This window comes from Nocardiopsis sp. KDC1DS13DA1 (assembly GCF_055632325.1).
Genome location: NZ_JBVMUY010000029.1, coordinates 56190 through 171532, shown reverse-complemented (window position 1 = coordinate 171532; position 115343 = coordinate 56190). Strand labels below are relative to the sequence as shown.

Annotated in this window: 97 protein-coding genes (2 of these 97 cut by a window edge); 52 read left to right on the top strand and 45 right to left on the bottom strand. The window is 72.5% G+C overall.

Going from position 1 to position 115343, the window contains the following annotated elements; genetic code table 11:
- The 3 genes from ACTVAJ_RS18830 to ACTVAJ_RS18820 form a co-directional block, all read left to right on the top strand.
- Positions 1 to 666: the 3' portion of a DsbA family protein gene (locus ACTVAJ_RS18830; protein ID WP_470389501.1), read on the top strand. Its footprint begins 108 nt before the window's first position; only the last 666 of its 774 coding nucleotides appear in the window; its start codon lies beyond the left edge, outside the window; its stop codon occupies positions 664 to 666.
- Positions 663 to 1526 (top strand): cytochrome c biogenesis CcdA family protein, encoded by an 864-nt coding sequence (locus ACTVAJ_RS18825; protein ID WP_470389500.1) that lies wholly within the window; start codon positions 663 to 665, stop codon positions 1524 to 1526. Before ACTVAJ_RS18830 ends, ACTVAJ_RS18825 begins: the two co-directional genes overlap by 4 nt.
- A 214-nt stretch (positions 1527 to 1740) precedes the next feature.
- Entirely contained in the window at positions 1741 to 3117 is a 1377-nt protein-coding gene (locus ACTVAJ_RS18820) for a GntP family permease (RefSeq protein ID WP_470389499.1), read from the top strand.
- A gap of 35 nt (positions 3118 to 3152) precedes the next feature.
- Here the strand turns inward: ACTVAJ_RS18820 and ACTVAJ_RS18815 are convergent, their stop codons facing one another.
- Complete coding sequence (locus ACTVAJ_RS18815; RefSeq protein WP_470389498.1) at positions 3153 to 3863, bottom strand: FadR/GntR family transcriptional regulator; 711 nt, start codon at positions 3861 to 3863, stop codon at positions 3153 to 3155.
- Between the two features lie 138 nt (positions 3864 to 4001).
- Between ACTVAJ_RS18815 and ACTVAJ_RS18810 the strand changes: the two genes are divergently transcribed.
- Positions 4002 to 4517 carry a gluconokinase gene (locus tag ACTVAJ_RS18810; RefSeq protein ID WP_470389497.1) on the top strand — a complete coding sequence of 172 codons (516 nt, stop codon included), beginning with the start codon at positions 4002 to 4004 and terminating at the stop codon, positions 4515 to 4517.
- Positions 4518 to 4669: 152 nt separating this feature from the next.
- Positions 4670 to 5188 carry a hypothetical protein gene (locus ACTVAJ_RS18805; protein WP_470389496.1) on the top strand — a complete coding sequence of 173 codons (519 nt, stop codon included), beginning with the start codon at positions 4670 to 4672 and terminating at the stop codon, positions 5186 to 5188.
- A gap of 22 nt (positions 5189 to 5210) precedes the next feature.
- Here ACTVAJ_RS18805 and ACTVAJ_RS18800 read toward each other — a convergent pair whose 3' ends face one another.
- The gene (locus tag ACTVAJ_RS18800) at positions 5211 to 6050 is read right to left on the bottom strand and encodes an alpha/beta fold hydrolase (RefSeq protein WP_470389495.1); all 840 of its coding nucleotides are present in this window, start codon (positions 6048 to 6050) and stop codon (positions 5211 to 5213) included.
- A complete protein-coding gene (locus tag ACTVAJ_RS18795; protein ID WP_470389494.1) occupies positions 6047 to 6475 on the bottom strand; it encodes a helix-turn-helix domain-containing protein in 429 nt (142 codons plus the stop codon). The genes ACTVAJ_RS18800 and ACTVAJ_RS18795 overlap by 4 nt, the downstream gene beginning before the upstream one ends.
- A 397-nt stretch (positions 6476 to 6872) precedes the next feature.
- On the opposite strand from ACTVAJ_RS18795, the gene ACTVAJ_RS18790 reads away from it, so the two are divergent.
- From ACTVAJ_RS18790 to ACTVAJ_RS18755, 8 genes are all read left to right on the top strand, one after another.
- The gene (locus ACTVAJ_RS18790) at positions 6873 to 8540 is read left to right on the top strand and encodes an ABC transporter substrate-binding protein (protein WP_470389493.1); all 1668 of its coding nucleotides are present in this window, start codon (positions 6873 to 6875) and stop codon (positions 8538 to 8540) included.
- Positions 8541 to 8723: 183 nt separating this feature from the next.
- Positions 8724 to 9728 (top strand): ABC transporter permease, encoded by a 1005-nt coding sequence (locus tag ACTVAJ_RS18785; protein ID WP_470389492.1) that lies wholly within the window; start codon positions 8724 to 8726, stop codon positions 9726 to 9728.
- A complete protein-coding gene (locus ACTVAJ_RS18780) occupies positions 9728 to 10711 on the top strand; it encodes an ABC transporter permease (RefSeq protein WP_470389491.1) in 984 nt (327 codons plus the stop codon). The genes ACTVAJ_RS18785 and ACTVAJ_RS18780 overlap by 1 nt, the downstream gene beginning before the upstream one ends.
- 2 nt (positions 10712 to 10713) lie before the next feature.
- Positions 10714 to 11841: an ABC transporter ATP-binding protein gene (locus ACTVAJ_RS18775; protein WP_470389490.1), complete on the top strand. Its 1128-nt coding sequence runs from the start codon at positions 10714 to 10716 to the stop codon at positions 11839 to 11841.
- Positions 11838 to 12932: an ABC transporter ATP-binding protein gene (locus ACTVAJ_RS18770; RefSeq protein WP_470389489.1), complete on the top strand. Its 1095-nt coding sequence runs from the start codon at positions 11838 to 11840 to the stop codon at positions 12930 to 12932. The genes ACTVAJ_RS18775 and ACTVAJ_RS18770 overlap by 4 nt, the downstream gene beginning before the upstream one ends.
- Before the next feature lie 93 nt (positions 12933 to 13025).
- The gene (locus ACTVAJ_RS18765; RefSeq protein WP_470389488.1) at positions 13026 to 14588 is read left to right on the top strand and encodes a serine hydrolase domain-containing protein; all 1563 of its coding nucleotides are present in this window, start codon (positions 13026 to 13028) and stop codon (positions 14586 to 14588) included.
- 128 nt (positions 14589 to 14716) lie between these two features.
- Positions 14717 to 16336 carry a serine hydrolase domain-containing protein gene (locus ACTVAJ_RS18760; RefSeq protein ID WP_470389487.1) on the top strand — a complete coding sequence of 540 codons (1620 nt, stop codon included), beginning with the start codon at positions 14717 to 14719 and terminating at the stop codon, positions 16334 to 16336.
- A gap of 167 nt (positions 16337 to 16503) precedes the next feature.
- Positions 16504 to 17292, top strand: a complete 789-nt coding sequence (locus ACTVAJ_RS18755; RefSeq protein ID WP_470389486.1) for a hypothetical protein — start codon at positions 16504 to 16506, stop codon at positions 17290 to 17292.
- A gap of 67 nt (positions 17293 to 17359) precedes the next feature.
- Here the strand turns inward: ACTVAJ_RS18755 and ACTVAJ_RS18750 are convergent, their stop codons facing one another.
- A complete protein-coding gene (locus ACTVAJ_RS18750) occupies positions 17360 to 18241 on the bottom strand; it encodes a 3-methyladenine DNA glycosylase (protein WP_470389614.1) in 882 nt (293 codons plus the stop codon).
- Between the two features lie 98 nt (positions 18242 to 18339).
- Positions 18340 to 20133 (bottom strand): coiled-coil domain-containing protein, encoded by a 1794-nt coding sequence (locus tag ACTVAJ_RS18745; protein ID WP_470389485.1) that lies wholly within the window; start codon positions 20131 to 20133, stop codon positions 18340 to 18342.
- A 374-nt stretch (positions 20134 to 20507) separates the two neighbouring features.
- On the opposite strand from ACTVAJ_RS18745, the gene ACTVAJ_RS18740 reads away from it, so the two are divergent.
- Together ACTVAJ_RS18740 and ACTVAJ_RS18735 are read left to right on the top strand one after the other, a co-directional pair.
- Positions 20508 to 20894, top strand: coding sequence for a DUF7691 family protein (locus ACTVAJ_RS18740; RefSeq protein ID WP_470389484.1), 387 nt, complete (start codon positions 20508 to 20510; stop codon positions 20892 to 20894).
- 101 nt (positions 20895 to 20995) lie between these two features.
- On the top strand, positions 20996 to 22420 hold the full coding sequence (locus tag ACTVAJ_RS18735) for an aldehyde dehydrogenase family protein (protein WP_470389483.1): 1425 nt from the start codon (positions 20996 to 20998) through the stop codon (positions 22418 to 22420).
- A gap of 66 nt (positions 22421 to 22486) precedes the next feature.
- Here the strand turns inward: ACTVAJ_RS18735 and ACTVAJ_RS18730 are convergent, their stop codons facing one another.
- The gene (locus tag ACTVAJ_RS18730) at positions 22487 to 23551 is read right to left on the bottom strand and encodes a trypsin-like serine peptidase (protein ID WP_470389482.1); all 1065 of its coding nucleotides are present in this window, start codon (positions 23549 to 23551) and stop codon (positions 22487 to 22489) included.
- 274 nt (positions 23552 to 23825) lie between these two features.
- Positions 23826 to 25490: a CocE/NonD family hydrolase gene (locus ACTVAJ_RS18725; protein ID WP_470389481.1), complete on the bottom strand. Its 1665-nt coding sequence runs from the start codon at positions 25488 to 25490 to the stop codon at positions 23826 to 23828.
- Positions 25491 to 25738: 248 nt separating this feature from the next.
- Here ACTVAJ_RS18725 and dxr point away from each other — a divergent pair, with 248 nt between their 5' ends.
- The 6 genes from dxr to ACTVAJ_RS18695 all read left to right on the top strand — a co-directional run bounded on the left by dxr (position 25739) and on the right by ACTVAJ_RS18695 (position 34769).
- Entirely contained in the window at positions 25739 to 26953 is a 1215-nt protein-coding gene (gene dxr, locus ACTVAJ_RS18720; RefSeq protein WP_470389613.1) for a 1-deoxy-D-xylulose-5-phosphate reductoisomerase, read from the top strand.
- 20 nt (positions 26954 to 26973) lie between these two features.
- Positions 26974 to 28329 (top strand): M50 family metallopeptidase, encoded by a 1356-nt coding sequence (locus tag ACTVAJ_RS18715; RefSeq protein WP_470389480.1) that lies wholly within the window; start codon positions 26974 to 26976, stop codon positions 28327 to 28329.
- Between the two features lie 511 nt (positions 28330 to 28840).
- Entirely contained in the window at positions 28841 to 29995 is a 1155-nt protein-coding gene (gene ispG, locus ACTVAJ_RS18710) for a flavodoxin-dependent (E)-4-hydroxy-3-methylbut-2-enyl-diphosphate synthase (RefSeq protein ID WP_470389479.1), read from the top strand.
- Positions 29996 to 30474: 479 nt separating this feature from the next.
- Complete coding sequence (locus tag ACTVAJ_RS18705) at positions 30475 to 31956, top strand: amino acid permease (protein ID WP_470389478.1); 1482 nt, start codon at positions 30475 to 30477, stop codon at positions 31954 to 31956.
- 227 nt (positions 31957 to 32183) lie between these two features.
- Positions 32184 to 32990, top strand: coding sequence for a carbon-nitrogen hydrolase family protein (locus tag ACTVAJ_RS18700; RefSeq protein ID WP_470389477.1), 807 nt, complete (start codon positions 32184 to 32186; stop codon positions 32988 to 32990).
- Positions 32991 to 33056: 66 nt separating this feature from the next.
- Positions 33057 to 34769 (top strand): flavin monoamine oxidase family protein, encoded by a 1713-nt coding sequence (locus tag ACTVAJ_RS18695; RefSeq protein ID WP_470389476.1) that lies wholly within the window; start codon positions 33057 to 33059, stop codon positions 34767 to 34769.
- Positions 34770 to 34919: 150 nt separating this feature from the next.
- Here ACTVAJ_RS18695 and ACTVAJ_RS18690 read toward each other — a convergent pair whose 3' ends face one another.
- Positions 34920 to 35384, bottom strand: a complete 465-nt coding sequence (locus ACTVAJ_RS18690) for an Lrp/AsnC family transcriptional regulator (RefSeq protein ID WP_470389475.1) — start codon at positions 35382 to 35384, stop codon at positions 34920 to 34922.
- A 142-nt stretch (positions 35385 to 35526) separates the two neighbouring features.
- Between ACTVAJ_RS18690 and ACTVAJ_RS18685 the strand changes: the two genes are divergently transcribed.
- Together ACTVAJ_RS18685 and ACTVAJ_RS18680 are read left to right on the top strand one after the other, a co-directional pair.
- Entirely contained in the window at positions 35527 to 37170 is a 1644-nt protein-coding gene (locus tag ACTVAJ_RS18685; RefSeq protein ID WP_470389474.1) for an alpha/beta fold hydrolase, read from the top strand.
- Positions 37171 to 37249: 79 nt separating this feature from the next.
- Positions 37250 to 38092, top strand: coding sequence for a GNAT family N-acetyltransferase (locus ACTVAJ_RS18680; RefSeq protein WP_470389473.1), 843 nt, complete (start codon positions 37250 to 37252; stop codon positions 38090 to 38092).
- A 72-nt stretch (positions 38093 to 38164) separates the two neighbouring features.
- Here ACTVAJ_RS18680 and ACTVAJ_RS18675 read toward each other — a convergent pair whose 3' ends face one another.
- From ACTVAJ_RS18675 to ACTVAJ_RS18655, 5 genes are all read right to left on the bottom strand, one after another.
- Positions 38165 to 39760 (bottom strand): ABC transporter ATP-binding protein, encoded by a 1596-nt coding sequence (locus tag ACTVAJ_RS18675; RefSeq protein ID WP_470389472.1) that lies wholly within the window; start codon positions 39758 to 39760, stop codon positions 38165 to 38167.
- Positions 39757 to 40650, bottom strand: coding sequence for an ABC transporter permease (locus ACTVAJ_RS18670; RefSeq protein WP_470389471.1), 894 nt, complete (start codon positions 40648 to 40650; stop codon positions 39757 to 39759). The genes ACTVAJ_RS18675 and ACTVAJ_RS18670 overlap by 4 nt, the downstream gene beginning before the upstream one ends.
- Positions 40650 to 41681 (bottom strand): ABC transporter permease, encoded by a 1032-nt coding sequence (locus ACTVAJ_RS18665; RefSeq protein WP_470389470.1) that lies wholly within the window; start codon positions 41679 to 41681, stop codon positions 40650 to 40652. Before ACTVAJ_RS18665 ends, ACTVAJ_RS18670 begins: the two co-directional genes overlap by 1 nt.
- Positions 41682 to 41727: 46 nt before the next feature.
- On the bottom strand, positions 41728 to 43329 hold the full coding sequence (locus tag ACTVAJ_RS18660) for an ABC transporter substrate-binding protein (protein WP_470389469.1): 1602 nt from the start codon (positions 43327 to 43329) through the stop codon (positions 41728 to 41730).
- A 396-nt stretch (positions 43330 to 43725) separates the two neighbouring features.
- Positions 43726 to 44685 (bottom strand): ATP-binding protein, encoded by a 960-nt coding sequence (locus ACTVAJ_RS18655; RefSeq protein ID WP_470389468.1) that lies wholly within the window; start codon positions 44683 to 44685, stop codon positions 43726 to 43728.
- A gap of 348 nt (positions 44686 to 45033) precedes the next feature.
- Here ACTVAJ_RS18655 and ACTVAJ_RS18650 point away from each other — a divergent pair, with 348 nt between their 5' ends.
- On the top strand, positions 45034 to 45561 hold the full coding sequence (locus tag ACTVAJ_RS18650) for an ATP-binding protein (protein ID WP_470389467.1): 528 nt from the start codon (positions 45034 to 45036) through the stop codon (positions 45559 to 45561).
- Between the two features lie 186 nt (positions 45562 to 45747).
- Here the strand turns inward: ACTVAJ_RS18650 and ACTVAJ_RS18645 are convergent, their stop codons facing one another.
- The 4 genes from ACTVAJ_RS18645 to hisS form a co-directional block, all read right to left on the bottom strand.
- Entirely contained in the window at positions 45748 to 46596 is an 849-nt protein-coding gene (locus ACTVAJ_RS18645; RefSeq protein WP_470389466.1) for an AMP-binding protein, read from the bottom strand.
- Between the two features lie 391 nt (positions 46597 to 46987).
- Positions 46988 to 49504 carry a LuxR C-terminal-related transcriptional regulator gene (locus ACTVAJ_RS18640; RefSeq protein WP_470389612.1) on the bottom strand — a complete coding sequence of 839 codons (2517 nt, stop codon included), beginning with the start codon at positions 49502 to 49504 and terminating at the stop codon, positions 46988 to 46990.
- A 166-nt stretch (positions 49505 to 49670) separates the two neighbouring features.
- Positions 49671 to 52124 (bottom strand): ATP-binding protein, encoded by a 2454-nt coding sequence (locus ACTVAJ_RS18635; RefSeq protein ID WP_470389465.1) that lies wholly within the window; start codon positions 52122 to 52124, stop codon positions 49671 to 49673.
- 177 nt (positions 52125 to 52301) lie between these two features.
- The gene (gene hisS / locus ACTVAJ_RS18630; protein ID WP_470389464.1) at positions 52302 to 53636 is read right to left on the bottom strand and encodes a histidine--tRNA ligase; all 1335 of its coding nucleotides are present in this window, start codon (positions 53634 to 53636) and stop codon (positions 52302 to 52304) included.
- 913 nt (positions 53637 to 54549) lie between these two features.
- On the opposite strand from hisS, the gene ACTVAJ_RS18625 reads away from it, so the two are divergent.
- From ACTVAJ_RS18625 to ACTVAJ_RS18610, 4 genes are all read left to right on the top strand, one after another.
- Positions 54550 to 55164: a GTP-binding protein gene (locus ACTVAJ_RS18625; protein ID WP_470389463.1), complete on the top strand. Its 615-nt coding sequence runs from the start codon at positions 54550 to 54552 to the stop codon at positions 55162 to 55164.
- 63 nt (positions 55165 to 55227) lie between these two features.
- Positions 55228 to 57534, top strand: a complete 2307-nt coding sequence (secA2, locus tag ACTVAJ_RS18620) for an accessory Sec system translocase SecA2 (protein ID WP_470389462.1) — start codon at positions 55228 to 55230, stop codon at positions 57532 to 57534.
- Positions 57535 to 57685: 151 nt separating this feature from the next.
- Positions 57686 to 57988 (top strand): DUF6406 domain-containing protein, encoded by a 303-nt coding sequence (locus ACTVAJ_RS18615; RefSeq protein WP_470389461.1) that lies wholly within the window; start codon positions 57686 to 57688, stop codon positions 57986 to 57988.
- Positions 57989 to 58465: 477 nt separating this feature from the next.
- Positions 58466 to 58771, top strand: coding sequence for a Dabb family protein (locus tag ACTVAJ_RS18610; RefSeq protein ID WP_470389460.1), 306 nt, complete (start codon positions 58466 to 58468; stop codon positions 58769 to 58771).
- Between the two features lie 259 nt (positions 58772 to 59030).
- Here ACTVAJ_RS18610 and ACTVAJ_RS18605 read toward each other — a convergent pair whose 3' ends face one another.
- From ACTVAJ_RS18605 to ACTVAJ_RS18580, 6 genes are all read right to left on the bottom strand, one after another.
- Positions 59031 to 59378 (bottom strand): hypothetical protein, encoded by a 348-nt coding sequence (locus ACTVAJ_RS18605; RefSeq protein ID WP_470389459.1) that lies wholly within the window; start codon positions 59376 to 59378, stop codon positions 59031 to 59033.
- Positions 59379 to 59889: 511 nt separating this feature from the next.
- Entirely contained in the window at positions 59890 to 60813 is a 924-nt protein-coding gene (locus tag ACTVAJ_RS18600; RefSeq protein WP_470389458.1) for a cytochrome d ubiquinol oxidase subunit II, read from the bottom strand.
- Between the two features lie 17 nt (positions 60814 to 60830).
- The gene (locus ACTVAJ_RS18595; protein ID WP_470389457.1) at positions 60831 to 62078 is read right to left on the bottom strand and encodes a cytochrome ubiquinol oxidase subunit I; all 1248 of its coding nucleotides are present in this window, start codon (positions 62076 to 62078) and stop codon (positions 60831 to 60833) included.
- A 225-nt stretch (positions 62079 to 62303) separates the two neighbouring features.
- The gene (locus ACTVAJ_RS18590) at positions 62304 to 62978 is read right to left on the bottom strand and encodes a response regulator (RefSeq protein ID WP_470389456.1); all 675 of its coding nucleotides are present in this window, start codon (positions 62976 to 62978) and stop codon (positions 62304 to 62306) included.
- Positions 62975 to 64186 carry a sensor histidine kinase gene (locus ACTVAJ_RS18585; RefSeq protein ID WP_470389455.1) on the bottom strand — a complete coding sequence of 404 codons (1212 nt, stop codon included), beginning with the start codon at positions 64184 to 64186 and terminating at the stop codon, positions 62975 to 62977. The genes ACTVAJ_RS18590 and ACTVAJ_RS18585 overlap by 4 nt, the downstream gene beginning before the upstream one ends.
- A 104-nt stretch (positions 64187 to 64290) precedes the next feature.
- Complete coding sequence (locus tag ACTVAJ_RS18580; protein WP_470389454.1) at positions 64291 to 65151, bottom strand: spermidine synthase; 861 nt, start codon at positions 65149 to 65151, stop codon at positions 64291 to 64293.
- A 162-nt stretch (positions 65152 to 65313) separates the two neighbouring features.
- Here ACTVAJ_RS18580 and map point away from each other — a divergent pair, with 162 nt between their 5' ends.
- A complete protein-coding gene (map, locus tag ACTVAJ_RS18575) occupies positions 65314 to 66096 on the top strand; it encodes a type I methionyl aminopeptidase (protein WP_470389453.1) in 783 nt (260 codons plus the stop codon).
- Between the two features lie 181 nt (positions 66097 to 66277).
- The gene (locus tag ACTVAJ_RS18570; RefSeq protein WP_470389452.1) at positions 66278 to 68026 is read left to right on the top strand and encodes a proline--tRNA ligase; all 1749 of its coding nucleotides are present in this window, start codon (positions 66278 to 66280) and stop codon (positions 68024 to 68026) included.
- A gap of 169 nt (positions 68027 to 68195) precedes the next feature.
- Here ACTVAJ_RS18570 and ACTVAJ_RS18565 read toward each other — a convergent pair whose 3' ends face one another.
- Both ACTVAJ_RS18565 and ACTVAJ_RS18560 read right to left on the bottom strand, forming a co-directional pair.
- Positions 68196 to 68621, bottom strand: a complete 426-nt coding sequence (locus ACTVAJ_RS18565; RefSeq protein ID WP_470389451.1) for a ferritin-like domain-containing protein — start codon at positions 68619 to 68621, stop codon at positions 68196 to 68198.
- Positions 68618 to 69094 carry a ferritin-like domain-containing protein gene (locus ACTVAJ_RS18560; RefSeq protein ID WP_470389450.1) on the bottom strand — a complete coding sequence of 159 codons (477 nt, stop codon included), beginning with the start codon at positions 69092 to 69094 and terminating at the stop codon, positions 68618 to 68620. The genes ACTVAJ_RS18565 and ACTVAJ_RS18560 overlap by 4 nt, the downstream gene beginning before the upstream one ends.
- A 219-nt stretch (positions 69095 to 69313) precedes the next feature.
- Here ACTVAJ_RS18560 and rimP point away from each other — a divergent pair, with 219 nt between their 5' ends.
- The 7 genes from rimP to truB all read left to right on the top strand — a co-directional run bounded on the left by rimP (position 69314) and on the right by truB (position 76246).
- Positions 69314 to 69796, top strand: coding sequence for a ribosome maturation factor RimP (gene rimP / locus ACTVAJ_RS18555; protein WP_470389449.1), 483 nt, complete (start codon positions 69314 to 69316; stop codon positions 69794 to 69796).
- A 24-nt stretch (positions 69797 to 69820) separates the two neighbouring features.
- Positions 69821 to 70819 carry a transcription termination factor NusA gene (gene nusA / locus ACTVAJ_RS18550; RefSeq protein WP_470389448.1) on the top strand — a complete coding sequence of 333 codons (999 nt, stop codon included), beginning with the start codon at positions 69821 to 69823 and terminating at the stop codon, positions 70817 to 70819.
- 13 nt (positions 70820 to 70832) lie between these two features.
- On the top strand, positions 70833 to 71162 hold the full coding sequence (locus ACTVAJ_RS18545; protein WP_470389447.1) for a YlxR family protein: 330 nt from the start codon (positions 70833 to 70835) through the stop codon (positions 71160 to 71162).
- A 212-nt stretch (positions 71163 to 71374) separates the two neighbouring features.
- Positions 71375 to 74467, top strand: coding sequence for a translation initiation factor IF-2 (gene infB, locus ACTVAJ_RS18540; RefSeq protein WP_470389446.1), 3093 nt, complete (start codon positions 71375 to 71377; stop codon positions 74465 to 74467).
- 82 nt (positions 74468 to 74549) lie between these two features.
- Positions 74550 to 74846, top strand: a complete 297-nt coding sequence (locus ACTVAJ_RS18535) for a DUF503 domain-containing protein (RefSeq protein ID WP_470389445.1) — start codon at positions 74550 to 74552, stop codon at positions 74844 to 74846.
- Between the two features lie 2 nt (positions 74847 to 74848).
- Positions 74849 to 75286, top strand: a complete 438-nt coding sequence (gene rbfA / locus ACTVAJ_RS18530) for a 30S ribosome-binding factor RbfA (protein WP_470389444.1) — start codon at positions 74849 to 74851, stop codon at positions 75284 to 75286.
- 72 nt (positions 75287 to 75358) lie between these two features.
- Positions 75359 to 76246, top strand: a complete 888-nt coding sequence (truB, locus tag ACTVAJ_RS18525) for a tRNA pseudouridine(55) synthase TruB (protein WP_470389443.1) — start codon at positions 75359 to 75361, stop codon at positions 76244 to 76246.
- A gap of 384 nt (positions 76247 to 76630) precedes the next feature.
- Here truB and ACTVAJ_RS18520 read toward each other — a convergent pair whose 3' ends face one another.
- Positions 76631 to 77491: an alpha/beta fold hydrolase gene (locus ACTVAJ_RS18520; protein WP_470389442.1), complete on the bottom strand. Its 861-nt coding sequence runs from the start codon at positions 77489 to 77491 to the stop codon at positions 76631 to 76633.
- Between the two features lie 182 nt (positions 77492 to 77673).
- On the opposite strand from ACTVAJ_RS18520, the gene ACTVAJ_RS18515 reads away from it, so the two are divergent.
- From ACTVAJ_RS18515 to ACTVAJ_RS18500, 4 genes are all read left to right on the top strand, one after another.
- Positions 77674 to 78618: a bifunctional riboflavin kinase/FAD synthetase gene (locus tag ACTVAJ_RS18515; RefSeq protein ID WP_470389441.1), complete on the top strand. Its 945-nt coding sequence runs from the start codon at positions 77674 to 77676 to the stop codon at positions 78616 to 78618.
- Between the two features lie 259 nt (positions 78619 to 78877).
- Complete coding sequence (gene rpsO / locus ACTVAJ_RS18510; RefSeq protein ID WP_268643806.1) at positions 78878 to 79147, top strand: 30S ribosomal protein S15; 270 nt, start codon at positions 78878 to 78880, stop codon at positions 79145 to 79147.
- A 305-nt stretch (positions 79148 to 79452) separates the two neighbouring features.
- Positions 79453 to 81756 carry a polyribonucleotide nucleotidyltransferase gene (locus ACTVAJ_RS18505; RefSeq protein ID WP_470389440.1) on the top strand — a complete coding sequence of 768 codons (2304 nt, stop codon included), beginning with the start codon at positions 79453 to 79455 and terminating at the stop codon, positions 81754 to 81756.
- A gap of 147 nt (positions 81757 to 81903) precedes the next feature.
- Complete coding sequence (locus ACTVAJ_RS18500; protein WP_470389439.1) at positions 81904 to 83238, top strand: M16 family metallopeptidase; 1335 nt, start codon at positions 81904 to 81906, stop codon at positions 83236 to 83238.
- A gap of 256 nt (positions 83239 to 83494) precedes the next feature.
- Here the strand turns inward: ACTVAJ_RS18500 and ACTVAJ_RS18495 are convergent, their stop codons facing one another.
- The 8 genes from ACTVAJ_RS18495 to ACTVAJ_RS18460 form a co-directional block, all read right to left on the bottom strand.
- The gene (locus ACTVAJ_RS18495) at positions 83495 to 84031 is read right to left on the bottom strand and encodes a sigma-70 family RNA polymerase sigma factor (RefSeq protein ID WP_470389438.1); all 537 of its coding nucleotides are present in this window, start codon (positions 84029 to 84031) and stop codon (positions 83495 to 83497) included.
- Between the two features lie 43 nt (positions 84032 to 84074).
- Positions 84075 to 84638, bottom strand: coding sequence for a hypothetical protein (locus tag ACTVAJ_RS18490; protein WP_470389437.1), 564 nt, complete (start codon positions 84636 to 84638; stop codon positions 84075 to 84077).
- 25 nt (positions 84639 to 84663) lie between these two features.
- Positions 84664 to 85911, bottom strand: a complete 1248-nt coding sequence (locus tag ACTVAJ_RS18485; RefSeq protein WP_470389436.1) for a Dyp-type peroxidase — start codon at positions 85909 to 85911, stop codon at positions 84664 to 84666.
- Positions 85911 to 86567: a copper chaperone PCu(A)C gene (locus ACTVAJ_RS18480; protein WP_470389435.1), complete on the bottom strand. Its 657-nt coding sequence runs from the start codon at positions 86565 to 86567 to the stop codon at positions 85911 to 85913. The genes ACTVAJ_RS18485 and ACTVAJ_RS18480 overlap by 1 nt, the downstream gene beginning before the upstream one ends.
- Positions 86568 to 86716: 149 nt before the next feature.
- Positions 86717 to 87184 (bottom strand): Hsp20/alpha crystallin family protein, encoded by a 468-nt coding sequence (locus ACTVAJ_RS18475; RefSeq protein WP_470389434.1) that lies wholly within the window; start codon positions 87182 to 87184, stop codon positions 86717 to 86719.
- Between the two features lie 44 nt (positions 87185 to 87228).
- On the bottom strand, positions 87229 to 88827 hold the full coding sequence (locus ACTVAJ_RS18470; RefSeq protein ID WP_470389611.1) for a BCCT family transporter: 1599 nt from the start codon (positions 88825 to 88827) through the stop codon (positions 87229 to 87231).
- Positions 88828 to 89050: 223 nt separating this feature from the next.
- A complete protein-coding gene (locus ACTVAJ_RS18465) occupies positions 89051 to 89842 on the bottom strand; it encodes an aminotransferase class IV family protein (protein WP_470389433.1) in 792 nt (263 codons plus the stop codon).
- A gap of 65 nt (positions 89843 to 89907) precedes the next feature.
- A complete protein-coding gene (locus ACTVAJ_RS18460) occupies positions 89908 to 90408 on the bottom strand; it encodes a MarR family winged helix-turn-helix transcriptional regulator (protein WP_470389432.1) in 501 nt (166 codons plus the stop codon).
- Between the two features lie 147 nt (positions 90409 to 90555).
- Between ACTVAJ_RS18460 and ACTVAJ_RS18455 the strand changes: the two genes are divergently transcribed.
- A complete protein-coding gene (locus ACTVAJ_RS18455) occupies positions 90556 to 91656 on the top strand; it encodes a polyprenyl synthetase family protein (RefSeq protein WP_470389610.1) in 1101 nt (366 codons plus the stop codon).
- 3 nt (positions 91657 to 91659) lie between these two features.
- Here the strand turns inward: ACTVAJ_RS18455 and ACTVAJ_RS18450 are convergent, their stop codons facing one another.
- On the bottom strand, positions 91660 to 92613 hold the full coding sequence (locus ACTVAJ_RS18450) for a MerR family transcriptional regulator (RefSeq protein WP_470389431.1): 954 nt from the start codon (positions 92611 to 92613) through the stop codon (positions 91660 to 91662).
- Positions 92614 to 92707: 94 nt separating this feature from the next.
- On the opposite strand from ACTVAJ_RS18450, the gene ACTVAJ_RS18445 reads away from it, so the two are divergent.
- From ACTVAJ_RS18445 to ACTVAJ_RS18435, 3 genes are all read left to right on the top strand, one after another.
- A complete protein-coding gene (locus ACTVAJ_RS18445) occupies positions 92708 to 93217 on the top strand; it encodes a DUF4383 domain-containing protein (RefSeq protein ID WP_470389430.1) in 510 nt (169 codons plus the stop codon).
- Between the two features lie 5 nt (positions 93218 to 93222).
- On the top strand, positions 93223 to 94674 hold the full coding sequence (locus ACTVAJ_RS18440) for an SDR family oxidoreductase (protein WP_470389429.1): 1452 nt from the start codon (positions 93223 to 93225) through the stop codon (positions 94672 to 94674).
- Between the two features lie 114 nt (positions 94675 to 94788).
- A complete protein-coding gene (locus ACTVAJ_RS18435) occupies positions 94789 to 97005 on the top strand; it encodes an MMPL family transporter (protein ID WP_470389428.1) in 2217 nt (738 codons plus the stop codon).
- Between the two features lie 54 nt (positions 97006 to 97059).
- Here the strand turns inward: ACTVAJ_RS18435 and ACTVAJ_RS18430 are convergent, their stop codons facing one another.
- Positions 97060 to 97776, bottom strand: a complete 717-nt coding sequence (locus ACTVAJ_RS18430) for a GntR family transcriptional regulator (protein WP_470389427.1) — start codon at positions 97774 to 97776, stop codon at positions 97060 to 97062.
- 162 nt (positions 97777 to 97938) lie between these two features.
- On the opposite strand from ACTVAJ_RS18430, the gene ACTVAJ_RS18425 reads away from it, so the two are divergent.
- The 6 genes from ACTVAJ_RS18425 to ACTVAJ_RS18400 all read left to right on the top strand — a co-directional run bounded on the left by ACTVAJ_RS18425 (position 97939) and on the right by ACTVAJ_RS18400 (position 103050).
- Positions 97939 to 99186 carry an NRAMP family divalent metal transporter gene (locus ACTVAJ_RS18425; RefSeq protein WP_470389426.1) on the top strand — a complete coding sequence of 416 codons (1248 nt, stop codon included), beginning with the start codon at positions 97939 to 97941 and terminating at the stop codon, positions 99184 to 99186.
- A gap of 43 nt (positions 99187 to 99229) precedes the next feature.
- Positions 99230 to 99988, top strand: coding sequence for a LamB/YcsF family protein (locus ACTVAJ_RS18420; RefSeq protein WP_470389425.1), 759 nt, complete (start codon positions 99230 to 99232; stop codon positions 99986 to 99988).
- 200 nt (positions 99989 to 100188) lie between these two features.
- Positions 100189 to 100800 (top strand): 5-oxoprolinase subunit B family protein, encoded by a 612-nt coding sequence (locus ACTVAJ_RS18415; protein WP_470389424.1) that lies wholly within the window; start codon positions 100189 to 100191, stop codon positions 100798 to 100800.
- Positions 100797 to 101651 carry a 5-oxoprolinase subunit C family protein gene (locus ACTVAJ_RS18410; protein ID WP_470389423.1) on the top strand — a complete coding sequence of 285 codons (855 nt, stop codon included), beginning with the start codon at positions 100797 to 100799 and terminating at the stop codon, positions 101649 to 101651. The genes ACTVAJ_RS18415 and ACTVAJ_RS18410 overlap by 4 nt, the downstream gene beginning before the upstream one ends.
- A gap of 16 nt (positions 101652 to 101667) precedes the next feature.
- Positions 101668 to 102468: a putative hydro-lyase gene (locus ACTVAJ_RS18405; RefSeq protein WP_470389422.1), complete on the top strand. Its 801-nt coding sequence runs from the start codon at positions 101668 to 101670 to the stop codon at positions 102466 to 102468.
- A gap of 108 nt (positions 102469 to 102576) precedes the next feature.
- Positions 102577 to 103050, top strand: a complete 474-nt coding sequence (locus ACTVAJ_RS18400) for a hypothetical protein (protein ID WP_470389421.1) — start codon at positions 102577 to 102579, stop codon at positions 103048 to 103050.
- Between the two features lie 80 nt (positions 103051 to 103130).
- Here ACTVAJ_RS18400 and ACTVAJ_RS18395 read toward each other — a convergent pair whose 3' ends face one another.
- From ACTVAJ_RS18395 to ACTVAJ_RS18355, 9 genes are all read right to left on the bottom strand, one after another.
- A complete protein-coding gene (locus ACTVAJ_RS18395) occupies positions 103131 to 103607 on the bottom strand; it encodes a hypothetical protein (RefSeq protein ID WP_470389420.1) in 477 nt (158 codons plus the stop codon).
- A gap of 96 nt (positions 103608 to 103703) precedes the next feature.
- On the bottom strand, positions 103704 to 104177 hold the full coding sequence (locus ACTVAJ_RS18390) for a hypothetical protein (RefSeq protein WP_470389419.1): 474 nt from the start codon (positions 104175 to 104177) through the stop codon (positions 103704 to 103706).
- A 101-nt stretch (positions 104178 to 104278) separates the two neighbouring features.
- Complete coding sequence (locus ACTVAJ_RS18385) at positions 104279 to 107353, bottom strand: AfsR/SARP family transcriptional regulator (protein WP_470389418.1); 3075 nt, start codon at positions 107351 to 107353, stop codon at positions 104279 to 104281.
- A 115-nt stretch (positions 107354 to 107468) separates the two neighbouring features.
- Complete coding sequence (locus ACTVAJ_RS18380; protein WP_470389417.1) at positions 107469 to 107948, bottom strand: hypothetical protein; 480 nt, start codon at positions 107946 to 107948, stop codon at positions 107469 to 107471.
- A 157-nt stretch (positions 107949 to 108105) separates the two neighbouring features.
- The gene (locus tag ACTVAJ_RS18375; protein WP_470389416.1) at positions 108106 to 109500 is read right to left on the bottom strand and encodes a BTAD domain-containing putative transcriptional regulator; all 1395 of its coding nucleotides are present in this window, start codon (positions 109498 to 109500) and stop codon (positions 108106 to 108108) included.
- Between the two features lie 68 nt (positions 109501 to 109568).
- The gene (locus ACTVAJ_RS18370; RefSeq protein ID WP_470389415.1) at positions 109569 to 111776 is read right to left on the bottom strand and encodes a C40 family peptidase; all 2208 of its coding nucleotides are present in this window, start codon (positions 111774 to 111776) and stop codon (positions 109569 to 109571) included.
- A 114-nt stretch (positions 111777 to 111890) separates the two neighbouring features.
- The gene (locus ACTVAJ_RS18365; RefSeq protein ID WP_470389414.1) at positions 111891 to 112403 is read right to left on the bottom strand and encodes a C40 family peptidase; all 513 of its coding nucleotides are present in this window, start codon (positions 112401 to 112403) and stop codon (positions 111891 to 111893) included.
- Between the two features lie 393 nt (positions 112404 to 112796).
- Complete coding sequence (locus ACTVAJ_RS18360) at positions 112797 to 113480, bottom strand: ABC transporter ATP-binding protein (protein WP_470389413.1); 684 nt, start codon at positions 113478 to 113480, stop codon at positions 112797 to 112799.
- Complete coding sequence (locus ACTVAJ_RS18355) at positions 113477 to 114568, bottom strand: ABC transporter permease (RefSeq protein WP_470389412.1); 1092 nt, start codon at positions 114566 to 114568, stop codon at positions 113477 to 113479. The genes ACTVAJ_RS18360 and ACTVAJ_RS18355 overlap by 4 nt, the downstream gene beginning before the upstream one ends.
- Before the next feature lie 169 nt (positions 114569 to 114737).
- Between ACTVAJ_RS18355 and ACTVAJ_RS18350 the strand changes: the two genes are divergently transcribed.
- On the top strand, positions 114738 to 115343 hold the 5' end (the start) of the coding sequence (locus ACTVAJ_RS18350) for a sensor histidine kinase (protein ID WP_470389411.1). The gene runs 639 nt beyond the window's last position; only the first 606 of its 1245 coding nucleotides appear in the window; its start codon is at positions 114738 to 114740; its stop codon lies beyond the right edge, outside the window.

The following is a 115343-nucleotide window of genomic DNA, read 5'->3' as shown; positions in this document are numbered from 1 at the left end:
GCCGTCCTGGACGGCCGGACCGAGGTGTCCGGCGCCGGGTCGCCGAGGTCCGCCGGGGCGGACGGGACCGACACCGACCCCGGCCGGGCCGAGTTGGCCGACCTGCTCGCCCGCAGGGACCCCGACGACCACGCCGCCATGGGGCCGGTCGACGCCCCTGTGGTCATGGTCGCCTACTCCGACTACCACTGCCCCTACTGCGGGCGCTGGTCCCGGGAGACCCACCCCGAGCTGATGCCCTACGTGGAGGCGGGTGACCTGAGGGTCGAGTGGCGCGACTTCCCCGTCATCACCGACTCCTCGGAGGCGGTCTCCCGCGCCGCCCGGGCGGCCGGGGAGCAGGGCGCGTTCTGGGAGTTCCACGAGGCCTACTTCGAGGCCGCCGAGGAGGCGGGCGGGGACGACCCGGAGCCGGCCATCGGCCGGATCGTCGAGGATCTGGGCCTGGACCGGGGGCGCTTCGACCGGGACCGGGAGAGCGACCGGGTCGCCGGGATGGTGAGCCGCGACTTCGCGGAGGGGCAGGCGCTCGGTGTCACCTCCACCCCCGCCTTCGTGGTCAACGGGCTCCCCCTCATGGGAGCCCAGCCCACGGAGGTGTTCGAGGACGCCGTCGAGGACGCACTCGCGGCTGCCGGGGACGGAGCCGGTGAGGGGGAGCGGTGACCGACATCGGGTTCGTCGCGGCCCTGGCGGGCGGTGTCCTCGCCCTGTTCAGCCCGTGCAGCGCGCTCCTGCTGCCCTCGTTCTTCGGGTACGCCTTCCGCGACCCGCGCCGTCTGCTGGCCCGCACCACGGTCTTCTACCTGGGTCTGTGCACCACGCTGGTCCCCCTGGGCGCGGGCTCGGCCTCGGTGAGCCGCCTGTTCAACGGCGAACGCGACCTGCTCATCACCGCGGCCGGATGGCTGATCATCGTCTTCGGCCTCGCCCAGGCCGTCGGCCTCGGGTTCGCCTCCGGGGCGGCCCAGCGCCTCCAGGGGCGGTTCGCCGGGCGCACCGACACCGTCTCGGTGTTCGCCCTGGGCGCCGTGTACGGGTTCGCCGGGTTCTGCTCCGGTCCGATCCTGGGCGCGGTCCTCACCGTGGCCGCGACCGGAGGACCCGTGCGCGGCGCCCTGCTCCTGGCCGTCTACGCGCTCGGGATGGCGGCGCCGCTGTTCCTCCTGGCGCTGTTGTGGGACCGCTACGACCTCGGCTCCAGGGGATGGCTCCGGGGGCGCAGCGTCGCCCTGGGCCCCCTCACCGTGCACACCACCAGCGCCCTGTCCGGTGTCCTGTTCGTCCTCGTCGGGGTCCTGTTCCTCCGTTACGACGGCACGGCGACGCTCTTCGGCGGTGTCGGGGCCTTCCACGAGCAGACCTACCGCCTCCAGGAGTGGCTCTTCCGGATCGGCGGACCGGGGACCGACGCGGCCGTCCTGGCCGCCGTCAGCGGGCTGTTGCTGCTGGCGGGGGTGTGGGGATGGCGCCGCGCCCGCGGGCGCGGCGCCCCCGATCGGCGCGACACCCGCAACGACGCGTGAGGCCGGGGCTGTGGTGCACGTCACCACGGCCCCGGACGCGCGCCGACACAGGCGTTCCCGGTGATCCAGGTCTCACGGGCGTAACAGAAGCGAACGACGTGGTTCACACGGTCTCACAAATGGTATTACCATTGCCGTCACCTGTTCCAAGCGCAGGTCAAGGCCGTGTCATCGGCGGCCCAGAGTCCTCAACCGCCCATCGGAAGGCTCCGTCGTGGAGAACTTCGAACCCGTCTACGGCACGGGACCCCTCCTCGGGATCGCGGCCGGCGCCATCGCCCTCCTGCTGCTCCTGATCATCCGCTTCAGACTGCACGCGTTCGTCGCGCTCGTCCTGGTCAGCGTCCTGACGGCGCTCGCCACCGGTATCCCCGCCGCCGGCGTGGTGCCCACCCTCCTCGACGGTTTCGGCGGCACGCTCGCCAACGTCGCCCTCCTGGTCGGCCTCGGCGTCATGATCGGCCGCCTGCTGGAGGTCACCGGCGGCGCCGCCGTCCTCGCCGGAGCCCTGATCAAGGTGTTCGGGGAGAAGCGCGCCCCGCTGGCCCTCGGGGTCGCCTCGCTGCTCTTCGGCTTCCCGATCTTCTTCGACGTCGGCCTCATCGTCATGCTGCCGATCGTCTTCAGCGTCGCCCGGCGCCTCGGCGGGTCGGTGCTCACCTACGCCCTGCCCACGGCCGGCGCGTTCGCGGTGATGCACGCCTTCGTCCCGCCGCACCCCGGTCCGGTCACCGCCGCCGTCGAGATCGGCGCCGACATGGGCCTGGCCCTCCTGGTCGGCCTCGTGCTGGCCATCCCGACCTGGTACCTGGCCAGCTACCTCTACGGCCTCTGGGCGGGCAGGCGCTTCGAGCTCCCCGTCCCCGACGACATCCTGGCCGACGGCACCGTCAAGCACGACGACCCGCCGCGCCTGGCCACCGTCCTGGGCATCCTGCTGCTCCCGATGGTGCTGATCTTCGGCAACACCGGTACCGCCACGCTCGTGGCGACCGGCGCCGTCGCCGAGGACGCCGTGTGGGTGCGGGTCCTCCAGCTGCTCGGCCAGACCCCGATCGCACTCCTGCTCACCGTGCTGGTCGCGATGGTGGTCCTCAGCCACGGCCGGTTCTCCCGCGCCAAGGTCGAGGAGATCGTCGGCGGCGCGCTCGGCCCGGTCTGCGGCATCATCCTCATCACCGGTGCCGGCGGCATGTTCGGCGGCGTCCTGCGCACCAGCGGCATCGGCGAGGCACTCGCCGGGACCCTGGAGTCCACCGGCCTGCCGGTCATCGTCGCGGCCTTCGTCATCGCGCTGGCCCTGCGCGTCGCCCAGGGCTCGGCGACCGTGGCCCTCACCACGGCGGCGGGTCTGATCGCCCCCGCGGTGCACGCCAGCAGCGGACTCTCCTCGATCGACCTGGCCCTGATCGTCATCGCGATCGCGTGCGGCGCCACCGCGTTCTCACACGTCAACGACTCCGGATTCTGGCTGGTCGGCCGTTTCCTCGGCATGGACGTCAAGACGACGCTCAAGACGTGGACGGTCATGGAGACGCTCATCGGCTTCGTCGGGTTCGGTCTCGCCTTCGGCCTGAGCCTGGTGGTGTGACCGGGGCCCGACGCGGTCCCGGGCGGCCCGTCCCCTCAGCCGCGGTCGCCGTCGTCCTCCTCCAGGGCGACGGCGACCTCGCTGACGATGGAGCGCATCGCCGCCTCGGCCACGTCGGGCAGCCCGTCGGCGACCGCCCGCGCCACCGCCGTGTGCAGGCGCAGCGCCTCCGGGCGCGGCCGCCGCGGCATGAGGTGGTAGGAGGTGCGTCCGACCAGCACCTCCGCCACCACCTGGGAGAGTCCGACGAACATCTCGTTCTCCGACAGCTCCAGGACGCGGCGGTGGAAGGCGATGTCCAGGTCGAGGAAGGCGTCCAGCTCCCCGGCGCGGCCGGTTTCGGTCATCCGCTCGGCGACCGCCACGAGCCGCCCGCGCTCCTCGGGCGCTCCGCGCACGGCGGCGAGGGCGGCGGCGGCCGGCTCCACGGCGGCGCGGAGTTCGTTGAGCGAGCGCAGCTGTTCCATCCGCCCCGGACCGGCCAGCCGCCACCGGATGAGCTGGGGGTCGAAGACACTCCAGTCGGCGCGGGGGAGTACCCGGATCCCGGTCCGGGGGCGGCTGACGACCAGGCGCATCGACTCCAGGACGCGGACGGCCTCCCGGGCGACGGTACGGGAGACCCCGAAGTCCGCCTCCAGTCCCTGGAGGGTGAACGCGTGGCCGGGCTCGTACTCGTCGGCCGCGATCGCGGGGCCCAGGACCGCCAGCACGCGGTTGTGCAGTGTGCGGTTGTCAGTGCCCATCGTGCTCCCAGCGCTCCGGATTCCAGGGCCCGGCCGTGATCGGCGCGGCCAGCCCGAAGCCTAGTCGGACTGATTGATATCACTATTCAAGGTGGTGGCCCCGCCCACACGCGGGTACACACCAGAGCGGGAGAGACCATGCACCTCGTTTTCATGGGCGTCTCGGGCAGCGGCAAGACCACGGTCGCCGCGCGCGTGGCGGGACGGCTCGACCTCCCCTTCGCGGAGGCCGACGCCTTCCACCCGGACGCCAACATCGCCAAGATGGCCGCGGGCGTGCCGCTGACCGACGAGGACCGGTGGCCCTGGCTGCGCGACCTGGCCGGGTGGATCGCCGAGCACGACGCGCGCGGCGGCTCCACGGTCATGGCCTGCTCCGCGTTGCGGCGCTCCTACCGCGACGTGCTGCGCGAGGGCGCCGCCGACGTGCGCTTCCTGCACATGAGCGGGACCTTCGAGGTCATCAGGGCGCGGATGGGCGCCAGGGAGGGCCACTTCATGCCCCCCGCGCTGCTCGAATCGCAGTTGGCGACCCTGGAGGCGCTCGGGCCGGACGAGCCCGGAGAGGTGTTCGACGTGCGTGCGGACGTGGACACCCTCACCGAGCTGGCCCTGGCCTATGTCGGCCGTCCGGCGCGGTCGGCGGGGGCCTGAACCACGGTCCGATTCGCCCGCGGGGCAGGGTCCGACCTGCTCGGACGGTCCGGGTGGCCCAACCCCGGCCCGGTTTGGGGTCCGGGGTCGGGGGAGGAAACGGACGGCCCCGCTGTTGCGCGGTGCCCCTGCCACACGTAACCCTGTTCGTCATGTATGAGACGGTTTCCTCCCCCTCCGTCCCCGAGCACCGGTCCGCGGCCGTCGCGCCGGCCCCTCACCCGGGACTCCGCCCAGGCCCCCTCTCCGGCCGCCGACGCGGGCAGCGGCCGCCGTCGGACGTCCAGCAGACCTGCGCCCTGATGTTCGTCGCCGGGCCGTTCTTCGGTTTCCTGGCCTACGCCGCGTGGGACCGGCTGGACGCCGGGGTGCCCGGTCAGGCCGTCACCGGCCTGTGGACCCTGGTCGTCCTCTCCGCCCTGGTGGGGGCGGTGGCGGTCGGGCTGGCGATCCCCGTGCTCCGGGCCGTGCCGCTCCTGTGGCGGGTGGCCCAGTTCGGCTCGCTCGCGGGGATGGGGGTGGCCCTGTCGGGCCTGCACCGGGCCGCCCAGCTCGCCAGCACCCTCGTCATGGTCGCCGCGGCGCTGGCGGCCCTCGTCGCGATCGTGGTGAACATCGCCCTGTGGACCACCGCCGTCCGCCGCTGGTGCGACGTCCGGGGGGCCGCCTGAGACCGATCCCTCCCGGGTCCGGTCAGCCGTCCAGGAAGTCCGCGAGCGCCTCGCCCTGCCCGAGGATCGCGTGACCGGTCCCCGGGAGTACGGTGACCTCCGCGTGCGGGACGCACGCGCGCACGCGCCGGGCGGTCCCGCGCGAGTCGAACATCGCGTCGCGGTCGCCCACGACCAGCCGTACGGGCACGGTCAGGCGGCGCAGCGCGTCGTCGGAGAACACGGGCAGCCGTTCGGTACGGGGCCGGAACCCGGAGAAGGTCAGGTGCACGGAGTCCAGGATCTCCCGGTGCTCCGGGTCCCGCAGACCCGTCATCGCCCGCACGGACCGGCGCCCTCCCCCCGGAACCAGCAGTCCCAGCAGCATGGTGCCCAGGATCCGCCCCGTCCGCTGCCGGCCCACGCCGCCCGGGCACAGGAGTCCCAGGCGCCGGACGCGTCCGGGGTGCCGGACGGTGTAGTCCAGGGCGACCCAGCCGCCCAGTGAGGTGCCCACGAGCGCGGTGGCGGTGATCCCCAGCCCGTCCAGGACCTCGTCCAGCCAGGACGCCAGGGCGTCGGAGTCCAGGGGCGGGCGCGCGGGGGCGCTCAGGCCCGGTTCGCCGATGAGGTCGACGCAGTGCACCCGGAAGCGGCGCGCGAGCACGGCCGCGTCGTCCCGCCAGGCCGTCGTGTTGGCGCCGGACCCGTGCAGGAGGACGACCGGGGGAGCGTCCCCGGGGCCGCAGGAGACGACGAAGGTCTCGCCCGCCCGGGTCGGCACCCGGCCGTGCCGGACGGGCACCGGCCACGCGGCCAGGTCCCGGTGGTACCGCTCCCGGCTCTCGCGCTCCGCCGCCGGTGACCGGTAGACCGTGCTCACTGGTCGAGCACCCCCTCCACGTACTCCAGCATCCGGGCCGTGTCCGCCAGACCGCCCAGGACGACGACCTTCATCCGCGACCGGTCGGGGTCGAAGGCCGTCTCGACCCGCAGCCGCTGGCCGCCGGGGCGCGGCCCGGCGGCCATGCCGGTCAGGAGCGTGCTCAGGCGGTCGGCCGTGGCCCGGTCCACACCCTCGAGGTCCACGATGCCCGACACCTCGCTGTGCCGCCGTCCGGGCGCCGCGCCCGTCGGTTCGTCCACCGGACGGCCGGTGAACGCCTCCAGGTCGGACCGGGAGATCCGGTACTGCTTGCCGATACGCACGGCGTTGAGCCGGCCGTCGCGCACGTAGTTGCGGATGGTGCGCACGTGCAGGCCCAAGCGCTCGGCGACCTGGTCCACGGAGTAGAGATGATCAGTCACGGAACTACCGTAAACTACCGCATCTTCCTGCGCAAGGGGGAAGTTTGAGGAACATTCGCGTAGTTCGCATGAAGACTACTGCCTGGTTCGACCTTGGCTTCTCATCTTCTTTTTGTCGGACAAAGAGGACGAACGTTGAACATCACATGATCCCTTTTGTTTCAGTCACATCGGGAACAAAGCCCACATAGTTCGCTGTCGGGTTTCTCCGGTGGGGTGTGAGGGTAGAAGCATCGGTTGGACACCGCGTCCAGAAAATCGGAGCTATGGATCACGGCACAGAACTGAAACGGTTGTATTAATACCCAGCCGTCCATCTTCCCCGGTGCACTTCGCGCGGTTTAGGGTCCACACCATCAGCCAGGGCCTCGACCCCCCGCCCACACCGAGGTGGACCATGTTCACGAAGTCTTCCCGAAAGCCGTCGGCCGTTCTGGCCGCGGCCGCCACACTCGCGCTGGTGGCGACAGCCTGCGCGGAGAGCGACCGAGAGGCGTCGGGTGGCGATGATTCCGAGCCGTTCGTCTTCGCGAGCGCGGGCGACATCAGCACCCTCGACCCCTTCTTCACCAGTGACGGAGAAACGTTCCGTTACAGCAGGCAGGTCTTCGAAACTCTGCTGAAACACGAATCCGGCGGCACGGAGATCGTCGGCGGTCTCGCCGAGGACTGGGAACAGTCCGAGGACGGGACCGAATGGACCTTCCACCTGCGCGACGGTGTCACTTTCCACGACGGCGAGGAATTCGACGCCGAGGCCGTGTGCGCCAACTTCGACCGCTGGTTCAACATGACCGGCCCCTACCAGGACGGGAACAACTCCTACTACTGGCAGTCCATCTTCGGCGGCTTCGCGGAGAACGAGAACGAGGACATCGGCGAGCCCCGCTTCGAGTCCTGCGAGGCTTCCGACGAGCTCACCGCGGTCATCACCATCTCCGAGTACTCCTCGGTCTTCCCCGGCGGGTTCTCCCTCGCCGCCTTCGGCATCATGAGCCCCGCCGTGATCGAGCAGGTCCAGGACGAGGAGATCACCGGCGAACCCGGGAACTTCACCCTCCCCGCCTACACCCAGGAGGCCGGGACGGTCGCCGGGACGGGTCCGTTCCGCGTCACCGAGTGGAACCAGGACCAGGCCGAGGTCACCCTGGAGCGCTACGACGACTACTGGGACGACCCCGCGGGCTTCGAGACGATGATCCTGCGCGCCATCCCCGACGAGAACGCGCGCCGCCAGGCCCTGGAGGCGGGCGACATCCACGGCTACGACCTGGTCGCCCCCGCCGACGTCGAACCCCTGGAGGCCGCCGGGTTCCAGGTGCCCACCCGCGGCGTGTTCAACGTCCTCTACATGGCCTACCAGCAGGAGACCAACGAGGCCCTCGCCGACGTCGAGGTCCGCCGGGCCCTCGCGCACGCGGTGGACCGGCAGCGGATCGTCGACACCATCCTCCCCGAGGGCGGTGAGGTGGCCACCCAGTTCCACCCCGACACCCTCGACGGCTGGTCGCCCGACGTCCGGACCTACGAGTACGACCCCGACCTGGCCCAGGAGATGCTGGCGGACGCGGGGCAGGAGGACCTGACGGTCGAGTTCTGCTACCCCACCGACGTCACCCGGCCGTACATGCCCGCGCCGCGCGACATCTTCGACGTCATCTCCGCCGACCTGGAGTCCGTCGGGGTCACCGTGGAGGCGACGACCTACGAGTGGACCGAGTACATCCCGCGGACCAACGCGGGCGACTGCGACATGTACCTGCTCGGCTGGACCGGTGACTACAACGACGCCTACAACTTCATCGGCACCTGGTTCAGCGGCCCCAGCGACGAGTTCGGGCTGCGTGACGAGGACCTGTTCGACGCCATGGCCGAGGCCAGCTCCAACCCGGACACCGAGGAGCGCGTCGCCGCCTACCAGGACCTGAACGAGCAGATCATGGAGGTCCTGCCGGGGCTGCCCATCTCCAGCTCCCCGCCCTCCATCGCCTTCGCGCCGAACGTCACCCCCCCGAACGTCAGCCCGCTGACGCAGGAGGAGTTCGCCGAGGCCTCCTGGCAGTGACGCGGGGCCCCTCCCCCACCGGGGAGGGGACGGGCCCGGTCGACGGCGGTCGACCGGGCCCGCCCGTCGCCCCACCCTTCGCGGAGCACCCGCGCCAACCCGGCGGGTGGTCCGTGCACACAGTTCCCAGGCACGGCCCGTGCCGACCCCCGGGCCGTGCCCCTCTGGCGAAAGGCGGCAAAGGTGCTGCGATTCATCGTCAGGCGTACCCTCCAGCTGATCCCCACCCTGGGTGGCCTGTCGATCCTGCTGTTCGCCTGGCTGCAACGACTGCCCGGCGGACCGGAGTACGCCCTCCTCCCCGACGACGCCACGGAGGCGCAGCGCGAGGCGCTGCGGCGCGCGCTCGGACTGGACGAACCCTTCACCGTCCAGTACCTGGCCTTCCTCCGCCGGATCGCCCAGGGCGACCTGGGCGCCTCCCTCCAGACCGGCAGACCCGTGCTGACCGAGTTCTGGACGCGTTTTCCCGCCACGTTCGAGCTGTCCGTGACGGCGATGCTCATCGCCGTGTCCGTGGGCATCCCGCTCGGATACCTGGCCGCCCGCCGACGCGGTTCGGCCCTGGACTTCGCCGCGGTCGGCGGCTCCCTCCTCGGCATCTGCACGCCGGTCTTCTTCCTGGCGTTCATCCTCAAGGTCGTCTTCGCCGAGACCCTGGGCTGGCTGCCGTCCGCGTTCCGGCTCTCGCCCGGCCTGACCCGCACCGACATCACCGGCTTCGTCCTCCTGGACGCCGTCATGACCCGGGAGTGGGACGTGGTCTGGGACGGGTTCGTCCACCTGATCCTGCCCGGCCTGGCACTGGCCTCCATCCCGCTGGCGGTCATCGTGCGCATGACCCGGGCCAGCGTCCTGGAGGTCCTCGGCGAGGACTACGTGCGCACCGCCAACGCCAAGGGGCTGCACCGCGGCACCGTGCGCACCCGCCACGTGATGCGCAACGCCATGCTCCCCGTGGTCACCGCCGTCGGCCTGCTCACCGGCAGCCTGTTCGCCGGTGCGGTCCTGACCGAGAGCGTCTTCGCCTTCCCGGGGATCGGCTCCTTCGTCTACGCCTCCACCCAGGAACGCGACTATCCCGCGCTGACCGGCTTCATCCTGCTCATCGCGACGATGTACGTCTTCATCAACCTCCTGGTGGACATCTCCTACAGCCTCCTCGACCCGAGAGTGCGGGCCCAGTGATGCCAACGACACCCAGCCCCCCTCTCCTTGGCCGCAAGGCCGCGAAGGTCGACCGGCTCGCCGAGCTCATGGGCGAGCGCGCCGACGACGGCCACGGCGCGAGCATCTGGCGCGAGGCCCTCTCCCGCATGCGGCGCAGCCCCATGGCGATCACCGGAGCCGCGGTCGTCGTCGTCTTCGTGCTGATCGCGCTGTTGGCCCCGCTGATCGCGCCCTACAGCCCCGTCGAACAGACCTGGGGCGACGAGGTCTTCCCCAACCGCAACGTGTTCGTGGGCCCGCGCGCGGAGAACTGGTTCGGGTTGGACAACCTCGGCCGCGACCAGTTCTCCCGCATGGTGATCGGTGCCCGGCAGACCCTGCTGGTGGGGGTGGTCGCCACGCTCGTCGGCTTCGGCGTCGGCGCCCTGCTCGGCGGAACGGCCGGTGCGGCCGCCGTCCTCGGCGGGCGGTGGGGTCGCCAGTTGGACAACGTCGTCATGCGCTTCATCGACATGATGCTCGCGCTGCCGACCCTGCTGCTCGCCGTCACCGTCGCCGCACTCATCGGCCCCAGCCTGCTCACGGTCATGCTCGCGGTCGGCGTGGCCCAGGTGCCGATCTTCGCCCGACTGCTGCGCGGCGCGATGATCTCCCAGGGCGGCCGCGACTACGTGCTCGCGGCACGGGCACTGGGCGTGAGCGAACGCAGGATCGCGCTCACGCACATCCTGCCCAACTCGATGGGCCCGGTGATCGTGCAGTCCACGCTCACCCTGGCGACCGCGATCATCGACGCCGCCGCCCTGTCCTACCTGGGGCTGGGCAACCCCGACCCGTCCTTCCCCGAGTGGGGGACGATGCTCGCCGACGCCCAGCGCTTCCTGTCCAGCGCGCCCTCCCTGGCGGTCTACCCCGCCCTGGGCATCATCGTCACCGCGCTCGGCTTCACCCTGCTCGGTGAGGCGATGCGGGAGGCCCTCGACCCCAAGCTGAGGAAATGACCATGAGTTCCAGCACGCCACTGCTGACCGTGGACGAGCTGTCCGTGGTGTTCCGCCGGCGCGGTGCCGAGGCGACGCGGGCCGTGGACGGGGTGTCCTTCACCCTGGAGGAGGGCCGGGTCACCGGTCTGGTCGGCGAGTCCGGCTGCGGCAAGAGCGTCACCTCCCTCGCCCTGATGGGGCTGCTGCCCGACCGGGGCGTCACGGTCGGCGGCTCCGCGGTGCTGCGGCTGCCCGGCGGCGACGTCGACCTGCTCTCCCTCTCCCAGCGGCGGATGCGCGACCTGCGCGGGTCGCGGTTGGCGATGATCTTCCAGGACCCGCTCAGCTCCCTCAACCCGGTCGTGCCGATCGGCCGCCAGGTCACCGAGATCCTCCGGCGCCACCGGGGCATGAAGGGGGACCGCGCCCGGAAGGAGGCCGCCGACCTGCTGTACCGGGTGGGCATCCCGGACCCGACCCGGCGGCTGCGCGAGTACCCGCACCAGCTGTCCGGCGGCATGCGCCAGCGGGCCCTGATCGCCATGGCGGTCGCGTGCCGCCCCCGGCTGATGATCGCCGACGAACCGACCACGGCGCTGGACGTCACCATCCAGGCGCAGATCCTGGAGCTGCTGCGGGACCTGGTCACCGAGGAGGGCACCGCGTTGCTGATGATCACCCACGACCTGGGGGTGGTCGCCGGGTTGTGCGACGACATCAACGTCCTGTACGCGGGGCGGGCGGTCGAGCGGGCGCCGCGGTCGGAGCTGTTCGCCGACCCCACCCACCCCTACACGGTCGGGCTGCTCGGCTCCATCCCCCGGCTGGACGCGCCGCGCGGGGAACCGCTCACCCCCGTCCGGGGGTCGGTGAACGACAACATCGCCTGGTCCGACGGGTGCGCCTTCGCCCCCCGCTGCGACCACTACACGATGGACTGCCTCCAGGGGGCACCCGAACTGGTCGGGGCGGCGGGCGGCGGTGACCACGTGCACCGCTGCGTGAACCCCGGTACGGACGCGCGGCGGGAACCGGAGGCGGACCGGGCGGAGGCCGTCGGGGCCGCCACCGGGTCGGAGAGTGGCCCCGCGGCGGAGACCGGGGCGGAGCGCACGGCGGCGGGCGAGAACGAGGAGGGGCGGGCATGAGTCTGCTGCGGATCGAGGACCTCAGGGTGCACTTCCCGATCAGGCGGGGCGTGGTGGTCGACCGGACCATCGGCCACGTACGCGCGGTCGACGGCGTGAGCCTGGCGGTCGAGCACGGACGGACCTACGGGCTCGTGGGCGAGTCGGGCTGCGGCAAGACCACCCTGGGCCGCGCCGTGCTGCGCCTGGTGGACATCACCGGCGGCGGGGTGTGGTTCGACGGCCGGGACCTGGCCGGGCTGGACGCGCGGGCGATGCGCCGCGAGCGCCGCAGGCTCCAGATGGTCTTCCAGGACCCGCTGGGCAGCCTCAACCCCCGGCAGAACGTCGGATCGATCCTCATGGAGGGGTTGCGCGTCCACGGGATCGGCGGCCCGGACGAGGGCGGAGGCGCGCCGCGCGGGCGGGAGCGCGACCGCCTCGTGCTCCAGGACCAGCGCAGGCGCGTGGTCGACGCCCTGGAACGGGTGGGCCTGTCGTCGAAGGCCCTCACCCGTTACCCGCACGAGTTCTCCGGCGGCCAGCGCCAGCGGATCGGGATCGCCCGCGCCCTGGTCCTGGAACCGGACCTGATCATCTGCGACGAGCCGGTCTCGGCGCTGGACGTGTCGATCCAGGCGCAGGTGCTCAACCTGCTGGAGGAGCTCCAGGAGGAGCTGGGCCTGACCTACCTGGTGATCGCGCACGACCTGGCGGTCGTCCGGCACGTCAGCGACGTCGTCGGGGTGATGTACCTGGGCGGTCTGGTCGAGGAGGCCGACAGCGACGACCTGTACGAGTCCCCGCTGCACCCGTACACGCGGTCGCTGATGTCGGCGGTTCCGGTGCCCGACCCCGGTGTGGAGGACACCCGTGAGCGGATCCTGCTCACCGGGGACCTGCCCTCACCGGCCAACCCTCCGCGGGGCTGCCGGTTCCACACCCGCTGCCCGTGGCGGCAGGAGGACCGGTGCGCCACCGAGCGTCCGGAGCTGCGGCGGTTGGCCGGCGCGCCGGAGACGAGTACCCACCGGGTGGCGTGCCACCACGCCGAGCGGATCCTGTCCGGTGAGCTCCGGCCGAGCGGGGAACACGCCGCGCAGGGGAGCTGAGCTCCGTCCGGGCCGTTTCCGGGGTGCCCCGAGGACACCCCGGCGGCACGGCCGCGCCTTCCGGCGTGATGTGCGGTGCGCCACACTTGGCGTATGGACGATGCCGCTGACCAGGGGCGGGGGAGGCCCCGCCCCCTCGCGCCCGCCGCACCCGGTCGGGTGTGGCTGGTCGCTCTGGCGGTGGGCGCGGTCGCGGCCGCCCTGGCCCACCTCCTCGCCCCGGTCGCACCACCGCCGGTGCCGGTCCTGGCGGGCGACGACGCGCTCGCCGGGGAGGTGGCGACCGTGCTCGACCCGCGCGACGTGCAGGGGCTGGTGGTGGCCCGCTTCCCGGTCGACGATCCCGGTGCCGTCGAGTTCGCGCGGGCGGGGACCGAGGACGGCGCGGTCCCGGTCGACGAGGAGACCCTCTTCGAGACCGGTTCGCTGTTCAAGACGGTGACGGCGATGACCCTGGCGGACATGGTGGAGCACGGGGAGACGTCGCTCGACCGCTCCCTGGCCGAGGTGTTCCCGGACGCGGAGTTCGCCGATCCGGCCGTGGCCGGGGCCACGTTGGAGGACCTGGCCACCCACCACTCCGGCCTGCCGACGCTTCCCGACGGACACGAACTGGGCTCCTATCTCATCGCGCCGGTCATCCTCACCGACCCCTTCGCCGGAGTCCCGCCCCCGGTGGAGGCGCTGGCCACGACCGAGGCGGACGAGCCCGGTGAGTTCGCCTACTCCAACCTCGGTTTCTCGGTCCTCGGCGCGGCGCTGGCCGAGGAGAGTGGCGTGCCCTACCCCGAGCTGGTCGCGGAGCGGGTCCTGGAACCGCTGGGCATGGACGACACCGTCGTCGGCGTCCCCGGCGGCGGTGCGGTGCCCCACGCCGTTCCCGGCGCACGCACCGAGCCGTGGCGCGACACCGCCTACGCGCCCGCCGGAAGCGGCACCTGGAGCACCCCGGCCGACCTGACCCGGTACCTCGTCGCGGTCGCCCGGGGCACCGCCCCCGGGACGAGCGCGCTGGAACCGGTGTACGAGGGGATCCCGGACCCCCGGGGCGGGGAGGGCGACTTCACCCTGGGGCTGGCCTGGTTCGGCGTCGACGTTCCCGGGGTCGGTCCGGTGACCAGGCACGCGGGCGACACCTTCGGCACCAGCACGATGCTGGCCTTCGACGACACCCACGGTGTGGTCGTCATGTCCAACGCGCAGAGCGTCGACTCCATGGACCTGGCCTACGCACTCCTGGGGGACGAACCACAGCCCCTGGCCGACGCACCGCCCGCCCCCGCCGCCGTCATCGGGACCGTGATGACCGTGCTGCCCCCGGCCCTCCTGCTCTGGCTCCTGCTGCGCCGCCGCACGCTGCTCACCCGGAGCCCGCTGGACCGGCTGCGGATCGTGTCGCTGTCCCTGGGAAGCGCGGCCTGGCTCGTGGCCGGGCAGCGGATCGGTGACTGGACCTGGGCGCCGCCGGTGCTGTGGGCCCTGGCCGCGGGAGCCGTGGCCGCCGGGGTGGTGGTCGGGGCGTGGTACCTGCGCCGGGTGCCGACGGAGAACGCGCGGTGGCGGTGGCTGCACGTGCCGGTGTTCGTCCTGTCGGTGGCCTTCTCGCTCACCCTCGGTTCTCTCATGTTCTGGGGCCTGGTGGCCGCCTACGCGTGATGAGGTACGAACGGCGGCGGTCCCACCGGGACGGATGACAGATGTCATGTCCGGGTCCGTGAATCCTCACGGCCGGGCGGTGACAGCCGGGACTTCCGGCGGGGTGGGCGTTGCGCGACTCTGGGGGCATGGTTACCGCCGAACCCCGGGCCCAGCCCCCGACCTCCCCGCCGAAGCGAAGGACGCGCCGCCCCGTCCCGCCCGCCGCACCCGGTCGGGTGTGGCTGGCCGCCCTGGCGGTGGGCGCGGTCGCGGCCGCCCTGGCCCACCTCCTCGCCCCGGCCTCCCCGCCCCCGCCCGCGACGTTCGGCGGTGACGGGGAGCTCGCCGAGGACGTGGCGACCGTGCTCGACCCGCGCGACGGCGACGTCCAGGGCCTCGCGGTGGCCCGCTTCCCGGTCGACGATCCCGGTGCCGTCGAGTTCGCGCGGGGCGGGACCGTCGACGGGACCGTCCCCGCCGACGAGGAGACCCTCTTCGAGACCGCGTCGGTGTTCAAGACCATCACGGCGATGACCCTGGCGGACATGGTGGAGCACGGGGAGACGTCGCTCGACCGCACCCTGGCCGAAGTGTTCCCGGACGCGGAGTTCGCCGATCCGGCCGTGGCCGGGGCCACGTTGGAGGACCTGGCCACCCACCACTCCGGCCTGCCGACCGCCCCCGACGGCACGGCCCTGCGCGCCTCCGTCATCCCGGCGCTCAACCTCACCGACCCCTACGCGGCAGCCGCGCCCCCGGTGGAGGCGCTGGCCACGACCTCGGCGGACGAGCCCGGTGAGTTCGCCTACTCCAACCTCGGTTTCTCGGTCCTCGGCGCGGCGCTGGCCGAGGAGAGCGGCACGCCCTACCCCGAGCTGGTCGCGGAGCGGGTCCTGGAACCGCTGGGCATGGACGACACCGTCATCGCCGAGGGCGTCCCCGAGGGCGGCGCGCCGCCCAACGCCGTCCCCGGGTCGCGGTCCGAACCGTGGGACAACACCGCCTACGCTCCCGCCGGGATCACCACGTGGAGCACCACCGCCGACCTGGCCCGCTTCCTCGCCGCGGTCACCAGCGGTACCGCCCCCGGGATGAGCGCCCTGGAGACCGTGCGTGAGGACGTCGTCTTCCCCGGGGTGCCCGCGGACGACCCGAGCGGGCTCGACGGCTTCGACCTGGGGCTGGCCTGGATGACCGCCGACTGGGCCGGGGTGGGTCGGGTGACCTCGCACAGCGGCGGTACGCTCGGCACCGCCACGATGGTGGCCTTCGACGACACCCAGGGTGTGGTCGTCATGGCCAACTCGATGGTCGTCGACTCCCTGGGCCTGAGCCGCGAACTCCTCAAGGACGAACCCGAGCCGCTGACCGGGGGCCGCCCGGTCTGGCTCTCGACCGTGCCGACCGCGATGATGACGGTGATCCCGCCCGTGCTCCTGCTCTCGCTCATGTTGCGCCGACGTACCCTCCTCACCCGGCGCCCGCTCGACCGGTTGCGGATCGTGTCGCTGTCCCTGGGGTCCGTGGCCTGGCTGACCGCCGGTCAGCGCGCGGGGGACTGGACCTCGACCCCCATGCTGCTGTGGGCGCTGGCCGCGGGCACCGTGGCGGCGGCGGTGACGGTCGGGGTGTGGTTCCTCCGGGGGGCGCCCAGCGAGAACGGGCGCTGGCGGTGGCTGCACGTGCCGGTGTTCGTCCTGTCGGTGGCCTTCTCCCTCACCCTCGGCTCGCTCATGCTCTGGGGCCTGGTGGCCGCCTACGCGTGACCGGTGCCGTCGCGGTCCGTTCGTTCGGGCCGTGACGGTCTCCGTTCGGTATCTGTGAGGTGTGTGTTTCCTGTTCCGGTTGGTGGACGGGTTAGGTTTGTGTCGTTCCTTTTCATCATTTGCCCTGGATCCCCGCTCTCCGGGCTCGCACACCGCAGGAGTTCCCTGTGTCCCCCAACCCCGGCCCCGGCGTGCTCGGCGCACGCCTGCTCACCAGCGCGGCCCTCGTGGCCGGTTTCGTCTTCGGCGGCACCGCCATCGCATCGGCCGACCCCGGTAACGGCGGCGGAAACGGTGCCCCCGGTGACAACGGCACCGTGAAGATCCACGACCCCGAACGACCCGAGGAGGACAACCGCAACGTCCCCAAGGTCTGCGGCTTCTACGTCACGGCCTTCGGCTTCGACGCGGGCCAGGAGGTGGCGTGGGAGATCGTCACCCAGGGCGGTGCGCCGGACTCCCGTGAGACCGTCCTGGAGGACACCCTCGTCCTGGACGAGGACGGCGAGGGCAGCACCGACCTCCTCGACCTCCCGGACGGCCACTACCGCCTGAACTGGACCTTCGAGGGCCAGAACAGCTCGGACGCCAAGCACAAGGTCTTCAAGGTGACCTGCGACGAGGAGCCCAGCCCGTCCCCGAGCCCCGAGCCCAGCGAGGAGCCCTCCCCCGAGCCCAGCGAGGAGCCCTCGGAGGAGCCGACTCCGGAGCCGACCCCGACCCCGGAGCCCTCGGAGGAGCCGACCGACCCCGGTTCCACGCCGACCCCGGACCAGACTCCGACTCCGGAGCCGACCGAGGGTGACGACGCCCCGGCCCCGGACGAGGACTCCCCGACCCTCCCCGTGACCGGATCCGCTCTCGCGGGCCTGGTCGCGGTCGGTGCGGTCGCCGTCGTGGGCGGCGGAGCCGCCGTCTACCTCAGCCGACGGGGCAAGGGCTCCGTCGAGGGCTAGCGTTCGGCTCGGCCAGAGCGTCGGGGCGGTGCCGTGGGCGCCGCCCCGTCCGCTCTCCCGGGGCGGATCAGCCCGCGCGCAGTGCCGCGCACACCTCCAGCAGGCGGCGCCGCAGCACGGCGCCGCGCTCGGCGAAGGCCCGCTGCGCGGTCATGTACTCCGCCTTGCCCTCGGCGGTCTCGATCCGCACGGGCTCGTACCCCCACGCGACCAGGTCGTAGGGGGAGGCGCGCATGTCCAGGACGCGGACGTCCCGGGACAGCTCGAAGCAGTCCACCAGCAGTTCGGACGGGACCGCGGGGGCGAGTTTGTACGCCCACTTGTACAGGTCCATGTTGGCGTGCAGGCAGCCCGGCTGGTCCAGGTCGACCTGGGCCTCCCGGGTCGGCTGGAGGGCGTTGAGCGGCCGGGCGGGCCCGGTGAAGAACCGGAAGGCGTCGAAGTGGGAGCACCGGATCCGGTGCGACTCCACGACCCGGTCGGTGCCCTCGCGTCCGAGCCGGAGCGGTACCCGGTCGTGGCGCACCTCGTCCGTCCGGTACACCATCGCCCACTCGTGCAGTCCGAAGCAGCCCAGGTGCGCGGGGCGCTCGGCGACCGCGGACAGCAGGCGTTCGACGAACCCCACCACCCGGCGGGACGCCAGGAAACCGTCGGCGTCCAGCCCGACGGCGCCGTCGGGGCGCGCGGTGTAGAAGCGTTCGCCCAGACGGGCGCGGGCGCCCTCGCCCAGCAGGACGGTGCCCGCACCCGGGTGCCAGCGCCGCATCTGGGAGGGCTTGAGGTTGTAGTAGGTGAACAGGAAGTCCTCGACCGGGTGGCGCTCACCCCGCTCCCGGCGTCGCAGGTGGTCGGTGAGCAGCGCGTCCACGCGCCGTTCGTGCCGCTGGGCGCGTTCGCGCCACGCGTGCTCGGCGAGGGCGGTCACCGCCCCGGTCGTCGTTCCCATCACGGCACTCAGGGTACGCGGGCGCGGAGGGGCCGCCGCGCCGCGGGCGTCGGTCGGGGGCGGCGGTCCGCCCTTCGCGCGCAGCGCCCCGCGGGAGGTCAGTTCGACTGCTGCACCGGCAGGTGGCGGCCCAGGTAGCCCACGTAGACGCGGTTGGTGGTGCCCGCGCCCAGGTGGGGGTAGAAGTACAGCCGCGGACAGATCCCGTACTCGGTGTCCAGCTTGATGTGGGCGTACATCGGCACCCGCCCGCTCGGGTCCACCTCCGGGGGGACCCGGAACAGCCGTTTCTCGTTGAGCTTGCCCCGGTTGCGCACGTAGTCCGACTCCTGCGAGGCCAGCCGCTTGACCGGGATCACCTGGTACCCGTCCGGGGTCTCGCGCAGGTAGGAGTGGAAGCCCAGCCCGCTGCCGGGGTTGTCGAACTGGTAGCGCGCGTAGTCGTTCAGGGCCAACAGGGCCTCCCAGGCCCGCGTGACCCACAGACCCTCCTTGCGGCTGTCGGAGAGCTCGTACACCGTGTCGTGGTCCTCGATGGTGAAGAACAGGTGCGGCAGGGCGGATCCGTCGGTGATCTGCTCCAGGAGCTCACCCACGCACGTGGGCGGAGGACGCCGGGTGTCGGGCGGGGCCGGTGCGGCGGCCAGACGGTAGAGGCCCTCCTCACGGGCCCGTGTGCGCAGCCAGCGGGTCTCGTGGCGGGCGGCGCGGAGCTGTTCGCGGGCGGTGTCGAGCTCGTCGGTCAGCTCGGTCGTCTCGGCGAGCAGCTCCTGGCGCTCGTCGGCGAGTTCCCCGATCCGGGCGTTGAGCCGCTTGATCTCGTCGCGCAGCCGCTGGGTCAGCTGCTCCTGGGCCTCCCGCTCCTGGGCGACCGCCAGTTCGGCCGAGGCGGTCGGGTCCGCGGCCGCGTGGTGGGGGTGGTGCGCCGGTGCCGGTACGGGGGGCCGCGTCCCGGTCCGGGAGCGCAGGTCCGCCGTCTCCTCGGTCAGGAGGGCGTCGATGGCCCGCAGCGGGGCGGGCAGTCTCGTGTGCACCGCGTTGTCCCGCACCCTGCGGGAGAGCGCCGCGCCGACCCAGTTGCGGATGCGGTCGCCCTCGCGCGCGGTGTCCAGAGTGGCCGGGCTCATGCGGGGGTGGCGGGACGCGTCGGAGGTGTCCGCCGGATCGACCCCCGGTAAGAAGGTGCGCACCCCGCCCGCGGGTATGTCCAGCTCCTCCGGCAGCAGGGTGCCGACGCGGTCGAGCGCGGCGGCGTCCAGGACGTACCCGGCGCACATCCCCGTGCACCGGGCCAGGGCGGCGGCCATGGCGGTGCGCCAGGCGGCCACGGTCACGTCGCGCGGGGCGCCCGTCGCCACGATCGCCATCCGGCGGTCCGGGGACCTGATCGCCGACACCAGCGCCTCCACCAGGGCGTCGTCGCGTCCGCGCACGATGCTCGGAGTGGACGGCATGGGCCAGCTGCCGTCGTGGGCGTCGACCTCCTCCAGGAGCATGCGCGCGGCCTCGGGCGGCATGACGTCCGGTCGAGTCTGGTCCGAGGGCGGGTCGGCGCGGTCGAGGGGGTCCACGCTCATGTCGATCCACACGTGCTCGCGGGGGGAGAGCGCGGGGTCCACCACGGCCGTCACCACGGTGCGCCACACACCGTCCGGTTTCTCGGACTCGGTGGTCAGGCGCAGGAACACGAGTCCCTCGTCGGGGTTGTCGTGCCGGACCACGAGTGCCCGTGAGCGGTTGCTCAGTTCGAAACGGCCGGAGGCGGAGAAGTCCACGCGCGCGCCCGAGTTACCCCTCTTGCTCAGCCACCGGGACAGGACCGTCGAGGTGAGGCCGACCAGGTCACCAACGGTTTCCGGGACCGAGACGAGCGTGCGGTAGACAAGCGGCAATGAGCACTCCCGGGCTTCCCGTCGGCTGCGGCGGACCCGAGGGCCGCCCCGAACCCGCGGGCTGAGCCCTCACCAACCACTGTGAACGAAGGCGCCCGCCGACGCCAGTCGGACGGCCGAAGATCCCTTCTCGGACTGCACAGCTTAGAGCGTGTATGGCGGACACATACCCTGTGGCGGCGTTCTCCACCATCCCCGGCAACGCCTTCGGCGCCGACGTTCCGGCGACCGGCGGTGTCCGGCTACCCCGGCCGGGACCTTTCCGGTACCTCCGGCCGGTATCGCCAGGTGATACCGGTTCTCGGCCGGGCGGGGGCCTTGGGTACGGCGGCTCCGGCGCCCGAATGCCGCCACACCGCAGGAGATTCTCGGGCGTGAGTTCCGGACTGACGGCCTCCAGCGTCGACCTCGACGAGCTCCCCGACGGCCGCACCAGGGCCGACTGCGACGTGTACGGCCGCTTCCTCGACAACCGTCCCTTCCACCCCGTCAGGCACTGGTGGTTCGCCGAGGTGGACCGGGCGCTCGGGCAGCCGGGCGTCACCGCCGTGCGCACGGACTCCCTGTGGACGGGCGGCGAGTCAGGTGAGGAGTGGTTCGCCGAGCAGGTGCGCGAGGCGGCGGAGCAGGCGGCCGGAGTCCCCGCCGCACGGGTGGACGCCCTGGAGGACCACTCCATGCGGGAGTCCGTGCGCACCGTCCTGGGGTGGATCCGGGACGCGGCGGCACGGGGCCACGGGATCGTGGGCTTCCACCACTGAGCGACCGCCCCGACCGCGTGCGCCAGTGTGGCCAAGTCGGAGGGGACGGTTGGCAACGGTGGACAAGGCGCGGTGGCGCGGCGGGGGCTAGCGTTCCTGGCATGTCTACGCGTCCGTTCTGGCTGGCCGGCACCGCCGCGACCGGCGACACCGAGATCACCGTCGTCAACCCCTACACGGGCCGACCCGCGGGCACCGTCGCCGTGCCCACCGTTTCCCAGATCGAGGAGGCCGTGGCCGCCGCGCACGCGGTCGCCGGCGAGGCCGCAGCCCTGCCCGCGCACGTGCGCGCCGACGCCCTCGCGCACGTGTCCCGCAGGCTCGGGGAGCGCACCGAGGAGATCGCCCAGACGATCACCGCCGAGAGCGGCAAGCCGATCAAGTGGGCGCGTGGCGAGGTCGGGCGCGCGGTGTCCGTCTTCCGGTTGGCGGCCGAGGAGGCCCGCCGGGACAGCGGCGAACTCCAGCGGCTGGACACCGACCCCGGCGGCACGGGCCGCATGGCGCTCATCCGCCGCGTCCCCAAGGGACCCGTCCTGGGCATCTCCCCGTTCAACTTCCCGCTCAACCTGGTCGCGCACAAGATCGCCCCGGCCCTGGCCGTCGGTGCGCCGATCATCCTCAAGCCCGCCCCGGCCACGCCGATGACGGCGCTCATCCTCGGTGAGATCATCGCCGAGACCGCCCTGCCCGGCGGCGTGCTGTCCGTGCTGCCGATGCCCAACGAGCGCGCCGCGTCGCTGATCACCGACGAGCGCCTCCCGGTCATCTCCTTCACCGGCGGCCAGTTCGGCTGGGAGCTCCAGCGCCGCGCCCCGCACAAGCACGTCACCCTGGAGCTCGGGGGCAACGCCGCCGCCGTCGTCCTGGCCGACGCCGACCTGGACTGGGCCGCCCAGCGCGTCGCCCTGTTCGGCAACAACCAGGCGGGCCAGGTCTGCATCGGCGTCCAGCGCGTGATCGTCGAGGACTCGGTCCACGACGCGTTCGTCGCGAAGCTGGTCGACCGGGTGGAGGCGCTCGGCGTGGGCGACCCCGCCGACCCCGCCACCGACGTCGGCCCGCTGGTCGACGAGGCCGCCGCCGAGCGCGTCGAGGCCTGGATCAACGAGGCCGAGGAGGCGGGCGCCAAGGTCCTCACCGGCGGTACCCGCGACGGCGTGACGGTGGCGCCGACGGTCATCGCCGACGCCCCGGCCGACGCCAGGGTGGTCCGCGAGGAGGTCTTCGGACCGGTCCTGGTGATCCAGCGCGCGGCCGACACCGACGCCGCGTTCGCCGCCGTCAACGACAGCGACTTCGGCCTCCAGGCGGGCGTCTTCACCCGCGACCTGCCCACCGCCTTCCGCGCCCACCGGGAGCTGGAGGTCGGCGGTGTGGTCATCGGCGACGTCCCGACCTTCCGCGCCGACCAGATGCCCTACGGCGGCATCCGCAAGTCCGGTGTCGGCAAGGAGGGCGTGCGTTCCGCGATGGAGGACCTCACCTACGAACGCGTCCTCGTGCTCACCGGCATCGAGGTGTGACACACCCCGGACGCACGTGCGTGGCCCCGCCCGACGGCGGGGCCGCGCACGTTCCACGGGCGTGGCTCAGAGGCGTTCGGCCCCGTCGTAGAGCCGACGCGCCTCCTCGCCCAGGCGCGGGCCGTACTGGGTGTCCCGGTCGTCGGCGTACTTGAAGCTCACGACGGAGGACACCGTGCCCCGTCCGGTGCGCGGGTCGAACCCGGTGAACCACGGTCCGCCGCTGGATCCCTGGGTCATCCGGCACCGCACCCCGTTGGCGGTGGTGCCGCCCGTGTCGGGCGAGGTCGTGCCCGAGCAGTAGTGCAGCAGCCGTCCGTCGAAGGGGGAGGCGGCCGGGTACCCGAAGGTGTACACCTGCCTGCCCTCGCGCGCCTGGTGGTCCGACCAGGCCGAGAACGAGATCCGCTGCGCACCGACCCGGTCCTGTACGGCCTCGCCGGAGTCGGTGTTGAGCACGACCATGGCGACGTCGTGGCTGTCGTCGGCCTCGCGCGACCACCGGGGAGAGACCAGCATGTCGCGGGCGGTGTAGCGGCCGTACGGGCTCTCCCCGTCCCGGTACCCGGGGACGAAGGTCCAGTTGCGCGCCCAGGAGCCGGTCCCGTCCTTGGCGCAGTGCCCGGCGGTGACCACGGTGCTCCGGTTCTCCGCCTCCACGACCGAGGCCGAACACGTGAAGTCGCGGCCGTCCATGGTCAGGTACACCTTGCCGGTCGTCCGGCTCACCAGACCGCCGGTGCCCCAGACCTCGCCGGTGCTGTCGGCGCGGGGCGCCGCTTGGTGCTCGGCGCCGGAACCGGCGGAGCCCTCCGAACCGGTGATCCCGAGCGCGTCCCCGACCAGGCCGGTGATCGGCCGTGCCGCGGCCATCCGTTCGTTCGTCCAGTAGTCGAGCACGGCCCTGCGCTGGGCGTCGGTCACGGCGGCGCTCTGGTGGGACACCCCGTCCATGCGCGAGAGCGCGATCCGTTCCGGTCCCGTCTCCTGCTCGGAGGGCTGGGACATGTGGACGGCCTGGGTGACGGCGGAGGCCGGGCCGGACGGCAGGTTGAGGAGGGCGATTCCTCCGAGGGTGAGCGCCACGGCGGCGACGGGGGCGAGGATCCTGTGTGCGGTGGGCGAGGTCATGGACCGATCCTTGCACACTTTCGGTAACAGCGTAGCTACTTTGTGTTTGTGTCTCGCCTTCGGTGGGAAGAAGGATCCCTCCCCTGCCGTCCCCGACGCGCGCCCGCGCCGCCACCCGTGGGAGGGGCGCCCGGCCGACCACGGCGGGAGTGGCGGCCGACCGGGCGCGCCCGTCACCGCCCCACCGCACGAGGGCCGCTCCGCGGTGGGGCGGGCACCGCCAGTCGACGGCCTCCGGCCGCCGCGGCCCCGCGCGGTCAGGGGGAGGGAGGGGTCATCCGGCGAGCGGGATGGCGATCGCGGACGGGGTGCCCTCGGGGGAGGTCACCTCGACCCGGTTGAAGTACCGGCTCTCACTCGTGTAGCGCGGGTCGGCGCTGTCCACGACCAGGGCCAGCCGGTGGCCCGCGGGGACGTCCCACACCACCGGCTGGAGTTCGGCGGTCACCGTCACCGGCTCGTCGGCGGAGCCCCGCAGGGTGTAGGGGGCGTGGGAGACCAGCGCCCCCGTGCCGTAGGCGTCGATGTCGTACAGGTACACGAACACCGACTGGTCCTCGGCGGTGGGTTCCAGGGTGAGCGTCACCTCCGGGGCCCCGGCCACGCGGGCGCCGTCCGGGTAGGCGGGGCTCGTCCACACGGCCGAGCGGTAGCGGTCCACGGTCGGGAGCAGGACGCCCGTGGGCACGTCGAAGAACTGCTGGAGGGCGCCGGACAGCAGCACCGTCCCGCTCGTCGCGGTGGTGCCGATCCCGGTACGGAAGTCGTAGTCCCAGCCCGTCGACGGCTCCGGCTCCATCGCCCCGCTGCTCTGCCAGCGGAACCAGTCGGTGCTGGGGCGGTCCAGGTAGTACCGGTCCGTCGTGCCGGTCACCGACGGCCAGTCGGCGTGCGCGGTCCAGCCGCCGCGGCCGTTGTTGGGCCTGACGTGGACCGGGTCCTCGTCCGCGATCCCGTTGTCCTCGCCCTTGAGGTGGTGGTCGAACCAGTCGGACACCGACTCCCAGATCTCGTTGGGCAGGCCCGCCGCGCCGAAGGCCTCGGCGGTGGCGTGGTCTCCCGGGGTGAGCATGAGTCGCTTGGGGCCCTCCAGCCGCTCGTAGAAGTCGGTGATCTGCCCCGGCGGGAAGAAGCCGTCGTTCCAGGCGTTGGCCATCATGACCGCGGTGCCGTTGGCGTTGATCTGGTCGACCTTGGTGGCCACCGACCGGTCGGGCGCCATCTCCAGCGCGGGTCCCACGTCCCCGTCCCGGTAGCCGTCCTCGACCCCGCGCATGACCTCGCCCGGGCGGCCGGTGAGGTTGCCGAGCGCGAGCAGTACCTCCACGGACTGCATGTCGATGGTCTCGTTCGGGTACAGCGAGGGGACCAGGTCGGTCCAGCCGCTCATCGCGGCCACGGCGCGCACGCGGTCGTCCTCCGCGGCCGTCAGCATGCTGATGCCGCCGCCGTAGGAGATCCCCGCCATGCCGATCCGGTCGGGGTCGGCGTCGGTGTTGGCCAGGGCCCAGTCGATGACGGCGCTGGCGTCGGCCCGGTCCTCGGGGCCGGCGATCTGCACCTCGCCCCCGGAGTCCCAGAAACCGCGCGAGGTGTAGGAGACCACCTGGTACCCCGACTCGTAGGCGAGCCGGTAGGCGGCGCCCACGTAGAGGAGGTTGTTCGTTCCCCAGGCCGAGGGCATGACCAGCAGCGGGTGCGGCCCCGCGACCCCGGTGGGGGTGATCACCTTGGCGCCGATCTCGGTGCCGTCGTGGCTGACGATGGTCTCGTAGCCGACGGTGGCCCCGACCGACGCGGCGGCGGGTGCGGCGGGCAGGAGCGCCGCGGCGAGCACCGCCGCCAGGGCGCAGGACAGGAGTCGGGTGAGCGCGCGCGGGACGCCGGGAGCGGCGCGCCCGCCGCGGCGGGCGGGTGCGGGCGTGTCTGTGTGACGCATGAGGGGAACCTCGGATGTCGTCGGGGGAGGGAGGTTCCCGATGGGTCGCGCCGTCGCCATCGGGGGATGCGGTCGTCCGGTCCGACCGGGTGTGACGGAGGGCATGGAGTACTGTGAGGTAACTTACTAACGGGTAAGGTAGGCCACCGACACCCTCTTGTAAAGCCCCCGAAACCCCGTGGAAGCACGTGCCGGTCCGCGCGGTGCGGAACAATGAGGACGTGCGACAAGAACAGCAGCGAACCGTAGTGGTCCTCGGCTCGACCGGCTCGATCGGCACCCAGGCCGTCGACATCGTCCAGCGCAACCCCGACCGTTTCCGGGTGGTGGGTCTGGCCGCGGGCGGCGGCCGGACCGACCTGCTCGCCAAGCAGGCAGCCGACCTCGGTGTCCGCCTGGTGGCCGTCGCCGACCCCGACCGGGCGCCCGAACTCGCGCGCGCCCTCGCCGGACACGGCAGTACCGCCACCGTCCTGACCGGCCCCGAGGGGGTCGCCGAACTGGCGGGCGCCGAGTGCGACGTCGTCCTCAACGGCATCACCGGCGCGCTCGGCCTGGAGTCGACGCTGGCCGCCCTGCGCGCCGGGCGCACCCTGGCCCTGGCCAACAAGGAGTCGCTCATCATCGGCGGTCCGCTGGTCCGCGAGGTGGCCGCGCCCGGCCAGATCATCCCGGTCGACTCCGAGCACTACGCCATCGCACAGTGCTTCCCCCACGTGCCCGAGGGGGAACTGGCCAGCCTCGCGCAGGGACACGTCCACGCCCGCCGCGACGAGGTGCGCCGTCTCGTGGTCACCGCCAGCGGCGGCCCCTTCCGGGGCCGAGGCCGCCACGAACTGGAGGGCGTCACCCCCGAGGACGCGCTCAACCACCCCACGTGGAGCATGGGCCCGGTCATCACCGTCAACTCCGCCACCCTGGTCAACAAGGGCCTGGAGGTGATCGAGGCCCACCTCCTGTTCGACGTTCCCCTTGAGCGCATCGACGTCGTCGTGCACCCGCAGTCCATCGTCCACTCGATGGTCGAGTACGTGGACGGGGCGACCATCGCCAAGGCCAGCCCGCCGAGCATGATGATCCCGATCGCCCACGGGATCGGGGCCCCCGACCGGGTTCCCGGCGCCGCCCCGGGGCTGGACTTCACCAGGGCCCAGGAGTGGACCTTCGAGCCGCTGGACCACGACGCCTTCCCCGCGGTGCGCCTGGCCGCCGAGGTCGGCGCGGCGGGCGGCACGGCCCCCGCGGTCTACAACGCGGCCAACGAGGAGGCGGTCGACGCCTTTCTCCGGGGAAACCTCGCTTTCCCGGCCATCATGGACACCGTGTCCCGGGTAGTCTCGGAGCATCAGCGGTCGGAGCGCCCCCTCGGTGCCTCCTCGGCTGAGCTGACCCTTGACGACGTGTACGCGGCTGACGCCTGGGCCCGTGTGCGCGCGCGTGAACTGCTGACGGGCCGGGCCTGACATCGGCTTGAGGAGAGTGCATGGTCGCGTTGATGACCGTGATCGGGATCGTCCTGTTCGTCTTCGGACTGCTGTTCTCGATCGCCTGGCACGAGCTGGGCCACCTCTCCACGGCCAAGATGTTCGGGATCAAGTGCACCGAGTACATGGTCGGCTTCGGCAGGACCCTGTGGTCGGTGCGCAGGGGCGAGACCGAGTACGGGGTCAAGGCCGTGCCGCTGGGCGGCTTCGTGCGGATGGTCGGCATGCTGCCGCCCGCCCGCAGGACCGCGGACGAGGGATCGCGCAGGCTCTCCCGCTGGCGCGCGATGGCCGAGGACGCGCGCGAGGCGTCCTACGTCGAGGTCGGGCCCGAGGACCAGGACCGGCAGTTCTACCAGCGGTCGCCGTGGAAGCGGCTGATCGTCATGTTCGCCGGTCCCGGCATGAACGTGGTCCTGGCCGCGGTCCTGCTCGGCGTGCTGTTCATGGGCATCGGCGTCCCGCAGAGCACCACCACGATCGGGATGGTCACCGAGTGCGTCGTGCCCGCCGGGGAGTCGGTCACCGAGTGCACCGACGAGCCGCCCACCCCCGCCGCGGAGGCCGGTCTGGAGGCCGGTGACGTCATCGTGGAGGTGGACGGTACGCCCACCCCCGACTGGAACGCCGCGAACCAGGCGATCCGAGCGTCCCTGGACAGCACCGAGATCGTCGTCGAGCGCGACGGCGAGCGGGTCCCGTTCGACGTGGACATCATCGAGAACGAGCTGCCCGCGCGCGACGCCGACGGCGAGATCCTCTACGAGACCGACGCCGACGGCGACTACGTCTACGACGACCGGGGCTACCGCGTCTTCCAGACCGAGACCGTGGGCTTCCTCGGCATCGTGTTCGCCTCCGAGCGCTCCACGCTGACGCTGGGCGAGTCCGCCGCGGAGATGGGGACGATGCTCGTCGGCGTCGGCGAGGCGCTCGTCGACCTGCCCGGCAGGGTGCCCGACGTGTTCGGCGCCGCCTTCCTCGGCGAGCAGCGCACCCAGGACTCCCCGGTGGGTATCGTCGGGATCTCCCGTATCGGCGGCGAGATCATGTCCCAGGGCCTGCCCCTGGCCGACACCGCCGCGCTCATGATCCAGATCCTGGCCGGGGTGAACCTCTTCCTGTTCGCCTTCAACATGCTGCCGATCCTGCCGCTGGACGGCGGACACATGGCGGGCGCGCTGTGGGAGTGGGTCAAGCGCGGGTGGGCCAGGCTGACCAGGCGCCCCGACCCGGGACCCGTGGACGTGGCGATGCTGACCCCGGTGGCCTACGTGGTGGTCGCGTGCTTCCTGGTGTTCAGCGTGGTCCTGCTCGTGGCCGACCTGTTCAACCCGGTGCGCCTCTTCGGCTGAGCGGTGCCTGTCGTGGGCCTGCGCTGCGCCTGGGCCCGTGTCCGGGCGCCCGAACGGTCACCCCCGGGTGGCGGGTGGGGGTGCTGCGCCGGAGGTGTCCGTTGAGGGTGGTAGCCCCTCGCGCGGAGCGCTCCGGGCGGTGGCGGGTGACGGTGGGGGTGCTGCGCCGGAGGTGTCCGTTGAGGGTGGTAGCCCCTCGCGCGGAGCGCTCCGGGCGGTGGCGGGTGACGGGTGGGGGTGCTGCGCCGGAGGTGTCCGTTGAGGGTGGTAGCCCCTCGCGCGGAGCGCACCGGGCGGTGGCGGGTGACGGGTGGGCCACATCGGCACCCTCCTCCCTACCGGTAGAGGTAACCTGGGCAGCGCGATCCGGGAACGACGGCGTGGTTGGCGCCGCAGGTGAACCGACTCCCCGGTCGCGGCACCGCGCGCTGCGCAGGGCGTCCTTTCCTTTCCGCATCCGGACGAATCAGGTGCCACCCCCCTCCGGTGGCCAATTGAGGTGAATTCAAGCGTGACCGTCGATCTCGGTATCCCCGCCACTCCGCCGCGCCCGCTGGCGACCCGGCGCAAGTCGCGGCAGATCATGGTCGGAAACGTTCCCGTGGGTGGGGACGCGCCGGTGTCCGTCCAGTCCATGACGACCACCCGCACCTCCGACATCAACGCGACCCTCCAGCAGATCGCGGAGCTCACCGCGACCGGCTGCCAGATCGTCCGGGTGGCCGTCCCGACCAACGACGACGCCGAGGCGCTGCCGATCATCGCGAAGAAGTCGCAGATCCCGGTGATCGCCGACATCCACTTCCAGCCCAAGTACGTGTTCGCCGCGATCGACGCCGGGTGCGCGGCCGTGCGCGTGAACCCGGGCAACATCAAGAAGTTCGACGACAAGGTCGCCGAGATCGCCAAGGCCGCCGGTGACGCGGGCGTTCCGATCCGGATCGGCGTCAACGCCGGTTCTCTCGACAAGCGGCTGCTCGCCAAGTACGGCAAGGCCACGCCCGAGGCGCTCGTGGAGTCGGCGCTGTGGGAGTGCTCCCTGTTCGAGGAGCACGGTTTCCACGACATCAAGATCTCGGTCAAGCACAACGACCCGGTCGTGATGGTCAACGCCTATCGCCAGCTCGCGGAGGCGTGCGACTACCCGCTGCACCTGGGCGTGACCGAGGCCGGTCCGGCCTTCCAGGGCACCATCAAGTCCGCGGTGGCCTTCGGCGCCCTGCTGGCGGAGGGCATCGGCGACACCATCCGCGTGTCGCTGTCCGCGCCGCCCGCCGAGGAGGTCAAGGTCGGCACGCAGATCCTGGAGTCGCTGGGCCTGCGCGAGCGCGGCCTGGAGATCGTCTCCTGCCCCAGCTGCGGCCGTGCCCAGGTCGACGTCTACACGCTCGCGGAGGAGGTCACCGCCGGTCTGGAGGGCATGGAGGTGCCGCTGCGCGTGGCCGTCATGGGCTGCGTCGTCAACGGCCCGGGTGAGGCGCGCGACGCCGACCTGGGCGTGGCCTCGGGCAACGGCAAGGGCCAGATCTTCGTCAAGGGCGAGGTCATCAAGACCGTGCCGGAGTCGCAGATCGTGGAGACCCTCATCGAGGAGGCCATGCGGATCGCCGAGGAGATGGGCGAGTCGGTCGAGCCGGGCGAGCCCACGGTGGCCGTCGCGGGCTGATTCCCGCCCCGGGGCCTCCGGCGCGGTCACCCGAGGTGCCGCCGACGCCCGAACCCGGTCCGGAACGGACACAGGCCCGGTCCACGCCACGTGCGTGGGCCGGGCCCCCGTCTTTTCGGTGGACGAGGGCGGTCGGGGGTGGACAGCGGGTGAACGACCGCTGTTCCACGACCCCTTCGCAGGTCAACGGTTTACAGCTACTGTGAGTGACAACATATGACATGCATCACGTTTGCGTGCGTTTTATTGCGTCATGACGCACGGATCGCGGCGCTGGGACCGGACATACGCAACGTTTGTGGGTCATGTTACCTAGGTAACGCAGATAACGTTGCTGGAGGCATGTCCCAGCCGTGACCGGCGGGAACAGCGGGCCGCCCTCCGCCGTGCATCCTCCGGGGAGCGGTGGCCGCCCCTCACCACACGCCCTTTCCAGGGGTGCGGTGTGCCCACGCACAGAACGTCGAGGAGTTATTCACGTGGTGGACCAGAAGACCACAGCGGGCGCCCGCGTGCCCGCCGGCCGGGGCGGTGCGCCCTCGCTGAGGGACCGCCTCACCCGCCGCAAGCCCGTAGAGAAGCTCGTGGCCGAGACGCAGGCCGCCGAAGGCGCGGGGCTGCGCCGCCACATGGGTTTCTGGCAGCTGTCCATGATCGGGATCGGCGCCACCCTCGGTACCGGCATCTTCGTCGTCCTGGGTGAGGCCGTACCGGTCGCCGGGCCCGCCGTCATCATCGCGTTCGTGCTGGCCGGGATCACCGCACTGTTCTCCGCCCTCGCCTACGCCGAGATGGCCGGCATGATCCCCGCCTCCGGCTCCGCCTACTCCTACGCCTACGCCACGATGGGCGAGTTCGTGGCCTGGATCTGCGGCTGGTGCCTGATGCTCACCTACGGCGTGTCCGTCGCGGCGGTCGGCGTGGGCTGGGGCCAGTACATCGACGAGCTCCTGCACCTGACCACCGGGCTGTCCATGCCCGCCGAGCTGCTCGCCGGGCCGATGGAGGGCGGGCTGATCAACCTGCCCGCCGCCGTCGTGGTCCTGCTGTCGATGTTCGCCCTGCTCACCGGGGTGCGCGAGAGCAGCCGCGTCAACGCGGTCATGGTCGCCATCAAGATCGCCATCCTGGCCATGTTCGTGGTCATCGCCGTCACCGCCGTCCAGGACGGCAACTTCGCCCCCTTCATGCCGATGGGCATGGCCGGCGTCAGCGCCGCCGGTGCCACGCTGTTCTTCTCCTACATCGGGTTCGACTCCGCCTCCACCGCCAGCGAGGAGGCCAAGAACCCGCAGCGCGACCTTCCCCGCGCCATCATGTTCTCGATGATCCTGGTGACGGCGCTGTACTGCCTGGTCGCCTTCACCGCGGTCGGCGCGCTCAACTGGACCGACTTCGCCGACGGCGAGACCTCCCTCGCCGGGATCCTGACCAACGTCACCGGCACCCCGGTCTGGGCGGTCATCTTCGCCGCGGGCGCCGTGCTCGCCCTGGCCAGCGTCGTCCTGGTCGTTCTGTACAGCCAGACCCGCATCCTCTTCGCGATGTCCCGCGACGGCCTCATCCCCAAGGCGTTCTCCAAGGTGGACGCCAAGGGCACTCCGCGCGCCAACACGGTCATCACCTCCGTGGTCATCGCCGTCCTGGCCGCGCTCATCCCGTTGGGCCCGCTCGCCGACGCCACCGCCATCGGTACCCTCTTCGCGTTCGCCCTGGTCAACGTGGCCGTCATGGTGCTGCGCAAGCGCCGCCCCGACCTGGAGCGCGCCTTCCGGATGCCGGGCGCCCCGGTCACCCCGGTCCTGGGCGTGCTCGCCTGCGCCTACCTGATGGTCAGCATGGACCTGAGCGTGTGGGTGGCCTTCGCCGCCTGGCTCGTCGTCGGCCTGGCCGTCTACTTCGCCTACAGCATGCGCCGCTCCGCCCTGGAGGCGGAGGGCACCGTCGAGGCCGGGGTCTGACCGGCCGTGACAACGGGGGCGGGCCCGGGAATCTTCCGGACCCGCCCCCGCGTTGCTGGGGGTGGCCTTCGGGAACCGATACGGCGTCAGCGCCCGGATCGACGCAACGAACCACGTCGAAGCGGGTGAAAGACGCAACGGAGTGCGGGCCCGACACACATTTTCAGCGCGATCGCCCACCTAGAGTGGACGCGGCCGCACGCGACGACCGACCGGGAGGGGGAGCGATGACACGCCCACACCTGCGCGTCGCCCTGGACCAGGGCACCGGGCGCAGCGGGGACACCGCGTCCTCCCTCGCCAGGCTCGCCGACCGTGCCCGGTCCGCCGCCGACGGGGGCGCGGACCTGCTGGTCGGCCCCGAGATGTCGATGACCGGCTACGCCCTGGGCGCCGAGGCCGCCCGCCTGGCCGAGCCCGCCGACGGCCCGCTCCTGGCGGCCGTCGCCCGCGTGGCCGCCGACACCGGCGTCGCGATCGTCTACGGCTTCCCCGAGCGCGCCGACGGGCGCGTGTACAACGCGGTGCGCCTGGTGGGCGGGGACGGTGTCCCCCTGGCCCTGTACCGCAAGAGCCACCTCTTCGGGGACCTGGACCGGGACATGTACGCCCCCGGCGACACCCCGGTCGTGCAGGCCGACCTGAACGGCGTCCGGCTCGGCTTCCTGGTCTGCTACGACGTCGAGTTCCCCGAGGCCGTGCGCGTGCACGCGCTGGCCGGGACCCAACTGCTCGTCGTGCCCACCGCCCTCATGCACCCCAACGTCCGGGTGCCCACCCTGCTGGTCCCGGCCCGTGCCATGGAGAACCAGCTGTACCTGGCCTACGTCAACCGCTGCGACGTCGAGGGCGACCTCGACTACATGGGGCTGAGCACCCTGGTCGGCCCGGACGGGGCCGAGCTGCTGCGTGCCGGCCCCGGCGAGGAGCTGCTGGTCGCGGACGTGGACCCGGACGCGACTGCGGACCTGCTCGCCGAGCAGTCCTACCTGGACGACCGCCGACCCGATCTGTACGGGTCGCTCGTCCCCTGAACCACCGCCCGACACCAGCCACGCGGTACACCCCGCCCGACGAGACCCTTGTGTAAGGAGGGGCCCATGACGTCCGCCGTGCCCACGGCCGCAGGTTCCGCGCCCGCGCAGGACACACCGTTGAACATGTGCGGACCGGACTTCCCGTTCGCCTACGACGCCTACCTGGAGAGCCCCGCCGGGCTCGGACAGGTCCCGGCCGAGAGCCACGGGACCGAGATCGCCGTGATCGGCGGTGGCCTGTCGGGCATCGTCACCGCGTACGAGCTCATGAAGATGGGTCTGAAGCCGGTCGTCTACGAGGCCGACCGGATCGGCGGGCGACTGCGCACGGAGAAGTTGCCGAACTGCCCCGACGACGTCGTCGCGGAGATGGGCGCGATGCGCTTCCCGCCGTCGTCGACCGCCTTCCTGCACTACGTCGAGAAGATGGGCCTGGAGACGGTCCCCTTCCCGAACCCGCTGGCGCCGGTCACCCCGAGCACCGTCGTCGACCTCAAGGGCGAGTCGCACTACGCGACCACCCTCGACGACCTGCCGGAGGTCTACCGCGAGGTGGCGCGTGCCTGGGAGCGCACCCTGGAGGAGGGCGCCCAGCACACCCGCATGCAGAAGGCGATCCGCGAGCGCGACGTCGCCACCCAGAAGGAGATCTGGAACGAGCTGGTCGACAAGCTCGACAACCAGACCTTCTACGGGTTCCTGTGCGAGTCGCCCGCCTTCGCTTCCTTCCGCCACCGCGAGATCTTCGGCCAGGTGGGGTTCGGCACCGGTGGTTGGGACACCGACTTCCCCAACTCCATCCTGGAGATCCTGCGCGTCACCTACACCGGAGCGGACGACGACCACATGGGGATCGTCGGCGGAGTCCAGCAGCTGCCGCTGCGCATGTGGGAGCACGCACCGGACAAGACCACCCACTGGGCGCAGGGCACGTCCCTGGCCTCCCTGCACGACGGCGGACCGCGCCCGGCCGTCACCGCGCTGCGCCGCACGGCGGCCAAGGGCTCCCCGTCCGGGAACATCACGGTCACCGACGCCTCCGGCTCCACCCGCACCTACGCGGCGGCGGTGTTCACCGCCCAGAGCTGGATGATGCTCTCCAAGATCGACTGCGACGAGAGCCTGCTGCCGATCGACCACTGGACGGCGATCGAGCGGACCCACTACATGGAGTCCTCGAAGCTGTTCGTGCCCGTGGACCGCGCGTTCTGGCGGGACAAGGACCCCAAGACGGGCCGCGACGTCATGAGCATGACGCTCACCGACCGCATGACCCGGGGCACCTACCTGCTGGAGGGTGAGGACCCGGACGGGCCGGCCGCGATCTGCATGTCGTACACCTGGTGCGACGACTCGCTCAAGTGGCTTCCGCTGTCCGCCAACGAGCGGATGGAGGTCATGCTGAACTCGCTCGGCAAGATCTACCCGGACGTGGACATCCGCTCGCACATCACGGGGGACCCGGTGACGGTCTCCTGGGAGGACGAGCCCTACTTCATGGGCGCGTTCAAGGCGAACCTGCCGGGTCACTACCGCTACCAGCGCCGCCTGTTCACGCACTTCAGGCAGGACGAGCTGGAGGAGCGCCACCGCGGCCTGTTCCTGGCAGGGGACGACGTGTCCTGGACGGCGGGCTGGGCCGAGGGCGCCGTGCAGACCGCGCTCAACGCCGTCTGGGGCGTGGTGCGCCACCTCGGCGGCGGCACGGACCCGACCAACCCGGGTCCGGGCGACCTCTTCGACGACCTGGCGCCCGTGCGCCTTCCCGAGGACTGAGGTCCGACCGGCCTCGTCCCGACGGCCCCCGTCCGCGCGTCCACCGAACCGCGCGCGGCCGGGGGCCGTCCCCTGTCCTCGCGCTGGGACGGTTACTCATGGGGCGCCCGAACACGGGCCGAAGCGGAGCGGAGGCCCAAAGGAACACGGTTAGGGCAGCCCGGCGGTCCCGGCCAGGATCGGCTGGTCGACCAGCCGCGACAGCACCAGGGTGCTCTTGGTCCGCACCACGAAGGGCTCGGCGCCGATGCGCTCGATGACCTCCTCCAGGTGGTGGGTGTCGCGGGCACGGACCTGGACGAAGGCGTCGGCCTCGCCGGTCACCGTGCACGCTGAGGTGATCTCCGCGTACCCCGCCAACCCGCTGCGGATCTCACTGGGTGAGGTGCGCGCACGGCAGTACAACTCGATGTAGGCCTCGGTGGTCCAGCCGACCGCCTGGGGCTCCACGACCACGGTGAACCCGCGCACGGCCCCGGACTCGACCAGCCGGTCGACGCGGCGCTTGACCGCCGAGGGGCTGAGTCCGACCTCACCGCCGATCTCGGCGAAGCTCATCCGCGCGTCCGCGCCGAGTATCGCGATGATCCGCTCGTCGACACGATCCAGACGCATTGTGCCCCTTATGTCCCCGTCTGACCTCACCAGGGCACATGCTACCGGGGCGGCACCCCCTGGGGTTCGTGTCGCTTCCGCATGTCACACGCGGTAATTGAGACAATGCGTGCGGACACCACGACGTGCAGGGGAGACACGAGTGCGACGACGAATCCGGGCCACCGCGACCGCAGGCGTCCTGCTGGCCTCGCTCGCGGTCATCCCCGTACCCGCCCTGGCCGAGGCCGCCCAGCCGACCACCCGCGTGGACCGCACCGGGCTCGACTGGGGTCCCTGCAAGGACCTCGAACCCCGGGGCGACGAGATCCTGGAGTGCGCCACCCTGACCGTCCCCCTCGTCCGTACGGCCAGCGGAGGCCGGGTCCCGGGAGCCGACGAGACCGTCGAGCTCGCCCTCTCGCGGGTCCGCGCCACCGGCACCACCCAGCGCACCCTGCTCGTCAACCCCGGCGGTCCCGGCAGCGGAGCGCGGCGCTGGGCCTCCCTGACCCACCGGCGCATGCCCGAGGAACTGCGTGAGATCTACGACGTCGTCGCCTTCGACCCGCGCGGCGTCGGCGCCTCCACCCCCGCCATCAGCTGCGATCCCGAGTACTTCACGCCGGTGCGCCCGGACACCGTGCCCGTGGACGGGACCGAGGAGGCCGCCCTGCGGGCCGACGCCCAGGCCTACGCACGGGCCTGCGCGGAGAACACCGGAGCCCTCCTGAACCACACCCGCACCGAGGACACGGCGCACGACATGGACGCCGTCCGCCGCGCCCTGGACGAGGACCGCATCGACTACCTCGGCTACTCCTACGGCAGCTACCTCGGCACGGTCTACTCCTCGCTCTACCCGGACCACGTCCGCGCGCTCATCCTCGACAGCGTCGTCAACCCGGACAACCCCTGGTACGAGAGCAACCACGTCCAGAGCCGCTCCATCCAGCGCGCGGCGCAGAACTTCTTCGACTGGGTGGCCCGCCACCACGACACCTACCGCCTGGGGCGGACCGGGGACGAGGTCGCCGAGGCCTACTACGACCTCCGCTCGCAGGTGCGGCGGAACCCGATCGAGGACACCGTCGGCCCCACCGAGCTGGAGACCGCCGTCATCGTGGTCGCCTACAGCGCCGACACCTGGCCCGGTGTCGCCCACGCGCTGTCCGCCCGGATCAACGACGGCGACGCCACCGGGGTCCTCACCCTGCACAGGGCCTACGGCGACCACGCCGACAGCGACCAGGGCTACGGCGGCTACCTCGCCGTCCAGTGCACCGACACGCACTGGCCGACCGACTGGTCCGCCTGGCGCTCCGACGCCCGCCTGGCGCACGAGGAGGCCCCCTTCATCGGCTGGCACAACGCCTGGTACAACGCTCCCTGCCTGGACTGGGCCGCCAGCCCGGGGGACTGGTACCAGGTCGGCGACGCACCCCACGAGCACCGCGCCTACACCGGCCCGGCCCTGATCGTGCACGCGACCGAGGACGGGGCCACCCCCGTCGAGGGCGCCCACGCCCTGCGCGACCGCCTGCCCGGCGCGGTCCTGGTCATCGAGGACGGCGGACACACCCACGGCGTCGCCTTCACCGGCAACGAGTGCGTCGACGAGATCGTCACCGACTACCTGCTCAGCGCCGCCCTGCCCGCCCGGAGGGCGTCGGGGCCGGACCTGGTCTGCGGGTCCCGCCCCGACCCGGTCCCGAGCGACCGGAGGGAGGACCTGAGGTCCGTGGCCGAGGGCACCGGAGCGGTCGTCTCGGAACTCCCCGGTGAGCCGGGGCAACCCGTCGAATAGGCTGGAACCGGCGCTAACTGGATCGGGTCGTCGCCTCCGGGACCACCGGGGGACCGACTGGACGATGGGGGAGAACGCGATGCTTCGGACCTCGCCGGTACGGATCCTCGGAGAGCGCGACCGTGCGGCGGTCCGCGCACTGTTGGACACCGACCCCGTGGGCAACGTCTTCGTGGCCTCGCGCCTGATGGCGACCGGGATCTCCGCCCGCTTCAGCGGAACGGAGGTCTGGGGTTTCGTCGAGGACGGGTGCCTGACGGCCCTGTGCTACTCCGGTGCCAACCTGGTCCCGGTCAACGCGGGACCGGCCGCGATCCGCAGCTTCGCCGACCACGCCCGCTGGCGCGGCCGCCGCTGCTCCTCGATCGTCGGCCCGGTCGAGGCCGTCCGGGACTTCTGGGAACAGGTCACGCCCGCGTGGGGACCGGCCCGCGTCATCCGCGCCAGCCAACCGGTGCTGGAGATCGACACTCCGCCCGCCGTGCCGGCCGACCCCAAGGTGCGCAGGGTCCGGACCTCGGAGATCAACACGCTGGTCCCGGCCTGCGTGGCGATGTTCACCGAGGAGGTCGGCGTCCCGCCGGACTCCGGCGACGGCGGGGCCCTGTACCGGGCGCGGATCGAGGAGCTCGTGCGCACCGGGCGCGCGTTCGCCCGGATCGAGGACGGCCGTGTGGTCTTCAAGGCCGAGATCGGCGCGGTCACGCCGCACGCCTGCCAGGTCCAGGGAGTGTGGGTCCATCCCGACCTGCGCGGTCGGGGGTACTCCTCGGCGGGCATGGCGGCGGTGGTCCGGTACGCGCTGGAGGAGATCGCGCCGCGCGTGACCCTGTACGTCAACGACTTCAACACACCGGCCCGGGCCACCTACCGGCGGGTCGGCTTCCGCCAGGTCGGCGAGGTCATGTCGGTGCTGTTCTAGGAGAGGAGGGGCGGCACCCGAAGGTACCGCCCCCTGTGGCCCACCCGTCGGCCTCCACCGACCCGGCGGCCCCTACTCGGCGGTCGTCGCGAAGGACGGCCGGAAGTCCGGGGTGTCGGCGATGAGCGCGCGCGTGTACTCGTGCCGGGGCTCGGACATCACCCGGCCCACCGGCCCGTACTCGACGATCCGTCCCTTGTTCAGCACGGCCACCCGCTGGGCGATGTTGGACACCAGCGCGATGTTGTGCGTGACGAACAGGAGCGCCATCCCCTCGTCCTGGAGGTTGCGCAGCAGTGTCACGATCTCCGCCTGCACCGACACGTCCAGCGCCGACGTGATCTCGTCGCACACCATCAGGTCCGGCCCGGTCGCCACGGCGCGCGCGATGCACACGCGCTGGCGCTCACCGCCGCTGAGCTGCTCCGGGAAGCGGTCTGCGTAGGAGGCGGGCAGGGCCGCGCGCTCCAGCGCCTCGGCCACCACCGCGTCCGGGTCGCGCGGGCGGCCCACCAGGTGCCGGTAGGGTCCCAGGATCTGGTCCCGCACCCGCTTGCGCGGGTTCAGCGCCTCGTACGGGTTCTGGAACACGTACTGCACACGGCGCCGCTGCTCGGCGGTGCGCCGGTAGCTGCTGCGCGCCAGCGGCTCACCGTCGAAGAGCAGCTCTCCGGTGAACTGGTGGTGCAGCCCGGCCACCGACCGCGACAGCGTGGTCTTGCCGGACCCGGACTCCCCGAGCAGTGCCACGCACTCACCCCGGGAGACCGACACGTCGATCCCCTCCAGCACCCGGGTGCGCCCGTACCCGGCCGCGAGCCCGGAGACCCGCAGCAGCGGCTCCTCCTCCGGCTCCTCGGCCGCCTCGTGCCCCTCGGTGCGCAGCAGCGGCACCGCGGACAGCAGCCGGCGCGTGTACGCGTGCTCGGGATCGGCCAGGACCCCGCCGGTGCGGCCGCGCTCGACCAGGTCGCCCCGGTACATCACCGCGATCTCGTCGGCCAGGTCGGCGACCACGGCCATGTCGTGGCTGATGTAGACCCCGGCGGTCCCGTACTCACGGGTCATCCGACGGATGGTCTCCAGCACGTGCGCCTGCGTCGTGACGTCCAGGCCGGTGGTGGGTTCGTCGAGGACGATCAGCTCCGGACGCCCGGCGAACGCCATCGCGATGGCCACCCGCTGCTGCTGTCCGCCGGACAGTTGGTGCGGGTACCGGTTGAGGAACCGGTCGTCGTCGGGCAGTGCCACCTCGCGCAGCACCTCGCGGACCCGCTCCAGGACCCTGTTCCGGGGCAGCGAGTCGTCGTGCAGGGCCTCGCCCAGCTGCGTCCGCAGCCGCAGCGCCGGGTTGAGCGCCGAGGCCGGGGACTGCGGGATGTAGGCCACCGCCCGTCCGCGCAGCTGCCGGACCTCCCGCTCCGAGAGGGAGGCCAGGTCCTTGCCGCCCACCTCCACGTGGCCGCGGGTGATCTCCGTCGCCCGCTTGCAGTGCGCCAGCAGGGACAGCCCGAGCGTGGTCTTACCCGAGCCGGACTCACCGACCAGGCCGAGGATCTCGCCCCGCCGGACGGTGATCGACACGTCGGAGATGATCTCCACGTCCGACGGGCGGCCGATCACCGTCAGGCCGTCGACCTCCAGAACGGTGTGCTCGTTTCGCGTCACTTCTCGACCCCCCGGTCGATACCGATGGCCGCACGCGACAGCCCGTCGGTGATGAGGTTGGCGCCGATGGTCAGGACCGCGATCGCCGTCACCGGCAGGACCACGGGCCACGGCTGCACGGCCATGCCCTGTCGCGTCTCGTTGATCATCAGACCCCAGTCGGCCGTCGGCGGCTGGAGCCCCATGCCCAGGAAGCCCAGGACCGCGACCACGCCGATCGAGTAGGTCAGCCGCAGCCCCAGCTCCACCAGCAGGGGGCTGGTGACGTTGGGCAGGATCTCCACGGACATGATCCGCCAGCGCGGCAGGCCGATCGCCTCGGCGGCCTTGACGAAGTCCTGCTCGATCACCTTGCGGGTCGCCTCACGGATCACGCGCGCCACACGGGGCACGTGGGACACCGCGATGACGGCGACGATCAGCCACACCTTCGGTCCGATGATCGACATGACCAGCAGCGCGGCGATCAGCTGGGGAAAGGCCAGCAGAACGTCGTTGAAGCGCATCAGCGCGTCGTCCAGCCATCCGCGCCGGTACCCGGCCACGATGCCGACCACCGTGCCCACGGCCACACCGATCCCCGCGGCCGAGGCGGCGAGCAGCAACAGGGTCCACCCGCCCCACAGGAACCGGGTCAGCACGTCGCGGCCGAGGTTGTCACCGCCGAACACGGTGCCCTCGACGCCTGTCTCGTAGGGCATGGCCACGAACTCGGTGGGCTCGTAGGGGGCCACGAAGGGGCCCACCACGGCGATCAGGACGATGGCCCCGGCCAGGCCCACACCCACCCTGGTCCGCCCGAAGCGCCACGCGCTCCGGAACAGCCCGGGCCTGCGCCTGGCCGCCTTCGCGGCCCTTCCGACCTTGGGGTCCGTCGTCGGTCCGCTCATCACCGCACGCCCTTCGCCTTCGGGTCGCCCGCCGGGGTTGCGGCGGTCCCGTCCTCGTCCTGTTCCGTCTCCGCGGCGGCCTTCGGCGCGGAGGGCCGGTTGCCCGCGACCCGCACCTTCGGGTTGGCCGCCAGGCCGATCACGTCGGCGAGCAGGTTGACCAGGATGTAGATACCGGCGATGAGCAGGACCACGGCCTGGATCAGCGGGACGTCACGGTTGGCGATGGCGTCCATGAGGACCTTGCCGATGCCCGGGATGTTGAACAGGAACTCCACGGCCACGACGCCGCCGGCCAGCCACGCCAGCTGGAGCGCGATCACCTGGGCGACCGGCCCGATCGCGTTGGGCGCCGCGTGCCGCCACAGCACGACCCGCTCGTCCAGGCCCTTGAGCCGGGCCTGTTGCACGTACTCGCTCTCCAGGACCTCGATCATCGTCGCCCGCATCATCCGGACGATCGGCGGTGCCACCGCCAGCGCCAGGGTGAGGGTCGGCAGGATCCACTGGTCAGGCCCGCCCTCCCTCGCGTACACCGACGGGAACAGGTCGGCACCGCCCGGTCCCAGGAGCAGGATCAGCAGGATGCCGACCACGAACTCGGGGACGGAGGCCAGGACCAGCGTCCCCAGGGACGCGGTGTGGTCGAACCCCCGGTCGCGGCGCAGCGCGCTGAACGCGCCGACGACCAGCGAGACGGGCGTGGCGACCAGGGCGGCCAGGCCCATGAGGACCAGCGAGTTCCCCAGGGGGGACTCCAGGTACTCGGCGACGGGTTGGCGGTTGGAGAAGGACGTGCCCAGGTCGCCCTGGAGGAGGCCCTGGAGCCACTGCGTGTACTGCACGGCCACGGGCTGGTGCAGGTTGAGCTGGTCGCGCAGTGCCGCCAGGCGCTCCGGCGTGGCGTCCCGGCCCAGGATCAGCTGGGCGGCGTCGCCCGGCAGTGCCTGTGTGGCCGCGAAGACCACGACGGACACCGCCCAGAGCGTCAGCACGCCGAACAGGAGGCGGACGGCGATGAGTCGAGTCATGGTGGGCTTTCGGTAGCGGTTCGTGCTGTGCGTTCCAGCGGAGCCGCTACTGCTCCTTCCACATCTTGTGGAACGCGTACGAGCCGAGCGGGTGGCCGGAGACGGTCGGCTCCAGTCCCTTGATCCTTCGCGAGTGGGCGTCGAGCAGGTTCACGAAGCCCCACACGATGTAGCCGCCCTCCTCGTACTCGATCTGCTGGGCCTGCCGGATGAGCTCGTTGCGCGCCTCGTCGTCGGGCGTCTGGCGGGCCCGGTCGACGAGCTCGACCCACTCCTCGTCCTCGCCCCACATGGTCTCGTTGTAGGGGGCGCCCACGACCGAGCCCTGCGAGGTCTGCGTGAGGTAGTTGCGCGCGCTCCAGAAGTCCTGGCCGAAGGCGTAGGGGAAGCCCTCCTCCGCGTTCCAGTAGTCGCTGGGGTTGACCCGGCGCAGGTTGACGGTGACCCCGGCCTCGCGCGCCTGCTCCTGGAACACCTCGGCCGCGGCGACGATGCCGGCGCTGATGTCACCGGTGACCAGTTCGACCTCCAGGCCGTCCTCGTGCCCGGCCTCGGCCAGCAGGCGGCGGGCCTCCGCCAGGTCCTGCTCGCGCTGCTCGAAGTCCTCGGGGTAGGACGGGTCCATCCGGGCGTACATGTCGTTGCCGATCTGCCCGTACCCGGCCAGCGCCTGGTCGACCATCTGCTGGCGGTCGACGATGAGGCGGAAGGCCTGGCGGACCCGCACGTCGTCGAAGGGCGCCTGGTCCACGCGCATGGTGAACGGCAGCCACATGCCGGTCTCGGACTCCATGATCTCCATGTCGATGTTGCCCTCGATGATGGCGACCTGGGCGTGCGGCACCTGGCTGATGACGTCGACGCTGAGGCTGCTCAGGGCGTTGACCCGGGCGTCGTCCTCGGGGAAGTCGATGATCTCCAGCTCGTCGGCGTAGGGCAGGCCCTCGACGTGGTAGCCCTCGTGGCGCTCGAAGAGGCTGTACTCGCCGACGGTGAACTCGGAGTACTTGAACGGGCCGCAGCCGACCGGGTTCTCCGGGTCGTAGCCCTGGGGGACGACGCAGTTGTAGTACTCGGCCAGCGCCTCGGGCAGGGTCACGAACGGCTCGGCGCAGGGGATGACGACGGTGCGCTCGTCGGTGGCCTCCACGCCGTCGATGTCGACGCTCTCCAGGTCGCCCGCGCCGCGCATCGGGTTCTCCTCGTCCATGATGCGGCGGAGGGAGAAGACCACGTCGTCGGCGGTGACGGGGGCGTCGTCGTGGAAGGTCAGCCCCTCCTTGAGCACGACGGTCCACTCGGTGGCGTCGTCGTTGGGCTCCAGGGACTCGGCCAGGTCCGTCTCGATCGAGCCGTCCTTGGTGAAGGTGACCAGGGTGGCGTAGAGCGCGTGGTTGCGCGCGATGTCGACGTTGTCGGTCGGGTCGTGGGCGTCCAGGGTGTCGCTGGCGCCGCCGCCGGCGATACCGACCCGCAGGCGGCCGCCGCGCTGGGGCTCGCCGTCGGAGGGACCGTCGGACTCCGACCCCCCGCCGCAGGCGGCCAGGACGGGGGCGATGGCCGCGCCGGCCGCGGAGGCCTTGAGGAGGGAGCGGCGGCTGGGGGTGCGCGGATGAGCGGGCGTGGGCTCTTCGGACAGGGACGGCACGGGACACCTCGTGTGGGATACGGGAGCTTCGACGGGACGACACCGCGGCCTGGTGGTGCTCGGGCGGGGGCCGGGCCTGGGCCTACCGGCTGGTATCAGTCCACCCGTCGATACTTGTGTGACCCCTGGGAAGCGTCAAACCAGGTCGGAACGGTCCTCGGGCCGCGGATCACACCCCTGGCGGGTATACCGACGGTTTAGGTGTGATAGCGGCGCAAAGCCGTTGTGGCCTGCCGTTTGGGTGGGTTCCCGTGGGCGACACGCGCGGTCGTGTGCGCATGTCGCCCACGGGGTGTTTGTGGTGTGGCCCACTCCCGTGTTGTGCCCCAATCGATGTCAGGGGGAAGTGAAACCGTGGTGTTTAACGTCCCATTTGTCCTTTTTGTCGACTTTCTGTTAGGTCGGCTCAACGTCGAGGGCCGCCGGTCCCATGAGGAAGTCCGGGTCGAGTTGTGCCGCCAGGTCGGCGGCGCCCGCCCGGGCGCGGGCGTGGCGCAGGTGGAACTCGGCCGACTGGCGGGTGAACTTCGCCCAGTCCTTGGGGTGGGCGTCGACCATGTCCCGCATCCGGCCGAGCGTCTTGACGTTCTCCTCCTCCAGGTCGGCCAGCTCCGGGTGGCGGCCCTTCTCCATCGAGCGCACGAACCCCGAGTGCGTCATCCACGCCGCCAGGGCGTCGCCGACGTGGTCGCGCAGGAACTCGACGTCCTCCCCGTCGCGCACCTTGTTGCCGATCACGCGGATCTCGACGTCGTGGTCGCGTGCGTAGTCGGCGTACTGCCGGTACACGCCCACGCCGCGCAGCGTCGGCTCGGCGACCAGGAAGGTGACGTCGAAGCGGGTGAACAGCCCGGAGGAGAAGGAGTCGGCGCCCGCGGTCATGTCCACGACCACGTACTCGCCCGGTCCGTCGACCAGGTGGTTGAGGTACATCTCGGCCGCGCCCACCTTGGAGTGGTAGCAGGACACCCCGAGGTCCTCCTCCGCGTAGGGGCCGGTGACCATGAGTGTGGCCCCGTGGGCGTCCGTGCCGAACCGTGCGTGCAGGGGGTTCTCCCCGGTCACCTCCAGCAGGCGCGACCCCCGGCCCGGCGGCGTGGTCTTGACCATCGCCTCGGCCGACGGGATCCGCGGGTTGTCGCCGCGCAGGACCTCCCGGATCTCGGTCAGGTGCGCGCCCAGGGCGGGAAGCTCCGCCAGGCGGTGCCCGGGCACGCCGAGCGCTGCGCCCAGGTGCTGGTTGATGTCGGCGTCGATGGCCACCACGGGTGCCCGCTGGGCCGCGAGGTGGCGGGTGAAGAGCGCGGCGAGGGTGGTCTTGCCGCTGCCGCCCTTGCCCGCGAACGCGATCTTCATCTGGATCCTCCGTGTCGGGTGCGGGCGGGCGGCGGCCCCGCCCGCACGGTGTCCGGGCCGCACGGCAGCCCTTCTGGAATGGGAACGATTATCGTTCCACGACGAGGATGTGTCAGGCGAACGACCGATCCCGGCGTGGTATTGCCAACGTGTTACACGTCACATGGGTGCTTCTGGGGTCTGAACTGTTTCCTTTGTCCTCACGGGGGAGGACACGTGACGGCGTTTTGTGGCCAATCCGCGACGGCGGGACGCCGGGTGTGCTGTTCTGGACCCAGCCCACCCTTGTCTAAGGTGAGTGCAGGCTGCGCGACCCGCGCGCCCGTGGCGGGTGATTGGAGTGACCGGATGGCTGAGGCGAGGCAACTCCGGGAACACGTGCCCGCGGAGGTCCCGGAGGACACCGCGCCGACACCGCCGGTCACGTCGACGATCGAGGTCGGCGACCTCCCCGGCGACGCCACGGACAACACCGTCTGGAGCTGTGCGGGCAACCTGACCGCCGTCCGCTCCATCCGGGCGCGCGTACGCGGATTCCTCTCCGGCAGGGGACACGACGACACCGCTCTGGACGACGCCGAACTCGCCGTCAGCGAGCTCGCCACCAACGCGCTCCTGCACTCGCGGTCGGGGCAGACCGGCGGAGTGATGACCCTCTTCCTGCGTTCGGGGCCGGGGCGGCTGCGGGTCGCCGTCGCCGACCAGGGTGAGCGCGACGGATCCGAGGGGCACTCGCGCGAGGACGGCGGGGACTACGGACGCGGTCGGCTGATCGTCGACAGCTGTGCCACCCGCAGCGGTGAGTACTGGAGCGGCGCCACGCACGTGGCCTGGTTCGAGATCGACGGTCCGGACGCCGCGCCGGTGGCCGACTGAGTTTGTTCTGGGCCTCCGCTTCGCTTCGGCCCGTGTTCGGGCGCCCTCAAGGCAGGGATTCTTCATCCTCGGCGGCGCCTATCGCTCGTTCCTCGCTACGCGGCTCGCCTCGTCTTGCAGAACCCTACCGGCGCCCGAACGGCACCCCCCTGGGGTAACGGAAACCTCCTGGGGTAAATGCAGTGCTCAGAACATCGAGTCGGCGTGCGGGTGGGCCACCCGCACCGGCTCCGGAGCGCAGCGCACCGTCACCCTCCGCCCCTCCGGCACCGGGGACTCCTCCCCGGCCACCACGCAGGCCCCCGTCCACAGCGCGAGCGCCACCAGGGCCACCCTCGTGGGTTCGTCGCCGCGCTCGTCCACGGCGACCACGTCGTCGGAGGTCAGTTCCAGCCGTTCTCTCAGGTCGACGAAGCGCGCCATGAGGTCGCTGTGCGGGTAGAGGGTCGTCAGCACGCCGTCGCAGGTGCGCTCGTAGCCGAGGATGCCGTTGTCGAAGAGCCCGCGGGTGGGGTTGTACCCGCTCCCGTCCGGGCTGGGCTGGAGCAGGTCGTCGAACGCGGTCGTCCCGAGGACGTCCCCGAAGGCGATCACCTGGCGCACCCGGGAACGCTCCGCCAGTTCCAGTGCGGTCTGGGCCAGGTCCTCGGTGACCAGCAGCAGCCGCGTGTCGGTCTCGGCGAGGATGGCGCTCTGGGTGTCCGGGTCGGAGGCGGTCGACAGGGGGAGCGCGCGCCCGCCGACGGACATCACGGTGTACGTGGCCAGGAAGCGCTCGGGACACACGGGGGCCAGCACGCCCACCACGTCACCGAAGCACATCCCCCTGCGGCTCAGCCCGGCGGCCGCCTGCTCCACCGTGGCGGCGAAGGTCAGCGCGTCCACCCGGCCGTCCCGGCCCCGAATGGTGCCGCCCCGTGCGGGGCGCAGCCGCAGACGCTCGCACAGACCCCCCGTCAGGGAACCGATCGGGTCGTCCCTACGCGGCAGATGGTGTCCCGGTCGTCCGGTTCCCGAAGTCAGACCTACCCCCATGCGTACCCCCAGCTCTCCCAGGCGGCGGTTCGGCTACCCGGGCTCGTCACGCCCCCTCCACGTGGCGAGCCCGGCGCGCCGTGCCGGGCGGCGGGCGCCTGTCCCCTCCCCAGGGGGCGCCCGGTCCCGGCACGGTTCTCCACCGACCCCGGGGCGGACCCGGGGTTGACGGTCCGACGGCTCCCCATGTTCGGTCCGGGGCCGACGGCCGATCCAGGGACCCCGGCGGGCGCGTCACCGCGGGGTGTCGCGAGCCCGAGGCCCTATGGCTGGAAGCCTAGCGCGTTCACGTCCAGATGCACATGCATGTTGCGGTGCAGATGCATATGTAGATTCATGGCGCGCGAATACGGGGTTGATGCCGGTCGGCCGTTCCCCGACCTCCCGGGACTCAGCCCGAGGCGCCGTGCCGCTCGATCCAGGCCGTGATCTGGGTGCGCGAGTGGAACCCCATCTTCCGGTTGATGTTGGCGACGTGCCGGGCCGCCGTGGACGGAGTGATGAACAGTGCCCGGGCGATCTCCGGGTTGCTCTTACCGGTGCTCACCAGGCGTGCGATCTCCAGTTCCCGCCGGGTCAGCCGCTGCTGCGGGCTGGTCGACTCCGGCGGGGGAGCGGCGGACGCCTCCGCGCGCCTGGACCGCGTCCCGGCCCGCCGTCCGCTCGGCGCGCGCCGCGACGGCGGCCTGCGGCCCTCCTCGGACAGCCGCTCGGCCTCCCGGACCGCCTCGGTGAGCCTCAGCGCGCGCCCCTGCTCCCACCAGCCGACCAGCTGCCGCCTGCGCCGCCGGACCCGCTCCAGGTCGGTGAACGGCCAGGGCGCGGGGTGGGTGGGCAGCCCCAGGCAGCTCCGGACCTCCGCGGCGGAGCCCGCCAGACGGCACGCCGACTCGCGGCGGCCCAGGGTGAACGCCACCCGCGCGATCGCGGTCAGGGTGCGCGCCGCCTCCGCCCGCTGCCCGGTCGTGTGACTGAGGACGAGCCCCTCGCTCAGGTAGTCGAGGGCCTGCCCGGTGTGCCCCTGCGCGTGGGCGACCCGACCGATGCCCGACAGGCAGCGGGCCTCCTCGGCGGCCGCCCCGATCAGCCGCTGGGTGTCCAGGGCCTCGCGGTAGCAGCGGTCGGCGGTCATCAGGTCGCCGTTGTCCTCCGCCGCTCCGGCCTGCCCGATGAGGATGACCCCGACACCCCAGCGGTGGTCGATCCCGCGCAGCAGGGTCAGCGCCGCGTTGTAGTGGTGGTCGGCGCTGGGGTAGTCGCCCTGCCGCGCGACCAGCGCGGCGCGGGTCCCGAGGGCGATCGCCTCGCCCCACAGGTCACCGGTCTCCCGGCACAGCCGCAGGGCCTCCTCGACCCGCACCGACGCCCGGTCCAGGGAGCGCGTGCGCACCTCCACGAGGGCGAGCAGGTTGAGGCAGGTGCGGACGAACGCCTCGTCCCCCGCCTCCCGGCACAGCCGCAGCCCCTCCTCGCCCAGGGCCAGGGCACGTTCGTGGTCGCGCCGTACCCGGGCGAGCTGGGCCCGGCCGACCAGGGCGCGGGCGCGTGAGGGGGCCTTGGCCGCGTCCTCCAGCCCGAGCAGCAGGTCCATCCAGTGCGCGCCCTCGGAGTAGGACTGGTGGCTGACCCAGTGGGCGACCAGGCTCACGCACAGGCGCAGGCCCGGTTCGGCGGCGCCGTGCTCGTACGCCCACCGCAGCACCGAGCGCAACGTGGAGGACTCGGCGATGACCCGCTGACGACCGGAGTCCCGCTCCGTCCAGGGCATCGACTGGCTCGACTCCAGCCGCCGTCCCAGGTCCTCCACCAGCCGCAGCATCCGCGCCAGGAGCCGTTCCTGGAACCGCTCCGCCTCGCCCCGGGCGACCAGCCGCTCCCGGGCGAAGTCGCGTACGGCTCCGGGGAGCCTGTAGCGCACCCGGCCCTCGAACTCGCCGGTGACCGTGATCAGCGCCCGGTTGAGCAGGGACGTGAGCAGATCGAGGATGTCCGTCTCCGGCAGGTCCTCGTCGGCGCACACCTGCTCGGCCAGTTCCAGGTCCCAACCGCGGAACACCGACAGCCGGCACAGCAGCAGCCGCTGCGCTTCGGTGAGGTTGTCGTAGACGAAGTCCAGCACCAGCGGAAGTACGTCGCTGCGTGCCACGGCCTGCCCCGGCCCGGGGCGCACGTCCGGTGAGGCCAGGTGGGAGCGCAGCGCCTCGGCGAGGGCCTCCGGACCCGTCCCGGGGGCGCTCGCGCCGAGCACCTCGATGCCCAACGGCACCCCTCCGGCCAGGTCGCACAGCACCGCCACCGACTCCAGCTCCGGACGCGAGACCGTGAAACGGGGGTCCCGGGCGCGGGCCCGGTCCAGGAACAGGCGCACCGCCTCGGCACCCGAGGGGTCCGGCGGCGGCGCGTTGCGCGCGGCCACCGGCAACGCCATGGGGGGTACCCGCCACACGGTGCCGCCGGACAGGCGGATCGGCGTCCGGCAGGTGAGCAGAACCGTCACCGCGGGGCACGAGGCCAGCAGGGCCTCGCCCACCTCGGCCACCGCGTCGGCGACGTGGTCGCACGGATCGAGGATGAGCAGGAGCCGACGCGAGCGCAGCGCCTCGGTCACCGTGGCCGACATCGGCTGACCGGGCTCCTCGACCACGCCGACCGCGCTCGCCACGCGGGCGTAGACCTCCAGGGTCGTGCTCGCGTCGGTGAGGTCGGCGATCCACACCCCGTCGGGGAAGGAGACGGTGGACTGCTCCGCGACCCGCAGCGCCAGCCGGGTCTTGCCGAGGCCGTCGGACCCGCAGAGGGTGACGGAGCGGCTGGAACCGAGGAGTCGGAGCAGGTCGCTCAGATCCCGCTCGCGGCCCACGAAGCCGGTTCCCGGCCGAGGGAGGTTGTGCCGCGCGGGCGCGGTCAGAGGTGCCATGGCCTTCACATGTAGGGGCGGTCGGGGAAGGTCTTCACCAGTGCGGAGGAAAGGGGGAAGGGACGAACACGTAGGGAGGTGGGACGTGGTACTTGGAGTTTCTGGTTTAGCGCGTGCACGCGCACTGTGCAAGTGCTTCCGGACAACACGCCGTCTTTCAGCCGGAGTCCGCGGCGGAAGCCCAGCCGGTCAACTGCGCTCTCGACGAAATCGAGAGTTTTCTGAAGATGTTCGCGACGTGTCGCGCGGCGGTCGCCTGACTGATGGTCAGTCGTTCTGCTATTTCCCGATTCGACAGGCCCTCCGCCACGAGTTCGGCGATCTCCCGTTCCCGCGGGGTCAGCGACGCGGGACCGGTGGCACGGTCGCTGACCCGGGGAAAGGCCAGGGCGCGGTCCCGGACCTGCTCCAGGGGCAGGGAGCGCCAGGCGTTCCACGCCTCGGTGGCCCGGGCCGCGCCCACGGACCGCTCCACCGCCGAGCGCAGCCGGACGGTCTCGGCCGACGGGCGGCCCAGCGACGTCCTCAGGTCCGAGGCCACACCGGCCAGGGCCGCGGCCCGCTCGGCCTCCCGCTCCGCCAGGGCGAGTTCGGCCAACGCCTCCAGGGCGCGGGCCACGGCGATCCGCTGCCCGGAGGTGAAGCTCACCCGCAGGCAGGTCGACAGCGGTTCCCGGGCCTCCAGGACCTCGCCCTCGTTCAACAGCAGCCGCCCCAGGGTGCGGGCGCAACGGGCCGCGGCGGGGGCCGCCTCCAGCTCGCTGAAGACCGCCAGCGCCGCCGAGAGCAGCTCCCGGGCGTGGTCGTGGTCGCCTCGCTCGGCGGCGATGGAGCCCAGGCCGTGCAGACTGCGGGCCACGCTCCACCGGTCACCCAGCCCCTCCGACACCTCCATGTTGTGCTCCAGGTGGCGGACGGCCTCGTCGGTCTCGGCCCGGCGGCGGGCCAGTTGGGCCAGTACCCCGAGCAGGCTCCCCTGGGTGATGGGGTCGCCGGCCCGCCGCGCCCACGAACGGGCCTGGTCGGCGCACCGCTGTCCCTCGTCCAGCGCACCCGTACGCAGGGCCACCGCCGCCAGGGTGGTCAGCGCGGAGGCGGCCGCCCCCGGTTCGCGGCAGGCGCGCGCGGCCTCCAGGGCGCACCGTGCCAGGGCGTCGACGCGCGGGGCGGGGTCCAGGTCGAGCCGCAGCTCGGCGTGGAGCGCCAGGGCGCGCGTGCGCAGGGACGGAGACTGGCGGTCGGGGTCGGTGGCCAGGACGGCCTCCAGCACACGGCTCCCCTCGGCGGACAGGTCGCGGATCAGCCAGTACGGCCGCAGGGCCACGCACACGCGCAGTGCCTCGTCCACACGGCCGTGGGAGACCGCCCACTGCGTCACCCGGGCGTGGTTGTCGCGGTGGTGGTCGAGGAAGCGCAGCTGACCCAGCCGTTCCTCCCAGGTCATCGGCTTGCCGGCGTTCGCGGCCATCTCCTCCAGCCGGCGGACGCTGAAGTTCAGGTAGCGTTCCCAGCGCTCGTCCTCGCCGCCGCTCTCGGTCAGGTGCTCCGCGGCGTAGGCGCGTACGGTCTCGGTGAGCCGGTAGTGCGTGGTGCCGTCGACCTCGGCGTCCATCACCACCAGCGACTTGTCGACGAGGGAGAAGTGCAGCGGGAGGATGTCGGTGGAGCCGACGCCGTCGCCGGAGCACACCTCCTCGGCGACCTCCAGGTACCACGTGGTGAACACCGACAACCGGTGCAGCAGTCGGCGCTCGGGCTCGGTCAGGAGGTCGTGGCTCCACTCCAGGACCGCGCGCAGGGTGCGCTGGCGGGCGGGGAGGTCGTCGGACCCGTCGCTGGTGAGCAACCGGAACCGGTCGTCCAGGCGGCGCAGGATCTGCTGGACGGAGAGCACGCGCACCCGTGCGGCGGCCAGCTCGATGGCCAGCGGCATGCCGTCGAGCATCCGGCAGATCTCGGCGATGTAGCCGGAGTTCTCGCGGGTCATCTCGAACCCGGAGCGGGCCGCGTGGGCCCGGGTGACGAACAGGCGCACCGACTCGTAGCGCTGGGTGTCGCGCCGGGGGATGGGCGCCGGGTCCGCGGCGTAGGGGTCGGTGGGGGTCGGCCGGGAGGGCAGGGAGAGCGGGGGCACGCGCCAGATGTTCTCCTGCGGCACGTGCAGGGGCTGGCGGCTGGTCACGAGGATGCGTACCCGGGGGCAGTCGCGCAGGACCGCCTGGCACAGTTCCGACATCGGGCCGACGGCGTGCTCGCAGGTGTCCAGGAGCAGCAGCAGGTTCTGGGTGCGCAGCGCGGTGATGATCGCCTCCAGCACCGTGCGGGAGTCGTCCTCCACGGCCTGCAGACCGCTGGCGACCGTGCGCAGCGCCTGCTCGTGGGTGGAGGCCTCGCTCAGATCGATGAAGCGCACGCCGTCGGGGAACCGGCGCAGCACGCGCTCGGCGAGGTGGAGGGCGAGCCGTGTCTTCCCGATGCCGCCGGTCCCGGTGAGCGTGACCATCCTGGCGGTTCCGAGAAGGCGACCCAGGTCGACGATGTCGCGCTCACGACCGACGAACCGGATGAACTCGCCAGCGGACAGGGGCAGGTTGTGGCGGGGATGAGACATGGCCTCGATTACTTGGACACCGAATCGGTCCGCGGCGCGAGCCTGGGCGACGCCACGGGACGGAGAGCAGGCTGCCTCCAGTCTCCCACCCAACGGCCGGAGCTGTCTCGTGAATGGCCGGTTCCGGCATGAGCGGTCAGAAACCACCCATGCCGGGACCGTTGGTGCTATCTGCCCCTACCTCGTGGCACCGTCGCCGGCGGGGCGCCAGGACGCCGGGTCGGCCGGTCCCTGCTCGCCGGAGGCCATGTCCTTGACCTCGTGGTCGCCGTCCTCACCGAAGGGCGGGAACCAGACGAAGGGGATGCCCTTCTTCGACGCGTACTGGATCTGCTTGCCGACCTTGGCGGTGGAGTGGAACACCTCGGTGTTGAAACCGCGCTCGCGCAGGAGCGACCCGGTGCGCAGGGCGTCCTTCCGGCGTTCGGCGCTGGGCACCACCACCATGACGTCGGTGGGGCACACGCGTCCCTCCTCGATCCGGCCCTCCGCCACGAGCTTGGCGAAGATGCGGGTCAGGCCGATGGAGATGCCCACACCGGGCAGGCGGCGGCGGATGAACTGGCCGGCCAGGTCCTCGTACCGGCCGCCCGCGCAGATGCTGCCGTAGCCGGGGTCGTCGTCGAAGGAGGCCTCGTAGACGGTGCCGGTGTAGTAGTCCAGCCCGCGCGCGATGGACAGGTCCGCGACCACGCTCCCCTCGGGGAGGTCGGCCAGCTCGTCCAGGACGAAGGTGAGCTCCTCCAGCCCCTCGGAGAGGAGGCCGGAGGTGACCCCCAGCGCCTCGACCTTCCCGGCGACGTCCTTGCCGGTACCGCGCACCCGGGCCAGGGACAGGCAGGCGTCGGCCTGCTCGTCGTTGAGGCCCTCGCCGAGGAGGAGGTCGCGCACGCCGTCGTCGCCGATCTTGTGCAGCTTGTCCACGGCGCGGATGACCGCGATCGGTTCCTTGACCCCCAGGCCCTCGTAGAAGCCCTGGAGGACCTTGCGGTTGTTCACGTTGAGCGTCCACGAGGGCAGGTCCAGCCCGCTGAGCACCTGGTGGACGATCCGCGGCAGCTCGGCGTCGAAGTGCAGCGGGACGGAGTCGACGTTGATGACGTCGATGTCGCACTGGGTGAACTCGCGGAAGCGGCCCTCCTGCGGGCGCTCGCCGCGCCAGACGCGCTGCGTCTGGTAGCGCTTGAACGGGAAGGTCAGCTCGTTGAAGTGCTGGGCGACGTACCGCGCGAAGGGCACGGTGAGGTCGAAGTGCAGCCCGAGCCTGGCGTCGGAGTCGTCCCTGGCGTCCGCCTGGAGCCGGTGCAGGGTGTAGACCTCCTGGGAGGTCTCGCCCTTGGCCATCAGCACGTCCAGGTTCTCCACCGAGGGGGTCTCCACGGACGCGAAGCCGTAGGACTCGAACCCGGCCCGGATATGGTCCAGCCAGCGCTGCTCCACGGCCCGGACCTGTGGGGTCCACTCGGGGAAACCGCTGATGGGAGTGGGGCGGACGACGCGCTGCTCGGACATGTGGGGTTCTCGGCTCCCTCGGGGAATCGACGGGTCGGACGCGCCCCCTCGCTCCCGCCGACGTGCGGCCCCGGTGCGGAGAGGGGCTGGGTCCATCCTACGGGCAACCGGTGCCGCCGTTCGGTTCGTCCACAGGTGGCGGGTGACGGGTGGGGGTGCGGTGCCGGAGGCGTCGGTTGAGGGTGTCCCGCTTGTCCGCGGAGCGGCTCCCGGGCGGTGGCGGGTGCCGGGTGGGGGTGCGGTGCCGGAGGCGTCGGTTGAGGGTGTCCCGCTTGTCCGCGGAGCGGCTCCCGGGCGGTGGCGGGTGACGGGCGGGCCCGCCGACCCACGTGGACGGATGTGGGCCGACGGGCTTCGCGGGCGTCGGACTGGGGTCGCCACCCGCCTCCGACACCGAAGAGCGAGGCGTCGGTCCGCGGACGGGCGTCCAGGTGCGCCGCCGAGGCGCCCTCCTCGGTCGCCCGCTCGTGCCAGGAGTCCCGGCGACCGATCCTTGGCGAGTGCCCCGTCCTCCACCGTAGACTCCGCCGCCGGTCCCGGACAGGGATCGGGGCGGCCGGAAGCGGCCGGAAACGGCCGCTCACAAAGTCGTAAAGTCGGTCCACCGGGGTAAGCTTCCGTGCTTTGCTGGTTACGGTGTGTCCGCGGGCGCGGACCGCCCGCCACGAGGCGCCTCGTCCGGACCCGTGGCTCCCCGACGTGTCCGGAGCCGCACCGCGTCCCCGGAACGGGGCGGTGGGTGTCCGGTCACACTGCGCGGAATCGCCTTCACTGACGGCGTTCCGGTGTTAGGTTCCAGGGGCGGTGCCCCTCGCGGTGGTTCGGACCCCGGGGGGAGACCGCGCCCCTCAAGCCCGGGACGCGCCGATCCACCGTCCGTGTGCGCGCCCGGCACTCTCCGCTAGGACTTACTGTGATCCATCAAGCCAACAGCTCCCAGCACGCGCAGGCGGCGACAGGGCTCTCCACGAAGATCATCGTGGCCGGTGGTTTCGGAGTCGGCAAGACCACGTTCGTCGGAGCCGTCTCGGAGATCCCTCCCGTGCGCACCGAGGCCGCCGTGACCGAGGCCAGCGCGGGTGTCGACGACCTCTCCCACACACCGGACAAGACCAGCACCACGGTCGCGATGGACTTCGGGCGGATCTCCCTGGAGACCGACCTGACCCTGTTCCTGTTCGGCACGCCCGGGCAGCAGCGGTTCTGGTTCATGTGGGACGACCTGGTCAGGGGTGCCCTGGGCGCCGTGATCCTCGCCGACACCCGCCGTCTGGCCGACACCTTCCAGGCGCTGGACTACTTCGAGCGCCAGTACCGCCTCCCCTTCGTCGTGGCCGTCAACGACTTCGACCCCGAGGCCGGCTACACGGTCGAGGAACTGCGCGACGCGCTGGACCTGACCCCGGACGTGCCGATCGTCCACTGCGACGCGCGCGACCGGCAGTCCGTCGTGGGGGTCCTGGTCACCCTCGTCAAACACGCGATGGCGCTCGAAGCCCGGCAGCGCCCGCACCGCCAACTCGCCTGAGGGGACCCTCCGCGGGAACCCGGGGGTTGTGCTCGGCGTTACCCTGGCGTGGTGTTCGGACGAATGGCGGAAAGCGTCCGCCGCCTCCTGGGCAAACCAGGCGCGGTGGATCTGCGGCCCTATACCAAGCTCCTGCCGGCGATCGAGGCCGAGGAGGACGGTCTGCGTGAGCTCAGCGACGCCGAGCTGACGGACCGCGCCATCGACCTCGGGAACGCCGAGCTCCCCTACGAACGTGACGACCTCGTGTCGCTGTGCGCCGTCGGCCGTGAGGCGGCCCGGCGCGCGCTGGACGAGCGCCCCTTCGACTCGCAGCTGCTGGGCGTCATGGCCCTGCTCGACGGGCACGTCGCGGAGATGGCCACCGGTGAGGGCAAGACCCTCGCCGGTGCCCTCGCCGCCGCCGGGTTCTCGCTGCGCGGCCGGCGGGTGCACGTCCTGAGCGTCAACGACTACCTCGCCAGGCGCGACGCCGAGTGGATGCGGCCCCTCTACGACCTGCTCGGCGTCACCGCCGGCTGGATCAACGAGGAGTCGGCCCCGCAGGAGCGCCGCGCCGCCTACTCCTGCGACGTCACCTACGTGGCCGTCAGCGAACTGGGCTTCGACGTCCTGCGCGACCGGATGGTCACCGACGCCGACGACCGTGTCGTACCCGAGCCCAGCGTCGCCATCATCGACGAGGCCGACTCCGTGCTCGTCGACGAGGCGCGCGTGCCGCTCGTCCTGGCCGGTGCCGCCGAGAGCGTCTCCGCGGACGTGGAGATGGCCGACGTCGTGCGCACGCTCACGCCGCGCCTGCACTACGAGGTCGACGGTGAGGGGCGCAACGTCCAGCTCACCGACGCGGGCATCGACGCGGTGGAGAAGGCCCTGGGCGGCATCGACCTCTACTCCGAGGAGGACACCTCCGTCCTGCCGCAGGTCAATCTGGCCCTGCACGCCCACGTCCTGCTCCAGCGCGACGTCCACTACGTCGTACGTGACGGCGAGGTGCGCCTGATCAACGAGTCGCGCGGCCGGATCGCCCTGCTCCAGCGTTGGCCGGACGGGCTCCAGGCCGCCGTCGAGGCCAAGGAGAAGGTCGAGCTGAGTGAGACCGGTGAGGTCCTCGACTCGATCACCGTCCAGTCGCTCGTCCTGCGCTACCCCACCCGCGCCGGGATGACCGGTACCGCCATGGCCGTGGCGGAGCAGCTGCGCGAGTTCTACGAGCTCGAGGTCGCGGTCATCCCCGACAACAAGCCGTGCGTGCGCGAGGACCACGGCACGCGCCTGTACGCCACGCGCGAGGAGAAGGAGGACGCGCTCGTCGCGAAGGTCGAGGAGGTCCACGGGTCGGGCCGCCCGATCCTCATCGGCACGCAGGACGTGGCCGAGTCCGAGCTGCTGGCCGGGCGGTTGCGCGAGGCCGGGCTGGAGTGCGTGGTCCTCAACGCCAAGAACGACGCCGACGAGGCCGCGATCATCGCCGAGGCCGGTACCCACGGCGCGATCACGGTGTCGACCCAGATGGCCGGTCGGGGCACCGACATCCGTCTGGGCGGCAGCGACATGTCCGACCGCGACCGCGTGGTCGACGAGGGCGGTCTGTACGTCATGGGCTTCGGCCGTTACCCCTCCAGCCGCCTGGACGGTCAGCTCCGGGGGCGCGCGGGCCGCCAGGGCGACCCCGGCGACTCCATCTTCTTCGTCAGCATGGACGACGACCTGCTGGTCAACCACGGGTCGGAGACCACCGGCTACCAGCCCGACGGCGACGGTGAGATCACCGGTGAGGGCTGGCTGGCCGAGGTCGACCACGCCCAGCGGGTGGCCGAGGGGCAGCTGCTGGAGGTGCACCGCAACACCTGGCGGTACAACCAGTTGATCGACGTCCAGAGGGATGTGGTGCTGGAGCACCGGGAGAAGGTGCTGACCGGTGACGAGGGCGCCCGCCACGTGGCCGCGGACAGCTCGGAGCGGTACCGGGAACTGGTCGGGGAACTCGGCGAGGAGGCCGTGGATCGGGCGGCCCGGCTGATCACGCTCTACCACCTGGACCGTGGCTGGACCGACCACAACGCCTTCCTGGCGGAGCTGCGGGAGGGTATCCACCTGCGCTTCCTCGGCCGTCGCGATCCCCTCGACGAGTTCAACCGGGAGGCGGTGCCGGTCTTCAAGGGCTTCCTCGACGAGGCGCGTGCGCGTGCCGCCAAGAGCTTCGAGGAGCTGGAGGTGCGTGACGGCGAGCTCGACGTCAGCGAGGTCGGTGTCAAGCGTCCGTCGATGACGTGGACGTACATGGTGCACGACCACCCCTTCAGTTCGGCTCTGGAGACCCTGGTGGGCCGTCTGAAGGGCGGTGGGGGCGCCGCGGGGCGCGACTGAGAAACGCGTCACACACCGTATTTCCGTGCGCGGGTCGGGACCAAGGTCCCGCCCGCGCATTATTTTCGTGCACTAGTCTGCTGAATTACCGGCCCGGCGGGAAAGTGCTCTGTGCCTTTGGCTCGACCTGGTCGGCATGCCGCTTTTTTTCATGGAATCCGAGACGGTTGGGACTGAATCCACGGTGGTCCACGAGGTCGGTGCGCAGGAGAAGATCAGTTACGGGAGGAACGATCGTTTCGCCGGTGGTCCGGTCGGCGGCGGTCAGTTCTGGACCGCGGAGGACGGTCAGCCGGTGGCGAAGATCGGCGGTCCGAAGGAGTGGCGTCCCACGCCGATGATCGACGTCCGCGTCGGTGACGTCTTCACCGTCGGCGGGCAGGCCTGGAGGGTCACGGACATCGTCGACGCCGATTCGCCCTCCGCCTATCTCCTGGCGACAAGGATCAGTTGACCTGGCACCCTGGGGAAACCCGGGGTGTTTTTTTGTTCTCCTTTCCGGTGGGAATTGCAACCGGATGCAACCTCGGCGGTTCCGTGATTGTTCGGTGGCGCCCGGGTGCGGTCTCCGACGGTTTCGGTTCCTGGGGGCTGGGATCTGTGGGGCCTGTGGGGTCTCCATGGCGGACGGGGCGGATGGGGGAGATGGTTCGTGACATCCCCGTGACTTTGTGTCGTCGCAGGTCAGCAGGGTGTGTTCGGGGTGTCCGTCCAGTGAATCGAGACATTCCGGTTACCTGTTGGAGGGTGTTCGCGTTACCGCCGTCTCGTTAACGTCGGTGGTGTGAGGTGCGCCCCGTCGTGTTTGGGGGGTCCTGCTCTCGGAGAGTTCACGGGTCGCTGCGCCTCGCGCCCCAGGCCGGTCCCAGGGGCTGTCCCCCGCCCCTGGGCCTGGCCGCCCCCGTGACGAGGCCGGGGTAGGTTCTCTCGTATGGGAATCCGACACATCGCACTGTTCCGGTGGCGGGACGACGTCACGCCGGCCGGGGTGGCCCAGGTTGAGAAGCTCCTCGGCGAACTGCCCGGCGCCATCCCCGAACTGCGCTGCTACGCCTTCGGGGCGGATGCGGGGATCAGCGAGGGAGCCTACGACTTCGCCGTGGTCGCCGACGTCGACGGCGAGGCGGGTTTCGTCGCCTACCGGGACCACCCCGCGCACCAGGCCGCACTGGCCGTCATCCGCCCGATGCTGGCGGACCGCGCGGCGATCCAGTTCCCGGTCGAGATCGCTGGCTAGATCACGTTCCATGGGTCCGGTGAGCCTGGTTCGCCGGGCCTTCGTCGTGTTCGGTGATGGCCCGGGTCTTGCGGTAGAACGAGTTTCAGTTTAGCCTCTGGGTATACCTCGCCCGGTGAGGGCGCCCGGTTGTTCGGTCATCGGGCGCCAACGGACGGCGAGTGCACACAGCGCCGCCCGGTGCGGTCGGATCGCGCCCCGACCCCGCCGGGCGGCGTCCTGCGTTCCGGGGTGCGGCGGCCCCGCGCTCCGGTTCCGGTCAGCGCAGGAGCCGGGTGAGTTCACCGAAGGTCAGGCACGGCCACGGCAGTCCGCACCCCAGGCACCGGTGGCCCCCGTCCCCCTCGTCGGGTCTGTGCAGGAAGAGCAGGTCCACACAGACCCCGGCGAGGGCGGTGACCTCATCCCGCGCGCTCGCGTAGAAGGCGACGTCGTTGATGCGGGCCAGGGCGCCGCCGGAGTCGCCCGCGGGCGGCAGGCCGACCGTGTCGGGCTCCCAGGGAACCGCACGGGCCGAACGTTCCCGGATGCCCTGGACGCAGCGGAGCAGTCGCGCGTGTTCGGAGGTCATCCCTCCGCGCGGCGCTGGCGTGGTGAACGGTGACATCGCTGATCTCCCCCCGCCGGGTGGCTACGCGGCCTCGCGATGTCACACAGAGTATAACTATCATTGCGGAATGTCGCGACACGCGGGGTGCGGGGTACGGGCCGCCCTCCGGGGGAGGGACGGCCCGCTCACGGCGTGTCGGGCGACGGCGTGTCGCCGCACCGGTGTTCCTGTGGTCTCTACCCGCAGCTCCCGCCGCAACTGCAGGAGCCGCCGTTCTGGCAGCCGCAGCCGCAGCCGGAGCCGCAGTTGCATCCACTCAGTGCCGGGGGTGTGGTCAGGGGGTGAGTCACGGTCCCTCCTCGGGGTACGACGGCACCCGCGGGCGATCACGTCCGCGCTTGCTCCCAGGTGGGAGGGGCGGCACGGGTGCGCTTCCCGACCAAGGGGTGCCCCCTGGCCGGCTCCTCCAACCGGAGGGGCGTTCCCGACGGGTCGCGCCGGACCGGCGGGGAGCCGCGACCTTCCCTGCGCGCTCATCGTCTGAACTGCTCTTTCGCCAGCGTTGCGGTCAGGCGAAGAAGGTCGGTTCCACCGCCGGTCGGCGTGTCATTCGGTAGAGCCAAACCTGCCCCAAGACCATGACCGGAACCATCGGTGCGAGCCCGGCCCACACGAACACGACGGTCGTGTCCGGGATCGGAGCGGTCGGGAGGTCGGCCGTCAGCGCCACCAACGCGCCCGGAACCGCGATCGCGACCGCCGACGTGTGCCGTGACAGCATCGGACCGCTCAACCCGCTCGTCATCACCAGTGCGCCGAGCAGGGCCGCCGCCAGGGCCGTTGCCACGATCGGCGAGCCGCCCGCCGGCCCCCCGGGCAGGAACGCCGTGACCACGGCGAGCACGCCGAGGCCCAGACCGGCCCGGGCCAGCAGGCGCGTCGCGCGGGCGGCGACGTCCGCGCTGTCGCAGTCGTCCGCGCCGGCGAGGCGCTCGGCGCCGAAGGCCGCGCCCCGGAACGCGAACAGGCAGGCCACCGTCGCCGCGCACGCCGCGGTGAAGGGGCTCGCGACCAGCCCCCCGGTGAGCAGCCCGGCGACCACCAGCCCCCACGCGACCGCGATCGCCCAGCCGCCCGCCACGACGGCGCCGTCGCATGCGGACCGCCACCCCGGCCGGTCGGTCCGCGCGCGCAACCACAGTCCGGCGTCGCGGACCAGCCATCCGGCGAGGAGGGCGACGAGCACCGGCCACAGCTCCGCGACCAGGTGGTGTTCGGTGAGGGGGAACAACCCGGCCAGGACACCGACGGCGGCGACCAGCCACACCTCCGAGGCGAGGAAGTAGGGCGCGACGGCGGAGACGGCCCGACGGCGCTGGTCGGGTGTGCGCGCCACGACGGGCATCAGCATCCCCAGGCCGACGTCGGAACCCGCCAGGACGAGGTAGCCCGTGAACAGGAGGGCGAGCAGTGCGGAGGACAGGACGTCCATGGTGTGCTCCCAGGGGGTCAGAACGAGTGGACGGGGGAGGCGGGCTCCTCGGGCCCGGCCTCGCGCCGGGCGGCGAGGGGGCCGCCCGCCGGGCCGCGCCGGGCGTAGCGCACCAGGAGCCAGCCGGTGACCGTGGCCAGGACCGCGAACGCGGCCGTGAAGAGCGAGAAGGACAGCAGGGCCATCCCGGGCGACATGGGCGTCATCGCGTCCGCCGTGGTGAGGTGGTGGACGACGGCCCACGGCTGGCGGTTGGTCTCGCGGAACACCCAGCCGCCGACGCTCGCCGCGTACGGCAGGACGGGGGTCACCACGAGCGGGGCGAGGAACCAGCGCCACCGGTCGAGTCCGCCGAACGGCCACACCAGCAGCATGATCGGCCCGAGCGCGACGAGCAGCATCCACACCATGATCATCGTCAGCTCCCCGGCCGTACCGACCACCGAGGCCGCGCCGCCCTCCCGGGCCGCCTCGATCGCCGCGATCTCCTCCGGGGTGTACGTGAGGCCGCTGGTGGGCGGACCCTCCCCGAAGATCCCGAACTGGATCCCGCCGAACGTCGCCACGGGCATCGCCATGAGCGTGACGGTGATCGCCGCGTAGCGCACGCCCCGGCGGAAGATCCCGTGCGGGTCGTTTCCGCGCACCAGGTGGTGGGCGCTCACGGCCGCGACCACCAGCGCCCCGAGCAGCAGTGCGCTGGTCACGATGTGCCCGAAGGCCATGACGGCCGCCGGGTTGGTCATCAGCCCGACCGGGTCCCTCAGGTGCGCCACACCGTCGACCATCTCGAACCCGACCGGGTTGCGCAGGAACCCGTTGGCGACCAGGACCCACCACGCGGACGCGTAGGCGGTCGCGGTCACCACGGCGAAGCAGCCCAGGTGCGCCCACCGGCCCATCCGGTCCCACCCGAAGATCCACAACCCGAGGAAGGTGGACTCGACGAAGAACGCGGTCATCGTCTCCAGGGCGAGCGGCGCGGCGAAGGAGTAGCCGAACATCTCCTGGAGGCCGCTCCAGTTCAGCCCGAGCTGGAGTTCCATGACCAGGCCGGAGAGGATCCCCATGCCGTAGTTGACCAGGTACAGGCCGCCCCAGAAACGGACCGCGGTCATCCGCGCACGGTCGCGCCGGGCGGTGGCGATCAGCTGGGTGACCAGGATGTAGGGGGCCAGGCCCAGGGTCAGGGCCACGAACGTGTAGTGCGTGGCGGCCGTCAGCGCGAACTGGAGCCGCGCGAGCAGGAGGGGATCTTCGAACATCGTGGGCCTCGGGGTCGGGTGCCGTGGACGGGTCCCAGCATCGGCCGCTGACCCGGCTCCGCACATCGTCCCGTCGGCGTCACCCGTGTACCGCTCCCCGGTGTACACCCGCCGCCGCGGCTACTCCGAGGCGTGTAGGGAGGATCCCCGAGGGAGGCTCAGGGGTCGTCGCCCCTTCCGGCCCCTGACCGCCGCACCCCCGTGCCCGGGCCGTGCGGGCGCCCGTCAGTCCTCCTGGCGCCACTGCGGGGTGACCAGCGCGGTCTCGTAGGCGATGACGACCAGCTGCGCCCGGTCCCGCGCCCCCAGCTTCACCATCGCCCGGCTCACGTGCGTCTTGGCCGTGGCGGGGCTGACCACCAGGCGCACCGCGATCTCCTCGTTGGACATACCCGTCCCCACCAGCGCGACCACCTCGCGTTCGCGCTCGGTGAGCCCGTTCAGCCGCGTCGACGGCTCCGGGGCGCTGCGGGGGCGTAGCGCGTAGTCGGCGATGATCCGCCGCGTGACCCCCGGCGACAGCAGGGCCTCGCCCCCGTGCACGACCCGCACCGCCTGGAGCAGGTCCGCCGGTTCGGTGTCCTTGACCAGGAACCCGCTCGCCCCCGACCGCAGCGCCTCGAAGATGTGCTCGTCCAGGTCGAACGTGGTGAGGATGACGACCCTGGTGCGTTCCAGGAGCCGGTCCGACAGGATCCGGTCGGCCGCCTCCAGTCCGTCGACGCCCGGCATACGGATGTCCATGAGGACGACGTCGGGGCGCTCCTCACGGGCCAGCCGCACCGCCTCCGCGCCGTCGGGCGCCTCGGCGACCACCTGGATGTCCGGTGCGCTGTCCAGGAGCGCGCGGAACCCCGCGCGCACCAGGGCCTGGTCGTCGGCGAGCAGCACTCGGATCAACGTCGTTCCGTTCCGTCGGGGGGCGCGGCCCCGTCGGAGGCCGTGTTGGGGGGACACCCGCCACCGTCCGACGGTAGCTGCGCCCGTACCCGGAATCCTCCCCCGTCCAGGGGGTGCGCGTCCACCGTGCCGCCGAGCAGGGCGGCCCGCTCGGCCATACCGGTGATGCCGTTGCCCGGGACGGGGGGACCGACGGTGCCGTGCCCGTCGTCGGTGACCTCGATCTCCAGGGCCGTGTCGCGGTGGTCGATCCGTACCGTCGCGGAGGCGGCACCCGAGTGGCGGACCACGTTGGTCAGGGCCTCCTGGACGGTGCGGTAGGCGGCGGTGCCGGTTCCCACGGGCAGGTGCCGGGGCCGCCCCGTCGTCTCCAGGCGCACCTCGACCCCCGCCCGCCGGGCGCCCTCCACCAGTTCCCCGAGGTGGTCCAGGCCCCGGACGGGGGAGCGGGGCGCGGCCTCGTCGGCCGAGCGCAGCACGCCGAGCATGGCGCGCAGTTCGGAGAGGGTGTCCTTGCTGGTCGCCTTGATGGTGGCCAGGGCCTCGGCGGCCCGCTCGGGTTCGTTCTCCATGAGGTACAGCGCCGTCCCGGCCTGCACGTTGATCAGGGAGATGTTGTGGGCGACGGTGTCGTGGACGTCGCGCGCCAGCCGCAGCCGTTCGTCGGCGGCCCGCCGGAGCAGCTCCTCCTCCCGGGTGCGCGTGGCCTCGGCGGCCCGCTCGGCGTCGGCGCGCTGGTACCGCGCCCGCCATCGCATCACCTCGGCGGAGCACAGCAGGACCAGCACCCACGCCACGAGGCCGGCGGCCTCCATCCGCACCGTTCCGGTCGTGACCACCTCGTACACGGCGGTCGAGGCGAACTGGCCGATCCCGACCGTCCATCCGAAGGTGCGGTGGCCGAGCCGGACCGCTGAGTACAGCATCACCGCCGCCGCGACGACCACCAGACCGTCGGGGAAGGCCATCGGGTAGTAGAAGGTCACCGCGACGACCGACACGACCGTGCCGACGCGCGTCAGCGTGCTCCGCCAGAACACGGGCAGGCACGCGGCCAGGATGAGGGCGTACCCCCACGGCCACGGTTCCCGGGACGCGGGGGTGGAGTCGTGCAGTGCGACCACGATGGTGCTGCCCAGGGCCAGGAGCGTCACGGCCAGGGCGGTCCGGGCGTCGGTGCGCGTGGGGCGCGGGAGTAGTGCTGCCACACCATCGACGGTACGGGCAGGGTGTCGGGGTCGCGCGTCGTCCGGGAGAGGGCTCTCCCGCGCCGCGTGTACTCCCGGTGGAGTACGCCGTCCGCCGGAGTCCGTCAGAAGATCCCGTCCGGGGGAGCGGGGGAGTCCACCGCGTCGGAGTCCCGCACCGGAGCCCGGCCCGACGCGAACCGGTCGAGGTCCCCTCCCTCCAGCAGGCGTGCCATCTCGGGGTCGCGGTGCGCGCGGCGGCCCAGTTCGTCGGCGGGCGGCGGCAGGTGCCCCGCGGCCAGGACGAGGTTGCCGAACCTGCGCCCGCGCAGGACGCCCGGCTCGGCGGTCAGCACCGCGTGCGGCAGGACCGCGCGGGCCGTGGCGACCTGTGCGCGCGCGTGGTCGAGCCCGTGGCCGTCGCCGATGTTCACCATGAGGAGGCCGCCGGGGCGCAGTACGCGCGCGGCCTCGGCGTAGAACTCGACCGAGGTCAGCCGAGCCGGGGTCCGGGCGCCCGCGAAGACGTCGCTGACGATGAGGTCCGCACTGGCGTCGCGCCGGGCGGCGATCCACTCGCGTGCGTCGCCGATCCCCACGCGCAGCTGGGCGCGGCGGTCCCACGGCAGCCGTCGGCGCACCATCTCCACCAGCGGGGCGTCCACGTCGACCGCGCGCTGCCGCGAGCCCGGCCGGGTGTGCGCGACGTAGCGGGCCAGCGTGAGCGCCCCCGCACCCAGGTGCAGGGCGTCGATCGGCTCCCCCGGGGGCGCCACCAGGTCGGCGGCGTGCGCGATCCGCCGGACGTAGGAGAAGTCGAGGTGGGTGGGGTCGCTGAGGTCGACGTGGGACTGCGGGGTGCCCTCGACCACCAGGAACCAGGAGTCGGGGCGGTCGGCGTCGGCGAGCAGTTCGGCCCCGGGTACTCCGAGTGCCCCGGGTTCCTCCGGCGCCGAGTCCGCCTCGCGCGCACGCCGTCTGCCCATGTCGCCCCGATTCCGTTCGCTGATCCTCCCAGGCTAGGTGCACCGAACGGGGTCGTCGGCCCGGGGCCGTGCCCCCGGCCTTGTGGATCCGGTTCCGGACGCGGCGCCACTGCCGGTATAGTAAGGACGGTATAGTTATTGGGTGCGTGAGAAGGGTGCCGCATGATCGAGATCCTGAACCCCACCAGGCTGGCTCTGGCGAGAGACACGGGCGCCCTGGTCGCCGACATCCTGCAGACCCTGAGGAGGCGCAGCACGGTCGGCACGAACCTCCTGGACCTCGACCGCCGGGCCGAGGCCATGATCGTCGAGGCGGGGGCGCGGTCCTGCTACGTCGACTACGAGCCGTCCTTCGGGCTCGGCCCGTTCGGCCACCACGTCTGCACGGCCGTCAACGACGCCGTGCTCCACGGACGGCCGTACGACCGCGCACTCGCCGACGGCGATCTGCTCACACTCGACCTCGCCGTCTCCAGGGACGGGGTCGCCGCCGACGCCGCCGTCAGCTTCGTCGTGGGCGACACGAGGCCCCCGGAGAGCGTCGCGATGATCAGTGCGACCGAACGAGCGCTGGCCGCGGGGATCGCCGCCGCCGGGCCCGGAGTCCGCGTCGGCGACATCTCCCACGCCATCGGTACGGTCCTCGGCGAGGCGGGGTACCCGGTCAACACCGAGTTCGGAGGGCACGGCATCGGGTCGACGATGCACCAGGACCCGCACGTTCCCAACACCGGGCGGCCCGGCCGCGGATACCGGCTGCGACCGGGGATGCTGCTGGCGCTGGAGCCGTGGGTCATGGCGGACACCGCCGAACTCGTCACCGACGCCGACGGCTGGACGCTCCGGAGCGCGACGGGCTGCGGGGCGGCGCACAGCGAGCACACGATCGCCGTCACCGACGACGGAGCCGAGATCCTCACCCTGCCCGACCGGGCGCGGCCGTGACGCCGGTCCGGGCGAACCCCTCAGGGGCCGGAACCGTACCGGCGGTGACCGCGTCCCCGGTGCTCCCCCGCCGGGTGCCCCGCCCGCGCCCGGCACGCACGAACGTGTCGCCACTCCCGCTAGCCTGGGTTTCCGAGAGTCCCGACGAGCGCCCCACCGGCGCCAGCGATGAGGAGTGGCCGTGCTACTGCGGATGTCGAACCTGTTCCTGCGCACCCTGCGTGAGGACCCGGCGGACGCCGAGGTGCCGAGCCACAAGCTGCTCGTGCGCGCCGGTTTCGTGCGCCGAGCCGCGCCCGGCGTCTACTCGTGGCTGCCCCTGGGCAAGATGGTCCTGGAGAACGTGTCCCGGGTCGTGCGGGAGGAGATGGACGCCATCGGCGCCCAGGAGGTCCTCCTCCCCGCCCTGCTCCCCAAGGAGTACTACGAGGAGAGCGGGCGCTGGACGGAGTACGGCGACACCCTCTTCCGCCTCAAGGACCGCAAGGGCGCCGACTACCTGCTCGGTCCCACCCACGAGGAGCTGTTCACGCTCCTGGTGAAGGGCGAGTACTCGTCCTACAAGGACTTCCCGGTCGTGCTCTACCAGATCCAGGAGAAGTTCCGCGACGAGGCCCGCCCCCGGGCGGGCGTACTGCGCGGCCGCGAGTTCCACATGAAGGACTCCTACTCCTTCGACATCGACGACGAGGGCCTCCAGGCCTCCTACGACGCCCACCGCGCCGCCTACATCCGGATCTTCGACCGGCTCGGTCTGGACTACGTGATCGTCTCGGCCACCTCCGGCGCCATGGGCGGTTCGGCCTCCGAGGAGTTCCTGGCCGTGGCGCGGACCGGTGAGGACACCTTCGTGCGCAGCACGGAGTCCGACTACGCCGCCAACGTCGAGGCCGTCACGACCCCCGCGCCGCCCGCGCGGTCGGTCGAGGGGCTGCCCGAGGCCCGGGTCCACCACACGCCGGGCACGGCGACGATCCAGACACTGGTGGACTTCCTCAACGCCGCCGGGCTGGGCCGGGACTTCACCGAGGCCGACACCCTGAAGAACGTGCTGGTCAAGACGCGTGCCCCCGGCGCCCGGGAGTGGGAGCTGCTCGGCATCGGGCTGCCCGGCGACCGCGAGGTCGACCTCAAGCGCCTGGAGGCGGCCATGGAGCCCGCCGAAGTCGCCCTCCTGGACGAGGCGGACTTCGCCGCCAACCCGTTCCTGGTCAAGGGCTACATCGGCCCGCGCGCGCTGCTCGACAACAAGGTCCGCTACCTGGTCGACCCGCGCGTGGTGACCGGTACGTCGTGGGTGACCGGCGCCGACGAGGCCGACCACCACGTGGTGGACCTGGTCGCCGGACGCGACTTCACCCCGGACGGCACCATCGACGTCGCCGAGGTGCGCGACGGCGACCCGTCGCCCGACGGTGAGGGCACGCTGTACACGGCGCGCGGGATCGAGATCGGCCACATCTTCCAGCTCGGCCGCAAGTACACCGACGCCTTCCAGGTGGACGCGCTGGGCGCGGACGGCAAGCCCAAGCGGATCACCATGGGCTCCTACGGCATCGGCGTCTCCCGGGCGGTCGCCTCGATCGTGGAGCAGTCCCACGACGACAAGGGCATCGTGTGGCCGCGCGAGGTGGCCCCGGCCGACGTGCACGTGGTCGGCACCGGCAAGGGCGAGCAGATCGAGGAGGCGCTGCGGATCGGCGCTGAGCTGGAGGCCCGGGGCCTGCGCGTCCTGGTGGACGACCGCAGGGGCGTCTCGCCCGGTGTGAAGTTCACCGACGCCGAGCTGCTGGGGGTCCCGACCGGCGTCATCGTCGGCCGCGGTCTCAAGGACGGGCTCGTCGAGCTGCGCGACCGCGCCACCGGCGACCGCGAGGAGGTCGCCCTGGCCGAGATCGTCGACCGAGCCGAGGCGGCCTGCCGGGCCTGAACCGGTAGCGGCGGGGGCGGGCGCCGGATGCCCAGCCCGCCCCCGCCGCCGGGCGGTCTGCCCGCTCCGCGAGCACCTGCGCGGAGGGTGGGCGGGCGGGCGCCGACCGGTTCCCGGCGCTCCGGGGCGCGGAACCGGTCGAGGCGGCCCGACGGGGCGCGTGCGGCGGTCAGGCCTCCTCGAAGCCCGGCAGCGAGTCGAGTCCGCCGCCCCACACCAGTGCGCGCACGGTGGCCTCCTGGAGCGCGCGGGCCGCGGTCGAGCGCAGCGAGGGGTCCCCGGCCGCGGTCAACCAGACGTACGCCCGGGCCGTGGTCTCCTCCAGACCCACCGCGTACGCGTCCAGGCTCGCCCCGTCCTGCTCCGGGGGCAGCGGGTAGGACGTGCGGGCGGGCTCGGGCTCGAACCCCTGGTCCACGGCGACGTCGTGCAGCGCGTCGCGCAGCGCCTTGTGCAGACGGGAGTGCTCTCCCGCGGCGTCGCGGCGCCCCTGGTCCCCGGCGACCCCGCGCATGTACTCGTACCCGTACACGGCCGCGTGCTCGGCGCCGAGCGCCTCGGCCAGTGCCCCGGTGACGTTCGTCGTTCCACTCACCCGTGCTGCTCCCGGTCCAGAAGGTAGGCGTGCCCGGCCTCGCACGCCCCGATCCCGCTGATCAGTTGCGCCAGCCCCGGGTCGGCGACGGCCAGGGCCCGGTCGACGCGCGCGCTCGCCGCGGCCGACTCCAGAGCGCTCAGTTCGGCCGTGCCCAGCACCGCGTCCGGGGCGGGGGTCCCCGCCCCGGGGGTCTCCGCCGCCGGGTTCTCCGGCAGGGCGTCCGTGAGCGCGTCCACGTGGGACAGGTGGTGCTCCAGGATGCGGGTGAGCAGTTCCTCCGGGCCGCCGCCGTTCGCCAGCGCCGCCTCGTAGCGCGCCACCGTCCGCTCCTTCTCCCGGATCATCGCGCGCAGCACGTACTCCTCCGGGGTCATGTCGGACGGGTACCACTCGGTGCGGCCGCACCCGGCCAGCCCCGCGGCCAACGCCACACCCAGTGCGGTGCGGCGGCTGACGCTGCTTCGGCGCACGCCGCCCTCCTCTCGTCGCGCCCCATCCTTCCACGGCCCGCACGCGTTTCGACGCGCCCCGTCGACCGTCGGCGACCTGGAACGTGTCCGGGAGTGGATACCCTTGCAACACGACCCGCGACGCGCGGGACAAGTCGCAGACTACGTACAGAGCTGGACCGCCCCGGGCCACAGGCCGAGCGGGCGGAATTTCGCCGTTGTTGGAGGGGCAGACACGACATGGGAGCGCAGGCGCGTCTCGAGCGCATCGCCGAGCTGCTGGAGCCGGTACTGGCCAAGGCCGGACTGGACCTGGAGGCCGTCGATCTGACACCGGCGGGAAAGCGCCGGGTACTGCGTGTGGTCGTGGACTCCGACGACGGGGTCGACCTGGACACGGTGGGGGAGGTCTCCCAGGACGTCAACGACGCCCTGGACGCCTCCGACGTCATGGGTGAGCTTCCCTACGTCCTGGAGGTCACCTCTCCCGGCGTGGACCGCCCCCTGACGCAGCCCCGCCACTGGCGCCGCTCCCGCGGCCGACTGGTGAAGGCCACCCTCGCCGAGGGCGGCGAGGTCACCGGCCGTGTCACCGACGCCGACGACCGGGGGGTCACCCTGGACGTCAAGGGCCGACCCCGGACCTTCGCCCACGCCGAACTGGCCAAGGGCAAGGTGCAGGTGGAATTCCGTCGCGACGCCGACGCCGACGCGGCGGACTAGAGGGGGAGCCCCGTGGATATTGACATGAGTGTCCTGCGCAGCCTGGAGCGTGAGAAGGACATCGCGGTCGAACTGGTGGCCAAGGCCATCGAGGACGCCCTGTTGATCGCCTACCACCGTGAGGAGGGCGCCGACAAGCGCGCCCGGGTCGAGCTGAACCGCTCCACCGGTCACGTGACCGTGTGGACGGCCGAGCTCGACGAGGAGGGCGAGGTCGTCGGCGAGTACGACGGCACCCCCACCGGGTTCGGTCGGATCGCGACCTCGACGGCGAAGCAGGTCATCCTCCAGCGCCTGCGTGACGCCGAGGACGAGCTCACCCTGGGCGAGTTCGCCGGCCGCGAGCACGACATCGTCTCCGGCATCATCCAGCAGGGCAAGGACCCCAGGAACGTGCTGGTCGACCTCGGCAAGATCGAGGCCATCCTGCCCCCGCAGGAGCAGGTGCCGACCGAGACCTACACACACGGCGAGCGCCTGCGCGCGTACGTCGTGCAGGTCCGCAAGGGCCATCGGGGCCCCTCGGTCACGCTCTCGCGGACGCATCCCAACCTGGTCCGCAAGCTCTTCGAGCTGGAGGTGCCCGAGATCGCCGACGGCACCGTGGAGATCGCCTCGATCGCCCGTGAGGCCGGACACCGGACCAAGATGGCCGTCCGCTCCAACCGAGGCGGCGTCAACGCCAAGGGCGCCTGCATCGGCCCGCTGGGCAGCCGGGTCCGCAACGTCATGGCCGAGCTGCACGGCGAGAAGATCGACATCGTCGACTACTCGGACGACCCGGCGGTCTTCGTGGCCAACGCCCTGTCGCCCGCCCGGGTGAACTCGGTGGAGATCCTCGACATGGCGGCCCGGGTCGCGCGTGTCGTCGTGCCCGACTACCAGCAGTCGCTGGCGATCGGCAAGGAGGGGCAGAACGCCCGGCTGGCCGCCCGGCTCACCGGATGGCGCATCGACATCCGCTCCGACGCCGAGCCCGCCGACGAGGCCGGGGCGGACGCCGACGCCGCCGCGGGCGAATAATCGGGTCGCGCCCGTGTCCCGACGCGATAGGGTGGAAGAAGGCGGTCTTGACCGACCCGTGCGCACGTGCGTGGGGTGCCGGTCACAGGCAGTCCAGTCCGACCTCGTGCGGCTGGTGGCCGAGGGCACGGTCATCACGCCCGACACCCGGGGTCGACGTCCCGGGCGCGGTGCCTACCTGCACGACGACCGGCGGTGCTTCGAGCTCGCCGTGCGTCGCAGGGTGTGGGCACGCGCCTTCCGGAGCCGCGACGGAGGGGGCTCCACCGGGTGGGACCTCTCACGTGTGGAGGCGCTGATCGGCGCCACCCCGAGTGGCGGATCCGGGGGGTACTCCGGTTAGGGTTGGAATGTCTGAGCCGGCCGACGGCGTTGTAGTAGCCGTGGTCGGCGTGCGGTGCTGTGTCGGCACGCAGAACCGGCCCATTGTTGTGTAGCGATGAGGAAGCAGGTCGAGATTGCGATGAGCGCCTGATGAGTACGCAGCGATGAGTAACTCAAGCTAACGACGGTCCGGCACGTGCCCATGTCCCGGACCGAAGCTGAAGGAGAGTAGTGGCGAAGGTCCGGGTGTACGAACTCGCCAAGGAGTTCGGTGTAGAGAGCAAGGCCGTCCTGGCCAAGCTCAACGAGATGGGCGAATTCGTCCGTTCGGCGTCCTCGACGATAGAGGCCCCCGTCGTTCGACGCCTACAGGAAGCTTTCAACAACGGGTCCGACGGCGGCAGGAAGGGCGGATCGGCCCCGAAGCCGGGTCCGCGTCCCGCCGCGTCCGAGGGCTCCGCGCGCGCGGCGGCCCCCAAGCCGGGTCCCGCGCCCAAGCCGGGTCCGCGTCCGGCCGCCAAGCCCGCCCCGCAGGGTGAGGCCGCCAAGCCGGCCGCCAAGCCCGCCCCGCAGGGTGAGGCCGCCAAGCCCGCCCCGCAGGGCGAGGCCCAGCGTCCCGGCGGCGCGCCCAAGCCCGGACCGCAGGGGCCCCAGGGTCCCCGCGGCGAGGCCCAGCGTCCCGGCGGCGCGCCCAAGCCCGGACCGCAGCGCGGCGAGCGCTCCGAGCGTCCGCAGCGCGGCGACCGTCCCGAGCGTCCGCAGCGCGGCGAGCGTCCCGAGCGCGGCGAGCGCGGCGGCCGTCCCGAGGGTGGCCGCGGTCCGCGTCCGGCCGGTCCGCGTCCGTCCGGACCGCGTCCCGGCAACAACCCGTTCGCGTCCAACGCGTCCGGTATGGGCGCCAAGCCCGCGGCTCCGCGTCCGGGTGGCGGCGCTCCGCGCCCCGGTCCCCGTCCGGGCCCGCGTCCGGGCGGTCCGCAGGGCGGCGGCGACCAGCGCGCCCCGCGTCCCGGCGGTGCCTCCGGCGCTCCGCGTCCGGGTGGCGGCGCTCCGCGCCCCGGTCCCCGTCCGGGCCCGCGTCCGGGCGGTCCGCAGGGCGGCGGCGACCAGCGCGCCCCGCGTCCCGGCGGTGCCTCCGGCGCTCCGCGTCCGGGTGGCGGCGCTCCGCGTCCGGGCCCGCGTCCGGGCGGTCCGCGCCCCAGCCCGATGAACATGCCCGCGTCCCGTCCGACCCCGCCCGGCGGCGGCGGTCGCGGTGGCGGCGGCGGTCGTCCCGGCGGCGGTGGCCGCGGTCGCGGGGGAGCCCCCGCGGGTGCGGGTCCGCGCCCCGGTGGTGGCGGCGGCGGTCGTCCGGGCGGCTTCGGCGGTCGCCCCGGCGGCGGCGGTCGCGGTCGCGGCGGCACGGCGGGTGCCTTCGGTCGTCCCGGCGGTCGTCCCGGACGTGCCCGCAAGTCCAAGAAGCAGCGGCGTCAGGAGTTCAACGACCTCCAGGCCCCGTCGTTCGGCGGCGTCAAGATCCCGAGCGGCAACGGCCAGGTCATCCGCCTGTCCCGCGGTGCCTCGCTGTCGGACTTCGGTGACAAGATCGACGTCAACCCGGCGTCGCTGGTCCAGGTCATGATGCACCTGGGCGAGATGGTCACCGCGACCCAGTCCCTGCCGGACGAGACCCTTCAGCTGCTCGGCGAGGAGCTGAAGTACAACGTCCAGGTCGTCAGTCCCGAGGACGAGGACCGCGAGCTCCTGGAGTCCTTCTCCATCGAGTTCGGCGAGGACGACGGCACCGACGAGGACCTGCGGCCCCGGCCGCCGGTGGTCACCGTCATGGGTCACGTCGACCACGGTAAGACGCGACTGCTGGACACGGTCCGCAAGACCAACGTCGTCGGCGGCGAGGCCGGCGGCATCACCCAGCACATCGGCGCCTACCAGGTCTCCACGGTCGTGGACGAGGAAGACCGCAAGATCACCTTCATCGACACCCCCGGTCACGAGGCGTTCACCGCCATGCGTGCCCGCGGTGCGAAGGTGACCGACATCGCGGTGCTGGTCGTGGCGGCCGACGACGGCGTCAAGCCGCAGACGGCCGAGGCCATCGACCACGCCAAGGCGGCCGAGGTGCCGATCGTCGTCGCGGTCAACAAGATCGACGTCGAGGGCGCCGACCCGCAGCGGGTCCGCGCGCAGCTGACCGAGTACGGCCTGGTCGCCGAGGAGTACGGCGGCGACGTCCAGTTCGTCGACATCTCCGCCCTCAAGGGCGAGAACATCGACGCCCTACTGGAGGCCATCGTCCTGACCTCCGACGCGGCTCTGGACCTCCAGGCCAACCCGGACATGGACGCGCAGGGTCTGGCGATCGAGGCCTACCTGGACCGCGGCCGCGGTTCGATGGCCACGGTGCTGGTCCAGCGCGGCACGCTGAACGTCGGTGACTCGATCGTGTGCGGTGACGCCTACGGCCGCGTCCGCGCCATGCTCGACGAGCACGGCCAGAACGTGGAGAGCGCCGAGCCGTCCCGTCCGGTGCAGGTGCTGGGTCTGACCAACGTGCCCAGCGCCGGTGACAACTTCCTGGTCGTCAAGGACGACCGGGTGGCGCGGCAGATCGCCCAGCAGCGCGAGGCGCGCGAGCGCTTCGCCCAGCAGGCGCGTTCGGCCCGCCGGGTCACCCTCGACACCTGGCAGGACCACCTCAAGGAGGGTGAGCGCTCCGAGCTGCTCCTCCTCATCAAGGGTGACATGTCCGGTTCGGTCGAGGCGCTGGAGGAGTCGCTGCTCAAGATCGACGCCGGTGGCGACGAGGTGAGCATCCGGGTCATCGGGCGCGGTGTCGGTGCGATCACGCAGAACGACATCAACCTGGCGGCCTCCGCGGACGCGATCATCGTCGGCTTCAACGTTCGGCCCGAGGGCAAGAACAGCCAGCTCGCCGACCGCATGGGCGTGGACATCCGGTACTACTCGGTGATCTACCAGGCCATCGACGAGATCGAGGCCGCGGTCAAGGGCCTGCTCAAGCCGGTCTACGAAGAGGTCCAGCTCGGCAGCGCGGAGATCCGCGAGGTCTTCAAGGTGCCCAAGATCGGCAACATCGCCGGTTCGATCGTCCGCGACGGCCTCATCCGCCGCAACGCCAAGGCGCGGCTCATCCGCGACGGGGTCGTCATCTCCGACAACCTCACCGTGGAGTCGCTGCGCCGGTTCAAGGACGACGCGACCGAGGTCCGCGAGGGCTTCGAGTGCGGTATCGGCGTCGGTTACAACGACGTCCGGATCGAGGACGTCATCGAGACCTACGAGATGCAGGAGAAGCCCCGCGACTAGTGTCACGGAGCCGATCCACGGGGCCCCGGCCGAGTGGCCGGGGCCCCGCCTTTGACGGTCCACTCCAATCGAAGGTGATCATGTGTACGTTGGGGCGCTGACCCTGGACGTCCTTCTCGGTGACGTCCACTCGCTCAAGGAGAAGCGTTCGGTGGTGCGTCCGGTCATCGCCGACCTGCGCCGCAAGTTCCTGGTGGCGGTCTCGGAGGCCGGGGAACACGACCTGTACCGGCGGACGAAGATCGGTGTCGCGGTGGTCGCGCCGACGGCCGCGCACGTGCAGGAGCTGATGGACACCTGCGAACGGTTCGTCGCGGGCCGTCCCGAACTGGAGCTGCTGTCCGCCAGGCAGCGGCTCTTCAACGAAGAGGAAGACTGACCATGGTTGACGCCGCACGCGCGCGGAAGATCGCCGACCGTATCCAGCGCGTCGTCGCCGAGATGCTCGACCGGCGGATCAAGGATCCCCGTCTGGGGTTCGTCACGGTGACCGACGCCCGGATCACCGCCGACCTGCGTGACGCCACGGTGTACTACACGGTGTTCGGCACGCCGGAGGAGAAGGCGGGCACCTCGGCCGCGCTGGAGAGCGCCAAGGGCGTGATCCGCAGCGAGGTGGGCCGCCAGACCGGTATCCGGCACACGCCGAGCCTGACCTTCGTCGTCGACGAGGTGCAGGAGAACGCCCAGCACATCGAGGACCTGCTGGCCAAGGCGCGCGAGTCCGACGCCGAGGTGGCCCAGCGCGCCACCGGTGCCCGGCACGCGGGGGAGGCCGACCCGTACAAGGCCGACCGGCCCGAGGACGAGGACGAGTAGCGTCCCCGAACGCGTGACATCCCGGCGGCGGCGCACGCGCGCCGCCGCCCCCGTTTTCTTCTGAGGAGATCCATGGCCGAGAGCGGTGTCGTGGTCGTCGACAAGCCCGCCGACTGGACCTCGCACGACGTGGTCGCCAAGACGCGCGGACTGGCGCGGACCCGTCGGGTGGGCCACGCGGGCACGCTGGACCCGATGGCGACCGGCGTCCTGGTGCTGGGGATCGAGAAGGGCACCAAGCTCCTGGGCCACCTCACGCTCACGGAGAAGACCTACGAGGCGACCGTCCGCCTGGGGCTGACGACCAACACCGACGACGCCGAGGGCGAGCCCGGTGTCCGGACGGACGCCTCCGCCGTGGACGACGACGCCGTACGCGCGGCCGTCGCGCGGCTGACCGGCCGGATCCAGCAGGTTCCGCCGCAGGTCAGCGCGATCAAGGTGGACGGCAGGCGGGCGTACAAGTCGGCCCGGGAGGGCAAGGAGGTCGCGCTCAGGGCGCGTGAGGTCACGGTCGCGGAGTTCGCCGTCCGCGACATCCGCCGGGTGTCGGACGAGGAGGGGACGTTCGTCGACGTGGACGCCGCGATCACCTGCTCCAGCGGCACCTACATCCGGTCCCTGGCCCGCGACATGGGCGCGGACCTGGGGGTGGGCGGTCACCTGACCGCGCTGCGCCGCACGAGGGTGGGGCCCTACGGCCTGTCCGCGGCGCGCACCCTGGACCAGTTGGCGGAGGAGTTCACCCAGGTTCCGCTGGACCGGGCGGTGGCGGCGGCGTTTCCGGTGCGCACGCTCACCGAGGAGGAGACCAAGCGGATCCGCCACGGCAACCGGATCGACCCGAGTTCGCTGGGGCCCGGGCCCGTGGGGCTGTTCGCGCCGGACGGGCGGGTGGTCGCCCTGGGGGAGAACCGGCGCGACCACATGAAGCCGGTGGTGGTCTTCGACCCGGCGTAGCGGCGTCGTGGTGAGCACGCCCGCGCCGACGCGTCCGCCAGGCGGGGTCCGTTCGTAGCAGGACGATTCCGCCGACCGCGGCCGCGCGGCACCTGTCCGGGCCGCCGGACCAGGTGAGGGGGACCGGTGAGCCGGTCACCGCGTCAGGCGTTCCCCGATCCGCTGCCGCCTCAGGGCCGTCGGCGTGGCCCCCTGGCCCGCAGGGGGCCGGGGCGACCGTCGGACACCCGCCGACGTCGGTCGTGCCGAGGAGGAGCGCGGTGCCCTCGCCCCCGGCGTGACGGCGTGCGATGCGCTCTCCGTCCGTGTCGCTCCGGTGCCTCCGCAGGTCCGCGCCGGGAGAAGCCGCGCGTCGTCACACGCCGGGCGGTCGTGCGTCGACGATCAGGCGGGGTGTGCCCGCTCGGCCAGGAACCCGTCGAGGACCTCGGTCAGTTCGTCCGGGCGCTCGACCGACGGCAGGTGGCCCGCGTCCGGCAGCTCCCTGAGGCGCGCGTCCGGGATCCCCTCGGCGTACAGGTCGGACACCTCCCGGATCTCGGGAACGTCGAACCCGCCCCTGACCACCAGGGTCGGCACACCGATCTCCGCCAGACGGCCCTCGGCGGGCGGCTCCGGTGAGCGCATCGTGGTCGGCGGCCCGCTCCACATCCGGTGGAAGGTCGTCCGGTACAGCTCCAGGATCCGCTCCCACACCGGCGCGGGCAGGTCCTGCGGCCCCCGCCGCGGGCCGAGCGCGACGAACCCCGCCTGCGCCCGCGCCATCGCCGCCACGTCCCCCGGATCGGGGTCGGCGTTGCCCTCCCGGTACCGTGCCAGCCGCTCCTTCGGAACGGCTCCGGCCATCGCCCGCCCCGCGGCCTCGGTGAAGCTCCCCGGCCACTCCCGACCGGTCATCCCGGCACAGACCAGCGCCAGGGCCCCGACCCGCTCCGGTGCGGCCAGCGCCGCGTCGACCGCGTGCCCGCCGCCCATCGACGCGCCCACCAGAGTGGCCCGCTCGATGCCCAGCGCGTCCATCAGGGCGAGCAGGTCCCGGTAGTGGGCGACCGGCCCCTCGGCGTCGTCCGACCCGCCGTATCCGCGCCAGTCGTACCGCACCACGCGGTGGCGCCGCGACAGCGCCTCGAACTGGTGGTCCCACATGCGCCGGTCCCCGACCGCGGCGTGTACGAGGACGACGGGGGACCCCGTCCCCCTCTCCTCGTAGCCCAGACTGGTCCGACCGATGTTGATGCTCGCCATGCGGTGAACCTACGGGCGCCCCGACGCCGTGCCAACCCGCTTCTGCCAACGGCAGAGGGGTCTTCGGGGCGCCCGCGCGTACACGGAGCGTGGGCCGACATGGCACCCTTGTTCCCAGGGGACCGCGCGCCCACGGAGCGTCGCGCGGTCGTACGGCACAGGCGCGGAAAGGGAGTCCTCAGGTGGGGCGATGGGTTGGGTTGGCAGACGTTCCCCCCGGGTGGGGGCGGTCCGTGGTGGCGATGGGCGTCTTCGACGGCGTGCACCGCGGCCACCAGGCCGTCATCGCGACCGCGGCGCGTCGGGCGCACACGCTCGAACTCCCCGTGGTCGTCGTCACGTTCGACCCGCATCCCGAGGCGGTCCTGCGCGGGGGCACGCCGCCGGTGCTCACGCCGATGGACCGGCGGGTGGAGCTGTTGGAGCAGCACGGCGCCGACGCCGTCTGCGTCCTGCCGTTCACCGAGGAGCTCTCCGGGCTGAGCGCGGAGGAGTTCGTCCAGACCGTCCTGGTCGACCACCTGCACGCCGCGGCCGTGGTCGTGGGCGAGGACTTCCGGTTCGGGCACCGTGCGGCCGGGAACGTGGCCGTGCTGTCCGAACTCGGCAACAAGCACGACTTCACCGCCGACGGCGTGAGTCTGGTGACCGACGGCGCCACCGTCACCTCCACGCGCGTGCGCGCGCTGCTCGACGAGGGAGCCGTCGCCAGTGCGGCCGGGCTGCTCGGCCGTCCGCACCGGGTGGAGGGCTGGGTGGTCCACGGCGCCGCGCGTGGGCGCGAACTGCTCGGCTTCCCCACCGCCAACATGAACCTCACCCCGCACGCGGCGGTCCCCGGTGACGGCGTGTACGCGGGCTGGCTCAGCCACACGTCCCCGTCCGAGGGGCGGGAGTCACGGTGGCCCGCGGCGATCTCCGTCGGCACCAACCCCACGTTCGACGGCGCGGAGCGGACCGTGGAGGCCTACGCGCTGGACCGCGACGACCTGGAGCTCTACGGCGCCCACATGGCCGTGGAGTTCACCGAGCACATCCGCGGTCAGGAGCGCTTCGACAGCATCGACGAGCTGATCGTGGCCATGCGGCGTGACGTGGACCGCTGCCGCGACGTCCTGTCCGAGTGAGTTGGGCGACCCCCCGCCCTCCCGCGTGAAGGGGCTTTCACCTCGCTGTTTGCGGTAGGCTTGGTGGCGTCCACGTGTGCCCCGCGGCCGGTCCCCCTCTCGGGGGCTCCGAACCCGGGATCCAGGCGCGCCCACGCCGAGGGCGGGGCCCGCGCCCCCAGCACGCGACGGTGACTGTTCGTACGCGCGGTCACCGCGTCTGACCCCGGCCGTCCGGCCGGGCCCTTCCCGCGTACCGACAACGGAGAAACGGAGCGCTGTGTCGATCGACGCCGCCACCAAGGAAAAGATCATCGCCGAGTACGCCACCTCCGAGGGCGACACCGGCTCCCCTGAGGTTCAGGTCGCGCTGCTCACGCACCGCATCACCGAGCTGACCGAGCACCTCAAGGACCACAAGCACGACCACCACAGCCGTCGTGGCCTGCTCCTGATGGTCGGCCGCCGCCGCCGTCTGCTCAAGTACATCGCCAAGCAGGACATCACCCGCTACCGCTCGCTGATCGAGCGTCTGGGTCTGCGCCGCTAGGTGGCTCGCGGGAGTGGCTTCGGCCGCTCCCGCTTTGTTAGTAAGGTGTGACACGCGCGGCGGTTGACGCCGCCGCGCGTGGACACCACAACTTCACAGAGGTACACCCGCGATCCTTCCCTCGGCAGCAGAGTCGGGGCCGGTCCTCGGTAGTGGTCTCCGGACGCCCAAGAAGGGGCGCCGTGGACTTCGATCGATGACCGGCCGTCATCAACTCCGGGGCACGGACGCGGGACAGGACATCAGCGCACCCCGGGCACGGGCCCGACGGGTGCGCCCCGAGAACGTGTAGCAGGAGGTCGCCCATGGAGGGCGTGTACTCGGCCGAGGCCGTGATCGACAACGGTCGCTTCGGCACCCGAACCATCCGCTTCGAGACCGGTCGGCTGGCCCAGCAGGCCGCCGGTTCGGCGACGGTGTACCTGGACGACGAGACCATGGTCCTGTCGGCCACCACCGCCTCGAAGCGCCCCAAGGACAACCTCGACTTCTTCCCGCTGACGGTGGACGTCGAGGAGCGCATGTACGCCGCGGGCCGCATCCCCGGCTCCTTCTTCCGGCGTGAGGGCCGTCCCTCCGAGGACGCCATCCTCACCTGCCGCCTGATCGACCGGCCGCTGCGCCCGTCGTTCAGGAAGGGCCTGCGCAACGAGATCCAGATCGTCGAGACGATCCTGGCCCTGCACCCGGACCACCTGTACGACGTCGTCGCCATCAACGCGGCCTCGATGTCCACGCAGATCTCCGGTATCCCGTTCTCCGGCCCGATCGGCGGCGTGCGCGTCGCCCTGATCGAGGGCCAGTGGGTCGGCTTCCCCACCCACGCCGAGCTGGAGAACGCCACCTTCGACATGGTCGTCGCCGGCCGCGTCCTGGAGGACGGCGACGTCGCGATCATGATGGTCGAGGCGGAGTCCACCACCCGCACCCTGAAGCTGGTCGCCGAGGGCGCCGTCGGCCCGAACGAGCAGACGGTCGCCGAGGGCCTGGAGGCCGCCAAGCCCTTCATCAAGGTCCTGTGCCGCGCCCAGGCCGCCGTGGCCGAGCAGAGCAGCCGCGAGGTCGCCGAGTTCCCGGTCTTCCTGGACTACGCGGACGACGCCTACGAGGCCGTCGACTCCGCCGTCCGCGGTGACCTGGCCAAGGCGCTGACCATCGCGGACAAGCAGGAGCGCGAGGCCGAGCTGGACCGCGTCAAGGCCGTCGCCGTCGAGAAGGTCGGCGAGGCCTTCGAGGGGCGCGAGAAGGAGGTCGGCGCCGCCTTCCGTTCCCTGTCCAAGCAGCTCATGCGTGAGCGCGTGCTGCGGGACAAGGTCCGTATCGACGGCCGGGGCCCCAAGGACATCCGTTCGCTGAGCGCCGAGGTCGGCATCCTGCCGCGGGTGCACGGCTCGGCCCTCTTCGAGCGCGGCGAGACCCAGATCCTGGGTGTGACCACGCTCAACATGTTGCGCATGGAGCAGACGGTTGACACGCTCAACCCGGACAAGACCAAGCGCTACATGCACAACTACAACTTCCCGCCCTACTCCACCGGTGAGACCGGCCGGGTGGGCTCGCCCAAGCGGCGCGAGATCGGTCACGGCGCGCTCGCCGAGCGCGCCCTGCTGCCGGTCCTGCCCTCCCGCGAGGAGTTCCCCTACGCCATCCGGCAGGTGTCCGAGGCGCTGGGCTCCAACGGCTCCACCTCGATGGGTTCGGTCTGCGCCTCCACCATGTCCCTGATGGCGGCCGGCGTGCCCCTCAAGGAGATGGTGTCCGGTATCGCCATGGGTCTGATCAGCGAGGGCGACGAGTTCGTCACGCTGACCGACATCCTCGGCGCCGAGGACGCGTTCGGCGACATGGACTTCAAGGTCGCCGGCACCCGTGAGCTCATCACCGCGCTCCAGCTCGACACCAAGCTCGACGGCATCCCCGCCGAGCAGCTCGCGCTCGCGCTCCAGCAGGCCCGCGGCGCCCGCCTGGCCATCCTCGACGTCATGCAGGAGGCCATCGAGCGCCCGGCCGAGATGAGCCCGAACGCTCCGCGCATCCTCACCGTCAAGGTCCCGGTGGAGAAGATCGGCGAGGTCATCGGCCCCAAGGGCAAGATGATCAACTCGATCCAGGACGACACCGGCGCCGAGATCACCATCGAGGACGACGGCACGATCTACATCGGCGCCACCGACGGACCGTCCGCCGAGGCCGCCCGGGACACGATCAACCAGATCGCCAACCCGACCATGCCCGAGGTCGGCGACCGCTACCTGGGCACCGTCGTCAAGACGACCACGTTCGGCGCGTTCGTGTCGCTGCTGCCCGGCAAGGACGGGCTGCTGCACATCTCGCAGATCCGCAAGCTGCACGGCGGAAAGCGGATCGAGAACCTCGACGACGTGATCAGCATCGGCGAGAAGATCCAGGTCGAGATCCGCGAGATCGACGACCGCGGCAAGCTGTCGCTGGTCCCGGTCGAGGTGGTCGAGGCCGAGGCCGCCCCGGCGGCCGAGGAGCCCGCCGCCGAGGCCGGCGACGACAAGCGCTCGGACAAGTCGGAGGACAAGGGCGGGGACGCGCCGCGCCGCCGTCGCCGCCGCTCCTCCGGCCGTTCCGAGAACACCTGATCGGCTGGCCGAAGCGTAAAATCAGCTGATGGGGGCGGTCGCACCGGTGGTGTGGCCGCCCCCACCGCGTATGCTCTGCTGGACCGGTGGGGCGTGCACCGTCCGCGGACCGGTCCAGCGCACCAACGACGCGAAGAAGAAGGTTTCATGAGCTCTGTCCCCATCGCCGCCGAGCAGGAGCCGGGTACCACCGTCACGCTGCTGGAGCCCCAACGCGGGTCCGGCCTCGTGCGGCGGACCGTGCTGCCCGGTGGCCTGCGGGTGGTCACCGAGGACGTCCCCGGAGGGCGGTCCGCCGCCTTCGGGATCTCCGCGACCACGGGGTCGCGCGACGAGGACGCGGCGCACGCGGGTTCGGCGCACTTCCTGGAGCACCTGCTGTTCAAGGGGACCCGGACGCGTTCGGCGATGGAGATCTCCGCGCTCCTGGACGGTGTGGGGGCCGACCACAACGCCTACACCACCAAGGAGCACACCTGCTACTACGCGAAGGTGCTCGACCGGGACCTGCCGCTGGCCATCGACGTCGTCGGTGACATGGTCGCCAACTCGGTGCTCGACGAGGGGGAGGTGGAGACCGAGCGCGGCGTGATCCTGGAGGAGATCGCCATGTACGAGGACGAGCCCGCCGACCTGGTGGACGACGTCTTCGCCGCGCACTTCTTCGGCAACAGCCCGCTGGGACGGCCGATCCTCGGCACGATCGACACCATCCGCGCCCTGCCCCGCGAGCGGATCCTGGAGCAGTACAGGTCCGCCTACGTGCCCGGGGAGCTGGTGGTGACCGCGGCCGGAAGCCTGGACCACGACGAGGTGGTGGCGCGGGTCCGCGAGATGTTCGCCGACCAGCTCGCCGCGGCCGGGGACGCCCGCCCGGCACGCCCGCGCCTGGCGGGCGGCCCGGTGCCCACATTCGGCGGCACGGTGGTGGAGTCGCGCGAGACCGAGCAGGCGCACATCATCCTGGGGTCGGAGGGCCTGGCGCGCACCGACGCCCGCTGGCACGCGCTGCGGCTGCTCAGCGCCGCGCTCGGCGGAGGCATGTCCTCCCGCCTGTTCCAGGAGGTGCGGGAGAAGCGCGGCCTGGCCTACGCCGTGCACGCCTACCACACGGGCTACGCCGACACCGGGGCGTTCCAGATCTACGCGGGCTGCCTGCCGGAGAAGGCCGACGAGGTCATCGGCGTGTGCCGGGACGAACTGGCGAAGGTGGCCGCGTCCGGGATCACCGCCGAGGAGCTCACCCGGGCCAAGGGGCAGATCCAGGGCACGTGGGTGCTGGGCAACGAGGGCACCAACGCCCGGATGGGGCGGCTGCTCGGACACGAGCTCAACCACCCCCGCCACCTGTCGATCGACGAGGATCTGGCGCTGTTCGACGCCGTGACCGAGCGGGACGTGGCCGAGGTCGCCGCCGAGCTGCTCGCCCGCCCGCGCGCGCTGGCGGTCATCGGCCCCTACGACAGGGGCCGCGAGTTCTAGCGGTACGTGTTCCGTTCCTCCGTCCGGCTTCGGCCGCCCGTCGCCCGCCACCGTCCGGGGCGGACGCCCGCGGCGCGGCACCCCCTCTCGTCCGGCACCCGAAGAGCCGCGGATTCCCCGTCCCGGCCTGGGGTCCGCTCCCCGCCGGCGGCCCGAGCCGTCCCGCGGGACTCCGGCGGCGCCCGAACCGACTCCCCGGGTGTCCTCCCGCGAACGATGGAAGGACACCCGGGAACCGTTCGTGCCGGCAGGGCGGTCAGCAGGTGAAACCGCGCAGCAGGTCCTCCCGGGCCCGGGAGACCCGGGAGCGGATGGTGCCCACGGGGACCCCGGCGATCCGCGCCGTCTCGGCGTAGGTCAGGCCCTCGATCTGGGTGAGCACGAACGCCTGCCGCCGCTCGGGCGCCAGACCGGCCAGCAGGTCGAGCAGGGCCAGGTACTCGTCGAAGCGGGTGAACCGCGCGGGCAACCGCTCCCAGTCGTCGGGGCTGACGCACCGCGGCCGGGCCGCCTCGCTGCGGTAGCCGTCGGCGACGGTGTTGCGGGCGATCGCCAGCAGCCACGAACGTACGGGCGCCCGCCCGGCGAACCGGGGCAGGCTGCGCAGCGCCCGCAGGTAGGTCTCCTGGGTGAGTTCCTCGACCCGGCCCGCGGGCACCCGGCGGGCGATGTGCCGGATCACGGTGGGTCTGGTCCTGCGGATGAGGTCGTTGAGTGCGGTGGCGGATCCGTCGCGCGCGGCGAAGGCCAGGCGCTCCAGTTCGCCGTCCGGAGGGGGAGTCTCGACGGGCATGGGGGGCTCTCTCCTGGATCTGGACGCGTCCGTCGGGGCGGGCTCAGCCGACCGTCGGAGGCCCCCGCAACACCAGGACGTGTCTCAGATAGGGGGCGGTCGCCCGGCGGCGCGGCGGCGCCGGGAGCCGGGCGCGCGGCGGTCGGGACGGCAGGGGAGCCGCCGCGACCAGGGCAAGGAACGGCAGCAGCGCGGTGGCGACCAGACGCAGGTAGGCGAAGAGCGCGGCCTCGCCCTGGCGCAGCCACCAGGCGCACACGGCTCCGGCTGCCACGTGGACGGTCAGCATGCCGCCTCCGTCCGAGGCGGCCGCCACCGCGTCGTCGTAGGAGCCGTGCGGTGCGGTCGGGACGGCGGACTGCGCGGCCGCGTACACGAGGTGCAGCGCCGCCTGGGACCAGGCCATCCAGCCGGCGATCGCGCCGAGTCCCCGTTCCCGTCCGGTCGCGGCCCAGGCCAGCACGTAGACCAGGGCCGATCCGACGACCAGGCCGCCCAGGGGGACACCGTGTCCGGACGAGAGGACGTGACCGCCCACCGACACCGAGGCGCACACCGAGGTGAAGACCCCGGCGCGTACCGTGCGCAGCGGTGGACGCTCCGTCATGGAACCCATACTGGCACCCCGGGGCTCATCCCTCCAGAAGTGTCCTGCCGACGTATCCCCCCTCCTCGCATCCGGGCGGAACGGCGAACACCGCCGACCCCACGGCCGTGACCCACTCGTTGAGGAGGTCGAGTTCGTCCAGTCGGCGCTGGATGGGGACGAACTGGCGCAGCGGATCGGCCTGGTAGGAGGCGAAGAGCAGACCGGCCTCGCCGTCCGCGCCGTCGCGCAGGTCGTAGTTGTAGCCCCTGCGGAAGATCCGCTCGTCCGGGTCTCCCGTCCGTGCCCGCCGCACGTGCGCGAACGCCGGGATGACCGTCAGGCCGTCGGGGCCGGTGGCCTCCAGGTCCACCTCGTCGTGCTCGTTCTCCCCGGTCAGCGGGGCTCCGTCGGCCAGACGGCGCCCCACCACAGCCTCACGGGCGGGTCGGTCGATCTCGTCCCAGGTGTCCAGGTCGGTGGCGATCCGGCGCAGCACGATGCTGGTGCCGCCGGCCATCCAGTCCGGGCCGTTCCCGCCCCAGACGAGGTGCTCGAAGTCCTCCGTCCCCGGAGCCGGGTTGACGGTGCCGTCCACCTGGCCCATGAGGTTGCGCATCGTGGTGCCGTCCGGCTGGGCGCCGTGGGACCGCCGGAACCCGCTCTGGGACCAGCGCGTCCGCCCGAAGGGCCGGGAGTCCCTGACCATCATGCGTACGGCGTGCGAGACCGTGACGGGGTCGTCGGCGCAGACCTGGATGAGCAGGTCGCCTCCGCCCCACTCCGGACGCAGGTCGTCCTGGTCGAACTCCGGCAGCGGCCCCAGCCACTCGGGGACGGCGCCGGGGTCCACCCGCTCCACCAGGCCGCGGCCGAACCCGAAGGTGGTGGTCAGGCGGGCCGGGACCTCGGCCAGTTCGGGTTCGGTGTCGGTGAGGCAGGGGCTGCCCCGGCTGAGGCGGGCCGCGTTGTCACTGAGGATGACCATGAGCCGCCGAACGGCGTCGGCGTCCGCGTCGTCGTTCAGGTCGAGGGCGACGAACGTGGCGTGCGACTGCGGGGGTGTCTCCACACCGGCCTGGCGCCGACCGTGGAAGGCCACGGTCCGGCCGCCGTGCGGTGCTGCCGCCCCGGGCGCGGACGCCTGGTCGGGGGTCCCGGCCAGCCGGTGCGCAGCGGTGGCCCCGGCCGCGCCGATCCCCGCGGCTCCGAGCCCCGCCGCGCCGCCCAGGAGCAGGCCCCGGCGACTCACCCGGCCGCCGCGTGCGCCGTCGTCGGGCTTGGGCGCGGCCATCACTCGTCCCCGTAACCGTCGCCGGAGCCGCCACCGTCCCCGCCCGTGTCCGAGCCGTCGCCGTGGCCTTCGTGGTCGCCGTCCATGCCCTCCATACCGTCCATGTCGCCGCCGTCACCGTCCTCCATGTCGCCGTAGTTCTCGTTGGCGCCGGTGTAGGGGCGGATGGCCGCGTCGAAGGTGGTGGTCGAGCCGTCCTCGAACTCCACGGTGACTGTGAGACTGTCCCCGGCCGCCAGCTCCCGGGTCAGCTCCATGAGCATGATGTGGTTCCCGCCGGGCTCCAGGGCGTAGGTGCCGCCAGCGGGCACGACGAAGCCGCCCGCCATCTCGCTCATGCTCGCGTCGGCGCCCTCCAGGGTGCCCTCGTGGAGCTGCACCGTGTCCGCGCCGTCGGCGGCGGCGGCGACGATGGTCATCTCGCTCTCGGAGCCGTTGGTGATCTCACCGAAGACACCGGTCATGCCCTCGTCCTGGGTGACCGCCTTGATCCAGGGGTCGGTGATCCCGAAACCGTCGGCGGCCGTGGCCTCCGCGGCCTCCGCGGCGGTCTCCTCGGCGGGGCTCTCCTCCTGCTCTCCGCCTCCGCCGCACGCGGTGAGGGCCAGGGCGAACAGGGCCGCCGCGGTGGCGGAACGGGTCGTGCGCTGGTGCATCGGATGACTCCGTGGTCGGGCCGCGGACGCGGCCGTTCACCCTGGCAGTCGCTCCCGGGCGGCGTCCGGTTCCCGCCGTGCGGCGGTAGGACCGGAAAGGAGAAGTCCGCGTCCGGAGGGGCCGCGCCGTGCCGTCCGGCAGGGGCCGCTCAGCGGCGGCGACGCCTGCTGATCGAGATCGTGGCGGGCACGGCGGCGTTGGCGGCGCCGTGCACGGTCACCTCCAGCAGGCCCTCCCCGTAGCTCGCCTCGATGTCCCCCGTCTCCGTGTTCTCCGGAAGGCTGATGTCGCGGCGGAACGCGCCCATGTACCGTTCCGACGAGTAGTACACGACGTCGTCCTCGTCCCGGCGGCGCTGCCCGCTGATGGTCAGGACGTTCTGGCTGAGACTGACGGCCACGTCCTCCTCGAAGACCCCCGGGAGCTCGCAGCGGATCACCAGGTCGTCGCCGCGCGCGAGGATGTCGGTCGGCGGGCTCCAGGCGTCGGCGAAGCCGCGCTCGCGTTCCCCGGCGTGGCTGATCTCGCTGGAGGACATGGTCTCGGAGATCCGGTTCATCTCGGTGATCATGTCCATCACCCCGTGGAAGGGGTTGCCGAACTTCTTGCGCGTCACGTCCGCCTCCTGCGGGTCGGGGTCTCCGGCTGGTCCACGTGGCCTCACTCGTTCCGCGGCCGCGGGGCGGAGCGCTGTTCCCGGCCGCCGCGCGCGGCGCCGGGCGGCGTTTCCTCGGCCAGTGCCTTGCCCAGACCCCACAGCATGAACAGCAGGATGACGGCGAAGGGGAAACCGACCACGACCGCGACCGCCTGGATGGCGGCCAGCGCGTCCTCGCCGCCGAGGACGAGCAGGATGAGTGTCACGGCGCCCTCGGAGACGGCCCAGAACGCGCGCTGGGCCCGCACGGGGTTGGTGTCGCCCCCGTTGGTCAGCGTGTCGACCACCAGGGACCCGGAGTCGGACGAGGTGACGAAGAAGATGGTGACCACGAGGATGAGCAGCAGCGCGATCGCGTCACTCATCGCCGGGGAGAAGGAGAACATCCCGTCCACGAGGCGGAACGCGCGGTCCTCCTCGTTGAGCTGGGAGAGCCCCGCACCCTCGAAGAGTTCGTAGTACAGCCCGGACCCGCCGAACACGCCGAACCACAGGACGGAGACGCCCACCGGGGCGAACAGCGCGCCGACCACGAACTCCCGGATGGTACGGCCGTAGGAGATCCGGGCCAGGAACACGCCGACGAACGGCGCCCAGGAGATCCACCAGCCCCAGTAGAAGATGCTCCACGTGGTGGTCCAGCGGGCGGCCTGCGGGTCGGCGGACGGGCTGGGGAAGGCCAGGCTCCACTGGATCAGGTTGTCCAGGTACGCACCGGTCGCGGTGGTCATGCCGCTGATCATCCACAGCTTGGGTCCGAACAGGAAGACGATGACCAGCAGGGCGAACGCCAGCCACAGGTTGATGACGGACAGGCGGCGGATGCCCTTGTCGATCCCGGCGAGCACGCTCAGCAGCGCGACACCGGTGATGACGATGATGATGACCGACTGCACGGGCTGGCTGACGGGTACGCCGAACACGTGGCTGAGACCGCCGTTGATCTGGAGTGTGCCCAGGCCCAGGGACGTGGCCAGGCCGAAGAGCGTGCCGAACACGGCCAGGACGTCGACGACGTTGCCGGGCCAGCCGAACGCCCGGTCACCGATCAGCGGGTACAGCGCCGAGGCGGGGCGCAGCGGCAGGCCCTTGCGGAAGGTGAAGTAGCCCAGTGACATCCCGAGCGCGATGTAGATCGCCCAGGGGTGGAAGCTCCAGTGGAAGAAGCTCAGCGCGAGCGCCTCGTTGGCGGCCCGAACGGGCGGCGCCTCGCCTTCGGGCACGAGGAAGTCGGCGTTCCTCGGCCAGGTCAGGTGGTGGATGGGTTCGGACACGCCCCAGAACACCAGGCCGATCCCCATGCCGGTGGTGAAGAGCATCGCGAACCACGCCAGGGTGCTGAACTCCGGTCGCGAGTCGTCGGGCCCGAGCCGGATCCGACCGAACCGGCTGAGCATCAGGTAGACGGCCAGGGCGAGGAAGAACGTGGTCGCCAGGACGTAGATCCAGCCGAGCCGGGACCCGATCCAGTCACGCGTGCTCACCGCCGCGTCGAGGAGGGGGCCGGTGGCGACGATACCGACGGTGACGAAGGCCAGGATCACGGCACCGGAGGCGAAGAAGACCGGGGGGTTCGTGTGCTTCCGGAGGTAGTTGCCCAGGGTTGCGATGGTGGCTCCTTCCCAGCCCCGGAGGGTTGGCTGCCCTGCTGGCGGGGACGGATGTGTCCGGTGTCAGTGTGTTGTCCGTGCAGGCCACGGCCGGTGTAATCCGGATGTTAGGGCTCGGTGGGGGACGCGGCCCGGTCGGAACGATCCGGGAGATTCGCGCACTATTCGTGACGAAGCGGACCGGAGTCGGGGCGCGGGAGGTGAGGGGGCCGGGTCAGAGCGGCTGGCCGGGGAGGGCGGAGTAGGCCTCGCGGAGCCGGTCGACGAGGACCGAACGCGGCAGGTGGACCCCGTCGATCGCGGTGACCGGGCGCAGGCCGGTCGTGGCGTTGGTGACGAACGCGCCCGTCATGCGGGCGCAGGACGCCGCCGGGACGGGCCGGGTGGAGACCGGGATCCCCAGGGCGACGGCGGCCCGCTCGACCAGTTGCGCGGTCACTCCGGGCAGGCACGGTGCCTGGGGCCAGACCAGCCCGCTCCCGTCCAGGAAGCCGATGTTCCAGGTGGGCCCCTCCGCGACGCGGCCGTCCGCCCCGGTGAACAGGGCGTCGTCGTGGCCGTCGAGCTGGGCGGCGCGGCGCTGGCGGATCGAACCGAACAGGCCGGTGCTCTTGACCTGGGGCGTGTCCCGGACGAACGGCCGGGTGCCCAGGCGCAGCGGACGCGGCGGGCCGTCCGGGGCGGGCGCGGGGCGGGTGGTGACCAGGATCTGGGGGAGCGAGCGTGCGGCGGGGTGGCCCAGGTCCAGCTCCGGGTCGAAGACGGTCACGCGCACGACGGAGGGCGAGGGGCGGGACCGGGCGCCGCGGCGGGCCAGTTCGCGTACGCGGGGCAGGTCCAGTTCGGTGTCGAACAGGGACCGGCAGTCGCGCGCGAGGCGTTCGGTGTGCAGGTCCAGGCCGCGGACGCGCAGGTCCGTGACGAGCATGGTCGTGAAGTGTCCGTATCCGTACAGGGCGAGGCTGGCGAGTTCCCCGGTGCTGACGGGGCGTCCGTTCAGTTCCATGTCGTCACCATCATGGCATTGCGGGACCTGTGTCACCCGGGTTTCCGACAGGAGCGGCCGGTGCCTCAGGCCGGGGGACGCGGGTTGCGGATCACCCCGTCCAGCGTCACGCCGACGCGGTCCAGCCAGTCGGCGATGACGGCCAGATCGCCGTCGGAGTAGTGGTCGTGCAGCTCCGTCATGGCCGCGCGCATGCCGGGGGAGGAGGCGGAGGCCATCCGTTCGGCACCCTCGGTGAGCCGTACCGCGATCTTGCGCCGGTCCTCGGGGTGCCGGGTCCGCTCCACCAGGCCCCGCTCCTCCAACCGGTCCAGGACCCCGGTGACCGATCCGGTGGACAGGCACAGGCTGTCGGCGATCTCCCCCGGTGTGAGGGTGCCGGACACGCGCAGCAGCGTGTAGCACTGGAAGTCCGTCGGGTTCATACCGCTGAAGGCCGCCATCCGGTGCAGGAGGCGCACCAGGCCGACCGCGAGCCGCTGCCCGCCGTCCTGGAGGGCGTCGTAGAGTTCGGTCCGCGACCTGGCATCGGGTCCGCCGGGGGGCGAGGCCGGCGCCGTTTCCATGGAACTCCTGGCGGGTCGGTGACCGGCTGGTCCGGTCCTACCCAGGAGTCTAGGGCGTGCCGCCTTCCGCTGGCGGGCCCCGTCGGGCGGAGGCGGTAGCCTGTGTCGTTTCTTCCCGAGGAGGCCGCCATCACCCGATCCGCCGCCGTGGCAGAGCTCGTCGACCCCGTCAGGTCCGCTGTCGGCGAGGCCCTGCGCGACCACCTGGGAGACCGTGTCCGGGAGGCGGGGGAGGCCGACGGGGAGTTCGCGCGCGACCTGGCCGCCTCCGTCGAACGCTTCGCCCTGGGCGGCAAGCGGCTGCGTTCCGTGGTCGCCTGGTGGGGCTGGCTCGCGGGAGGCGGTGCCGACGACGGAGCGGAGGCCGGTTCCGCCCTCCGCGCCTGTGCCGCGCTGGAACTCGTGCAGACCTGGGCGCTGGTCCACGACGACGTCATGGACGGCTCCGCCCTGCGCAGGGGCGGGCCCTCCGTGCACGCGGCGCACGCGCGTGACCACCGCTCCCGGGGGTACGCGGGAGAGGAGCGGCGGTACGCGGAGGGTATGGCGGTCCTCGCCGGCGACCTCGCCCTGGTCTGGGCCGACGACATGCTCGACGAGGCCCTGGCCGGGCTGGCCACCCGGGAGGAGGCGCGGGCGGTCTGGCGGCGGATGCGCACCGAACTCATCGCCGGGCAGTTCCTGGACGTCCGCGCCCCGGCGCGGCGCGAGCGCTCCGAGGCGACGGCGCTGCGGATCGACCGGCTCAAGACCGCCGCCTACAGCGTGGAGCGCCCCCTGCACCTGGGCGCGGCGATGGCCGGGGCCGACCCCGCCGTGATCCGGGCCCTGCGGGGTTACGGCACCGACGTCGGCACCGCCTACCAGCTCCGCGACGACGTCGACAGCGTGTACGGGGACCCCGCGCGCACCGGCAAGGCCCCGGGTGAGGACATCCGCGAGGGCAAGTGCACCCTGCTGATGTCGGTCGGGCTGCGGCTGGCCGAGGAACGGGGCGACGCCGAGGCGGCGCGCCTCATCGCCGACCCCGGATCCGATCCCGACGACGCGACGGTGGGGCGGGTCGTCGCCGCCCTCGACCGGGTGGGCGCGCGCGGTGCGGTCGAGGAGCGCCGACGGGACCTCGCCGCCCGGGGGCTCGCGCGTCTGGACGGTCTGGACCTCGACCCCCGCGCGGCCGGGGCGCTGCGCCTCCTCGGCGCGGCCGCCTCGGCTCCCGCCGACGGCCCCGGGGCCGTCGGCGGCTGATCCTCAGCGGCCCGTCACGACCGCCTCCGAGGTCTGCTCGCGGGGTACCAGGGAACGGACGGCGTCGGCCAGCGACGTGAGGTGGCCGTCGCGCGTCCGTACGGCCTCGGGCATCCGGCGCCAGCCGGGGCCCGCGGTGAACAGGCGGGTCCTCGGGCGGTAACCGGAGACCGCGCGCGCCGTCGCCAGGACGGCCGCCTCGCCCGCGCGGTCGGCCCCGTGGCACCAGAGGACCACCGCGCTGGGCGCCAGGCGGCGTACCGCGGCCACCGTCGCCTCCAGCGGGGTGCAGGCGCCGAGCACCCGGTGGGGCACCCCGGCCTCCCGCAGGGCGGCGGCGAGGGCCTCCAGGGGGAGGCTGTGCATCTCGTGCGGGCCGCAGGCCAGGAGCACCGGTCGGCGGCCCCCGCGGGGTTGGGCGGCCGGTGCGTGCGCGGGGCCGCCCACCCGGCGCAGCGCGGACGACACGCACCACGACAGCAGGTGTTCGACCTCGACGTAGCGCAGTGTGGCCTCCCACTTGCGGCCCATCCCGTACAGCAGGGGCATCACCAGTTCCTCCCATGCGGTGACCACGCCCCTGGTCCGCAGGACGTCCTCCAGGATCGCCTCCACCAGGTCGGCGTCCATACGCGTCGCCGCGTGGGCCACGCCCTGGAGGGTCGGGGCGGCCGGGGCGGTGGGCCGGTCGGCGTCCCGCGGGGGCGGGGGCGCGTGCCGGTGCGCCACCGTGCCGGCGCCCCGTACCCGCGCCGCGGCGTCGGCGGGAGACACGCCCTCGCCGACCAGACGGCACAGCTCACGCAGTCGGTCGATGTCGTCGGGGGTGTAGCGGCGGTGCCCGCCCGGGCTGCGTCCGCGGGGCCCGACACCGTAGCGCCGGTCCCAGCTGCGCAGGGTCGAGGGCGCCACCCCGAGCAGGTGGGCGGCCGCCCCGGGGGTGAGCACGTCGGGCATGGCGCCTCCCGAAACGTTGCGAAAGCGGTGCGACTTGTGGCGTCGGACGCGTGCGACCGACTCTAGCTGGGACGACACCGAAAGGGGCGCAGCGATGGAACACGACGCGAAGCGTTCGGCCGAACGGCGCCTGGCCACCGTCCACCGGGTGGGGGCGGCGCTGACCGGACTCGTACTCATCGGCTTCGGCGTGGCGGGTCTGATGATCCGGCTTCCGCTGTTCGACACCCAGGGGGAGGTGGTCGCGGGACTGTCCACCAACGGCGCGCTCAGCTTCATCTCGGTGGCGATCGGTTCGCTCCTGGTCGGAGCGGCCGTGCTCGGCGGCGCCTTCGCCTCCACCGTGTGCACGGTGGTGGGTCTGCTGTTCGTGGCCAGCGGCCTGGTCAACCTCTACCTGATGGCGGCCGGTCCCAACATCCTCGCCTTCTCGATGCCCAACGTGGTGTTCAGCTTCGTGGTCGGTCTCATGGTGATGACCTTCGGCATGTACGGCAGGGTGAGCGGCGGACTGCCCGAGGACAATCCCTACCGGATCGCCCGGGAGCGGCGGCGTGAGCGCAGGAACCGGCGCCGTGGCGCGGTCGCCGGCGCGGCGGGCTGAGCGCCGTGCGCGTACTCGTGACCGGGGCCAGCGGCTACGTCGGGGGGCGGCTGGTCCCGCTTCTGCTCGAGGCCGGGCACGACGTGTGCTGCCTGGCGCGTACCCCGGAGAAGCTCCGTGACCATCCCTGGCGCGACCGGGTCGAGGTGGTGCGGGGTGACGTGGTCGACGGGTCCGGGCTGGCCGAAGCGCTCGCGGGAGCGGACGCCGCCTACTACCTCGTGCACGCGATGGCCGGCGGGAGCGGTTTCGCGGGGCAGGACGCCGCGGGCGCCCGCGTCTTCGCCCGCGCGGCGGAGGAGGCGGGGACCCAACGTGTGGTCTACCTCGGGGGCCTCGCCCCGCAGGCGGGGCCGCTCTCGGCGCACATGGCCTCCCGCACGGAGGTCGGCGACATCCTGCTCGCCTCCGCCGTGCCCACCGCGGTCCTGCGCGCCGCGGTGGTCATCGGCTCGGGCTCGGCCTCCTTCGAGATGCTGCGCCATCTGACCGAGCGCCTCCCCGTCATGACCACACCGCGGTGGGTCCGCAGCCGTGTGCAGCCCATCGCCGTGCGGGACGTGCTCAGACTGCTGGTGGAGGCGGCGCAGCTGCCGCCGGGAGTCAACCGCGCCTTCGACGTCGGCGGTCCGGAGGTGCTCACCTACGCGGAGATGATCCAGCGGTTCGCGGCGGTGTCCGGGATCGGGCACCGGTGGATCATCCCGGTCCCCGTCCTGTCGCCGGGCCTGTCCAGCCTCTGGGTGGGGCTCGTGACGCCGGTGCCGCCCTCGATCGCACGCCCGCTCGTGGAGTCGCTCCGGCACGATTCGGTGATGGCCGAGGACGACCTGTCCGACCTCCTCGACGACCACGAGCGGCTCCGGTTCGACGAGGCCGTGGCACTGGCTCTGCGCCGGGTGGACGAGGCGCGCGTGGACACCCGGTGGTCGTCCGCCGCCTGGCCGAGCGCGCCCTCGGACCCGCTGCCCACCGACCCGGACTGGGCGGGCGGGAGCCTGTACACCGACGAGCGCTCCCGGGTCGTGGACGCGCCGCCCGACCGGCTGTGGTCGGTGGTCGAGGGCATCGGCGGCGACCGGGGCTGGTACTCGTGGCCGCTGGCCTGGGCCGCGCGCGGATGGATCGACCTGGCCGTGGGCGGGGTCGGCCTGCGCCGCGGGCGCAGGGACCCCGCCAGGCTGCGTGTGGGCGACTCGCTCGACTTCTGGCGGGTGGAGGAGATCGTGCCGGGTGAGCTGCTGCGGCTGCGCGCGGAGATGCGCCTGCCCGGTCTGGCGTGGCTGGAGCTGGAGGTGGGGCGCGAGGGCGGGCGCACCGTGTACCGCCAGCGCGCCCTGTTCCGTCCGCGGGGGCTGTCCGGACACCTCTACTGGAAGGCGGTCACCCCCTTCCACGGTCTGATCTTCGGCTCGATGGCCCGCAACATCGCCCGTCAGGCGGCTCGGGAGCGGTAACGGGGCGTCGGCGACCGCCAGGGGTGATGCGCGGGGGCGCCGGGGTCCGTGTTACCGTCGTGCCAAAGTTAGCTCGAAAAACGAGATAATTGTTTTCGGAGCTATTTGTCGTCGATGCTGGAGGTGGATGCGGTGAGGACCGGGCGAGGGACACCGGGCACCGGGCGCCGGAGGCGGCTGCCCGGACTGGTGGCGGCCGTGATGGTCGTGGTGTGGATCCTCGGAGCGGGCCCGCTCGGCTCACTCCTCGGTGCTCTGGGCGACGTCCAGACCAACGACCAGAGCGCCTTCCTGCCGATCGGGGCGGAGTCCACACGCGCGGGGGAGCTCGCGGAGGAGTTCGACCGCGGCGAGAGCGTCCCCGCGATCGTCGTCTACTCCGGCGAGGGCGACCTGGACGGCGCCGACCTGGCCGCCCTGTCGACGGTCGCCGAGGACCTCGCCGACCGGCCGTGGGTGGACGGATCCGTCGTGGGCCCCCTCCCCGGAACGGAGGACGCCTCCGTCGCCCAGCTCATCGTGCCGATCGACGCCGGCGCGGACACCGGCGAGGCCGTCGGCGAACTCAGGGAGGCGCTCGCGGACGACCCCGTGTCCGGGCTCCAGGTCCAGGTCACCGGGCCGGCCGGGTTCGGCGCCGACCTGGCCGCGGCCTTCGGCGGCATCGACACGACCCTGCTCCTGGTCGCGCTCGTCGCCGTGCTCGTCATCCTCGTCGCCGTCTACCGGTCGCCCCTGCTGCCGATCGTGGTCATCGTGTCCGCGCTCCTGGCCCTGGCCCTGGCCGGAGCGCTCGTGTACGCCGCCGCCGACGCGGACCTGATCACCCTCAACGGCCAGAGCCAGGGCATCCTCTTCATCCTCGTCGTCGGGGCCTGCACCGACTACGCCCTGCTCCTGGTCGCCCGCTACCGCGAGGAACTGGCGGCGCGGGACACCGTGGCCGAGGCCGTCGGCGCCGCCCTGCGCGGCGTGGTCGGCCCGATCCTGGCCTCCGCGGGGACCGTGGTCCTCGGGGTGCTCTGCCTGCTCGCCGCCGACCTGGCCTCGACGCGGGGACTGGGGCCCGTCGTGGCCGTCGGGATCGGCGCCGCCGTCCTGTCCGCGCTGACCTTCCTGCCCGCCGCGCTGCTCCTGCTCGGCCGGGCGGCGTTCTGGCCGCTCGCCCCGAACCGCCGTGGGGAGCCGACCGGGCCGGACACCGACGCGATCCCGGGCAAGCACCGCGTGTGGGGCGCGGTGGCCGCGTCGGTCGGGCGCCGCCCCCGCGCCTACTGGGTGGGCACCGCGGTCCTGCTCCTGGCCGCCGCCGCCTTCGCGCCGAGCTTCGACGCCGAGGGCAGCTCCCAGGCCGAGATCTTCCGGACCGAGGTGGAGGCGGTCGACGGGCAGGAGACCCTGACCCGCGGCTTCGGCGCCGACTCCACGGCCGCTCCGGCACTGGTCGTCGCGGACGCCGACCACGCGGACGCCGTGGTCGCCGCCGCCGAGGAGGTCCCCGGGGTCACCGGTGCCGCCCCGGTCGCAGAGCCGGGCCCGCCGGGGCAGGGGGGCGCACCGATCGTCGAGGACGGGCGCGTGCTGGTCGAGGTCGTGCTCGCGGCCTCCCCCGAGTCGGCCCGCGCCGTGGACACCGTTCGGGACCTGCGCGACTCCCTGGCCGAGGTGGAGGGGGCCGACGCGCTCGTCGGCGGGGTCGCCGCGACCACCCTGGACACCCGGGAGACGGCCCAGCGCGACTTCGCGGTGGTGGTCCCGCTCGTCCTCGTGGTCGTCTTCCTCGTCCTCATCCCGCTGCTGCGCTCGCTGGTGGCCCCCCTGCTGCTGATGGCGGCGAACGTGCTGTCCTTCGCCGCCGTCCTCGGCGTCGGCACCCTGGTCTTCGACCATGTGCTGGACCTGCCCGCCGCCGACCCCGTGGTGCCGCTGTTCGCGTTCGTCTTCCTGGTGGCCCTGGGGATCGACTACAGCATCTTCCTCATGTCCCGGGCGCGGGAGGAGACACTCGTGCACGGCCACCGGTCCGGTGTCCTGCGGGCCCTGACCGTGACCGGCGGTGTCATCACCTCGGCGGGCGTGGTGCTGGCGGCGACCTTCGCGGCGCTGGCCGTGATCCCCCTGCTGTTCCTGTTCCAGCTCGCCTTCCTGGTCGCCTTCGGCGTCCTGGTGGACACGCTGCTGGTGCGGTCGCTGCTCGTGCCCGCGCTCTCGCTGGAGCTGGGGGCCCGGACCTGGTGGCCGGGCCGCGCCGGCCGCGCCGCCTCCGAGGGGCGGGGGCGCCCCCCGGAGGCGCAGACCACAGAGCACGCGGTGGGCGCCGACGCCCGCTGAGTGTGCGGTCCGCCCCGGTGGTACGGCCGGGGCGGGTGACGGGCGGCGCCGGGATCAGGCGTCGCCCGTCTCGCGTTCCATCGCGGTGAACGCGGTGACGAGCTGCTCCTCGGAGGTGTCGAGGTAGCGGGACAGCTCGGCCGCGGCGCTGTCGGGGTCGCGCTCGGCGATCCTGGACTGGATCCGCCGGTTCCAGTCCAGGTAGGGCGCGTGGAACTGCTCGGGCGCGTTCATGACGTGGAAGACCAGGCGGGTCTCGGCCAGGACCTGGCTCATGAACTCGTCGATCCGCTGGCTGCCCGCGAGACCGGCCAGCGCCTGGTGGAAGTGCATGTTGGCCGTGCCCATGCGCCACCAGTCGCCCTCCTCGCGGGCGGCCTCGCCCTCGGCCACGGCGGCGCCCACGGCGGCGACCGCGTCCTCGGGCGCCCCGCGGGCGCCGCGGACCGCGGGAAGTTCCAGGGAGCGGCGCGCGCTGAACAGGTCGCGGACGTCGGCGCTGGTGGGGCGGTTGACGAAGACGCCCCGGTGCATCTGGTGCACCAGCAGGCGCTCCCGTGACAGGAGGCGGAACGCCTCGCGCAGGGTGTTGCGGGAGACCCCGTACTTGCGGCTGAGCCGTTCCTCGGACAGGCGGGTCCCGGGGGAGAGCGCGCCGTCGATGACGAAGGCGCGCAGCATGTCGGCGACCCGCTCGGCCTGGCTGGTGGCGCGGGCCAGGGCCTCCGGTGGCTCGGGGAGCCGGTCGATGAGGTCGTCCGTGGCCGTCACGTGGGCTCCTTCGAGGGGCGGGATCGCGTCCCTCCATGGTACGTACCGGCGGGTTGGATTTTACTGACCGGGTCTTTACCAGCCTTGTTGGATTGAAGTATTGTTCAACAATCCCACGATGGTGTGGGTCACAGTCATCCCCCTCCACACCAGGAGACCCCCGTGAAAGACACCTCCGTACCCACCCGGCCGCGCCCCCGACCCGGGCGCGTCGCACTCAACAGCGGCCTGCTCGGCGCCCTGTTCCTCATGGCCACCAGCGCCGTCGGTCCGGGTTTCATCACCCAGACCACGACGTTCACCGCCCAGCTCGGCGCCACCTTCGCCTTCGCCATCCTGGTGTCGGTCCTGGTCGACATCGCGGTCCAGCTGAACATCTGGCGCGTCATCGGCGTCGCGAACATGCGCGCCCAGGACCTGGCCAACCGGGTGCTGCCGGGGGCGGGCTACGTGCTGGCGGCCCTCGTCGTCTTCGGCGGCCTGGTGTTCAACGTCGGCAACCTCGCCGGGACCGGGCTCGGCCTGCAGGCGATGACCGGGCTCGACCCGCGCTGGGGCACCGTCCTGTCGGCGGCCCTGGCCGTGGTCATCCTCGGGGTCAAGCGGCTCGGCGTGGCCCTGGACCGCATCCTCGTCGTGCTCGGCGTGGCGATGATCGCCCTGACCGTGTACGTCGCGTTCGTGTCCAAGCCCCCGGTCGGGGAGGCGCTGCGCCAGGCGGTGCTGCCGGAACAGCTCGGCTCCGACGTCTTCCTCGCCACCGTCACCATCATCGGCGGCACCGTCGGCGGCTACATCACCTACGCGGGCGCGCACCGACTGGTGGAGCTCGGCAAGGGCGGCCGGGAGAACGTCTCCGCCGTCACGCGCACCTCCGTCACCGGCATCATCGTCACCGGCGTCATGCGCATCGTGCTCTTCCTCGCCATCCTCGGCGTGGTCGCGGGCGGTGCCGCCGTCATGGACGCCGCCAACCCGGCCGCGGAGGCCTTCCGCCAGGCCGCGGGCGAGGTCGGGCTGCGGATGTTCGGCGTGATCTTCTGGGCCGCCGCCGTCAGCTCCGTGATCGGCGCCTCCTACACCTCGGTCTCCTTCGTCTCCACCTTCCACCCCGTGCTCACCCAGCGCCGGGGCGCGCTGGTCACCGGCTTCGTCGGCGTCTCGCTGGTCATCTTCCTCCTCGCCGGGCAGGCCCCCGCGACCCTGCTCGTCCTGGCCGGGGCGCTCAACGGCGCCATCCTGCCGGTCGGCCTCGGGATCATGCTGTGGGTGGCCACCCGCCGCTCCCGCGACCTGCTCGGCGGCTACCGTTACCCGCGCTGGCTGCTCGTCGTCGGCTGGGCCGCCTGGGCGCTCACCCTGTACATGGCCTGGAACGCGCTCGGCGGCATCGCCGCGCTCTGGCAGTAGGACGACACCGGACCCCCGACCCGACCCCGAAGGAGAACCCGCGTTGCGCATCGACCTCAACTCCGACCTCGGTGAGGGCCACGGCCGCTGGGAACTCGGCGACGACCGGGCGCTGCTGTCCATCGTGACCAGCGCCAACGTCGCCTGCGGCTTCCACGCCGGGGACCCGACCGTGCTGCGCAGCACCACCCGCGCCGCCGCCGAACGCGGTGTGGCCGTCGGTGCCCACGTCGGGTACCGCGACCTGACCGGCTTCGGGCGGCGCTTCATCGACATGCCGCCCGCCGAGCTCACCGACGAGGTCCTCTACCAGCTGGGCGCGCTGTCCGCCTTCACCCGCCTGGCCGGGGAGCGCATCCGCTACGTCAAACCGCACGGCGCCCTGTACAACGCGATCGTGCACCACACCGACCAGGCCGGAGCCGTGGTCGCCGCGGTCGCCTCCTTCGACCCCGAGCTGCCCGTCCTCGGCCTGCCCGGCTCCGAGTTCCTCCGTCTGGCGCGGGAGGCCGGGCTGCCCGTCCACCGGGAGGCGTTCGCCGACCGCGCCTACACCCCCGAGGGGACGCTGGTCTCCCGCCGCGAACCCGGCGCCGTCCTGCACGACCCGGCCGAGATCGCCGAGCGGTGCCTGCGCATCGCCCGGGGCGAGCCGGTCACCGCGATCGACGGCAGCCGGATCCGGATCGAGGCCGACTCGCTCTGCGTGCACGGCGACAGCCCGGGGGCGGTGGAGATCGCCCGCACCGTCGCCGACAAACTGCGGGCCGAGGGCGTCACCCTGGCGCCCTTCACCGTGTGAACCGTGTGCGTTCCGGTCCTCCGCTGCGCTTCGGACCGTGTTCGGGCGCCCGAAAGGCCGTGGATGCTTCCTCGTCGGCTTCGCCTGCCGCGCGTTCCCCGCTCGCGGCCAGCCCCGTCGTGCAGCACTCCGGCGGAGCCCGAACCCAACCCCCCGAAGAACCGTTCCGAGAGTCCTGACACTGGTTGGAGGAACCGAACGTGCGCGTCCTGACGTGCGCCGACACCGGGGTGCTGGTGGAGGTCGCCGACCTGTCGGAGGTGATCGCCCTGCGCGCCGCGCTCACCGCGCGCCCCGTACCCGGGGTCACCGACGTCGTGCCCGCCGCCCGCACCGTGCTGCTGCGGGTGGCGCCCGGCACGAACACCGACGCGGTCGCCGCCGCCGTCACCGCCCTGCCCCTGGACGGGGCGGAGCGGGCGGCCGACGGCGGCACGGTCACCATCCCGGTCACCTACGACGGCGAGGACCTGGCCGACGTGGCCGCGCTGACCGGCCTCACCCCGGCGGAGGTGGTCAGAGCGCACACCGCCGCCAGCTGGACGGTGGCCTTCTGCGGGTTCGCGCCCGGGTTCGGGTACATGGTCGGCGACGACCCCCGACTGCACGTGCCCCGCCGCTCCGAGGCGCGCACCCGGGTGCCCGCCGGATCCGTCGCTCTGGCGGGGGAGTTCGCGGGCGTGTACCCGCGCAGCTCCCCGGGCGGGTGGCGGTTGATCGGCCGCACCGACGTGCGGGTGTGGGACCTGGACCGCGACCCGCCGGGGCTGCTGCGGCCCGGCGTGCGCGTGCGATTCACGGAGGCGGCGTGACCGAGCTGGAGATCCTGGCCACCGGCCCGCTGACCACCGTGCAGGACGCGGGGCGGTTCGGCCACGCCGACCTCGGGGTGGGGCGCTCGGGCGCGGCCGACGCCGCCTCCTACGCCCTGGCCAACCGGCTCGTGGCCAACCCGGTCGGCGCCGCCGCCCTGGAGGCCACCATGGGCGGGCTGCGCGTGCGGGCGCGCGGCGCGGTGACCGTGGCCGTCACCGGGGCGCCCGTGCCGTTGCGGGTGGACGGGCGCGGCGCGGCGACGGACTCCGTGCTCCACCTGCCCGACGGCGCGGAGCTGTCCATGGGCGTGCCCGCGCGGGGGCTGCGCACCTACCTGGCGGTGCGCGGCGGGGTGGACGTGCCCCCGGTGCTGGGGTCGCGCAGCACCGACGTCCTGGCGGGACTCGGCCCGGGCGTGCCCGCTCCCGGGGACCTGCTGCCGGTCGGTCCGGCGCCCGCCGCGTTCCCCCGGGTCGACCACGTGGCGACCGCGCCGGTGGGCGCGCCGTCGATCGGTCTGCGGGTGGTGCTCGGCGCGCGGGACGACTGGTTCACCCGGGAGGCCGTGGCCACGCTGCTGTCCCGGGAGTACGAGGTGACCTCGCGCAGCGACCGGGTCGGCGCCCGCCTGACCGGCCCGGTGCTGGAGCGGTCGCGCACCGGTGAGCTGCCCAGCGAGGGCATGGTCGCCGGCTCCCTCCAGGTGCCGCCCAGCGGGGAGCCGGTGCTGTTCCTGGCCGACCACCCGGTGACCGGCGGCTACCCGGTCATCGCCGTCGTGCACTCCGCGCACCTGCCCCGGGCGGCCCAGGCCGCGCCCGGGACGCGGGTGCGGTTCACACTCTGATTCCCGGAGGTCGTCGATGCCCCGTCCCGTCGTTCCCGCGGACCCCTCCGCACTCTCCCCCGACCAGGCCCGCGCCCTCTTCCGCGGCGGGCTGCGGGTGCCCACGGCCGGGTACAGCGCGGGGTTCGCGCAGGCCAACCTCATCGCCCTGCCCCGGGACCTGGCCTTCGACTTCCTGTTGTTCGCCCAGCGCAACCCGAAGGCCTGTCCGGTGCTGGACGTGGCCGAGCCGGGGCAGACCTCGACCCCGGTGTTCCGCGGCGACCTGCGCACCGACCTGCCCGCCTACCGCGTGTACCGCGACGGCGCACTGGTCGAGGAGCGGGCGCAGGTCGCCGACCTGTGGCGGCCGGACCTGGTGGCGTTCCTCATCGGGTGCAGCTTCACCTTCGAGGCCCCGCTGCTGGCGGCGGGGGTCCCGGTGCGGCACATCGAGGCGGGGACCAACGTGCCGATGTACGTGACCGATCGCCGGTGCCGTCCGGCCGGCCGGTTCCGGGGTCCGCTGGTGGTGTCGATGCGGCCGGTGCCCGCCGACCGGGTCGCCGACGCGGTGCGGATCACCTCGCGGTACCCGGCGGTGCACGGCGCCCCCGTCCACGTGGGGGATCCGGGGGCGCTGGGGATCGCGGACCTGGCGCGGCCCGACCACGGGGACCCGGTGGAGGTGCGGCCGGGGGAGGTGCCGGTGTTCTGGGCGTGCGGGGTGACGCCGCAGGCCGCCGTGACGGCCTCCGCGCCGGAGTTCGCGATCGGGCACGCGCCCGGGCACATGGCGGTCACCGACGTCCGGGACGCCGACTACCAGGTGCCGTAGTCCCGGGTACCGGGCGGCCACCGGGGCGCGAAGCGGCGAGCAAGCGCGATCGAAGTCGGCGGCGACAGCATGTCCTCAGTCCGCACACGACAGGGAGGACATCCGACCGTGACATCCGTTCCCCGCCTGCTGGCCGCCCTCGGCCTGGCCGTGGCCACCGCACTGGTCGCCACCACACCCGCCCAGGCCCACACCTCCTCCGATCTGGGCGCGATCGCCTTCTCCACCGACGGCTGCGAGTGGACCCGGGGCGGCTACACCGTCCTTCAGTCCCAGGCGGTCAGGACCTCGTCGGGCACCACCGAGGGCCGTGTCTACCTGTTGTGGAACTCCACCGTGGGCGAGAACTGCGTGGTCACCCTCAAGGGCCCCGGACTGCACGGCAGCCCCCACTACACACAGGCGATTCTGGACATCAAGGGGGAAACCGACCTGAGGATCGAGGCGGGATACTACTCCCACTTCGCCGCAGTGGCCTATGAGGCCCGTGGGAAGTGCGTGTCCTACACCGGCACCATCCAGCACCCGACCCGTGGCCTGGCGGGAGGAGGCAACCCGCACTACGGCTTCTGCGGCGGCTGACCCCGGGTCCACGCACGGCCCGCGTCCGTCCGGGGCGCGGGCCTTCGCGTGTGCTACCGCGATACCGACGACCAGGTGTGCTAGCCGCAGTAGCCGAAGCTCCCGCGCCCGGCACTCCCCTCCGGGCCGTCGGGATCGGTGATGTAGCCGCTGTACCTCACGCATCGACCGGCGGCGTCCGCGGCGACGGCGGCGTAGTGCGAGTACTCCCCGTACGCCTGTCGGATCGGTTCGCCCTCGACCTCCAGGCTGGCGGACATGACGCCGGGGGCTGCGCCGTGCCGGTCGTCGGTCCGGCGGGTGACCACGCAGTTCTGGCCGTGGCTGGAGTTCCACAGCAGGTGGACGCGTCCCATGCGGTTGCCGCTCCACTCGTCGTAGATGGGGAGCGACTCCAGTTCGACCGCGGTTCCCCGGGTCCACTGGCAGCCGTACTGGGAGAAGGCGGCGGAGGTGACGGTGTGGGCCGAGGCGGGGCTGGAGAGGGCCGCGGTCGCGCCGAGGGCGAGGGCCAGGGGGAGGACGGTACGTCGGAGGGTGGCGGTCGGACTGGGCAAGGGGTGAGCCTTCCTGCTGGGACAACGACGGTGTCAGGGTTGGTGCGGGTCGGGTCGGGGGTACAGCCCCTCGGAACGGGCCGTACCACCGGGGCGTCAGGAGCAGAACGCGTAGGTGTCCGAGAACCTCATGGCGATCTCGCCGTTGTGGTCGACCCGGCCTCCGAAAGCGACGCACTCGCCACGGGCCGGCGCGTGCACGGCCGCGTAGTGCGCCCAGTTCGGGGCCCCGTCCTCGACGGGTGCCCTGTTCTGGACGTAGAGAGCGGCGGCCGTGAAGCCGGCGACGCCGTGTGCCTCTCCGGTGCGGCGCGTGACGACGCAGTTCTCGCCGTTGGCGTTGTTCCACAGCAGGTACGTCGTCCCGTACCGGGTGCCGGTCTCGTTCCCGTTCAGGGCGAGGGTGTCCAGGATCTGGTACGAGGACGAGCCCCAGTCGCAGCCCTCACCGGAGCTGACGGCGCTGCCCAGGGTGTGGGCGCTGGCGGGCTGGACCATCGAGAGCGTCACGGCCAAAGCTCCCATCGCGACCAGGGACGACCGCTTCAGGCTTCGGAGACTGAGAGACATGTGGGCCCCTTCGGTGCTCGGGTGCGTCGCCGACGTTCGGCATTCGACACCCTGCCCGGGCGCACTTGGCAACCGCTTCGCTCCCGCTTGCCTCCGCGGCCTCAGGAAACGCCGTCAGTGACCGCGTTCGGACTCCTCGTCTCCGGGGGCTGCCCGCTGACCGTGCGGATCCGCCGCGCCGTGCCGCGCAGGTCGCCGGCCTCGGCGGCGCGGCCCGCGCGGTCGTGCAGCTCGGCCAGCTGTTCGGCGGCCCGGGCGGTCAGGAGCGCGTAACCGTGCTTGTCGGCCACCGCCAGCGCCTGTTCCGCGAACCAGACGGCGCGTTCGTCCCGTCCTGACCGGGCGCAGGCCGCGGCGCGGCCGATCAGCGCCTCGATCGAGTGCCAGTGCAGCCCGTCCCGCACCTGGTACCGCAGTGAGTCGGTGAACAGCGCGTCGGCGTCGGCGTACCGGCCTGTCGCCAGGCCGACGCGCCCCCGGGCGTTGAGCGCGGCCGTCACCGCCCACGGCACCCCGGACGCCTCGGCCGCCCGCATCGCCCGCTCGGCGTGCGCGCGGGCCGCCTCGGGATCGTCGGCGTCACACAGAACCTGTGCCAGTCCGGCGAGCGCGATCGCCCGCGACGCCGGGCTGCCGGTTCGGTCCGCGACCGCCAGCGCCTCCCGTGCGTCCCGCCAGGCCGCGTTCACCTCACCCCGGCAGCGGCGGTTCCAGCTCATCTCGCACAGGAACCGGTGCAGCAGCGCCTCCGCTCCGGCCTGGCGGCACAGTTCGATCGCCCGGGCGAGCTTGCGGCGCCCCTCCTCCAGCCGTCCCGTCCAGCCGAGGACCGCCCCCAGTTCTCCCATTCCGGCCGCCGATCCGGCGCGCCAGCCGATCTCCTCCGCCGTCCGCCACGCGCTCTCCAACAGCGGGGTTGCCCCGTCCAGGTCGCCTTGGTGGACGCCGGCCCTGGCCAGCCCGAGCAGGGCACGGGCCCGCGTCCGGTCCGCCTCGGTCCGACGGGGCACGTCGAGCGCCGCGGTGAAGGACTCCACGGCCTGGCTGGTCGGCCCGAAGCGCAGGTGGGTCTCGCCCAGGAGCACGTGCATGGCGGCCTCCGCGTCCGGGTCGTCGCACCTTCGGGCGCAGTCCAGACCGGCCCGAGCGGTCGTCAGCCACTCGCCGCGCGCACCACCGCCCCACACGAAGGGGGCCAGGGAACGGACGAGTCGCACCACATCCTCGGGGCGGCCGTGCTCACGGGCGTGGACGACGGCCGCGGTGATGTTCCCGCTCTCGTCCCACAGGTCCGGGTCGGACCGGTCGACCGCGTCCTGGTAGGAGGCCAGCAGCCGGTGGGCGACCGCACTCCTCTCCCGGTCCGACGCGAGCTCGGCGGCGTGGGCGCGCACCAGGCCGTGGAGGTGGTACCGGTCTCCCGGTTCGCGTTCGACGAGGTGGTGGGAGTTCAGTTCCCGGAGCCGGTGCGCGGCCCGGTCCGGGGACAGGTCGGCGACGGCGGCCGCGGTGCGGCGTGTGACCGGTCGCAGGGGGACCGTTCCCAGGAGCCGGAGGAGTACGGCCCCCTCCTCGGGCAGCGACCTGTAGGTGCCGGAGAAGGCCGCGGCCACGCCGCCCGAACCGTCGTCCTCGCTGAGGAAGGAGAACCGGTCGGCGCCCTGGAGGGCGTTCAGCGCCTCGGCCACGTCCCAGGCGCCGGTACCGAGATTGGCGGCGGCGAGCCGCAGCGCGAGGGGAAGGCGCCCGCACAGGTCGCTGATCTGCGCCTCCGCCTCCGGCCGTACGGACAGCGCGTCGCTGCCGATGACGGCCCGCAGCAGGTGGATCGATTCCTCCTGGCTCAGCACGTCGAGGCGCACGCGTCGCGCCCCGTGCCGCGCCACGAGCCCGGTCAGGTCGCGGCGACTGGTCACCAGTACCACGCTGCCCCGGCCGCTGGGCAGCAACGGCGTCACCTGTTCGGCGGTCGCGGCGTCGTCGAGCAGCAGGAGCAGACGCCTGTCGGCGGTCATCGACCGGTAGAGCCCTGTCGTTCCCTCGACGTCGGCGGGCAGGAACCGGCCGTCGGCGCCCAGGCTCTGCAAGAGGTGGCGGAGCGCGTCACGGGGGTCGACGGGCTGTTCACCCGACCCGCGCAGGTCCACGTGGATCTGGCCGTCGGGGAAGCGCTCCCGCACCGTCTGGCTCCAGTGGACCGCCAGGGCGCTCTTGCCCACGCCCGCTATCCCGGTGACGAGCACGGCCGTGTGCGCGTCGCGTGCGCCGTCCAGGACCGTGTCGAGTTCGGCGAGTTCGGCCGTTCGGGCCACGAAGCCGGGGACGCCGTACGGAAGTTGGGCGGGACGCACCGGGACCCTCGTGCCGGTCGGAGCGGCGCGCGGTGCGGTGGATGTGACGGCGGGGGCCTGCACGTCCCGTCCGGAGTCCGTCTCACCGCGCAGCAGCCGCCGCTGCAGCCGCCGCAGCCGCGGCCCCGGCTCGATCCCCAGCTCCTCCACGAGTCGTCCGCGCAGGTCGGTGTAGACCTCCAGGGCCTCCGCGACCCTGCCGCACCCCTGGAGGGCGGACATCAGCTGTTCGGCTACCGTCTCCCGGGTGGGGTGGAGGGAAAGCGTCCGGCGCAGCCCGGGCACGGCTTCCAGGTGGTGGCCGGCGGCGATCTGGAGGTCGTGGACCTCCTCCAGGGCCGACAGGCGTCGCTCCTCCAGCCAGGGGCGCGCGGAGTCGGCCAGCGGTGCGGTGACACCGCCCAGGGGCGGGTCCGACCACAGGGACACGGCCGTGCGCAGCGCGGTGAGCGCGGCGTCGTGGCGTTCGGCGGCGCGGTCGGAGCGGGCCTGGGAGAGGAGCCGCTCGAACTCACCGAGATCGGTCGATTCGGGGTCGACCGCGATCTCGTAGCCGGAGGGGCGCCGGATGATGGTCTGCGCACCCAGGAGCGCGCGCAGTTTGTGCACGTGCACCTGGAGCTGCCCGCGGGCGCTGCGCGGTGGATCGCAGTCCCAGACCAGGTCGATGAGCCGGTCGTCGCCGACCACGGTGTTGGGTTCCAGGAGGAGCGCCGCCAGGACGGTGGCGCGCTTCGGACCGCCGACGTGGAGGGGTTCGTCCTCCCGGACCACCTCGACCGGCCCGAGCAGTCGAAACCGCGTACTGCTCCGGTCAGCCCGCACGTGTACCCCCATTTATCAATAAATGAGTAATTCACATCGCGCGAAAGCCTATCCGGTGTGGCTGGTACGGGGCGGGGCGGCCGTCCACACCGGAGCACGGGGCCGCCCCTCGTCCTCAGCCGCAGAACGCCCAGCTCGAGAGTCCGCCGCCGTAGCGCTGCCCGTCGGTGTCCTCGATGATGCCGGTGTACTGGACGCACTTTCCCGCGGCGGGGGCGGCCACCGCGGCGTAGTGCTGGTAGTCCCCGTACGCCGTGGGGCGGTACTGGTCGCCCTGGATGTCGAGCTGCGCCAGGGTGAAGGAGGCGGAGCCGTGGGTGCGGCCGGACTTGAGGGTCACCACGCAGTTCTCGCCCTCGGCCGAGTTCCACAGCAGGTTGACCGTGCCGATCTGCGTGCTGCCCGCGCCCAGGATCCGGGCGCTGTCCAGGAGGGTCGCCGACCCCTTCGTCCAGGCACACCCGGACCCGGCGAACGCGATCGAGGTCAGGTCGGTGTGCGCGGATGCCGGTGCGGTCGCGGTGGTGAGCATGGCCGTGGTGAGGAGGGTGAGGAGCGCGCCCAGGCGCAGGGAGGTACGGAACGGGTGCTTCATGTGTGCCTTCGTTCGACGTTGTGAAAGGTCTGCCGACTCTCAGCGTTCCCCCCGCCGCTTGCCCCCCGCTTGCCCCTCGCTTACCGCGGAACCGGTGCCGCCGGGGCCGGCTTCCGTCCGCCCCGGGGCCACGGCGGACTGTGCGGCTCCGGAGCGGTCAGCGGGGGGCATCGTCCTCGACGACCATCACCTCGTAGAAGACTCCCGTCATGCCGGGGTAGTAGAGCATCCCGTCGGCGTCCGTCATCTTCCACACCACCCGGCACCGACCGGGTTCGCTCCCGGCGGTGACGGCCACGCTCACCAGGACCGTCTCGCCGGGGTCGGTGTCGTCGACGGGCACCCGTTCGGCTGAGGTGCAGCTCCCCTCGGAGCCGCCCGTCTCCCGGGACAGGTACCGGTCCCGCCACGGAACCAGCCCGGTGTTGGTGAGCTGCCAGGTCTTGATGAACTCCTCGCCCGGGCTCACCGGGGTCCCGTCGGGGACGGTGATGTCGATGTCGAAGCGCGAGGCGTCGCCGGGGATCGGCCGGGAGGTCTCCACCGCCCCGGGCTCGGCGGGGGACGTCGGGGAGGAGGAGGCCTGCACGGTCGGGGGTGCGGCGTCCCCTGAGCCCATGAACTGTGTGACCGTCAGTGTGAGGGCCGATCCGGTGACCGCTCCGACCGCCGTGTGGGCCCACCTGGGAGCGCGGAGCCTTCGTCTCGGCGGGGGGAGCGGGGCCGGGACCGGCGGCTTCTCCCCGGCCGGACCGGTCCCGTCTGCGCAGGGGCCCTCAGCCGCCGCCGCGGGTGGTGCGGCGGGCCGCGGGTCCGTCCCGTGCTGTTCGTGCAGGATCAGCCGGTGCAGCTCCTGGATCTCCGGTCGGGGGTCGCACCCCAGTTCCTCCACGAGCCGTCGGCGCAGCCGTTCGTAGGCGTCCAGTGCCTCCGCGGACCGCCCGGAGGCGTGCAGCAGACGGATCAGCGCGCCGTGCAACGACTCCCTCAGGGGGTGCAACCCGGTCTGCTCGGCCAGCTCCGCGATGAGTGTGGGTTCGGGACGGCCGTCCCGCAGGGACAGGTCGGCGTACAGCTCAAGGGCGGTGAGCCGCAGTTCGCGCGCCCGCTCCCGCTCGGCCACGACACAGGGTGTGTCCGGGACGTCGGCGAACGGCTCGTCCCGCCACAGCGCCAGCGCGTCGGCCAGCAGACTCCGTCCCTCGGACGACTCCGGAGCCAGCCGGACCGCCTCCCGCAGCCGGTTCAGGTCCGTGGGAACGGACGCCAGGAGGTAACCGCCGGCGTCCGTGCGCAGGGTCTCCACGGTCTCCTCGGAACCACCGAGGTCGCGCAGCGTCGCGCGTAGCCGGGAGGCACGCACCTGCACGGCGTTGGCGGGGTCGGAGGGCGGTCGCTGCGGCCAGAGCGCATCGGCCAGGTGGGCGGTGGAGACCCGGCTGTCGGCGTGGGCCAACAGTTCGCCGAGGAAGAGGCGGTCTTTGGCGGCTCGTGGGGCGTCCGACGTGTCGCCGTTGGTGATACGGAGGGGGCCGAGTACGAGGAAGTCCACGCCGAGGATCCTTCCATAACGGGGTGAAAGGGTCCTCGGCGTGGTCGGTGCCGGTGTCTCCCGCCTTCCTACTCGATGTACCTGACCACGTTGGGCAGCGTGTCCCCGTAGACCTCGCGCACGTGGACGCTGTCGGCGTTACGGGGCCACGACGACTCGATGATCTGGTCGTTGCCGATGTAGATCGCCACGTGCGTGGTCGACTGGGGGCTGTTGCCCCAGAAGATCAGGTCACCGGGCTTGCGCTCGGCGTAGGGGACCTGCCTGGCGGACCCGCCGTTGACCTGGTCGTGGTACTGCGCTCCCGTGTGCATGCCGATGTCGACGCCCGCACCCTTCCAGAACGCGTACAGGGTCAGCCCCGAGCAGTCGAAACCGAGCCGGTTGTAGTCGTAGGACCCGCCGGGGCTCGGCGTGTCGATACCGCAGGTGGCGCCACCCTTGCCGCCGGCTCCCCACGAGTAGCTGTACCCCTGGCCGATCTGCGACCGGGCGGTGTCGATGACCCGCTGGATCCGCTCCTCCGGGGTGCCCCCGGTCGATCCCCGCGGACCGTTGGTGCGGCCGTGGCCCACGCTGCAGTCCCCGGGCTCGGGAGCGGTGCTGCCGTCCGGGTCGGTGGGCACGTCGTCGTCGCAGCGGGGCATCCCGGAGATGAACCCGTCGGTGCCGGTGTAGACGTAGCGGTCGGTGACCCACAGCCCGTCGGAGGTCTGGTCCCAGATGTAGGAGCCGTAGGCGCTCTCCCCGTACGCCTGGCAGACGATCTCGATCGTGCTGCCCTCGGCGTAGGTCTTGACCTCGGTGGCCGAGGTGGTCTTGGCGTCCCGCCCGGCCAGGTCGGTCTTGGCCGTGTAACCGCCGCCGGTGCCGCCGTCGGGCTCACCGTCGTCGGGGTCGCAGCGGGGCACGTCGGGGTGGAAGCCGTCGTAGCCGGTGTAGAGGTAGTGGTCGACGACCCAGAGGCCGTCGGTGGTCTTGTTCCAGATGTCGGAGCCGTAGGCCTCCTCGCCGGTGGCCTGGCAGACGACGTCGATCATCGTCCCGTCGGCGTAGGTCCTGACCTCGGTGGCCGAGGTGGTCTTGGCGTCCCGCCCGGCCAGGTCGGTCTTGGCGCGGAAACTGTGCGCGCCGCTCGTCTCCTCGTCGCAGCGGGGCAGGTCGGGGTGGAAGCCGTCGTAGCCGGTGTAGAGGTAGTGGTCGACGACCCAGAGGCCGTCGGTGGTCTTGTTCCAGATGTTGGAACCGTAGGCCTCCTCGCCGGTCGTCTGGCAGACGATCTGTACGGTCGACCCGCCCGCGTAGGTCTTGACCTCGGTGGCCGAGGTGGTCCTGGCGTCCCGCCCGGCCAGGTCGGTCTTGGCGGTGAAGCCCCGGGAGTCGAACGAACCGTCGTCGCACCGGGGGACTCCGGGATGGAAGGTGTAGTAGCCGGTGTAGAGGTAGTAGTCGGTGACCCAGAGGCCGTCGGTGGTCTTGTTCCAGATGTTGGAACCGTAGGCGTTCTCACCGACCGCCTGGCAGACGATCTGTACCGTCGACCCCGACGGGTAGGTCCTGACCTCGGTGCCCGACAGGCTCCGGCCGTTGCGTCCGGCCAGGTCGGTCTTGGCGGTGAAGCCGAACGAGTCGGGGATCCCGTCCTCGCACCGGGGGACGTCGGGGTGGAAGCCGTTGTGGTCGGTGTCGACGTAGTGGTCGGCCACGTAGACGTTCTCGGTGGTCTTGTCCCAGACCGTGGAGCCGTACGCCTCGCCGCCGGTGGTCTGGCAGACCACGGTGACGGCCTCTCCCTGGCGGTACATGTTCTCCTGGACGGTTCGCCCGCTGAGGTAGGGCGTGGCCCGTCCGTTCAGGTCGGCCAGAGCGGTGAAGACGTGGCCGTCCTGGCCGATGTCCGAGCAGCGGGGCAGGTCGGGGTGGAAGCCGTCGTAGCCGGTGTAGAGGTATTCGTCGACCACCCACAGCCCGTCGGTGGTCTTGTTCCAGACGGAGGATCCGTAGGCGAACTCGCCGCGGTCCTGGCAGACGATCTGTACGGTCGACCCGGACGGGTAGGTCCTGACCTCGGTGGCCGAGGTGGTCTTGGCGTCCCGCCCGGCCAGGTCGGTCTTGGCGGTGAAGCCGATGGACGCCCCGGCGGGTGCCGGGAGCGCTGTGGTCAGTGCGAATGCGGCCGTGAGCGCGGCCAGCAGCGACAGCAACCGGAGGAGGTGCCGTCCGGGTCCGCCGGTGGTGTCCCCCGTGCGGTCGGGGAGTCTCGTTTGTCCTGACATGCCCGCCAGGATCCGCGAACCGCCTGTACCGCCACTGAACCGCTCGTGCAGCGAGGGTGCAGCGACCGTACAGCGCGGTCCGCGGCGCCGGGGCGGACCAGCGCGTCCCAACGTCTACTCGATGAACCGGACCACGTCGGGCAGTGCGTCCCCATGGACCTCGCGCGCGGCGACGCTGTCGGCGCCGCGCGGCCACGACGACTCGATGATCCGGTCGTCGCCGACGTAGAGGGCCACGTGCGTGGCCGCTCGGCCGCCTTCTCCCCAGAAGACCAGGTCACCGGGCCTGCGCTGGCCGTAGGGGACCCTGCGGCCCCAGGCGTGGCCGTACTGCGCCTCCGGGTGAACGCCGATGTCGATGCCCGCGCCCCTCCAGAAGGCGTACAGCGTCAGTCCCGAGCAGTCGAACCCCAGGACGTCGTGGTCGTAGTGGCCGTCGGGGCTGGGCGAACTGATACCGAAGGAGGCGCCGCCGTAACCGCCGGCGCCCCAGGAGTAGCTGTAGCCCCGGCCGGTCTGGTCCCGCGCCGTGCCGATGACCCGCCGGATGCGCTCCTCCGGTGTGCCCGAGGCCGATCCGGGCGGGCCGCCGACGCGGCCGTGCCCCACGCCGCGCACGTCGGGCACGGGGACGGCACCGTCCGGGGCGCCGGCCGTGCACCGGGCCGCTCCGGAGGGGACGCCGCCGGCATCGGCGGGCGGGGAGGGGGCCACCGCCCGGAGGTGGTCAACCGGCCTGCTCCCGACGGCGGTTGTGTGAGCCCTCCCGCTCCGCGTGTGGTGGACGGTGCCGATCGTGTCGCCTTCGACGCGCGAGGGGATTCCTGGTTTCCGTGCCATGCCGGTCAGGCTTCGCCAACCGGCTGTACCACCCCTGAACCGCTGGTGCAGAGGGCGCGCAGCGGGAGTGCAGGGAGCCCGCGAACCCACTCCGGCCAGTCGGTTCGCGGGCTCGCGCGCACCTCCTCCGTCCGCTGAGCGGCCCCCGCCTACCGCCCGCGCCCGCCGTCCGGACCCGGCTCAGGCGTTCCCGGCCAGCACACGCAGCGAGCCGTCGCGCATCTCCAGTACCCGGGAGGCCGCGCCGAGGTGCTCGGTGTCGTGGGTGACCAGGAGGGTGGCCACGTCGAACGTCCGCGTGGCCTCGGAGAGCAGGTCCATGATCCGCGCGCCCCGCCCGTGGTCCAGCGCCGCCGTCGGTTCGTCCACCAGCAGGATGCTCGGCCGCCCGACGAGCGCCCGCGCGATGTTCACCCGCTGGCGCTCACCCCCCGACAGCTGGTGCGGGCGCCGGTGCTCCTTGCCCGACAGGCCGACGGCGGCCAGGGTCTCCATGGCGGCGGCGCGCGACCGGCGGGGCGACCGTCCGCGCATGTGGTCGGTCACCTGGAGCTGTTCGACCGCGGTGAGCGACCCCAGCAGGTTCGGCTGCTGGAACACGATCCCCGCCTTCCGCAGCCGGAGGGCGGCCAGCTCGCGGGGCCGCAGCCCGAGCGTGTCGGTGCCGCCCACGGACACCGCGCCCGAGTCGGGCCGGACCAGGGTGGCGGCCACCGCCAGCAGGCTCGACTTGCCCGAGCCGGACGGGCCGACCACGGCGGCCAGTTCACCGGGGGCCACCCGGACCGACACCCGGTCCAGGGCCGTCACCACCCCGTCGCCGTCGGGGAAGGTCAGGGTCACGTCGCGCAGTTCCAGGCTCATCGGACGCCTCCCAGGGCGGTCAACGGATCGACGGAGGTGACGCGGCGGACGGCCAGGACCGCGCCGAGCATGCCCAGCGCGACCATCGCGCCCACGGGCAGGAGGGTGGTGGCCGGGTTGAGCCCGAAGGGCACCGCCGACGCTGCGACCGAGCCCAGCGCCGCACCCGCGGCACCGCCCGCGGCGGCACCCGAGACGAGGACGACGACCGCCTGGGCGAGCGCGTCCCGCAGCAGGTAGCGGGTGGAGCCGCCGAGCGCCTTGAGGATCGCGACGTCCCCGGCCCGCTGGATGGTCCACACGGTCAGGAACGCCCCGACCACGAGCGCCGAGATCGCGTAGAGGAAGCCCTGCATGGCCACGAGGGACCCGTTCTCCGAGGAGAACGAGCCGATCGCGGTCAGACTGTCCTCGCGGGTGGCCGACACCGTTCCCGCGCTCTGGTCGGCCGCGGCAGCGGCGTCCGGGGAGGCCACCCCGGCGGCCACCACGTTCGCGACCGGCGCGTCGGGGTCCTCGCCCCGGTCCGGACGCGGGTCCAGGTCCCGCCAGACGCCGATGTCGGCCCACACCACGGGCAGGTGGCTGTGGTGGCCGGTGTCCGCGACGGCGGCCACGGTCAGGTCGGTCCCGGCGACGGTGAGGGCGGCACCGGTGCCGAGCCCGTACTCGTCGGCCAGGTCCCGCCCGACGACCACGCCGTCGGCGACGCCCTCCGGAGCCAGGCGCCCGCCCGCCGGGGCGGCCAGCAGCGCCACCGCCGAGGACGCGCCGCCGGGGAACTCCGCGCGGACGGTGGCCAGGCCCAGCGGCTCGGCCCACTCCACACCGTCGGTACCGCGCCAGGCGTCGAGCTGGGCGCCGGTGACGGTGCTGTCGGCGTAGGACTCCTCGGGGGCGTCGCCACCCGAGGTCCCGAAGGCGACGTGGCTGGCGGGCAGGTCGCGGACGGCCGAGGTGGACTGGTCGGCCAGTCCCGCCGTCAGCCCGGACAGCAGGACGACCAGCAGGGTGATGAGTGCGACGACCGAGCCCATGAGGGCGAACCGCCCCAGGGCGAAGCGGATGTCACGAAGGGCGACGAACACGGAGGCCCTCCTTCCGGGGAACACGTGGTGGGTGCATGTCCCCAGGCTCCTCCGCGGCCGGGCCCGTCCGCATCGCCCGAAGGGAGCGCCCTCGACGGGGCCGGGGTGGAGCCGGAACTCCATCGTTCGGTTGATGCGCGGTGGGCCGGACAAGCCGTACGCTGCGTTGATGCGGTACGGAGAAGGGCGGGCCACCCGGGCGCCCGAGGTCACGACGGTGCTGCGCGCCCTGCGGCTGCTGCTGCACGCGTGCTTCCTGCTGCTGCTCGGGTTGGGCCTGGCCCGCTACCTCCTGCCCGGTCCGGACGCGGTCGCACCCGGTCACCCGCTGTGGACCCGGTGGGCGGTCGTGGTCGGCGCGCTGCTGCTCGCCGCGGTGTACTGCGCGGGCGCCCGGGCCGCCCGGCACGGTGTGCGGCACGGGCGCTCACTGGGCTGGCTGGCCGCGGTGACGGCGCTGTGGGCGCTGCTCTCCCTGGTCGCCCCCGGTTTCGTGTGGCTGGCCTTCCCCCTGTTCTTCCTCCACCTGCACCTGCTGCGCGGAACGCACGGGGTGGTGGCCGTCGCCGTCATCACGGCCGCCGCGATCGGCGGACAGGCCCTGCACACCGGGGACGTCACCGCCGGGACGGTCCTGGGTCCGATCCTGGGCGCGGTGTTCGCCGTGGCGATCGCCGTGGGCTACGCGTCCCTGTACCGGGAGAGCGAGCGGCGGCGCGAGCTGATCGACACGCTCACCCGGACCCGCGACGAACTCGCCGAGACCCAGCGGCGC

What these genes read in the sequence shown, in the direction of transcription:
- ACTVAJ_RS18610 (WP_470389460.1), top strand. Translation starts at nt 58,466, where the DNA reads ATGGGAATCCGACACATCGCACTGTTCCGGTGGCGGGACGACGTCACG.
- ACTVAJ_RS18735 (WP_470389483.1), top strand. Translation starts at nt 20,996, where the DNA reads ATGTCTACGCGTCCGTTCTGGCTGGCCGGCACCGCCGCGACCGGCGAC.
- ACTVAJ_RS18390 (WP_470389419.1), bottom strand. Translation starts at nt 104,177, where the DNA reads ATGTCTCTCAGTCTCCGAAGCCTGAAGCGGTCGTCCCTGGTCGCGATG.
- ACTVAJ_RS18600 (WP_470389458.1), bottom strand. Translation starts at nt 60,813, where the DNA reads ATGGACGTCCTGTCCTCCGCACTGCTCGCCCTCCTGTTCACGGGCTAC.
- ACTVAJ_RS18380 (WP_470389417.1), bottom strand. Translation starts at nt 107,948, where the DNA reads ATGAAGCACCCGTTCCGTACCTCCCTGCGCCTGGGCGCGCTCCTCACC.
- ACTVAJ_RS18485 (WP_470389436.1), bottom strand. Translation starts at nt 85,911, where the DNA reads ATGGCCGCGCCCAAGCCCGACGACGGCGCACGCGGCGGCCGGGTGAGT.
- map (WP_470389453.1), top strand. Translation starts at nt 65,314, where the DNA reads ATGATCGAGATCCTGAACCCCACCAGGCTGGCTCTGGCGAGAGACACG.
- ACTVAJ_RS18405 (WP_470389422.1), top strand. Translation starts at nt 101,668, where the DNA reads ATGCCCCGTCCCGTCGTTCCCGCGGACCCCTCCGCACTCTCCCCCGAC.
- nusA (WP_470389448.1), top strand. Translation starts at nt 69,821, where the DNA reads ATGAGTGTCCTGCGCAGCCTGGAGCGTGAGAAGGACATCGCGGTCGAA.
- ACTVAJ_RS18775 (WP_470389490.1), top strand. Translation starts at nt 10,714, where the DNA reads ATGAGTTCCAGCACGCCACTGCTGACCGTGGACGAGCTGTCCGTGGTG.
- secA2 (WP_470389462.1), top strand. Translation starts at nt 55,228, where the DNA reads ATGGCGGAAAGCGTCCGCCGCCTCCTGGGCAAACCAGGCGCGGTGGAT.
- ACTVAJ_RS18815 (WP_470389498.1), bottom strand. Translation starts at nt 3,863, where the DNA reads ATGGGCACTGACAACCGCACACTGCACAACCGCGTGCTGGCGGTCCTG.
- hisS (WP_470389464.1), bottom strand. Translation starts at nt 53,636, where the DNA reads ATGTCCGAGCAGCGCGTCGTCCGCCCCACTCCCATCAGCGGTTTCCCC.
- rimP (WP_470389449.1), top strand. Translation starts at nt 69,314, where the DNA reads ATGGGAGCGCAGGCGCGTCTCGAGCGCATCGCCGAGCTGCTGGAGCCG.
- ACTVAJ_RS18680 (WP_470389473.1), top strand. Translation starts at nt 37,250, where the DNA reads ATGCTTCGGACCTCGCCGGTACGGATCCTCGGAGAGCGCGACCGTGCG.
- ACTVAJ_RS18460 (WP_470389432.1), bottom strand. Translation starts at nt 90,408, where the DNA reads ATGGAAACGGCGCCGGCCTCGCCCCCCGGCGGACCCGATGCCAGGTCG.
- ACTVAJ_RS18580 (WP_470389454.1), bottom strand. Translation starts at nt 65,151, where the DNA reads ATGGGCAGACGGCGTGCGCGCGAGGCGGACTCGGCGCCGGAGGAACCC.
- ACTVAJ_RS18505 (WP_470389440.1), top strand. Translation starts at nt 79,453, where the DNA reads ATGGAGGGCGTGTACTCGGCCGAGGCCGTGATCGACAACGGTCGCTTC.
- ACTVAJ_RS18605 (WP_470389459.1), bottom strand. Translation starts at nt 59,378, where the DNA reads ATGTCACCGTTCACCACGCCAGCGCCGCGCGGAGGGATGACCTCCGAA.
- ACTVAJ_RS18760 (WP_470389487.1), top strand. Translation starts at nt 14,717, where the DNA reads ATGGTTACCGCCGAACCCCGGGCCCAGCCCCCGACCTCCCCGCCGAAG.
- ACTVAJ_RS18770 (WP_470389489.1), top strand. Translation starts at nt 11,838, where the DNA reads ATGAGTCTGCTGCGGATCGAGGACCTCAGGGTGCACTTCCCGATCAGG.
- ACTVAJ_RS18500 (WP_470389439.1), top strand. Translation starts at nt 81,904, where the DNA reads ATGAGCTCTGTCCCCATCGCCGCCGAGCAGGAGCCGGGTACCACCGTC.
- ACTVAJ_RS18520 (WP_470389442.1), bottom strand. Translation starts at nt 77,491, where the DNA reads ATGGCGAGCATCAACATCGGTCGGACCAGTCTGGGCTACGAGGAGAGG.
- ACTVAJ_RS18445 (WP_470389430.1), top strand. Translation starts at nt 92,708, where the DNA reads ATGGAACACGACGCGAAGCGTTCGGCCGAACGGCGCCTGGCCACCGTC.
- ACTVAJ_RS18595 (WP_470389457.1), bottom strand. Translation starts at nt 62,078, where the DNA reads ATGTTCGAAGATCCCCTCCTGCTCGCGCGGCTCCAGTTCGCGCTGACG.
- ACTVAJ_RS18810 (WP_470389497.1), top strand. Translation starts at nt 4,002, where the DNA reads ATGCACCTCGTTTTCATGGGCGTCTCGGGCAGCGGCAAGACCACGGTC.
- ACTVAJ_RS18655 (WP_470389468.1), bottom strand. Translation starts at nt 44,685, where the DNA reads ATGAAGATCGCGTTCGCGGGCAAGGGCGGCAGCGGCAAGACCACCCTC.
- ACTVAJ_RS18715 (WP_470389480.1), top strand. Translation starts at nt 26,974, where the DNA reads ATGGTCGCGTTGATGACCGTGATCGGGATCGTCCTGTTCGTCTTCGGA.
- rbfA (WP_470389444.1), top strand. Translation starts at nt 74,849, where the DNA reads ATGGTTGACGCCGCACGCGCGCGGAAGATCGCCGACCGTATCCAGCGC.
- ACTVAJ_RS18750 (WP_470389614.1), bottom strand. Translation starts at nt 18,241, where the DNA reads ATGGGAACGACGACCGGGGCGGTGACCGCCCTCGCCGAGCACGCGTGG.
- ACTVAJ_RS18700 (WP_470389477.1), top strand. Translation starts at nt 32,184, where the DNA reads ATGACACGCCCACACCTGCGCGTCGCCCTGGACCAGGGCACCGGGCGC.
- ACTVAJ_RS18635 (WP_470389465.1), bottom strand. Translation starts at nt 52,124, where the DNA reads ATGTCTCATCCCCGCCACAACCTGCCCCTGTCCGCTGGCGAGTTCATC.
- ACTVAJ_RS18780 (WP_470389491.1), top strand. Translation starts at nt 9,728, where the DNA reads ATGCCAACGACACCCAGCCCCCCTCTCCTTGGCCGCAAGGCCGCGAAG.
- ACTVAJ_RS18670 (WP_470389471.1), bottom strand. Translation starts at nt 40,650, where the DNA reads ATGAGCGGACCGACGACGGACCCCAAGGTCGGAAGGGCCGCGAAGGCG.
- ACTVAJ_RS18725 (WP_470389481.1), bottom strand. Translation starts at nt 25,490, where the DNA reads ATGCGTCACACAGACACGCCCGCACCCGCCCGCCGCGGCGGGCGCGCC.
- ACTVAJ_RS18465 (WP_470389433.1), bottom strand. Translation starts at nt 89,842, where the DNA reads ATGGAACTGAACGGACGCCCCGTCAGCACCGGGGAACTCGCCAGCCTC.
- ACTVAJ_RS18370 (WP_470389415.1), bottom strand. Translation starts at nt 111,776, where the DNA reads ATGTCAGGACAAACGAGACTCCCCGACCGCACGGGGGACACCACCGGC.
- ACTVAJ_RS18495 (WP_470389438.1), bottom strand. Translation starts at nt 84,031, where the DNA reads ATGCCCGTCGAGACTCCCCCTCCGGACGGCGAACTGGAGCGCCTGGCC.
- ACTVAJ_RS18730 (WP_470389482.1), bottom strand. Translation starts at nt 23,551, where the DNA reads ATGACCTCGCCCACCGCACACAGGATCCTCGCCCCCGTCGCCGCCGTG.
- ACTVAJ_RS18480 (WP_470389435.1), bottom strand. Translation starts at nt 86,567, where the DNA reads ATGCACCAGCGCACGACCCGTTCCGCCACCGCGGCGGCCCTGTTCGCC.
- ACTVAJ_RS18765 (WP_470389488.1), top strand. Translation starts at nt 13,026, where the DNA reads ATGGACGATGCCGCTGACCAGGGGCGGGGGAGGCCCCGCCCCCTCGCG.
- ACTVAJ_RS18645 (WP_470389466.1), bottom strand. Translation starts at nt 46,596, where the DNA reads ATGGGGGTAGGTCTGACTTCGGGAACCGGACGACCGGGACACCATCTG.
- ACTVAJ_RS18695 (WP_470389476.1), top strand. Translation starts at nt 33,057, where the DNA reads ATGACGTCCGCCGTGCCCACGGCCGCAGGTTCCGCGCCCGCGCAGGAC.
- ACTVAJ_RS18450 (WP_470389431.1), bottom strand. Translation starts at nt 92,613, where the DNA reads ATGCCCGACGTGCTCACCCCCGGGGCGGCCGCCCACCTGCTCGGGGTG.
- ACTVAJ_RS18805 (WP_470389496.1), top strand. Translation starts at nt 4,670, where the DNA reads ATGTATGAGACGGTTTCCTCCCCCTCCGTCCCCGAGCACCGGTCCGCG.
- ACTVAJ_RS18360 (WP_470389413.1), bottom strand. Translation starts at nt 113,480, where the DNA reads ATGAGCCTGGAACTGCGCGACGTGACCCTGACCTTCCCCGACGGCGAC.
- ACTVAJ_RS18650 (WP_470389467.1), top strand. Translation starts at nt 45,034, where the DNA reads ATGGCTGAGGCGAGGCAACTCCGGGAACACGTGCCCGCGGAGGTCCCG.
- ACTVAJ_RS18615 (WP_470389461.1), top strand. Translation starts at nt 57,686, where the DNA reads ATGGAATCCGAGACGGTTGGGACTGAATCCACGGTGGTCCACGAGGTC.
- ACTVAJ_RS18435 (WP_470389428.1), top strand. Translation starts at nt 94,789, where the DNA reads ATGCTGGAGGTGGATGCGGTGAGGACCGGGCGAGGGACACCGGGCACC.
- ACTVAJ_RS18790 (WP_470389493.1), top strand. Translation starts at nt 6,873, where the DNA reads ATGTTCACGAAGTCTTCCCGAAAGCCGTCGGCCGTTCTGGCCGCGGCC.
- ACTVAJ_RS18665 (WP_470389470.1), bottom strand. Translation starts at nt 41,681, where the DNA reads ATGACTCGACTCATCGCCGTCCGCCTCCTGTTCGGCGTGCTGACGCTC.
- truB (WP_470389443.1), top strand. Translation starts at nt 75,359, where the DNA reads ATGGCCGAGAGCGGTGTCGTGGTCGTCGACAAGCCCGCCGACTGGACC.
- ACTVAJ_RS18690 (WP_470389475.1), bottom strand. Translation starts at nt 35,384, where the DNA reads ATGCGTCTGGATCGTGTCGACGAGCGGATCATCGCGATACTCGGCGCG.
- ACTVAJ_RS18490 (WP_470389437.1), bottom strand. Translation starts at nt 84,638, where the DNA reads ATGACGGAGCGTCCACCGCTGCGCACGGTACGCGCCGGGGTCTTCACC.